General features: G+C 38.4%; 101 protein-coding genes and 1 pseudogene (1 of these 102 only partly in view). 57 read left to right on the forward strand and 45 right to left on the reverse strand.

The genetic code is table 11. The annotated features are described in order from the left end of the window. Nucleotides 1-179 precede the first annotated feature (179 nt). Nucleotides 180-932 carry a hypothetical protein gene (locus tag H9N25_RS01990; protein WP_223833544.1) on the reverse strand — a complete coding sequence of 251 codons (753 nt, stop codon included), beginning with the start codon at nt 930-932 and terminating at the stop codon, nt 180-182. A 434-nt stretch (nt 933-1366) separates the two neighbouring features. On the opposite strand from H9N25_RS01990, the gene H9N25_RS01995 reads away from it, so the two are divergent. Both H9N25_RS01995 and H9N25_RS24280 read left to right on the forward strand, forming a co-directional pair. Then, the gene (locus H9N25_RS01995; protein WP_223833545.1) at nt 1367-2422 is read left to right on the forward strand and encodes an MFS transporter; all 1056 of its coding nucleotides are present in this window, start codon (nt 1367-1369) and stop codon (nt 2420-2422) included. Next, nucleotides 2398-2634 (forward strand): hypothetical protein, encoded by a 237-nt coding sequence (locus H9N25_RS24280; protein WP_223833546.1) that lies wholly within the window; start codon nt 2398-2400, stop codon nt 2632-2634. Before H9N25_RS01995 ends, H9N25_RS24280 begins: the two co-directional genes overlap by 25 nt. 120 nt (nt 2635-2754) lie before the next feature. On the opposite strand, the gene pepE is transcribed toward H9N25_RS24280, so the two are convergent. Beyond that, the gene (pepE, locus tag H9N25_RS02000) at nt 2755-3450 is read right to left on the reverse strand and encodes a dipeptidase PepE (RefSeq protein WP_190327772.1); all 696 of its coding nucleotides are present in this window, start codon (nt 3448-3450) and stop codon (nt 2755-2757) included. A gap of 269 nt (nt 3451-3719) precedes the next feature. Here pepE and H9N25_RS02005 point away from each other — a divergent pair, with 269 nt between their 5' ends. Beyond that, nucleotides 3720-4343 carry a class I SAM-dependent methyltransferase gene (locus tag H9N25_RS02005; RefSeq protein ID WP_190327773.1) on the forward strand — a complete coding sequence of 208 codons (624 nt, stop codon included), beginning with the start codon at nt 3720-3722 and terminating at the stop codon, nt 4341-4343. Here H9N25_RS02005 and H9N25_RS02010 read toward each other — a convergent pair. The 31 genes from H9N25_RS02010 to H9N25_RS02165 form a co-directional block, all read right to left on the reverse strand. After that, entirely contained in the window at nt 4257-5075 is an 819-nt protein-coding gene (locus H9N25_RS02010; RefSeq protein WP_190327774.1) for a polysaccharide deacetylase family protein, read from the reverse strand. The genes H9N25_RS02005 and H9N25_RS02010 overlap by 87 nt on opposite strands. A gap of 2 nt (nt 5076-5077) precedes the next feature. Next, nucleotides 5078-5629, reverse strand: a complete 552-nt coding sequence (locus tag H9N25_RS02015; RefSeq protein ID WP_190327775.1) for a WcaF family extracellular polysaccharide biosynthesis acetyltransferase — start codon at nt 5627-5629, stop codon at nt 5078-5080. Between the two features lie 7 nt (nt 5630-5636). Continuing rightward, nucleotides 5637-6257, reverse strand: coding sequence for an exosortase Y (xrtY, locus tag H9N25_RS02020; protein ID WP_190327776.1), 621 nt, complete (start codon nt 6255-6257; stop codon nt 5637-5639). A 104-nt stretch (nt 6258-6361) separates the two neighbouring features. After that, nucleotides 6362-7216, reverse strand: coding sequence for a glycosyltransferase family 2 protein (locus H9N25_RS02030; protein WP_190327778.1), 855 nt, complete (start codon nt 7214-7216; stop codon nt 6362-6364). After that, complete coding sequence (locus H9N25_RS02035) at nt 7216-8394, reverse strand: XrtY-associated glycosyltransferase XYAG1 (RefSeq protein ID WP_190327779.1); 1179 nt, start codon at nt 8392-8394, stop codon at nt 7216-7218. The genes H9N25_RS02030 and H9N25_RS02035 overlap by 1 nt, the downstream gene beginning before the upstream one ends. Next, a complete protein-coding gene (locus tag H9N25_RS02040; protein ID WP_190327780.1) occupies nt 8395-9789 on the reverse strand; it encodes a hypothetical protein in 1395 nt (464 codons plus the stop codon). Continuing rightward, nucleotides 9790-10764, reverse strand: coding sequence for a glycosyltransferase family 2 protein (locus tag H9N25_RS02045; RefSeq protein ID WP_190327781.1), 975 nt, complete (start codon nt 10762-10764; stop codon nt 9790-9792). Then, nucleotides 10755-11420 (reverse strand): class I SAM-dependent methyltransferase, encoded by a 666-nt coding sequence (locus H9N25_RS02050; protein ID WP_190327782.1) that lies wholly within the window; start codon nt 11418-11420, stop codon nt 10755-10757. Before H9N25_RS02050 ends, H9N25_RS02045 begins: the two co-directional genes overlap by 10 nt. After that, entirely contained in the window at nt 11404-12564 is a 1161-nt protein-coding gene (locus tag H9N25_RS02055) for a glycosyltransferase family 4 protein (RefSeq protein WP_190327783.1), read from the reverse strand. Before H9N25_RS02055 ends, H9N25_RS02050 begins: the two co-directional genes overlap by 17 nt. Continuing rightward, nucleotides 12557-13849, reverse strand: coding sequence for a glycosyltransferase family protein (locus H9N25_RS02060; RefSeq protein ID WP_223833547.1), 1293 nt, complete (start codon nt 13847-13849; stop codon nt 12557-12559). The genes H9N25_RS02055 and H9N25_RS02060 overlap by 8 nt, the downstream gene beginning before the upstream one ends. Before the next feature lie 4 nt (nt 13850-13853). Continuing rightward, on the reverse strand, nt 13854-14582 hold the full coding sequence (locus H9N25_RS02065; RefSeq protein WP_190327784.1) for a glycosyltransferase family protein: 729 nt from the start codon (nt 14580-14582) through the stop codon (nt 13854-13856). Then, nucleotides 14579-15820, reverse strand: a complete 1242-nt coding sequence (locus H9N25_RS02070; protein ID WP_190327785.1) for a glycosyltransferase family protein — start codon at nt 15818-15820, stop codon at nt 14579-14581. Before H9N25_RS02070 ends, H9N25_RS02065 begins: the two co-directional genes overlap by 4 nt. A gap of 40 nt (nt 15821-15860) precedes the next feature. Beyond that, a complete protein-coding gene (locus H9N25_RS02075; RefSeq protein ID WP_190327786.1) occupies nt 15861-16649 on the reverse strand; it encodes a glycosyltransferase family 4 protein in 789 nt (262 codons plus the stop codon). Nucleotides 16650-16651: 2 nt separating this feature from the next. Then, nucleotides 16652-17023 (reverse strand): hypothetical protein, encoded by a 372-nt coding sequence (locus H9N25_RS02080; protein WP_190327787.1) that lies wholly within the window; start codon nt 17021-17023, stop codon nt 16652-16654. After that, nucleotides 17016-18053 (reverse strand): glycosyltransferase family 4 protein, encoded by a 1038-nt coding sequence (locus H9N25_RS02085; RefSeq protein ID WP_190327788.1) that lies wholly within the window; start codon nt 18051-18053, stop codon nt 17016-17018. The genes H9N25_RS02080 and H9N25_RS02085 overlap by 8 nt, the downstream gene beginning before the upstream one ends. Before the next feature lie 7 nt (nt 18054-18060). Further along, on the reverse strand, nt 18061-19002 hold the full coding sequence (locus H9N25_RS02090) for a glycosyltransferase family 2 protein (protein ID WP_190327789.1): 942 nt from the start codon (nt 19000-19002) through the stop codon (nt 18061-18063). Next, nucleotides 19002-19820: a glycosyltransferase gene (locus tag H9N25_RS02095; protein ID WP_190327790.1), complete on the reverse strand. Its 819-nt coding sequence runs from the start codon at nt 19818-19820 to the stop codon at nt 19002-19004. The genes H9N25_RS02090 and H9N25_RS02095 overlap by 1 nt, the downstream gene beginning before the upstream one ends. Then, complete coding sequence (locus H9N25_RS02100; RefSeq protein ID WP_190327791.1) at nt 19802-20629, reverse strand: glycosyl transferase; 828 nt, start codon at nt 20627-20629, stop codon at nt 19802-19804. Before H9N25_RS02100 ends, H9N25_RS02095 begins: the two co-directional genes overlap by 19 nt. A 149-nt stretch (nt 20630-20778) precedes the next feature. After that, nucleotides 20779-21897, reverse strand: a complete 1119-nt coding sequence (locus H9N25_RS02105) for a glycosyltransferase (protein WP_190327792.1) — start codon at nt 21895-21897, stop codon at nt 20779-20781. Continuing rightward, nucleotides 21897-22730, reverse strand: coding sequence for a DUF5672 family protein (locus H9N25_RS02110; RefSeq protein ID WP_190327793.1), 834 nt, complete (start codon nt 22728-22730; stop codon nt 21897-21899). Before H9N25_RS02110 ends, H9N25_RS02105 begins: the two co-directional genes overlap by 1 nt. Continuing rightward, the gene (locus H9N25_RS02115) at nt 22730-23716 is read right to left on the reverse strand and encodes a glycosyl transferase (RefSeq protein WP_190327794.1); all 987 of its coding nucleotides are present in this window, start codon (nt 23714-23716) and stop codon (nt 22730-22732) included. The genes H9N25_RS02110 and H9N25_RS02115 overlap by 1 nt, the downstream gene beginning before the upstream one ends. Before the next feature lie 5 nt (nt 23717-23721). Continuing rightward, nucleotides 23722-24528, reverse strand: a complete 807-nt coding sequence (locus H9N25_RS02120; protein ID WP_190327795.1) for a glycosyltransferase family 2 protein — start codon at nt 24526-24528, stop codon at nt 23722-23724. Beyond that, nucleotides 24529-25239: a class I SAM-dependent methyltransferase gene (locus H9N25_RS02125; RefSeq protein WP_190327796.1), complete on the reverse strand. Its 711-nt coding sequence runs from the start codon at nt 25237-25239 to the stop codon at nt 24529-24531. It lies immediately after the preceding gene. Nucleotides 25240-25286: 47 nt separating this feature from the next. Beyond that, nucleotides 25287-25913 (reverse strand): CatB-related O-acetyltransferase, encoded by a 627-nt coding sequence (locus tag H9N25_RS02130; RefSeq protein ID WP_223833548.1) that lies wholly within the window; start codon nt 25911-25913, stop codon nt 25287-25289. Then, a complete protein-coding gene (locus H9N25_RS02135) occupies nt 25914-27161 on the reverse strand; it encodes an ABC transporter ATP-binding protein (protein ID WP_190327797.1) in 1248 nt (415 codons plus the stop codon). It abuts the gene before it with no gap. Nucleotides 27162-27211: 50 nt separating this feature from the next. Then, nucleotides 27212-28066 carry an ABC transporter permease gene (locus tag H9N25_RS02140; protein ID WP_190327798.1) on the reverse strand — a complete coding sequence of 285 codons (855 nt, stop codon included), beginning with the start codon at nt 28064-28066 and terminating at the stop codon, nt 27212-27214. A 26-nt stretch (nt 28067-28092) separates the two neighbouring features. Then, complete coding sequence (locus tag H9N25_RS02145; RefSeq protein ID WP_190327799.1) at nt 28093-29202, reverse strand: glycosyltransferase family 4 protein; 1110 nt, start codon at nt 29200-29202, stop codon at nt 28093-28095. Nucleotides 29203-29212: 10 nt separating this feature from the next. Then, nucleotides 29213-31012: an asparagine synthase (glutamine-hydrolyzing) gene (asnB, locus tag H9N25_RS02150; RefSeq protein ID WP_190327800.1), complete on the reverse strand. Its 1800-nt coding sequence runs from the start codon at nt 31010-31012 to the stop codon at nt 29213-29215. 151 nt (nt 31013-31163) lie between these two features. Then, nucleotides 31164-31667: a UpxY family transcription antiterminator gene (locus tag H9N25_RS02155; protein WP_190327801.1), complete on the reverse strand. Its 504-nt coding sequence runs from the start codon at nt 31665-31667 to the stop codon at nt 31164-31166. A gap of 120 nt (nt 31668-31787) precedes the next feature. After that, a complete protein-coding gene (locus H9N25_RS02160; protein ID WP_167293116.1) occupies nt 31788-34187 on the reverse strand; it encodes a GumC family protein in 2400 nt (799 codons plus the stop codon). 1 nt (nt 34188) lies between these two features. Beyond that, nucleotides 34189-35001, reverse strand: a complete 813-nt coding sequence (locus H9N25_RS02165) for a polysaccharide biosynthesis/export family protein (RefSeq protein WP_167293117.1) — start codon at nt 34999-35001, stop codon at nt 34189-34191. A 1321-nt stretch (nt 35002-36322) separates the two neighbouring features. Between H9N25_RS02165 and H9N25_RS02170 the strand changes: the two genes are divergently transcribed. The 8 genes and pseudogenes from H9N25_RS02170 to H9N25_RS02205 all read left to right on the forward strand — a co-directional run bounded on the left by H9N25_RS02170 (nt 36323) and on the right by H9N25_RS02205 (nt 44631). Continuing rightward, on the forward strand, nt 36323-36739 hold the full coding sequence (locus H9N25_RS02170; RefSeq protein ID WP_167293118.1) for a hypothetical protein: 417 nt from the start codon (nt 36323-36325) through the stop codon (nt 36737-36739). 309 nt (nt 36740-37048) lie between these two features. Next, complete coding sequence (locus H9N25_RS02175; protein ID WP_223833549.1) at nt 37049-37519, forward strand: hypothetical protein; 471 nt, start codon at nt 37049-37051, stop codon at nt 37517-37519. A 1027-nt stretch (nt 37520-38546) separates the two neighbouring features. Next, a complete protein-coding gene (locus H9N25_RS02180) occupies nt 38547-39287 on the forward strand; it encodes a glycosyltransferase family 2 protein (protein WP_190327803.1) in 741 nt (246 codons plus the stop codon). Between the two features lie 178 nt (nt 39288-39465). Next, complete coding sequence (locus H9N25_RS02185) at nt 39466-40545, forward strand: MraY family glycosyltransferase (protein WP_223833550.1); 1080 nt, start codon at nt 39466-39468, stop codon at nt 40543-40545. Nucleotides 40546-40654: 109 nt separating this feature from the next. Continuing rightward, complete coding sequence (gene gap, locus H9N25_RS02190; protein WP_167293122.1) at nt 40655-41650, forward strand: type I glyceraldehyde-3-phosphate dehydrogenase; 996 nt, start codon at nt 40655-40657, stop codon at nt 41648-41650. A 641-nt stretch (nt 41651-42291) separates the two neighbouring features. Beyond that, nucleotides 42292-42729, forward strand: a complete 438-nt coding sequence (locus tag H9N25_RS02195) for a GNAT family N-acetyltransferase (RefSeq protein WP_086544984.1) — start codon at nt 42292-42294, stop codon at nt 42727-42729. 6 nt (nt 42730-42735) lie between these two features. Then, nucleotides 42736-43928: pseudogene (locus H9N25_RS02200) on the forward strand (phosphoglycerate kinase). A 181-nt stretch (nt 43929-44109) separates the two neighbouring features. Then, a complete protein-coding gene (locus H9N25_RS02205) occupies nt 44110-44631 on the forward strand; it encodes a hypothetical protein (RefSeq protein WP_190327804.1) in 522 nt (173 codons plus the stop codon). A gap of 102 nt (nt 44632-44733) precedes the next feature. On the opposite strand, the gene H9N25_RS02210 is transcribed toward H9N25_RS02205, so the two are convergent. Continuing rightward, the gene (locus H9N25_RS02210; RefSeq protein WP_190327805.1) at nt 44734-46623 is read right to left on the reverse strand and encodes a mechanosensitive ion channel family protein; all 1890 of its coding nucleotides are present in this window, start codon (nt 46621-46623) and stop codon (nt 44734-44736) included. 239 nt (nt 46624-46862) lie between these two features. Here H9N25_RS02210 and H9N25_RS02215 point away from each other — a divergent pair, with 239 nt between their 5' ends. Then, complete coding sequence (locus H9N25_RS02215; protein ID WP_190327806.1) at nt 46863-47837, forward strand: 3-keto-disaccharide hydrolase; 975 nt, start codon at nt 46863-46865, stop codon at nt 47835-47837. A 199-nt stretch (nt 47838-48036) separates the two neighbouring features. Here H9N25_RS02215 and H9N25_RS02220 read toward each other — a convergent pair whose 3' ends face one another. Continuing rightward, a complete protein-coding gene (locus tag H9N25_RS02220; protein WP_190327807.1) occupies nt 48037-49608 on the reverse strand; it encodes a PepSY-associated TM helix domain-containing protein in 1572 nt (523 codons plus the stop codon). A gap of 291 nt (nt 49609-49899) precedes the next feature. Here H9N25_RS02220 and H9N25_RS02225 point away from each other — a divergent pair, with 291 nt between their 5' ends. The 25 genes from H9N25_RS02225 to H9N25_RS02345 all read left to right on the forward strand — a co-directional run bounded on the left by H9N25_RS02225 (nt 49900) and on the right by H9N25_RS02345 (nt 84311). After that, nucleotides 49900-50502 carry an RNA polymerase sigma factor gene (locus H9N25_RS02225; protein ID WP_190327808.1) on the forward strand — a complete coding sequence of 201 codons (603 nt, stop codon included), beginning with the start codon at nt 49900-49902 and terminating at the stop codon, nt 50500-50502. A 211-nt stretch (nt 50503-50713) separates the two neighbouring features. Then, entirely contained in the window at nt 50714-51871 is a 1158-nt protein-coding gene (locus H9N25_RS02230; RefSeq protein WP_190327809.1) for a FecR family protein, read from the forward strand. 202 nt (nt 51872-52073) lie between these two features. Continuing rightward, the gene (locus tag H9N25_RS02235; protein WP_330221080.1) at nt 52074-55430 is read left to right on the forward strand and encodes a TonB-dependent receptor; all 3357 of its coding nucleotides are present in this window, start codon (nt 52074-52076) and stop codon (nt 55428-55430) included. A 33-nt stretch (nt 55431-55463) separates the two neighbouring features. Beyond that, on the forward strand, nt 55464-57068 hold the full coding sequence (locus H9N25_RS02240) for a RagB/SusD family nutrient uptake outer membrane protein (RefSeq protein ID WP_223833551.1): 1605 nt from the start codon (nt 55464-55466) through the stop codon (nt 57066-57068). Then, on the forward strand, nt 57068-59104 hold the full coding sequence (locus tag H9N25_RS02245) for a golvesin C-terminal-like domain-containing protein (protein WP_190327810.1): 2037 nt from the start codon (nt 57068-57070) through the stop codon (nt 59102-59104). Before H9N25_RS02240 ends, H9N25_RS02245 begins: the two co-directional genes overlap by 1 nt. A gap of 2 nt (nt 59105-59106) precedes the next feature. Then, nucleotides 59107-61125 (forward strand): FAD-dependent oxidoreductase, encoded by a 2019-nt coding sequence (locus H9N25_RS02250; RefSeq protein ID WP_190327811.1) that lies wholly within the window; start codon nt 59107-59109, stop codon nt 61123-61125. Nucleotides 61126-61825: 700 nt separating this feature from the next. After that, nucleotides 61826-62293 carry a division/cell wall cluster transcriptional repressor MraZ gene (gene mraZ / locus H9N25_RS02255; protein ID WP_167293132.1) on the forward strand — a complete coding sequence of 156 codons (468 nt, stop codon included), beginning with the start codon at nt 61826-61828 and terminating at the stop codon, nt 62291-62293. After that, nucleotides 62283-63188, forward strand: coding sequence for a 16S rRNA (cytosine(1402)-N(4))-methyltransferase RsmH (gene rsmH / locus H9N25_RS02260; RefSeq protein WP_190327812.1), 906 nt, complete (start codon nt 62283-62285; stop codon nt 63186-63188). Before mraZ ends, rsmH begins: the two co-directional genes overlap by 11 nt. Then, complete coding sequence (locus H9N25_RS02265) at nt 63185-63607, forward strand: FtsL-like putative cell division protein (RefSeq protein ID WP_190327813.1); 423 nt, start codon at nt 63185-63187, stop codon at nt 63605-63607. Before rsmH ends, H9N25_RS02265 begins: the two co-directional genes overlap by 4 nt. Then, the gene (locus H9N25_RS02270) at nt 63597-65699 is read left to right on the forward strand and encodes a penicillin-binding protein (RefSeq protein WP_190327814.1); all 2103 of its coding nucleotides are present in this window, start codon (nt 63597-63599) and stop codon (nt 65697-65699) included. Before H9N25_RS02265 ends, H9N25_RS02270 begins: the two co-directional genes overlap by 11 nt. A gap of 75 nt (nt 65700-65774) precedes the next feature. Then, a complete protein-coding gene (locus tag H9N25_RS02275; protein WP_190327815.1) occupies nt 65775-67232 on the forward strand; it encodes a UDP-N-acetylmuramoyl-L-alanyl-D-glutamate--2,6-diaminopimelate ligase in 1458 nt (485 codons plus the stop codon). Beyond that, nucleotides 67232-68479, forward strand: coding sequence for a phospho-N-acetylmuramoyl-pentapeptide-transferase (gene mraY / locus H9N25_RS02280; RefSeq protein WP_190327816.1), 1248 nt, complete (start codon nt 67232-67234; stop codon nt 68477-68479). Before H9N25_RS02275 ends, mraY begins: the two co-directional genes overlap by 1 nt. Before the next feature lie 155 nt (nt 68480-68634). After that, nucleotides 68635-70023, forward strand: a complete 1389-nt coding sequence (gene murD / locus H9N25_RS02285) for a UDP-N-acetylmuramoyl-L-alanine--D-glutamate ligase (protein WP_223833552.1) — start codon at nt 68635-68637, stop codon at nt 70021-70023. Nucleotides 70024-70038: 15 nt separating this feature from the next. Beyond that, nucleotides 70039-71226, forward strand: coding sequence for an FtsW/RodA/SpoVE family cell cycle protein (locus tag H9N25_RS02290; protein ID WP_190327817.1), 1188 nt, complete (start codon nt 70039-70041; stop codon nt 71224-71226). A gap of 110 nt (nt 71227-71336) precedes the next feature. After that, nucleotides 71337-71714 carry a four helix bundle protein gene (locus tag H9N25_RS02295; protein WP_223833553.1) on the forward strand — a complete coding sequence of 126 codons (378 nt, stop codon included), beginning with the start codon at nt 71337-71339 and terminating at the stop codon, nt 71712-71714. Between the two features lie 93 nt (nt 71715-71807). Continuing rightward, on the forward strand, nt 71808-72920 hold the full coding sequence (murG, locus tag H9N25_RS02300; RefSeq protein ID WP_190327818.1) for an undecaprenyldiphospho-muramoylpentapeptide beta-N-acetylglucosaminyltransferase: 1113 nt from the start codon (nt 71808-71810) through the stop codon (nt 72918-72920). Between the two features lie 134 nt (nt 72921-73054). After that, the gene (gene murC / locus H9N25_RS02305) at nt 73055-74410 is read left to right on the forward strand and encodes a UDP-N-acetylmuramate--L-alanine ligase (protein ID WP_190327819.1); all 1356 of its coding nucleotides are present in this window, start codon (nt 73055-73057) and stop codon (nt 74408-74410) included. Then, nucleotides 74403-75623: a cell division protein FtsQ gene (locus tag H9N25_RS02310; RefSeq protein WP_190327820.1), complete on the forward strand. Its 1221-nt coding sequence runs from the start codon at nt 74403-74405 to the stop codon at nt 75621-75623. The genes murC and H9N25_RS02310 overlap by 8 nt, the downstream gene beginning before the upstream one ends. Nucleotides 75624-75628: 5 nt before the next feature. Next, the gene (ftsA, locus tag H9N25_RS02315) at nt 75629-76987 is read left to right on the forward strand and encodes a cell division protein FtsA (protein WP_086545007.1); all 1359 of its coding nucleotides are present in this window, start codon (nt 75629-75631) and stop codon (nt 76985-76987) included. Nucleotides 76988-77116: 129 nt separating this feature from the next. After that, on the forward strand, nt 77117-78748 hold the full coding sequence (ftsZ, locus tag H9N25_RS02320; protein ID WP_167293140.1) for a cell division protein FtsZ: 1632 nt from the start codon (nt 77117-77119) through the stop codon (nt 78746-78748). Between the two features lie 166 nt (nt 78749-78914). After that, nucleotides 78915-80156 (forward strand): aminotransferase class I/II-fold pyridoxal phosphate-dependent enzyme, encoded by a 1242-nt coding sequence (locus H9N25_RS02325; RefSeq protein ID WP_086545008.1) that lies wholly within the window; start codon nt 78915-78917, stop codon nt 80154-80156. Nucleotides 80157-80418: 262 nt separating this feature from the next. After that, on the forward strand, nt 80419-80595 hold the full coding sequence (locus H9N25_RS02330) for a hypothetical protein (protein WP_029278061.1): 177 nt from the start codon (nt 80419-80421) through the stop codon (nt 80593-80595). Nucleotides 80596-80909: 314 nt separating this feature from the next. Further along, nucleotides 80910-81893 (forward strand): helix-turn-helix domain-containing protein, encoded by a 984-nt coding sequence (locus tag H9N25_RS02335; RefSeq protein WP_190327821.1) that lies wholly within the window; start codon nt 80910-80912, stop codon nt 81891-81893. A 185-nt stretch (nt 81894-82078) separates the two neighbouring features. Next, nucleotides 82079-82561 carry a GNAT family N-acetyltransferase gene (locus H9N25_RS02340; RefSeq protein WP_167293142.1) on the forward strand — a complete coding sequence of 161 codons (483 nt, stop codon included), beginning with the start codon at nt 82079-82081 and terminating at the stop codon, nt 82559-82561. Nucleotides 82562-82793: 232 nt separating this feature from the next. Beyond that, nucleotides 82794-84311, forward strand: coding sequence for a serine hydrolase (locus H9N25_RS02345; protein WP_167293143.1), 1518 nt, complete (start codon nt 82794-82796; stop codon nt 84309-84311). A 126-nt stretch (nt 84312-84437) separates the two neighbouring features. Here the strand turns inward: H9N25_RS02345 and H9N25_RS02350 are convergent, their stop codons facing one another. The 5 genes from H9N25_RS02350 to H9N25_RS02370 form a co-directional block, all read right to left on the reverse strand. Beyond that, a complete protein-coding gene (locus H9N25_RS02350; RefSeq protein WP_190327822.1) occupies nt 84438-84728 on the reverse strand; it encodes a hypothetical protein in 291 nt (96 codons plus the stop codon). Between the two features lie 224 nt (nt 84729-84952). Then, nucleotides 84953-85840 carry a 4-hydroxy-tetrahydrodipicolinate synthase gene (dapA, locus tag H9N25_RS02355; protein ID WP_190327823.1) on the reverse strand — a complete coding sequence of 296 codons (888 nt, stop codon included), beginning with the start codon at nt 85838-85840 and terminating at the stop codon, nt 84953-84955. A gap of 91 nt (nt 85841-85931) precedes the next feature. Then, complete coding sequence (gene ligA / locus H9N25_RS02360; RefSeq protein ID WP_190327824.1) at nt 85932-87944, reverse strand: NAD-dependent DNA ligase LigA; 2013 nt, start codon at nt 87942-87944, stop codon at nt 85932-85934. A 30-nt stretch (nt 87945-87974) separates the two neighbouring features. Then, a complete protein-coding gene (locus H9N25_RS02365; protein ID WP_190327825.1) occupies nt 87975-89474 on the reverse strand; it encodes a hypothetical protein in 1500 nt (499 codons plus the stop codon). A gap of 37 nt (nt 89475-89511) precedes the next feature. Further along, a complete protein-coding gene (locus tag H9N25_RS02370) occupies nt 89512-90186 on the reverse strand; it encodes an ACP phosphodiesterase (protein WP_190327826.1) in 675 nt (224 codons plus the stop codon). A 172-nt stretch (nt 90187-90358) separates the two neighbouring features. Between H9N25_RS02370 and tyrS the strand changes: the two genes are divergently transcribed. After that, nucleotides 90359-91645: a tyrosine--tRNA ligase gene (gene tyrS / locus H9N25_RS02375; RefSeq protein ID WP_190327827.1), complete on the forward strand. Its 1287-nt coding sequence runs from the start codon at nt 90359-90361 to the stop codon at nt 91643-91645. Nucleotides 91646-91659: 14 nt separating this feature from the next. After that, complete coding sequence (locus H9N25_RS02380) at nt 91660-92115, forward strand: DUF4870 domain-containing protein (RefSeq protein WP_190327828.1); 456 nt, start codon at nt 91660-91662, stop codon at nt 92113-92115. 54 nt (nt 92116-92169) lie between these two features. On the opposite strand, the gene H9N25_RS02385 is transcribed toward H9N25_RS02380, so the two are convergent. Beyond that, nucleotides 92170-94530 carry an outer membrane beta-barrel family protein gene (locus H9N25_RS02385; RefSeq protein WP_190327829.1) on the reverse strand — a complete coding sequence of 787 codons (2361 nt, stop codon included), beginning with the start codon at nt 94528-94530 and terminating at the stop codon, nt 92170-92172. Between the two features lie 202 nt (nt 94531-94732). Here H9N25_RS02385 and H9N25_RS02390 point away from each other — a divergent pair, with 202 nt between their 5' ends. From H9N25_RS02390 to H9N25_RS24290, 3 genes are read left to right on the forward strand one after another with little or no spacing between them, the layout of a single operon-like run. After that, nucleotides 94733-95848 (forward strand): sensor histidine kinase, encoded by a 1116-nt coding sequence (locus tag H9N25_RS02390; RefSeq protein WP_223833554.1) that lies wholly within the window; start codon nt 94733-94735, stop codon nt 95846-95848. Next, the gene (locus H9N25_RS24285) at nt 95823-96260 is read left to right on the forward strand and encodes a LytR/AlgR family response regulator transcription factor (RefSeq protein ID WP_223833555.1); all 438 of its coding nucleotides are present in this window, start codon (nt 95823-95825) and stop codon (nt 96258-96260) included. Before H9N25_RS02390 ends, H9N25_RS24285 begins: the two co-directional genes overlap by 26 nt. Nucleotides 96261-96274: 14 nt before the next feature. After that, a complete protein-coding gene (locus tag H9N25_RS24290) occupies nt 96275-96535 on the forward strand; it encodes a LytR/AlgR family response regulator transcription factor (RefSeq protein WP_255524546.1) in 261 nt (86 codons plus the stop codon). Between the two features lie 366 nt (nt 96536-96901). On the opposite strand, the gene H9N25_RS02400 is transcribed toward H9N25_RS24290, so the two are convergent. Next, nucleotides 96902-98104, reverse strand: coding sequence for a GTP-binding protein (locus H9N25_RS02400; protein ID WP_223833556.1), 1203 nt, complete (start codon nt 98102-98104; stop codon nt 96902-96904). Nucleotides 98105-98190: 86 nt separating this feature from the next. Between H9N25_RS02400 and H9N25_RS02405 the strand changes: the two genes are divergently transcribed. Genes H9N25_RS02405 through H9N25_RS02445 form a run of 9 tightly spaced genes read left to right on the forward strand, consistent with a single transcriptional unit; the run spans nt 98191 to nt 102382 of the window. Beyond that, nucleotides 98191-98583 carry a MerC domain-containing protein gene (locus H9N25_RS02405; RefSeq protein ID WP_167293153.1) on the forward strand — a complete coding sequence of 131 codons (393 nt, stop codon included), beginning with the start codon at nt 98191-98193 and terminating at the stop codon, nt 98581-98583. 12 nt (nt 98584-98595) lie between these two features. Beyond that, complete coding sequence (locus H9N25_RS02410) at nt 98596-98754, forward strand: hypothetical protein (RefSeq protein ID WP_190327830.1); 159 nt, start codon at nt 98596-98598, stop codon at nt 98752-98754. After that, a complete protein-coding gene (locus H9N25_RS02415) occupies nt 98747-99373 on the forward strand; it encodes an ABC transporter ATP-binding protein (protein ID WP_167293155.1) in 627 nt (208 codons plus the stop codon). The genes H9N25_RS02410 and H9N25_RS02415 overlap by 8 nt, the downstream gene beginning before the upstream one ends. Continuing rightward, a complete protein-coding gene (locus tag H9N25_RS02420) occupies nt 99373-100587 on the forward strand; it encodes an ABC transporter permease (protein WP_190327831.1) in 1215 nt (404 codons plus the stop codon). Before H9N25_RS02415 ends, H9N25_RS02420 begins: the two co-directional genes overlap by 1 nt. Before the next feature lie 17 nt (nt 100588-100604). After that, on the forward strand, nt 100605-100829 hold the full coding sequence (locus tag H9N25_RS02425; RefSeq protein ID WP_190327832.1) for a hypothetical protein: 225 nt from the start codon (nt 100605-100607) through the stop codon (nt 100827-100829). Between the two features lie 20 nt (nt 100830-100849). Beyond that, nucleotides 100850-101041 carry a hypothetical protein gene (locus tag H9N25_RS02430; RefSeq protein ID WP_190327833.1) on the forward strand — a complete coding sequence of 64 codons (192 nt, stop codon included), beginning with the start codon at nt 100850-100852 and terminating at the stop codon, nt 101039-101041. Continuing rightward, the gene (locus H9N25_RS02435) at nt 101038-101475 is read left to right on the forward strand and encodes a hypothetical protein (protein ID WP_190327834.1); all 438 of its coding nucleotides are present in this window, start codon (nt 101038-101040) and stop codon (nt 101473-101475) included. The genes H9N25_RS02430 and H9N25_RS02435 overlap by 4 nt, the downstream gene beginning before the upstream one ends. After that, complete coding sequence (locus tag H9N25_RS02440; protein WP_190327835.1) at nt 101472-101924, forward strand: hypothetical protein; 453 nt, start codon at nt 101472-101474, stop codon at nt 101922-101924. Before H9N25_RS02435 ends, H9N25_RS02440 begins: the two co-directional genes overlap by 4 nt. A 20-nt stretch (nt 101925-101944) precedes the next feature. Then, nucleotides 101945-102382 carry a Fur family transcriptional regulator gene (locus H9N25_RS02445; protein ID WP_190327836.1) on the forward strand — a complete coding sequence of 146 codons (438 nt, stop codon included), beginning with the start codon at nt 101945-101947 and terminating at the stop codon, nt 102380-102382. Here H9N25_RS02445 and H9N25_RS02450 read toward each other — a convergent pair whose 3' ends face one another. The 3 genes from H9N25_RS02450 to H9N25_RS02460 are packed head-to-tail and all read right to left on the reverse strand — an operon-like array spanning nt 102383 to nt 106181. Then, complete coding sequence (locus H9N25_RS02450; protein WP_223833557.1) at nt 102383-103366, reverse strand: LuxE/PaaK family acyltransferase; 984 nt, start codon at nt 103364-103366, stop codon at nt 102383-102385. It lies immediately after the preceding gene. Between the two features lie 19 nt (nt 103367-103385). Next, a complete protein-coding gene (locus H9N25_RS02455) occupies nt 103386-103745 on the reverse strand; it encodes a hypothetical protein (protein WP_190327838.1) in 360 nt (119 codons plus the stop codon). 6 nt (nt 103746-103751) lie between these two features. Beyond that, nucleotides 103752-106181: a penicillin acylase family protein gene (locus H9N25_RS02460; protein ID WP_190327839.1), complete on the reverse strand. Its 2430-nt coding sequence runs from the start codon at nt 106179-106181 to the stop codon at nt 103752-103754. Nucleotides 106182-106378: 197 nt separating this feature from the next. On the opposite strand from H9N25_RS02460, the gene H9N25_RS24295 reads away from it, so the two are divergent. From H9N25_RS24295 to H9N25_RS02485, 6 genes are all read left to right on the forward strand, one after another. After that, on the forward strand, nt 106379-106747 hold the full coding sequence (locus tag H9N25_RS24295) for a carboxypeptidase-like regulatory domain-containing protein (protein WP_223833558.1): 369 nt from the start codon (nt 106379-106381) through the stop codon (nt 106745-106747). Nucleotides 106748-106770: 23 nt separating this feature from the next. After that, entirely contained in the window at nt 106771-109302 is a 2532-nt protein-coding gene (locus H9N25_RS02465; RefSeq protein ID WP_255524547.1) for a TonB-dependent receptor domain-containing protein, read from the forward strand. A gap of 287 nt (nt 109303-109589) precedes the next feature. Then, complete coding sequence (locus H9N25_RS02470) at nt 109590-112052, forward strand: glycoside hydrolase family 31 protein (RefSeq protein ID WP_190327840.1); 2463 nt, start codon at nt 109590-109592, stop codon at nt 112050-112052. A gap of 59 nt (nt 112053-112111) precedes the next feature. Continuing rightward, nucleotides 112112-114076, forward strand: a complete 1965-nt coding sequence (gene glgB, locus H9N25_RS02475; RefSeq protein WP_190327841.1) for a 1,4-alpha-glucan branching protein GlgB — start codon at nt 112112-112114, stop codon at nt 114074-114076. Between the two features lie 213 nt (nt 114077-114289). Then, nucleotides 114290-114640 (forward strand): ATP-binding protein, encoded by a 351-nt coding sequence (locus H9N25_RS02480; protein ID WP_190327842.1) that lies wholly within the window; start codon nt 114290-114292, stop codon nt 114638-114640. Nucleotides 114641-115188: 548 nt separating this feature from the next. Continuing rightward, nucleotides 115189-115343, forward strand: the beginning of a protein-coding gene (locus tag H9N25_RS02485; RefSeq protein ID WP_190327843.1) for an Ig-like domain-containing protein. Its footprint extends 2023 nt past the window's final position; only the first 155 of its 2178 coding nucleotides appear in the window; it begins with the start codon at nt 115189-115191; the stop codon falls past the right edge of the window.

The raw sequence follows: 115343 nt of genomic DNA on the forward strand, positions 1-115343 counted from the left end.
AGTTTCGGGACAGGGCGACTACTTTGAGTTAAAAATATCAGCCGGAGAATTTTTAAACAAATATTAATAATCGAACTAAAGTTTCCATGAACCTTTAGTTCGAAATTGATGCATTCAGTTGCCTCGCGATCGCAAATCTTCCCATATACTTGCCGAGCTGTCTTAAGGATTATGGCAGGCTAAAATTTAATCGATAGTTTTTCAGAAACAAGCGCATTGTTTTTATAATACTCGAAGAACCAGGCTCCGTTCTTTTTTAAAACTATGCCGTTTACATTCCCATTGTTCGAAATATAACAATCTTCTACAGAGGTTTTTAGTAAGGTCATTACAATTTTAGGTGTTGCATCTATCAGTTGGTAGCCATTGCTTATGGGCTGTGCATATAATAGTGCTTCTGGTTGTACTGTTTTGGTTGCAACTGGCTGATTAACAGGTGTAGGTGCTGTTTTAGTCTCCGTGTTTGTATTGGCTGGCACTGTGCTGGTAACCACGGTAGGGCTGCCTGCTACATATTTAAAATCGTTAAAGGATGTAAAAGCGTCTTTCAATGCCAGGTTGTAAGAGGTTTCATATTCCTTCTCCCTGCTTTTGCCTGCCTTGCTCTTTATCACCACAGCGCCCTTACAATCTTTAAGTAAAAGGGTAAGATTGGTCACAAACATGCTATTGTTTTCCTGCAGTTCTACCACCAGTGCCTTACATCTATCTGTTGCAATTTCTTCAGGTATTTCAGCATTATCAAAATACACCGTAAAACCCTTCTCCTCAAAAAAAGCCTTGGTGAGGGTATTTAAGCCATATTGATTAACCTGTTTGAGAAAGCTAAATTTCTCGGGCACAATGATGTATTTGTAATTGGCAGTATTAGATTGAGCCTGTACAGAAAAGGAGATTGCTAAAAAGAGAATAAAAAAATATCTTTTCATCATGGTTAACGGAACTGGGTAAGATTCTGCACCAATTTATAGAATGAAACGGAGAAAATCAAATTTATCGCTCAATAACATCCATATTCATCCACCTGTAAATTGGGTTAGATCTTATCAGCAAAAAGAACAATGTTTACACAATCGGTTGCATTAATCGATTCAATTGTTTATTATTATGGCGATTAATGATTAAAATCTAATCATAATACTGCGTTTGTAGCGTGTAATAACCAAATATTCCAGAAAAATGGAGGAGTGCCAACTCATTAAATTAGAAGCCTGGTTTAAAGCCCGGCGTATTTCCTGTCTGAAGATTGTAGCCAAAAGTCTAAAGAAACTACCGGCCTGGATTGCTATTAAAGAACAACCAGCCTGGTTGTTAAAATCTTTTTCTTATTGCGAATTAAAACAAATTATAACCTAAATCTGAACAGATGCTTAACATTCAAACCACAAAACTATTCTGGGCTAGTTGTCTTGCATTACTAGTTACCTCCCTTTCTTTCGGCATCCGCGCCGGTATAATGAACCAGCTCGGTATCGATTTTCAATTAAGTACTTCCCAATTGGGCACCATTACGGCTGCGGCCTTCTGGGGATTTCCACTGGCCATCATTGTTGGAGGTTTTGTAGTCGATATAATTGGTATGAAGCGCTTGCTGGTAATGGCTTTTATTTTTCACCTGGCTGGAATTGTGCTTACCATTTTTGCCCAGGGCTATTGGAGCCTGTTTTTATCTACCTTGCTCATCGGCATTGCAAATGGCACTGTAGAGGCTGCTTGTAACCCATTGGTAGCCGCTTTATATCCAGAAAATAAAACAACCAGGTTAAATCATTTTCACTTATGGTTTCCCGGTGGCATTGTAATCGGTACCTTGCTGGTTACCCTGTTTGTTCAGCTTGGACTGGGCTGGAAAGTGCAGGTGGCCATGATGATTATTCCTACTTTGATTTACGGATACCTGTTCTCGAGGTTGGATTTCCCGGTTACCGAAAGGGTATCATCTGGTTATTCGAGCTCAGATATGTATAAAGCAGTACTTTCTCCTTTGTTTATCTTTATGTTCATTTGCATGTTCGGTACTGCCATTACCGAGTTATTTACCGGGCAATGGATAGGCTTACTGCTTAAAAACGTAACGGATAATGCTATTTTATTGCTTACCCTTACCACAGGGATCATGGTCATTGGTCGGGGTTTTGCCGAACCTGTAGTTCACCGCCTTGCTCCTCAGGGTGTACTGCTCTTATCCGCAATATTTGCCGCAGCAGGGCTTTACATGCTGAGCACCTTTACCGGAAATTCTGTTTTCTTTGCTGCGATCATTTTTGGTATAGGCGTTTGTTATTTCTGGCCAACGATGATCGGTTTTGTGGCAGAAAATGTTCCCAAATCGGGAGCCCTTGGCCTAAACCTAATGGGGGTGCAGGGATGTTTGCTGTTTCTATTTATACGATGTTTATGGGTAGCTTTTATGATAACCTGATCGTTAAACACTTACCTTCTGGTGCCTCGCTTAGCGCTTATTTAAAAGCTCCTGAAGGTTCTGCACAAGGGCAGGCGCTTGCCAACGCTAAAAACCTGGCAGGCCCTGAAATTTTGCAGGCTACCTTGATTATCCCCATAATATTAATTGTGGCTTTTGGCGGATTGGTGATATACCTGCGTTCTCGGAAAAAGAGCGCTGCTATAGCTTAATAATAAATCTTCCGTTTAATAAAGAATAATATCTACAGGTTTATGATGCTAAACTTATCATAACTTGTAGATATTTGCGCTTTTATTTTTAAACCGTTGTATCGTTCCTCAATAAATTAATTACACTAACATACTCCCTGGAGGGCACTCATATGGGTTTTTGCCCGCTTCAAAAATTCTGGTGTATTCACTTCCTTCCGTTGTGATTTTGTGATCTAATATCCTGACCCAATTGCCTTCACGTAAGCCTATTACCTTAATGTTGTTCTGTGTTAGAAACTCCATAATTCTCGTTTCCCTTGTTTCTCCGTTATGTTTTAATTCCGGATTTGGGTCGAGATAATGAGGATTAAGGTTAAATGGAACCAGGCCCATGCATTCAAAAGAGGAAGGATACACAATAGGCATGTCATTGGTGGTTTTCATATTCATTCCACCTATATTGCTCCCGGCGCTGCAGCCTAAATAAGGTTTGCCTTTTTTGATGTTTTCACTTAGCTGCTCCATCAATCCCAGTTCGTGAAGTGTTTTTACCAGAAGAAAGGTATTGCCTCCGCCAGTAAAAAATCCTTTGGCTGCATCGATAGCGCTAATGGGGTCATTAAATTCGTGCAGGCCTTTTACCCTGATGTTTAGCTTCGAGAAAAAATCCCGCGCTTTGCCTGTATATTCTTCGTGCGAAATACCTCCAGGCCGTGCAAAAGGGATAAATATAATTTCATCTAATCCGGCAAAGAGCTTAATCAGTTCATCTTTTAGGTATTCCAGGTAATTACCGCCGAACAGCGTAGAGGTAGAAGCGAGGATGACATTCATTGTAATCAGTTTCAGTTCTAGCAATAATAGCTTGTTTTTGTAAATCTAAAAAATATGCAGACTTTTTTATTTAATTGTGTCGGCATTTTTGAATTGTGATCTACTCCCGGTTTCTCCAATACAAAATTGGTAATTTAAAAAGCAGGATTGGGCCGCAAAATAATTTATTGGGAATTTTAAAATAAATGCATTTAATGATAAGATTGTGTAAAAGAATTACTTTTACACAAAGGAATTATCTGTCAATCATCTATCCTTAGCGTATACATATGCAACTGCTTTTTGATAAGGTCAAAAATAAAATCAGACATCAGATTTACATCTTTGTTTTATCTCGGTTTGGCTTTGGTAACAGGGTGCCCAAAAGTATATGGGAAAAACAGTTTTATGGAAACGACTGGGATTATCTTTACACTGAAGCCGAAAAAGGCCATTACCTGGCAATCGTAAATCTATTTAAAAAAGTGCCATTTGGCAGTGTTCTGGATGTTGGCTGCGGCCAGGGGGTACTTTATCATTATCTTAAAGCGGCAGCAGAGCCATTAAATTATATGGGAATTGATATATCTGGTAATGCAATTGGAAAAGCAAAAGCTTCATTTCCGGAGGCTAATTTTAAACAGTTAGATTTCGACTACCAGAAGTTGGAAGGAAAGTTTGATGTAATCATTTTTAACGAGACCCTGTATTATTTCAACAGACCTTTATCAATTATTCAAAAGTGTATCGATGAAAACCTGAATAATGGTGGCTATTTCATCATATCCATGTGCGATTATATTGGCCACGAGGTAATTTGGCAGAAACTAAAACAGCGATATCATTTTCTTTCCATTGAAGAGATCATAAACCTGAATAAACAGAAATGGAAAATAGGCTGCTTTAAGCCTTAAAAAAAATTGAAGTGAAAGGAGGGGGTCAAACAGCGCGCGCATGAGCTGATAGCTTTGGCTGAGTTTAAAAGAAATGGAGTTGGCGGTATCCGATTGGTGTATGCCTATCCTGCGCAGGGCAAAATTACTTTCTTTAGCCTGATAAATAGAAAGACCATATCCGTAACCGGAAAGCCTTAAAAGCTGTCTGTAATTTTTGGGTACATCCCCATAAGGGAAGGTAAAGGTGTGTACTTTTTTGTCGATTAGTGTTTCAATAATTGTTTTGGAAGCTGAAATCTCTTTTATAAAATTTTCAGTACTAATTTGGCTAGCCCTTAAATGATGTTGGCCATGGCTTGCAATTTCCATGCCCCTGCTGCTTAGATACTGTAATTGTGCTGCCGTTATTAAAGCAATCTTTGAAAATCCCTGCTCGGCCACATCCCAACTATTATATCCACCAATCTGTGCAGTTGGGATTGAAAAAACGGCCTTCATATTCCTTTTGAGTAATTCTGGAACTGCAAATTCAAAAAGCGTTGCCGGGCAGTCGTCAAAACTCAGTATGACCGATTTTTGATGTATAGCGCTATTTCTTTCTCCAATTTCTTCAAAGGTAGTGGTTTTAAGCCCTTTCCGCTCAATAATATCAAGCAGCAGTTTAAACTTTTCAGTATTAATGCTCCAATCAGCTATCCCCGGGTCGGGAAAATCATTAACATGATGAAGCATGATAATTGGAACTGGCATTTTTAACGAATTTCGCGCTCCTTAATTTTAACTGCAGGGTTGCCTTGATAAATTGCATAAGCAGCCAATGCCTTTGTGGCTACACTGCCCATGGTAAGTACGGCATGGTTATGCACCTTTATGCCCGGGCATACCTTGGCTGCTGCCCCAATCCATGCGCCATCTTCAAGTGTAATGGGAGCAGTAAACAAATCGAAACTTGTTTTACGGTAATTATGATTTCCGGTTATCAGCATGGCCTGTTGCGAGATACAGCAGTTATCGCCTATATATACAAAGTCTAAGTTCTCGATGTAGCAGTCTGCAAGCCAGCTATAATTGCCGATAACGAGTTTCCATGGGTATTTAACATATATACCTGGCTTAATCCTAACTTCTTTTCCAATTTTTGCCCCAAATAACCTCAGCAAAAAAACAAGTATACTACTTATTGGAATAAGCTTAGTTTTAAAGAAAAACACATCTGTGAAATACCATAAAAACTGTTTTAAAGCCGAGGCTCCAATGTGGAAATTGCCTGTGTTAAAGTTTTTATTTAGTTGTGTCTTGTTCAAGGTAAAGTTAATCTTGCTGAGGTTGATCGGTATCTTCGTTTTTTGTTTTGTTAACTTCTTTTGTATTTTTCTTGATCCAGAGGTATAACATTACAAATATGCAGATATATACAATTACGTTAAAGATCTCGTGGTGGTAAGTAAAGTTTTGCCTTTGCGATTCGAAGAGGCCAAGCAGAACACCTAACCCAGCAATGCGGCAAACATTTAAAATATAAATCGTCACAATCCCAGTGGCCAGCATCTTAAAGGTAGATTTCCATGGAGCAGGGAATGCCAGTACAAAGGCTGCTAAAAAACTCATCACCCCCAGGCCAAGACATGAATAATTGATGCGGAGATAAGGCCCTGCTACAACCATTACATCCGTTTCGTTATAGATGGCGTAAAAGCCAAATGCTTTGATAATCCATACCGCAGGAACAATTAATGCTGTTCTTAAGCCTTGTATATAATTGAAATGTGCACTGATTGTTGCATTATAATATTTTGCTCCCGGGCTAGTTACACTGTTCATAAACAGGTTTGCCTGACTGAATAAGATATATAATACAAAAAGCGCTACTATAAATTTTATTGCTTTCTTATTTGCTTGTTTTCTGGCTTCTTTGGTCTGGATTTCGTTCATATCTTATTCGGATGTACAAAGGTAAGTTTTTCTGATTTAAAGCGTGGTGGTTATAGTGTATTGACTGCATCATTAATCTATGATGGGTGCAAGGGGATAGATCATTATTCATTTTGCTTTCGCAAGGCCAGAATTTTTCTATCTACCAGTTTTCTAAACCAGAGCCCTTGTAGATAATGAAATTTTCTGGCTATTTTATTATCGAGGATGCCGAATTGGAATACCATGCGGTAACCATAGTACAAATAAGGGCGCAATCCCAGTGGCAGTTTCCACCAAAGTCTTTTTAACCAGGCTTTTTTTTCATCAGGATTGCCCCAGATACTTGGTTTTAATGTTTGGGTCCGTAGCTTTTGCATCCGCTCTATTTCTTCCTGGGCAATCAGGTCGCTATATTTTTCATGTTTTTTAAACCAGAAATCGATATTATTCTCTTTAAGATTTTCTTCCAATAAGTGCCCTTTCTTCCAGATGATGGTTTTGCCTGGTACGATAAAGCGGTGATCCATATTCTCATTTAAATCTGAATAACCAATTCCGGTTCTGAACATTTTCAATAAATAAATAGGGTAGTACCCCCCATAGCGGATCCAGCTGCCTTGGAAATAGTTTTTCCGGTTAAAATAAATTCCGTTTATACCTTCGAAATCTGTGTGCCTAAATTTTTGAAGTTGATCGAAAAGTTCTGGCGTTATCACCTGATCTGCATCCAGTCCGATTGTCCAAGGTGTTTTAATATTAAAATTTTTCAGTGCAAAATCCCATTGTTTGGGATGATTGATAAAGGCATTGTTTTTTATTTCTGCACCATATGTTTCGGCAATGTTTAACGTTTCATCACTACTTCCGCTATCCAAAATAAAGATATCGGCCTGTAGATCTTTGATGGAGGCTAACAAACGGGGAAGATGAACTTCTTCGTTAAAAGTTAGAATGATAAAGCTGAATTCCTGGTTCATTAAGCCAATCTTCTATATAACTCCAGGTATCGTTTAGCCAAAGCTTTATCGTTAAAGTCTCTCCTGATAACTTCAGGTGCAGCTTGTTTCATCTTTTCTCTTACTTTTTGGGCATGATAAGCGTTTATTAATTTTTCTTTAATATCGCTCACTTCCAATGTGCATACCCAGCCCAATTGCTGTTCGCGCACATAATCTGATAAACCCACTCGATCAGATATTAAAACAGGTGTGCCTACACTTAAACTTTCTATTACTACATTGGCAAAATTTTCGTTAAAAGACGTTAGTACCAATAAATCGTGTTTGGCTATCAAGTTATACTTATCTTGGTCAGTAACTTGCCCTATCCAATTAATACGCGGGTTTAGCTTAAGGTTTTCCGCTTTTAGCTTTAAACTTTCAACATAACCTTCCTTTCCCGAACCTGCAATGCTCAGTTGCCAGTTAATATCCAGCAAGGATAAAGCGTCAAACAGCAGCTCAAGTCCTTTTTTTTCTTCAATGCGCGACAGGAAAATCAAGTGGAAAACTGTTGTATCGTTATTGTCAATGGCCAGTTGAGAACTGTTAAGCGATTCCTTTATATTAACCAGGTTTGGGATTACCGTAATGCTTTTTGGCGTAACAATTTTAAGTATATCCTGTTTCTCCTGTTCGCTGGTAGCGTGGATGTGGCAATATTGTAGCAGTTTTTTCCCGATGAGGTTATGCAACAGTTTTTTCGAGAATGAATTGCGGTTATTTTGGGTATAGGTGGTGAGCATTCCTCTGGGCGAAAGTACTACCGGTATTTTGTACCATTTGGCCATCCAGCAGCTTAAAACCGAAACCAGGTTCCACCAGGCATGAATGTGGATAATGAGTTTGGCGTTTGGCGTTTGGCGCATCTTTTTCAGTTCCCACAAAAGTTTAGGCGAAAAATGACTATGATCTTTAGTTAAACGTTTAAAATAAGTTACGGATGCGCCATCAACTAAAACGGGTTTGTTTATAGGTATATCCAGTTCATTTTGTCCATTTGCCGTAGTTGTTAATACCTGTACCTCATGAATCCCTAACCCCTCAACGCTAACCGTTAACTCTACCAATGCTTCGCACAGTTTGGCAACGCTTTGTATAGGGCCACCATAAATGTAAGCGGGTTTGTAGGAAGCTGTGATGTGGATGATTTTCACTTAAATTTTAATTTGTTTTAAAAATCTTTTAAGCGCAAAACGACGGATGAGTTCATAGATCAGAAGGTACATCAACAATCCACCGATGAGTTTATTCAATGCAGACTCAAACAGGTAAATCAGGATAAATAAGGGTATAATCATAGCAGTACCGATTAATTTATCAGGGCTGCTGGTCATTACGTATTTATAAACTAAACCAATGAGTAAGCCATAAACAAATAAACTAATGAACATGCCTGGCATTCCGAAATCTATATAGTTTTCCGTCATGTAACCTAAACTGATTGATGTACCTTGTTCTGTTCCGGCTACCTGCATTCCTGAATATTTTCGGGTTGTTTCAGAATCATCAATTATTTGTTTGTTCGGGAAAAAAATCCGGGGCTGAAGTACCCGGCCAATAGCATCTCCCCAAAGGCGACCATGAGTATGAGGCACCACTCTAGGTACATAATCAATTGTAGCAGAAAAAAAATCGATATAAGATAGGCGTTCGATGGTTTGTTTCAAACCAGCGTCAATGTTGCGTTGATCAACATTTTGTACCAGTTCGTTAAGTTTGGATAGTGATTCGCTAGTTGTTCTTATTGAGTTTTGTGATACCGTTCCCCCATTTAAATAATTACGATAGTCTGGCTTTACATATTGCCAGATAATAAGCATATATACAAACATCAAGCCAAGGGCTGCTAACGGAAGTATTTGTTTAAAGTTTAGGTTTTTAAAGTATACAACTGCTAAGCCGCCAAAAAGAACTAAAAAATAATCCTTGAAATTTGAGAAAAACCCCGTTAAGCTCAAGACTATTTCCAGACCTGTAATTAGAAAAAATAATTTATACTGCCTGGTAAATAAGGTACTCATCATAAAAGTGAAAAATATCATCCATTTAAAGTCAGCAAGTTTAGTAATCGGTTGCTGAAGCCCACCCGTTGAATAGGAGTAGTTCAGTATAAAGGGGTATAGTAGCGTAACAATTAGGTACACGGGTACCAGTTTTCTTGAATCGTACCTTAAAGCAATCTCCGAATAGCTGGTTTTTTCTACTTTGTAATTTTTAATAATGAAATGAATACCTGCGGTAACCGACAAAATTCCAAATAGACTTACATAATAGGTTTTTTCAATGTTCTTGTAATTGTCAAATACTTCTGTAAAATCCAGCTGCATAAAATTAGCATAGAATATTTTAACGGTAACTGATAGCCATTGTAGACAGAAAGCCATAAACAAAAAGGGACTTTCATCGACCTTCCATAGCAATTTAAACAGGAGGAATGGCAATAGTATAGCACAACTAGTAGCTAGCGGATTGTAGCTGGTAGCAGCATAAATGAGCAATAAAAACATTAATATAATCCCAGCTTTCCCTATTTCTTTAAAATTATCCATCTATCTGTCTAAAACATTAATGTAAAACTTATTATCTAGCTTGATTGCCCTAAGTGCCCTAACAATCATCCATCTTAATAACAGCCCGAAAATACTGGTTTCAGTTTTCAATAGATGAACCAATTTCCAGCTTTCGCTAAATTCTTTAACAAACAGCAGATATAGCAAGTCGTTAAAGTAGGTAGGCTGTGTTTTCCACCGCCAAAAAAGTTTTGCTTTTTTAAATTCATTTTCGTCACTTCTGAGCAATGAAACAATTGCCTTTTGGATAGGGATATCTTCTTCAATTCTTAAAGCTATACTTTTAAAACTTCTACTAAGCTGGCCACTATGTAAGCGCAAATAAGTTAGTTTTTCTGTAATTCTGCCGATACTTCCCCGGGCCGCCAATTTAGTCCATAAATCGAAATCGGCACTTAAGACTAATTGTTCGTTAAACAGACCAACGGCATAAGCATGATTACGGTTTATGGTTACATTCGAAATATTTCCCGGTATGCATCCCCACTTTGACGAGATTTTAGCATAAAGTTTGGTGTCGATTAATGCTGGAGTCCCATCGATTTTTTCAAAAGGCTTTATAATCCCTTTTTCATTAATATATTCCACGTTGTGATAACTCATGGTAAGATCTGGGTATAGTTGATGAAAAGAGATACATTTTTCAAGGCAATCAGGCATCATCACATCGTCCTGTGCCCATAAATGGATCAGCGGCCCATTGCTAATCCTGATTAGCTTATTTAATGTTTTAAAAAGGCCTAGATTTTGGTCATTCTTAAAGATTTTTACTCTATTATCGGTAATCGTTAGTTGTTTTAAATATAAAAAACTTTCGTCTGTTGAGGCATCGTCACAAATAAGCACTTCGTAATTGGATATGGTTTGGTTTAAAATGGAAGAGATAGTCTCTTCTAAATAGACTATTCCATTATAAACAGGTAGTACGATAGAAATCTGCGGGATTATTTGCATTCCAATTCAAAGATAAGTTCGGAGCCGAATAAATCTGGAGACAATAGATATAGGAAATTATTGGTGAAATTTATTGCTTTTAATCCAATTCTTCGTATCAGACTGTATAAAGGAGGTAAACCGTTTACAGTAGATAACTTGATATTGAAATTATAACTCTCGAATAGATGTTTAGCCGATTTGGTCGTATACCACCGTAAGTGGGTATAATCCATAATGCCATCATTCGCGTATTCAAATTTACCGAATAAAAGCTTAGTCCTGGTTTTGTAATACATAATATTGGGTAAGGCGATGAGGACGGTTGCCTTATTTTTTTTAGCCAGGGTATAGATATCAGCTAAAAGCTTTTCTGGAAATGCAATATGTTCTAAAACGTGTGAGCATAATATATAACTATACTCATTTTCTTTGACTTCGCTTGGCAGCCCACTTTCTAGGTTGAAGTTATAGGTATGTCTGCAGTATTTAGCAGCAAGTCTAATTTCATCTAATGAAATAGTAATACCATCAACAGTATGCCCACTTTGTTTCAATAATCGTGCATTATCTCCTGCTCCACAGCCTAAATCTAATATTAAACCAGGTGATTTTTTGATTAATTTAATAATGCCCAGGTTACCGTCGTTGGTATATGTTTTATCGGATACTTGCATAAAGTTGCTGGATAAATTTTTGTGATTGTTTTTCAAAAGACCAGGATGCAATAATTTCTGAGGAATTTTGGCCTAGTTTTTTTAGTTTTTCTTTATCATTTAGTAAAAGAAGTTTCTCTTTGAGGTCGTCTATTTTTTCCGATTTAAATATAAAACCGTTGTAATTTTCCTTCACTAAATCTTGCCAACAACCTACTTTATTTGAAACTAAAACTGCTTTTTTAGCAGCCATAGCCTCATTTACCGATAGCCCCCAGGTTTCATTGGGTCCTTTAGAGGGTAAACAGAATAAATCACAGGCTTGGTAAACTACTGGCATAAAGCTTTGATTCTGAAAATCGAGAAAATGTATTCGTTTAAAGTTTTGGTCATTTTGGGCCGTTTTTTTTAAAAAATCTTCTAAATGACCATTGCCAACAAATAAAAGGTGCATTGTTGAGATATTAAGTTCAAGAAAAGCGTTTAACAATAATGCTGGATCTTTTTTCTCTTCTAATTTTCCTGCAAAAAGAATCAATACATCATGAGTTTCAATCTCCAGTTTAGTCCTTAAGGTTAGCGCTTCGCTATTACGGTCTTTACCAAACCGATCATTGTCTACAGCGTGAGGGCAAAAAAACAGCTCTTTCTCCTTTAAGCCAAAGTGTTTAAAATAGTCTTTATTTGCTGTGCCTACATAAAAAGCCTTATTTACCTTACTATATACCCAATTTAAAAGCATTTTTCGCGCTGTTTTTTTTAGCATCGATTGTTTATCGCTTAAATTGGAATCGCCTCTGAACCAGATCGGAATCTTTTTCTTAAAATACATCATTGCCTTAAGGTGGCTGTAATAGGCCCATCCGTAAAACAATATTGCATGAGGTGCGAAGCTTTGTATCTCGTTTATCAGGTTTGGATTAACAATGCCAGTGAAATGGTTGGGACTGGGATTTTTAGCTCTGTTATCAATAAAACTATAATTATAGCCAGATAGGAGGGGAATATCCCATTTCACATCTCGTTGAAAACCAATATCGAAATGTTGATCTGAATTCCCAAGTGTGTAAAAAACCTTTAAATCACATTGCTTTGCTAACCTTTGAAACAAAGGACTGTAATACTGTATAGGATGCGAAATAATAATGGCAAGTTTTTTATTCATTGACTATTTGATCAAAGAGGTTGCATTGTCTCTCAGTTGTTGCCTTGGCACGGTATTTTTCAAATTCTTTCCAATCTGTTTTAGGCTTCTGCATACTGTTATTCGCAACGTCCCTTAGAAAATTAAAAATGGTACTAACCGCCGATTTAAAGTTCAGAATATCTGCTACATAACCTGCCTTGCAGTCGATAATTGAAGATGAGGCACTGCTCTCAGGGTTAAACACTGCGAGAATAGGTTTTTCGATCAGAATGTACGGATATATTTTAGAAGCCGTGTAAGCAGGTTTTTTATGTCCAGGGATGAATAGTGCATCTGCACACTGTAGATTAAAAATACTTTCATAAAAAGAAATGCGGTCAGTCTGCTCGGTTACGTATTTACCCACACCTAATTTTTCTGCTACACTATATAATGTTTTGGTACCACTGCCCAGTGGGGCATAACTTGTTCCGATAAAGTGAAATCTTATTTTTTCAAAAAGGTCATTTTCTTTTTTTAAGCCGATCTTAAAACCTTTCAATAAAAGCATAACCGCCCATTGCATATCAAAGCCTCCTCTGCCAACATATACAATGTGTTTATGTTCGGGATTAAGATCGTATGATGGCTTTAACTGTTCTTTAGAGTTCTCAGCAATTTCCAGGTCTTTTCTAAAAGCACCGAAAGTGATGGTGGCCGAAGGGATATCCCTTAAATGTGGATACCTAGTAGTAAGATCGTCAAGGTAAGCATCTGAAACGGACATTAGCCCATCAACAGATTTCATTGCGATTGGTTCCAGGTACTTATCCAACCTGTAAGAAAACCAATATTTTTTTGGTCGTTTGTGCTTGGGTTTATCTTCATAATAGTTCGTAAACCAAGGATCTTGAATATCTATAATAAAGGGAATTCCGAATTTTTTCTTCCAATATGGCCCTAAAATACAAACAGGAAATTGGGTAGTCGAAAAGAAGATAAGATCAAAGTGCTTACTTTTTAGAAGCTTATCTACATACTTTCTATAATGCCAAAGAGATCTTAATGCAATACTTCCCAAACCGATTTTTATTGTCCAGTTTTTTGGAAGTGCGTCTACATGATGGATCTTGATATTTTTAGGGATAGACTGATTTAATAAATAATCGAAAACAGCATCAGTATATTTTTCCTTAACAGCAACTACTTCTGCTTCCCAACCAAAATCTTCGTAAAAAGGTAAGCTCATCCTTACCCTTTGCATATCTGCTGCATTTGAGGGGGCAAAATACGGTGATATGATCAGTACTTTTTTTTTATGCATTTCATTATTTAAATATCTTCGAGAAAAATGATGGATATGGACCTCTAATTAAATGTAATCCATATGCATTCCTGATATTTTTTTTATTTTGGTTTGCAAAAGGTAGAAGTAAGCTCACATAATACTTTAATCTAAATAAACGGTTGCTTTTCCATTTGTCCCATCCCTTACCATTTATAAAATATTCGAGTATGGGTTGGTAGTTCCATCTGGAATCGAGTTTGTAAATTTTATTTTTAGTAAATAGTACATCATTTAATATTCCTTGGTCGAACGGTCCCCAAATTTTATGGTCACTGTCGTCTTCCGCTCCGTAGGGGTATATGCCTTTTTCGTAAGCAAGATCTAAAAGTGGCTGAGCTTGTTTATCGAAAACCAAAAATCCGGTGTTTGCGGTCCATTTTACATGTGCAGCATTTGTATGCCGTTGTTCTGCATCCATGCAGGCACCAACAAATCCACTCGGAACCTCTTCCATCGCAGGCGCTCTTTCGCTGAAAAGCAAATCATCATCAACAATAATATACCTTTTAAACTGAGGCAATATCTGATGTACCTGTAGCTTATTGAAATGGGGCGGTCTATCAAGTGGGTTGTAAGGTTTTTTTAAAAGTATACTGCTGTAACCATGTTTGGCGGCCCATGCGCTGAGTCGCGGAAAAGTATATGAACTTAAATGCTCGCGGTTTCCTATTGATACCATAACAGCTATCGTATCATGTGCTTCAATCATAATTTAAGATTTGACTTTAAAGTATCAAGGAATTTAATCTTCTCTAAATCCCAGTTGAAAAGGTTTTCGCCTAACCAAATGTTATATTCCTTTGCTTTAACCAGCATTTCGGGAAAAAGTTGATAGTTTTTTAGTAGGTTGGATAGAGAATGTATATCGCTATTCTGATATAAACCTCCCATGTTGGGATGTTGCCTAAACAAATCTGCCTGTGCGGAGGTGTCGCTTACTGCTACAGCCAATCCGGCCTGGATATAGGTAAAGATTTTATTGGTTAAACAGATATTTCTATTTAAGGGAACACTAAGTTCAGCTGCAATACCAATATCAAAATTGGCGGCCATTTCAAATATTTTGTCAGGAAACACAGGGTCATAAAAAATCAGATTTTCTTTTTTTAAACCTTTATTTAAGAGAAACTGTTCAATCTCCACTTTCATTTTTAGGCTAACATCTCCTAAAAGGTGCAATACGGGCGATTTATCTTCCAATAGCGATATGGCCTCTATAATATTTTCTAGACCTCTACCTGTACCAATAGTTTGTGAAAACCAAAAGAGCTGGAGTGCCCTGCGTTTTTCCTCTGTTTTCTTTTTGAATTGCTGTTTCGGAAAAACATTTAAGATTGTTATAAATTTCTTTAAATATATTTTCTCGTATGCTTTTCCGATTAAAGTGCTCGCAGAGGTTAAATGGCTGGCAAGAGGCATGTACTGGTTTTCGATATGTACTAAACTTTCTCTTTCCGCGTTGCTAAGTCCTTCCTCCCTATGGAAGTCTTCGGCGTCAAATCCAAACCTGACATTCTTCTTTCGTGCTGCATCAGCGGCTATTGCCAACGCACCAGAGTTGTGCGCAATGTAAAGGTCTGCCTCTATTTTAAGTGCCTGCCGATATTGCCAAAGGTAGTGCCTGTTAAGCATTATTTTATGTAATGTCGTACACTTGGTAAATGCTTTGAGTAAGCCTTGCGATAATTTTTGGATAACACCGGAAGAAATACGGAGTAAGTTTTTTTTCTTCACCCAACTTAAGCGGTTATAGGTTAAGCTCGGATATTTTAAGAGGAGCTGTTCATCATCTGTTAAAAGATAATCCATATACTGGGTAAAAATTACATGCACCATATAACCGGCCTCTAATAATGCCTCAGCCTCCTTCATTAGCCGCGGATTTGTAGCGATATGACCAGGGGTAATTAGGCAAATTCTTATATTTCCGTTTTCCTGATTATACATGTTGGCTTTTAAAAAAAGAGGTAGCTCGCTCTAAATTAAATTATAGTGAATTAATAAAGTAAGCAAGCTTTTCGCCATATTGATCCCATGTAAATAACGCAGATCTGACGATGGCATTCTTCGCCATTACATTTAGTAAAGGCCTATCAAGGTAAAGATTTTCAATTTTGTCGGCTATTGCCTGCTCATTTTTTATCGAAACGATAAAACCTTCCTTCCCATCTTCTATAATAGCATCGGCACCTGCATTAGGAGTACTGATAATGGGGAGGCCACAGGCCATTGCTTCCAATTGTACCAAAGCCAGGCCTTCGTCTAAACTGGGCAGTACAAACACGGAGGCTTTATTATAATAATTTATCAACTCTTGATGAGGGATGTAGTCATAATGGGTAAATAGATGTTTATACTGATTATAATAAGGCAAAAATTGATCTTCGACTTTGCCCACTAAAATACATTTAATTTTATACTGTTTTTCTAATAGCTGTAGTGCCTCAAACAAATAAAAATGACCTTTTCTCACTCCAACAGTTCCTACACAGATTACAATAAATTCATCTTTATTGAGGTACTGTGGTTTAAATAAGCCTTTATTCACCCCATATGGAATGAGGACACATTTTGATTCGTCAATCCCGTTTTTAACAAAAGATCGGATTACATGTGCAGAAGGACAGAGCAGATAATCAGCTATTTCTGCTTCAGCAAGCTGTCTTTTAACGATGAAATCGGGGGTAGGGTTCTTAAAGATTAAACCCAGGCTTCTGTATTCTTCCTCTAACAGTTTATTTTGATACTTATTACAGGAACCACATTCTTCTACCAAGGCTATTCCCCCATTTTTTTTATGGTTTTAATTGACTCGAGCGCAGACCAGGCCCACGCTAAAATGATGCTGCTTTTTTTAAGATTTTTTGCCGCAAGCTTATCGAACAAGAGCGGCATATGGTTATCTAGCCATTTAACTAGGAAATTGGAACCAGAAAAAATCCTAGATAGAAGATAGGCAGGGACAAAAATAGGTGCTAAAAATTTAATCCTGTTTTTTTGAATAGCAACCCTGTTAAGATATTTTTTACTTGGGTGGGATGTAATAACCTTTTCTAATAAATGATGTTTCTGTAACTGAGAGGCAGTATAATCAGAATGAAATTTAGTACCGCAGGTAACAGTAACTTTTTTATTTACTTGCTTATCCATTTTGGTTGATCCGATCTGTATATAGGTTAATATATTGCTGGATAATTACTTCTGATGAAAACCTTTGCTCTGCATCTTTTCTCACATCCATTCTACTAATCTCATGTATTTTTTTTACGTAATCGATCATTTGGTCACAATTGGTACACTGATAACCATTTTTTCCATTTATGATGATTTCGGGCACTGACCCACGGTTGAAACCAATTACAGGTGTACCACAAGCCATTGCTTCTGCCATCACTATCCCAAAAGGCTCATCCCATTCTATGGGCATTAAAAAAACTAATGCTGTACCCAGTAATTTATTTTTTTCGACATCATTTACTGCACCTATATACTTTATCTCAGTATTAAGTTTGGGTTTGATTATCTCCTTAAAATAGTGCTGATGCTCATCGGGAATATTGCCGGCAATAATTAGTTTTTTTCCCGTTCTTATCGCAACCTCAATAGCGGTATGAGGGCCTTTAATGGGCTCTATACGGCCGAGAAATACCAATGGGGCATCTTGAGAAACATGTTCTTGAAAATGATAAGATGAGAGGTTAACTCCATTAAAGATAGCCAAAGAGGGGGCATATGGCATAATTTGACGGCTAATATATTCACTACAGCCTGTAAAAAACATGGTGTTTAGTTTAGCAAAGTTCATTGCATTTTTAATTGAAGACTGGGTTGGCTCTCGTTGATAGCTCATAATCTTCGGCAGTTTAAACGGTAGTTGGGGAAAAAGATAAATTAACCGCCCAAAACTATGAACAACATCATATCGATTTCTAAATAATTCCCTATTAATCAATACCAGGTTTTTGAGTACATCTACCTTATTGGTACTTTTTTTACCCGTGTAAGCAAATAATTTTGCATCGGTCTGAGAATCAGGATGAGCAAACAAGCTCACTTCATAGCCTAAAGAAATATAACCTTCTATGAGCATAAATATAATCCTTTCTATACCGCCGTACAAAGTTGGAGGTACCGGAAGTTCAGGATCGGCAATTAAAGCAATTTTTAATTTCTTTTTCATGAAATCTTTAGGCAGGATTTAATCCACTTTGTTGGCTTCCAGCCAAATAATGATACCAGAAGTTTGGTTTTTCCCCTGCCGGAAATTTATAGTCTGAACCTCCAAGACTATCAATCAATCGATTAGATTGTTGGTAGAGGATCATTGCCTTTGGGTAAAAATGATAACTCCAATACTTTAGAACATTAGCACAAATACGTTTTGTCCTATCCGAATTTTCGAACCTTATTATATGTTCTACCCCCAGTTTAGCTGATAAAAAAGCCGATTCTAAAGCTGTATTTGTTTTTTGATTGGAAAGTGAATTACTTAGGCCAGAACGATAATATAAAATTGCATTTTCAGTGAACATAATTTTTTTACTGGTTAGTAAAACTCTTATAAAGAAATCAAAATCATTGATAAGTGATAAGCGTTCATCCCAAAGACCTGATTTTGAAAGGATATTTCTCGGGATGAGCCATAATCCGCATTGCATCATATTTGGTCCTTGCGCCAACGACTCTACCAGCCAGTCAATTGGAATCATATCACGCCAAACACTTTCTTTATTTAAAGCAAATGTACTCATATCGTCGTTGTAAAACCTTCCCCACGCACTAGAAGCAATGGTATCTTTAGTCCCTTCTAGTGCTTTTACCTGATTCTCTATGAAGTTGGCAGATAACAAATCATCGGCATCCAAAAATTTAATATATTCTCCTTTAGAAAGTTTAAAAGCTGTATTTGCGGCAGCACACTGGCCGTTATTTGTTTGATTAATGACATGCAGTTTGTCCCACTGATAGGCCTTAAGTAAATCTAAGGTTTTATCGGTTGAGCCATCATTTACTACAATTACCTCTATGTCTTTATAGCTTTGGTTTGAAAGCGAATCCAATGCTGCTACAATATATTTCTCGGCGTTATATGCTGGTATGCAAACCGATACTAATGGTGCTATTCCCATTATTGATGATCAAATTTCTTTTTTAATTTTTCATAAAGGCATAAAAGGTTCATCTTTTCAAACTTATTAATGCGATAAGTATTCCACATTTCGTGACATAGATGTATTGCTTTAGTATTTTTTGTGATGAAATAGCCCCTGCTCTCGTATAGGAAAGGCATTAATTTTCTGACGATTAATTTAAAGTGAAACACTTTGTCGAATTTTTTATATGCAATTATCTTGTTCACCCAACGCCAGGAAATGGGATTTACAACATCGTAATCTAAAATTTCTACATTTAAAATTTCAGCACATTTTTGGACAATAAAGGGACCGAATTCACAGTAATCAATTTCACCGCCATTTGTAATGAATTTATCTAATCTTAAGCGGGCTTCATTAACGAGGTATGAAGAAACTTGTGAAGCTTGGTTTAATTTCATTAGACAACCATTAGCTTCAATCCCCTTATTATACTCAAAGGTTGAGCAGAAGAACTCATCCTTATCGATCTTATATATATTTTCTGTGAATATAATATCCGTATCAGAATAAATTCCACCAATCTGGTGCAACAATTGATACCGGAAAAGATCGCTGATATTAGGGATAGGTAACTTAAGGTTATGGACATAATAATCTACTGTTTCTTTTGTCATCAGGGCATTTGCATCTTTGATAATTACGCCATTTGGAACATCTTCAATATCCTCGTAGCACCATAAAATAGGTGTCATCCCATTCTGTAAACAAGATTTACAGCAAAGTATTTCAATGGGTGAAAGTTTTTGTCCGATCCAGAATAGATGGATAGGGTTTAAATGAATTTCTTCCATGCGGTATTGAAATAGTAACTTTTTGAAAGGTCTACGTAGTGATGCAGTTTAACCTTACCTGAACAAGGTAATAACCCCGTGGGATTAACAATGTATTCGTTTTTATTCAAAACAATTGGATTCTGATTAGCAATAAGCATTGCAGAGAGGGCCTGCTCTAAGAAGTATGATTCCTGCTCTGTTTCTTCAAGGGTTTTACTCCAATATTCTAAATCATCCCAGTTAATGGTATTTGACTGTATACCAAATACACCTACATTCAACTGCTCGGGAATCTGGTGGCCACAAAGTGATGCCATCAAATCCCTGTTAAAGCCATAAGATTCAACTTTGTCCAACATATAGATACATCCAGCCGGATTTTTTAGCCAGCTGATCATTTCTGATGGATGGTTCCAAAAGAGCATATCAGAATCTATAACCAACTTATAATTGTTTTCAGGTAGTGTATGTATATCAGTTAATTTTTTAATATGGGGATAAACTTTTCTTTTGTGATGAAGATAAGGATATTTCTCTTCGGGCAAGTCTCGCAAAAGGTTTTGTATTATCTCATTTTTAAGTACCAGTTTTACACCCGGCATTTGTTGATAAATCCGATTTACGAGTGCCTCATGAAAGCTCCCATCGTCTACCAATATAAACTGAAATCTTATATCAGTTACACTCAACAATGAATAAGCGCAGAATAAGGTTTGATAGATGTATTCCTGTCCGGTTAGGAAATAGATTTCAAAACCGTTTACCTGTGAGACAATAGGAGGTAAAGAATAACTTGCCTTGACCATCTGTCGTTTATTTCTCAACATCTTCATATATTTTTTAGGGCCGCCAAACCGCATTATTTTATTCCAGTTGGACCTTGGATATCGATAAAAGCGATTAATAAGTATTTGAATGACCTTTATTCTTTTAAAGATTTTGATAACCTTTTCCAATCCTACAATTGTTTGAAGATTTAATTTATTAACAGTTCTTCAAAATCGCTTTGTAATTTGAGCGGATTGAATATTGAGTTTTTGAAGTATTCGACCTGATCAAAAACCATTTGATCGATGTGACTCCGATAGATAAGCTTTTCAATGTTTTTATTGTCGTAATTTTCGGAGTAGAGAATCCAATTGTTTTCTATACACCATTTCCCAATTGCGGATTTTTTTGGGGCAATTATAATTGAAGGTATACCCAACAAGCAATATTGAATAAACTTGCTCGGAAAACAAGTTCTAATCCAAGGCATCTGGTCTATATTTTCAGGATAAGCAATAACACATGTTCGGCAGTTGTTAATTAAGTATTCGTTTGATTCATTAGAGGTTGGGAATAGCGGGATGCATTGGACATTATTATATTTTTCTTGAAGATAGGCTGATTTGTTATTGTTACCAATCAGGTCAAAATCGATCTTTAAGGTTTCTAAAATACTTATTAACTTATCCAAAGAAAAAATAATTTCGTCATATATTGTGCCTGAGTATCCAACTTTTGTCGGTGAACTTTTCAAATGTACTGTACAATCAAATGAACCTGGAATTGGATATAACAAATAAAATTTATTTTTAAATTGTGGCCAGTTCTCTTTAAATGAGTCAGATGCGACAAGTACTTTGTCGCTTTTGGATAAAATTTTAATTGTATTAATGCCTATTGAATCTGAATCAGAACGATTGATTTCATTTGGATCATCGTGTAAAAAACTTATTAATTGAAGATGTGTTTTTTTTTTAATGAAAGCACTGAATGCAAGAAGGAAATTACCGTGCACATAACCAATTATTTTATCGATTTTATATTTCCTTAATATCGAGCGTACGTATAATAAATAGTAAATATAGAATCTTATATTTTGGAGAATCCCAAACGGTTTAAAAGGCAGATAAAACCATTTTCGATTGGGGACAATATGGATCGAAAATTCAGAAGATAAATCTTTGTTACGATTATTATATGAATTTTGATCTGTTAGTATGTGTACACTGTGACCTTTTTTAACAAGTTCAGAAAAATGTCTATAAAAAACTATCTCACTAGCATAAGTATCAGTTGGTAAAATTTCGGAAATAAAAAGGAAATTCATTACTGGGAATAATCATTATTAACTTTAGTTGGAATATATCGGCTCCAAAACTCTAGATCATATTTTTCCCAGGCATGACAACCGATAGGTAACTGAGCGTTATTCATTTCGAAAAGAATTGAAGGATTTACTTCGAAACTAAACCTTAATGCATCATTAGGCTTTGCCAGTTTAAATCTGAATAGCTTTGGAACGATGACAGACCAGTATACATCTTCATGAATGAAATCAGCACTTAAAAAAGAAAAAAAATATACATTTTTCCCTTTATGATTCCATATGTTGTCTAACAATTTTAAAAACAAAGTAAATCTTAAAACTTTATGAAGATATAATTTGCTATATAGGGACCAGTAAGGCATAATTTTATCTCTCCACGCCAATATCTCCCTACATTTTTTAATATTTCTAATAGAAAAACCTGAATTGCCGATCCCAACAATCTTATCAGTATATATTCCATGATTGTTTTTGAACCATGGTGCACCAATATAATCATAATTTAAAGCATTAGCTTTTTCCCATTCTATTGAGAAAATAAATGAGTCTAACTCGTACGTTAGCAAAAAATCGTACTCTTTAAATAATTCGTAAAACGAACGTGAACATTTCATCCTATTATAATCTTCAATACTACTAAGCCAACTGCGATTTACTGGTTTTAATTGAATTTGAGGATAAATCTTCAGGTATTCAGAAACGTCCAATTGTTCAGGAAAAACTAAGAATACATCATATGTTGACAAGATATATTTGCACTGTTTAAGGGAAATAAGCTCATTAATGGTAAGCGTTTTTTTATGGATTGGAACGACAACACATAATTTATTCATTACTTATCTAGAAAAGGTTGAAGTGCTAAGGCTAAACGTCTGATAATTTTTTTTAAGATATTTTTTTTTTCGTTTGAGCTCTTTTGATTGAATTTATTTGAATAAAATATTTGGAGATTTGATATGTTTTCGATATCATTTTTTAATAACAGGAATCTATAATCTTTAAACAATTCAAGAAGATCTTTTCTGCTATTGAAATCGTATCTTGTTTGGTATGAGCATATTACATCAGGATTTGTATAATTATAGCTGCTGAAATGAAAAAATCTTAATGGAAATCTGTCATTTACAATGTATTTTCCATTGACTAATGTTAAATGACGCTCATGGAGATTCCAGTTTGCCATATTATAGCCAGGGTGTTTTAAAATGAGATGGTTATCGTAAAAAACAGGTACATAATTGACCCAAAGCTGGTCATAGAACATACTTTTCGAAAAGTCGGCAAACCCGTATTTCATGACCCTATTCTCCCACCAGTTTAAAAAATTATTAATTTTAGAATAATTAGAAAGAGCAATAAAACCTAAATTAAAAACCCCACCTCTTATGGTATGATAATCTGTAGGAGCAAATTCGTCGTCAATAGGGGTTAAAATATGAGGTGTTATAATAATATTATGGTGAACTAATGCATCTATCACCTCCACTAATCTACTTAGTACCAGAATATCTGGATCGATATAAATGATATTGTTTGCCCCTGTTGTTTCGAATAAATATTTAAAGTATGAAGGTTTAACGGAGGTGTTTAGTTCTATAATGTTATATTTTAACACAAGATCATTTAGCTCTGGAAGTTTCAACTTAACCAATGGAATAATTTCAAATGTCGAAAACAATGAATAATCCATATTGGTATCATACTCATCCACTAAACCTATAACAAACTTAAAGTCTGAGTGGAATTCCAGAAATGAATCACCCAATGTTTTTGCATGGGCTAAATAATTGTTTGAGCAAAGTGTAAACGCTATTTTCACGCAGTTTATTTGATCTTTAATAAAGATTTAACATACAATGCAAAATACTTGACTGAACTTCTAAAGGGATTAGAACGGTCTGATTTATACATCTTACCATATGAATATTCTTGATTAAGTAATTTAAACATGTCCATATAATGCTTCTTTACAATATATTGATAGTTTAAATTTTCCTTGTCAGTTTCTTGCACATTGGCCAGCATTGAATTTGAAACGATTCTATAATAGTACATGTCTTTATTTATATAATTAAAACGGAAGTTTTTAATAAAGGCATGTATCCAAAATTCCCAATCTTCGTTGCCATTAAATGGCATTTGATCATCGTATCCTCCCAATTGGTACCACACTTCCTTTTTAAATATTGCACATGCATCAATATAGTTACCGAAAAAAAGCTCTATCCCATCAAATTCTTTCACTTTGAATTTCCTACTTTCTATTTCTTCTCCAAAGTATATCGGATTGCCATAAACAATATCACAAATGTCTTGATCGAGGAGTTCAAGTGCCTTATAAAGATGTTTGGTGTAGATCTTGTTATCTGCGTCCAATGGCAGAATATATTTTCCCTTGGCTTTTGCTATCCCTCTATTTCGGGTAAACCCTAGTCCTCTATTTTGGTGATTAATTACTGTATGTCCCGCATTCTTTAAAGATTCTAACTTATTTTTAGTATAACTTTCTGTTGAGCCATCATCTACAATAATGATTTCAATACCATCATCTTCTAATAGCAATACGCTATCTATAGCCTCTTGAATAAAATGGCCATGGTTAAAGCATGGAATTACGACAGAAAGCTTCATCTATTTTTTCGATACAATAACATAGTTCATAGTATTAGAATAATCTTTGGATTTTATATCCAATTTCAAAAATAGGCGGTTAATAGTCTTTATTCCACCTATTAGTCTTAGCATAGTTCTTGCTATTTTACCTTTTATTCCCTTTATATGGTATATATCAGGATAAATTGCATATAAAATAGCTTGACCTACCAACGCCCATTTTCCGCCATTAGATTTGATTTCCAAAACTTCAAATCCTGCTTTCTGCAAAATGTATTGAAACCCATATTTGGTAAATCTAAAAAAGTCATAAGGCTCTTCATGTAACGGCCAATAAAGAGGACCACTGAGAATAAAGATGCCATTTGGTTTAAGAAGCCTGAATGCCTCATTAACCAATCCTTGATGATCCTCGACATGTTCAATGGTTTGGGTTGAAATAACTATGTCGTAAAGACTGTTTTGAAAGGGAATTGCATTGGCCTGACATAAATAGTCTACTTTATTATCACTAGATTGAATGATGTCAACACCGGTGTAGCTGGTGATTTTACCTTTGAGCTGTTTTTCATAAGGCTTGTTTCCACATCCGATATCTAAAAGTTTACCATGCGCGTATTTTTCGAAAGCTCCAAATAAATCTTCATGATAGGAGTAATAGTGTAAGTAGTTTATATCGTTAATATCAACACTGGCAGAATTTAATCTGTTTAAGTTCTTGGCCCTCATTGTTTATTTTTATTACTGCTATTTATAATTTTTGAATAATTATTTGATTAGGCATTATTGATTTTTTCTACAGCATCAATAAAAGGTTGGATGTCTTCTTTGATAAAAAAAGGCTGCCATTTCTGTAGCTTCTCATCATCCCAATTCCACCATTTTATTTCTAAAAGTTTATTGATTGTTTCATATCCGAATCGGAATTTAAGGATACGGGCCGGTATGCCGCCAACAATAGCATAATCTGGAACGTCTTTAATTACAACTGCCCCTGCTGCTATAACTGCGCCATTTCCTATAACAACACCATTTTTTATGTAGCAATTTGCTCCAATCCAAACATCATTTTTTATAGTTACTTTTTTATGATGTTCATAATGTTCCTCTTTTGCAAAAGTCTTATTGAAAATATTTCCAGCATGATAAAACATAGGGCTTGAGCTTATATACTTAGTTGGGTGGTCTCCGTAACCTATTATTACGTTTGGACCGATAGAACAGAATTGTCCTATGTAAGACGAGTGTATTAGAGAATTTGGAGAGATATAAGAGTATCTCCCTATTGTTGAATCAGTAACGTTAGTGTCTCCAAAAACTCTAAAATTTTCATCAAGTATTTGTTCATTGTTCGTTGCTCTTTTTAACAAACTAATTATTTTGTAAGCAATTTTTTTAATCATTTATTCCCAGTAAAAATCTTCCAAATATTTGCAAACATCAGGTTGCCAACCCCATTCGATATTTTTTTCGATAATTTGCACCTCAAACTCACATATTTTATCGATTCCTTCAATGTATGTACGGCCTTTTGTTTCGGCCAAATGAACATGCAAGTAGTATCTACCCATATATAATCTACAATTTGGAATTATACATTTTAATTTGTTAATCCCAGCATGTCTTAGAAGGGGTTTATCAACATCAAACCGATAGCAATATATAATTGGTGTTTCCTCTTCATTATATATCTGAAAGGAAACACCCATTCCTTCAGCATAGTAAGGCATATTAACATCTATCTCTATCGTTAATGGTTGGCCTTGATTATGTATACTATTTGTTTCTGAAGTTAAAACTTCTACCCTAGTTATACTAATTTTTTGGTTTGGAGCAGATAAATATGTCTTACTGGGTTTTGTATTCGATAAATAGTGTTTTACAGCCTCACCGGTCTTGCCATTAAATTCAATAATGCCACTCTTTAAATAAAAACTTATATTTGTTAGTGTGTTGATAGCGTTCATATTATGGCTCACAAACAATACCGTTCTACCCTCACCTTTACTCACTTCACCCATTTTTCCCAAGCACTTTTTCTGAAACTCTGCATCACCAACGGCCAATACCTCATCAACAATTAAAATCTCTGATTCCAAATGTGCGGCAACAGCAAAAGCCAGGCGCACATACATCCCGGATGAATATCGTTTAACAGGAGTATCCAGATAACGCTCAATGCCAGCAAAGTCTACAATCTCTTCTAATTTGCGTTGGATTTCCTTTTTTCGCATGCCCAAAATCGCACCGTTCAAAAAGATGTTTTCTCTGCCAGATAACTCTGGATGGAAGCCTGTTCCAACTTCAAGTAAACTTGCAATTCGGCCCTTGCCTGATATTTTACCTGTAGTAGGAGCGGTTACTTTACTCAATATTTTGAGCAACGTGCTTTTACCAGCACCATTTCTACCTATAATGCCCACTGCATTGCCTTGCTCAATTTCGAAATTAATATCTTTTAAACTCCATACGACATCGCTTTCACTTTTGGTATTCTGATTATTGCTTTCGCCAATACGTAAAAAAGGGTCTTCTTTACCCCGAATCCGCGCATACCAACGTTCTAAATCACGACTGATGGTGCCTGTACCAATTTGGCCAAGTTGATAGGCTTTGCTCAGATTTTCTACTTTTATTGCTATGTTCGACATTTAAAGGGTGATTAGTGTTTGTCTTCCATTATCCATATTACATCATCCATTTAAACCGTATCCACAAAATTCCGCTCTACTTTATTGAAAATTATTGTACCCAACAGCATGAGTATAATGGTAACCAATGTTACATAACCTAAGTTAAGCCAGCTAAAACTTCCTTGACCCAAAAAGCCATATCTAAAAGTTTCAATAATTGGTGTCATGGGGTTATACTCAATAATCCACGCGTAGGCAGGGTATTTTTTTATTGCCTCAGATAAAGGATAGATTACGGTCGTGGCATACATCAACAATTGCACACCAAATCCAACCAAAAAGGCAAGGTCTCTATATTTGGTAGTCATGGCTGAGATAATCATGCCTGCACCCAAACCTAGTAATGCCATTAAGATGACTATTAATGGAAAAAGAAAAATGGCCCAGCTGATTGAAAACTGTGCCCCGGCCAGCAGGTAATAAGTCATTAAAATCAAAAATAATAACATCTGTACGCCGAACCTGACCAGATTGCTCACTACGATACTCAAAGGCATAATCAACCTGGGGAAATAGACCTTTCCAAATATGCCGGCATTATCTCTGAAAACCGTTGATGTTTTGGTTAAACAATCTGCAAAGTAATTCCATGCAGTGATACCGGCCAGGTAAAATAATGGTTTAGGTAGCCCATCGGTGGAGATACCTGCCAGGTTACCGAAAATAAAGGTAAAGATGATGGTGGTAAATAATGGCTGTATAAAAAACCACAATGGGCCTAATATCGTCTGTTTATAGAAAGAAACAAAATCCCGGCGAACCAATAACCAAAGCAGATCGCGGTAAGCCCAAATTTCGTTAAGCTTTAAATCGAATAAAGAAGCTTTAGCCTCAATGGTCCAGGTGTGCTCTTCTTTATGCATGGTTGTTTATATTCATCTTTATCGCCTTAAACTAATAGTAAGTTAGATACTTTTTCCTGGTATTGCTTGTATCCAAATGTTTCAAAACATAGTTTCTGGGTTGTTTTGGACTGATGTTTTTCTTTTTGCAATGAAGTGATAATTGCTTCACCAATAGCTATCACATCATTAGGGTTTAGAAGCGTACCCAGTTTGCCGTCCATCAGGGCATCGCTACTGCCATCGGTATTACCACCGAGTACAGTACAACCGTAGGCAGCAGCTTCAATAAAAACGAGTCCAAATCCTTCTGCCTTGCTCGGCATTACAAATACATCTGCCAATTGATAATGTAAAGCAAGTTCATCATTTGCTACAAATCCTGTAAGTATTACGTTTTTTTGTAGGCTAGATTGAGCAATGAGCTTATTAATTCGCGCTAATTCTGCCTGGTCTGCTTTTCCAACCAACAAGTAAACCAAATCTGGATAAATTTTGATTACCTGCGCCAAGCATTCGATAACTAGATCGTAACCTTTATATTGTTCTGATGAAGATAAGCGGCAGATGGTCAACAATACCTTTTGGTTGTTGTTAATTCTATATTTTGTGAGGAGTGAAGCCGGTTTTGAAACAGATTTCTCTAATTTAAAATAGGGGTCTAAACAATTGTTCAATACTTTAATCTGGCTTTCAGCTATTCCATGATGCAGTATAATCTGGTCTGCCGTATACCGGCTTACTGCCCAGATTTCTATCCTGGTCAGCATCTGTTTTTTCCAGCCCGCTAAAGCATTCCAGATCTCTATTCCATGGGCAAAAAGCACGATACGGACACCTGGCTTTAACATTTTGATGATTCGTGCAAAGAGTAGTAAATGAACATGACTTAAAATAATTACATCTGCTTTTAGTCCCGCTTTGATAGCTGTTAAACCAAAGGCTGTTTTTTTGCCATGATATCCCTTAAATGAATCTTTTGCCACGTAGGCCAGATCGGGTTGATCATCATACATTGATAAAACCTGGTAAGACTTGATTTGCGCACTGGCTTTCAGGTCATCAAGCGTCTTTGCAAAAGTTTTACTTACTTTTTCTATTCCACCGGTTAAACTGAAAGTGTGTAAGCTAAGAAATAGAACTTTTCTGTTTTTCAATCTTTTTTTCTTAAACCCTAAACGCCTGATAAAGCGCCATCACTTTGCTCCAGTGTAAATTACCCCGTCTAAAATCGTTAACCATTTTTGATGCAAATTGGTTTCCTTCGGTTTTTATTGAGCTTAGAAACTGTTCATCTTTTTTTAACCAAAGTTGGAAGGGGAATGTAAAGCCCATTTTTTCTCGGTTCCATATTGCGTTTGGCAGTATAGCAGAAAATGCATCAATTAAAAGTGATTTCGGACGATCAGCCCCAAATTTTAGCTTAGGTTTAATAGATTTAACAATACCTAATAGGTCCTGATCTAAAAAAGGAACACGGACTTCTATACCATGCTGCATGCTCATGGTATCGGTATCCTTAAGCAATTGATTCTGCATGTATAAATTACATTCCAACCAACTGGCCCTTTCTCCGTTATCTAAATGATTTGGAGCGGAGGCAATATTTATATTTTTTAATACGCGATCTACTTTTTCTATTGAGAAATTTAACAAAGCTGCGATTTCATCGGGGGTAAATATTCCCCTTAAAAAAAGATATTCGCCAGCCGTATTTTGATAACTTAAATAATAGGAACGTTTTAATCCGGAGTTATTAAAGGCGAGGCTTTTTTTTAGGATGAGTTTCGGCAATTTTTTCAGCTGCTTAAGTAAGCCCATCCGCTTAAAGGAAGGGTAGCCGCCAAAGAGCTCATCGGCACCGATACCCGATAAAACAGCTTTTAAGCCGTTTTTTTTTGCAAAATAATTAACAAACCATGAGTTGATGCCATCTGCAGTAGGCTGATCCATAGCTTTTAATGCGACTGGGAAATACGTTGAAAAAATAGATGGGGTAATGGTGTATCCTGAATGCTCCCCATTAATTTTTTCGGTTATTATATCCTGAAAGGCCTTTTCTGAATAGGCTGTTTCTTCAAAATTGATAGAAATGGTATTCAGGGTACTTAAATCCAGATTCGTAATTTCATCGGCCAGTAGCGTTAAGATACTACTATCAATACCACCACTTAAAAAAACACCGATCTTAGCATCAGATAGGAGGTGTCTTTTTACCGATGCCCGTAAATTTTGTTCTAAAGCTAATTTAGCGGTCTCTTTGCCCAAAATTTCTTCAACGTGCCGATGTTGGACATAATTTTTAATTTCGAAGGTATCCGATTGGTGCTGCCATTCCATGTAATGCCCTTTTGGCAACATCAAAATTTCATTAAAAGTGGTGTATGGTTCTGGTATATGCCCAAAAGCGAGGAAATAGATTTTCCAATCAGGTTGTTCGGTATAATGATAAGAGCTTTCTGCAAAAGCCTTAACTTCTGAAGAGAAAACTAAACTTAGTGCTGTACTGCAATAATACAAGGGTTTAATACCTGATAGATCACGGACCAGATAACTACATTTAAGCTGGGCATCGAATAGATAAAAGGCAAACATGCCTTTAAGCCTTGAAAAACTGGCTACACCCCAGGCTGCATAGGCAACTAAAATAACCTCGGTATCACTTTCGGTATTGAATAGAAAGCCTAGGTTTTGCAGTTCTTTTTTGAGCTCCGGGTAATTGTAGATTTCTCCATTGAAGGAAATTATAAGTTCATCTGCCTTATATTTCATCGGTTGATGACCATTAGGAGAGAGATCGATCAAAGCCAAACGCCTATGACCTATCACAAGGCCTTCGTTGGTATTGGTATAAAAGCCCTCGTCATCGGGGCCGCCATGCGCCATTATGGTACACATGCCTTTAACCTCCTGTTCGATCTGTTCTATTGATCTGTTTTTATCAATTATACCTGCAATCCTGCACATTTATATTTCCTGTTTTTCCACTTACCACAACCAACTTCCATCTTGCCCGGGCACAGCTTCGCCCTCTCAGTCACATTTTCTTTTAAAAATGAACTGATTATTTTTTATATATCTTACTGAGCCCTATCTCAGCTCTCAAGTCTCACATCACCTAGAGCGGTTCTACAAACGCAACAGAGGTGTTAATTTCAATAGCGTAACCCATATTTTGTAAACGCAAAATAATACGCTGTTTATTGTGTACAGAAGCCAGTTCGGCAATAATCCCTTTAAATGGACCTGCCTTGATCAATACGCGCGCGCCTGGTTTTATATCATATTCAAAAACCTCCAGATCTGCATCCGTGGCCAGTAAAAGTTTAAGATCTTTAATTTGTTGTTCGGGTATGGCGGCTATTTGACCAGAGAAATAGAGAAACCTGGCAATGCCATTGGTCATCAAAACTTCAGCATGCTCTTTGGCCGAAATATACACAAATAGGTAAGACTTAATTAATGCCTCCTCAACTATTTTTTTGCGATCGCTCCATTGTTTAACTGTTTTTTTTAGAGGTAGATATACGTTAATGCCTTTTCTTACCAATTCCTTGTAAGCCTTTTTCTCTGCCCTCGATCGCGTATAAACCGGATACCATCTGTAATTCTGATCAATCATTATGCTTAGTCTTTATAATGAAACCCTTATACATATTTTATCAAATTTCTATCCGTTTAATCATAAACGGTTGAGCAACAAGTCTATCAACGAAAAAAATCCTTCTTCATCTATCCTCTTTTACTTCTTCTTCCAAAACATCCACCATTTCCTATTCTCATCATCGTAATAACCTGAGCCAGAATATCCCGAATAGTCAGAATAATAATAAGTGCTGTTGCCACCACCACGGCTATAATCAGTTGTATAATAATTCGCATAAAGGGCATCATCACCAAATGCATTTAATACAATGGCCATATTGCTTAATCCATACTCCCGTGATAACCGCTCTGGAATAGCTGCTGCCCGTGTTTGCGATACACCTGAACGGATCACAAAAAGATTTACATCAGAGTTCCTGATCAGCGGTATAGCATCCGAAACCAGGCCTACCGGAGCCGTATCGACCAAAACATAATCATATTCTTTTTCTAAAGCCTTTAGTAAATCGCGCATGGCGGCAGTATGCAAAAGCTCTGAAGGATTGGGGGGTACGGGGCCTGATGGAATAAAGTCGATATGATGTACCTCGTCATGGATGAGGACATCTGCTAAACTATGCTGTCCGGACAAGACGGAGCTCAGTCCTTTACGGTTATCGCTTCCAAAAACTTTATGTAGTCTTGATTTACGTAAATCGGCAGCAATTAAAATTACTTTTTTCTCAATTAACGCAAGCGTGCCCGCCAGGTTTACAGTCACAAATGATTTCCCTTCACCCGATATCTCAGAGGTAATACAAATCACCTTACTTTTTTTATGGCTGGCTAAAAAGCTCAAATTGGTACGTACGGACCTAACCGATTCGGCAAAAACTGATTTAGGTTTAGCAATAGATAAGGCCTGGCGGTTATCTTGATCAATATAATCGGGGAATTTGCGGATTACCCCGATGATAGGCGTATTCGTTAAGCCTTCTACGGTTTCCTTGTCATAGATGTAAGGATTTAAAAAACGTACCAGCAAGATCAAACCCATACCTGCACCTAAACCAAATAAAATGGCAAAAGTGTAAACCTTATTCGAATTCGCAGAAATAGAATAATAAGATGGATAAGCTAAATTTACAATAGCGGCACCAGATACCGTGGCCGCAGCATTCATTTCTGCTTCTAATTTTTTTTCAGATAAATAAGAACGCACTTTGTTGTTTACTTCGAAGTTGGTGCTGAGTTTAACAAAGTTTTGTTCTTTGGCCGGAATGGTGCTTATGTTTTGATTTACCGCAGAAATTTGGCTGTTGATATAACGGATGGTCTGTTCATTATTATTGCGCATGGCCTGCACACTGCTCCTGATGCTCGCTTTTACATTGGCGATCTGCTGATCGATTTGTTTAACGGGTTGCGAATCTGCATTAAATTGATTGAGTTTGAGTATTCTATTCGCGAGTAAGGTGTTGAGTTGAGTAACTAAAGTTCCCAGTCCGCTATTTAAATCACCTTCTATATCTAAGCCAATCTCTACCTTCGAACGGTTATTGTTCACTTGGTCTTCCAGTTGTTTAATCGCCAGTTGTTTAATATTTAGTTCTGTTTTTTGTTTCTCAAAATCTGATAATTTACCGATTGTTGTAGAGGTGGTAGATCCAAGATCGACCATTTTGTTCTGGGTTTTGTAGTTCGCCAACGTGTTGCCAGATTTACCCGCCTCAGTATTAATAAAGCCCAGTTGCGTATCAATAAATTGGACCGTCTGTTTAGCCGAACGTTGCCTCTGGATCAAATCGTAACGCACATATTCCTTCATAATGGCATTGAGCATATCGGCAGCAAAAACAGGATTACCATCTGTTAAACTTAAACTCATTACATTGGTAAAGCGTGCGGCCTCCGCTACATTTAAACCCATTGCCCGTCCGATAAAATCTTCTTTGGTATTAAATTTAAAGCTATAATCGCCTTTTGGAACAATGGATTTAATGCGGAATCGCATATTGCCCATATTTAATACCTCTCCGTAGCGGTGGATGGTTGGTTTGGCTTTTTCGTTGTTAGGATCACTAATGCTAAAGCTTTTATTGTCAATCGCTTCTATATTGTACAAACCCCGATTAAAGTTTACCGAATCCTGTTGTATAATTTCGATCTGAAAAGGAATACTTGGGTATAGTTCTGTTGTCCTGATCCTGCCTTTTAAATAGTAGGAAATTTTGTAATCCAGGCTAGCAATGGCATTAAGTACAACATCGTTACTGCGGATCACAAAACTTTCTGCCTGAATTTTATCGGTATAATTATAAACCTGTGTGGGCATTTGGTTGTTTGTGCTCACACTCGGGTTACTGTCCTGTAGTTTAAGCGATGCTCCGGTTTGGTAAATAGGTAATGTATAAAGTACCTTTATTTTAGCAACAACCAGTGCAATGGCAATGCAGCCAGCAATCCAATACCACCTGCTCCAAAATACCCTGAATATTTTATAAAAATCAATTTGTTGGCTAACCGCCTTAACCTCTAAATCTTCTGCTTTTTCCATATTAGCGTGTCACAGTAAAAATTAATACGGCAAGGTTAACCACCACAAGTAGTGGTTGTACGATATTGTTAAAACTCTGAAGTTTCTCGCTCAGTGCAGCACTCTTAGTAGGTTGCAATACAATGATGTCGTTATTCTGCAATATCAGTTTTTTACTTGCCAAACTATTAATATCGGTTAAGTTTACATAAATAATTTCGGGATGGCTTCGGTCGCCGCGGATAATTTTTAAGGTTTTAGGATCTGCAGTTTTCGTAATCCCGCCGGCCTCACCAATGATTTCGATTAGGCTGGTATTGTCTTTCTCAAGCAGAAAGTTGCCTTGCTTACTAAATTCACCCAATAAAGTTACTTTTAAGTTAACAACGGTTAGCTCTATAATCGGGTCTTTTAATAATTTTTGTTTATAGAGATCCTGGATTTTGATTGTAGCTTCACGCCTGGTTAAGCCCACAACTTCTACTTTTCCAATGGCTGGTAGATTAACCATGCCATCCGGCTCTACCGGATAAGAAAGCATATTCTGAGCCGTGCCTGAAGTCGTATTCGATAGGGTACCGGAACTACCAGATGTAGTAGCTCCAAATTCGGGGTTCTGCACATTTCTTATGGCCAATTGATCGCTAATCTTGATTTTATAATAAGCATCGCTTATACCCTGATCGTTAACAACATAAACGTGTTTGATTGTATCAGTAACAATGTCGGAAGGTGCGTAAAATAAGGTGCGTTGCTTGCGAACCGAGCAGGCATTTAAAAAGAAAATGGAAAGCAAAGTGATTAACAAATAAATATATTTTCGATTGAGGTTCATCAGCATACGACACATCCTTGAAACAATTTTAAATAACAAAAATACTTTTAAAATCATTAAAAGAAGAAAAATTACTCAGGCAAAGGTTTTGATTGATTGAAGAAAGATTTTAATAAGAGGTTTGTAAAATAGTGTAAAACGTTCTTTCACGAGATAACTGCAGTTTTATTACCTACGACAACATTCAAACCATCTCTCAAGGCTTTAGATAACTCTCATTGAATAAACTATTTTGTTTATGATAAATGTCAATTATAAAGTATAATGTAATATTATAGCTACAATAATTAGGGTATTTTTGTAAAAAAAATAGAAGTCTATCATTCACATTATGTTTAAAAAAATTTTTGCAGTTGCCATGTTCCTGATGGCTTCTGTGATATCTTCCAAAGCTCAGCAGTGGGCTTCTAGCGTATCTTCAACCGGTGATTGCATTTATGATCGAAACGGTAATGTAATCAGTTGTCAACCCACATCACAATGCGAGTTTGTTTCAACAGGAATAACGAGGACAGGAACATTTTTTGTATGTGATGCCTATTGGCCGTGGTGGCTGGGTGGTAGATGTATATACGGACATAATGAGACCTATACAGAGAATCAATATAGAACTGAATGCCCGTTAGATAATAATATTTTGCTTCTTATTCTGCCTCTTGGCTTTTTAGGTCTATTTTTTCTGCGTAGACACCAACTTAGTTTTGCATTGTAGTTTCAATCATATCGCTCAATAATATACCAAAACAACTTGTTTTTCTATATCGGCTTAATATGAAATCGATTTTCGTCGTTAAACATTTTTATCATTCGATGGGACTAATTACATTTTGAAAATGGTAGCAATAGTTTTTCCTAAATTGACACTTCATTAATATACTCATATTTATTTAGTAGCAAAAAGCGCTAATTATATATTACTATCACAAATTTATTTGCGATTTAGTATTTACAGTCTATTTTTCAAACACGGAATCATCCGCTGCTGTACCTGTCGTGAATTTTTCTTATTGGCATTGCTAGTTTTTAACAGGGTGCGTGCATTGTAAAAAGTAGTAACCCTTCAGGTTGTATCATTACTTCCTGTATTTCATAATAGCATCATATAGAAATGTATATTCAACTTTACACCAATAATTTAAAAGGTTGAAAAAAATTAAAACTAATTCTGAAGCTATTAATTTTTGCTCTCTTTAGAATAAAACTAATACTCATATTTATAGATATAAGCGCTTTTATTGTATTATTAAATAGGCATTTCGCTTTTATCTGAGACAAGCTTCTTAATTTTGGGATCTGGAATTTATCCCTCTAGCGTCGTCTTATGAAAATTATAAGAAATTTATTTCTATCAGTGCTATTTGTTTCCTTTTATTTTAATGTCTATTCCCAAAGCGGTTGTTATACTGCCGGTGGAAATAAGGATTTATATACTATGACTGGTACAGCTACTACTACTACGATATGTGGAGCAGGGACTCAATCTTATAGCAATACCCAAACTAAATACAACAAGCCGGCAGGATGTGATTGGGCACCTCTATCAACATCAGGCACCTGTAAGGTCAATACCCCCGAAGGGAATAATTTGTGTGGTATTATTGGTATATATACTTTAGCTTGCCCAATAGATGACTATACGCCCCTTGCATTGTGTGCTTTAGCCGGAATTGGCTCGTTTTTTCTAACACGTTTCAATTTTAAAAACATCTCTTGTCGAGATTTTATTAAAATGCTTTAGCTTCGTTCATTTTGTTCATGACAATTGTCAACAATAGTTGAACAGGTTTTTCAAGTAAAAATCATCCACCAAAATTGATTCAATTTATCATACCTGCTTTTTAAGCTGTTTAAAGGCATTTTAAATTTTTAAAGGTTTGATTTTGATCAACAAAAATGCCTTTACGGTACTCCTCAGCCCTGTCTACATCCTCGTCATAGAAAAAACAGAATCTGCAGACCATCTTAAATAGTATTGTTTATTTTGCGATTTTTGCGAAAAATGTAGTTTTTATACTACGTTTTTAGTGAAAAAAAGTTAAAAATTTAGATGAATGTAAATGTTGCCAGGGTGTTAATCCTATTCTGTTTTTCCTTATTTGTAAATACAGCATTTTGTGCGAATAAAAGAGGGTGTCTATTGAACGATAATATATATAATGTTCAACTTGCTGATGTTGGAATATATAGAAATCCATATTACACTCAATATTATGAAAATTTTTCGTCAAGTGTAGAGCCAGTGAAAGATTCAGAGGTTGCGTATTACCGAGATCCAGCGAAATGTTATATGTGGGGCTACAAACAAGATTTGAGGATAACAGATGCACAAAAAAATGGCTGTATAATTAATGGAAATGAGAGTTTAGGCATTGGTCGGCCACTGGAGTATGAATTAATTAATTATTGTAATCTCCCTTTGGATGACTATAATGGACTGATTATAGTTTTTTCCAGCATTATTGGTGCCTATTTTCTGCGCAAGAATTTATTTAATTCGACTGAATCAGCCACTACTTAATTATTTATAGGAATCTGGACTATATTTAAGTTTGAAGTGATTATTCTCTGTCGATATTATTATGATGTTTAGTACTATGGAAATGGCTACTTACAACGGTGGGATTTACAGATCCGGTTTGCAACTGAAGAATTACGGCAACTTACGATATTAGATGTGTTAAGACTGTTATATTCATAATGACTCGTCATACTTTCGGATGTTAATCCAAATTATTTCTGTATCGGCCAGCTAAATAATTTACCCATTGATGATTACAAGCCTTTTATCATATGTTCTGCTGGTTTTTTTGGTATCATCATTACTCGTAAAAAAAGATCAATTCGTATATAATTTATAACAATTACTCTTGTTATTTCTTGTATTTGTAAATTTGTATCACTAAGGGCCATAGTGTTGATATAATACTGAATAAAAGGAACGGAGGCTTTAAAGCGGCTTAACAGTAATTTTGATTTACTGTTAAGCCGCTTTATTTTTATGAGATATATAAGAAATATCACATTTACATTTCTGCTTGTATTTTACAGCTACGCTTCATTTGCACAAACAGGTTGTTTAGTGTCAACAGGTGCTGTTTACACTTCACCAGACGATGTTGGATTAGTGAATTTTCTGTTAATCGCGATCTTTGGGGGAGTGGAGGCTTATAAACCCACACCGTCTGAACCGCAGTACTCTGCTTGTGTTTCAGAGAGTAGAACTCAATGGACTGCTACTGCCTCACCATGTCGTGTTTGCCCAAGTGGTTATAATGTACTCAATCTTGTTACTGGTTGTTCAGGGACTGCCCTTGAAGGAAATATCGCTAATAAAAGTACGGTATATTGCAACCTCGACGACTACAGCTTGCCCCTCGCCGCTGCCGCAGGTCTATTAGGCATATTGGTAATCAGAAGAAGAAATAAACTGTAATTCATTAATTTTATCGGGCTTTAAAAGTTAACTATTCAAGTTAGTATCTCTATTCTCTATATTTACCACAGTTTTCAGCTTAAAAAAAGCCGAAGAGCCGCTGTTTGGTACCATGAAAATATCCCTCATTACAGTCGTTTACAATGGAGAAACATTTTTACAGGAATGTTTCAATTCGGTAATTGCACAAACTTATGCTAATGTAGAGTATATCGTAATTGATGGAGGATCGACAGACAGAACCCTGAATATTATTCAAGAAAACAGATCTGCCATTGATTATTTTGTTTCTGAGAAAGATAAAGGTTTATACGATGCCATTAATAAGGGGATTGAAAGGGCAACAGGAGAAGTAATCGGGATTTTAAATGCCGATGATTTATTTGCGCACCCTGATGTGTTGGCAGCGGTAGCCAAAACCTTTATCGATCAACAGGAAATAGATGGACTTTATGGTGATCTCAATTATATACATCCTACATCGCATAAAATTATCAGGAAATGGAAATCACGGCAAAACACAATTCAGGACTTTCAAAAAGGCTGGATGCCCGCACACCCCACGCTATATCTAAAAAGATCGTTGTTTGAAAAAAATGGGGATTACGCATTAGACTTAGGCACTGCTGCCGATTACGAATTAATATTACGTTACTTTTATACCCACAAGATCAAAGCGTTTTATTTACCTGTTTTAATGGTGAATATGCGCACAGGAGGGGTAAGTAATCAATCTTTAGGGAGCAGGATATCTGCTTTTGTTAATGATTATAAAGCACTAAAAAGAAATAAGGTACCCATGCCTTTTTGGGTATTGCTAAAGAAAAAGCTAAGCAAACTCAGTCAGTTTTAGTGATTGTTAATCAGTTTTTTAGCGTCATTTATTGCTTGCTGGCTTAACATCTGAAATATTTTTTGTCTGTTTAGTGTGACGTAAGTCGATTATTTTGATAAATGTCATGTTAAACATTTTACATCACAATTTTGTTTATCTTAGTATAGTTATATTTGCTTGCAAGTCCCTATAAGTTTTGCTAAAAGATATTCTGAATACCAGCCCTGACTATTTCTGTATAGCCATATTTATTTTGGCCTTTTCAATCGTAATTATTAGTATTCCAAGTATCATCTATACTTCTTTAAAGTATGGCCTTTTTGATAAGAATGATCTGTACCGTAAAAAACATAAACGCAATATTTCACGTTTAGGTGGCTTAGCCATTGTAGGTAGTTTTACGGTAAGTATCTTGCTTTTTTCTTCCATTATTAATTTTAAAGAAGCCAACTTTTTAATTGTATCATGTATCATTCTTTCTGCACTTGGTTTAAAAGATGACGTTTACGGTACCAATACCAGTACGAAATTTATTTTGCAGATCGTTGTAGCCTTTATCCTGGTTTTTTTTGGTGCTTTCCGTTTAACAAGTTTGTACGGGGTATTGGGTATAGGAAATATGGCGCCCTTATGGGGAAGCCTTTTTTCGATCGCATTAATTATTTTCCTGAATAATGCATTCAATTTAATTGATGGCATTGACGGATTGGCAGGTGGAATCGGCATTTTAACGAGCCTGGCTTTTGGTATTTTGTTTTCTTTTATGGGGCAGGTACCTTATGCATTTATTGCCTTCGCCCTGGCAGGTGCCATTGCTGGCTTTTTAAAGTACAATTGGTTTCCGGCTAAAATATTTATGGGTGATACGGGTGCACTGATTATCGGGCTTATCTCTGCCGCGTTAGCGATTAAATTTATAGAGCTCAATAAGTTTACCGGAGAAAATAAACCTGCTTTTTACTCCGCGCCAGCAATAGCGGTAGCCATACTAATCGTACCCATCTTCGACTCATTGAGAGTTTTTACCATCCGTATTTTAAAAGGGAGGTCTCCGTTTAAGGGAGACCGCAACCACATTCACCACCGTTTAGAGCAGTTAGGGTTTAAGTCTAGCTGGATCGTAATTTCTACTGCCGGGTTTAATCTGGCTACAATAGCGGCCACCATTTTCCTTCAGCATCTTGGGAATTTTGTGCTGATTTTGCTCATTATTGGGCTCTGTATTGTGTTTAATACCCTGCTTACCTTAAGCCTGCTTAAAAGGAAAGGCAGGTAAACTTTAATAGTAGCAGGTATAAGCTTTCATCATCTCTTTTCCATCTTATATAATCAGGTCTTTGCTTTGATAAATTAATACTAATTTTGCGCTCTAATTTTTTAATACGATGAGGCTGGCAATAAATGGTTTTGGTAGAATAGGAAGAACATTTTTACGCTTAGCATTGGCTGAGGGATTTGAAGTAGTGGCCATTAACGACTTGGCAGATGCCAAAACGATGGCTCATTTATTTAAGTACGATACTGTTCATGGTGTTTTCGCAGGGAGTGTTTCTGCAAAACCAGATGCACTGGTGATTGATGCGCTTTCGATTCCGGTTTTTGCAATTAGAGCAGCTGATGAGTTGCCCTGGTCGGCATTGCACGTTGATTTAGTTGTTGATTGTACAGGTAAAAACCTAACCAGGGAGGCAGCCGAAAAACACATTACATCGGGTGCAAAACAGGTGCTTATTTCTGCTCCGGCAGCCGATGATATTCCGATGGTGGTTTTAGGGGTAAACGAAGATCATATTGATTTAACTAGTTCTATACTATCGAATGCGAGCTGTACAACCAATAATATTGCCCCAATGATTAAGATTTTAAATGATAACTGGGGTGTTGAAGAAGGTTATATTACCACTATACACTCCATGACGGGCGATCAGAACCTGCATGATGCTAACCATAAAGATTTACGCAGGGCAAGGGCCGCCTCATCCTCCATTATTCCAACTACAACAGGGGCAGCAAAAGCCATTACCCATATTTTTCCAGAATTGGATGGCCGTTTAGGTGGGGCAGGAATCAGGGTTCCGGTTTTAAACGGATCATTAACCGATTTTACCTGTCTGTTAAAAAAGAAAACCACGATTAAAGAAATTAATACTGCCTTTAAACGCGCTGCAGATAATGAGTTGAAGGGCCTTGTACAATACACGGAAGACCCGATTGTATCGGTCGATATTATTGATAACCCACATTCCTGCGTATTCGATTCGCTATTGACTTCTATTGTAGGCGATATGGTTAAAGTAGTGGGCTGGTATGATAACGAATATGGTTATAGCAGCCGTTTAATCGATGTGGTAAGGAAAATAGAAACGCTTTCTAAAGCTTGATGATTTAAATTCTTAAGCAACATTTATTTTTAGCTTTACATAGACCTTCTTTTTGTTCCACAGGTCAGCAACATCTTCCAGGCCATCACAAAAAAATATAGGAAACAGAAAGAAAGGTTGCTGTAACCGATAGGCACTATGTCTGCTTTGCAAGAAAATTTAGATTATTTTTTTTGGAGCGCAGGCCTGTACAGTTATGAAAGTTCGTTCCCGTTCTTCGCTATATCCCCTGCGCTGCACTCCTGTGGATACCACTGCGCCCGGGCTAGGTACTTCTTATCTGCGGGGGAAGCCATACCAAGCTGCCCATTCTAATATACACTACGGTTTTGTTACACAAGCCTTGGTTAAATAAACCTTATTGTGGCAGCTGTCCTTTTTGCCCCGCTAAGCCCACAATATGCTGCTAACCATCACAAAAAGATAGGAGCGGAAAGAAGGGCTGCCGTAACTTATAGGCATTAGGCTTGCTTTTCTTGAAAATGGCACATTGTTCATTTGTTTTGATCGTTGCCAACTGGAGCTAAATGTTGAAAATTGTGGCCGATATTATTATTGGGTTTCAATTGCTTTATTAACTTTGCAGACGTTTGCAGTGCATCCTATAGCAATGTCTTTAGATATAAGCTAACGATAAAAATATGGTCAAATTTATTCTTCCGGAAGAAGTACTGCCTTTAAGAAGCCTGGTTTTACGTAATGGCAAACCATTCGAAGCATGTGTTTTTGAAGGCGATCTTGCCTACGATACCTTTCACCTTGGTTTTTTAAAAGATGGAGAAATAAAATCAATTGCTACTTTTATGCGGAACGATTTTTTTCCGGAAGAAGGAGAGGGCTATCAGCTTAGGGGAATGGCTACACACCCTGATGCCGTTGGAAATGGTTATGGTGCAGCGTTGGTTACTTTTGCCATTGAGTACCTAAAAGAATATAAAACCGATTATTTATGGTGTAATGCCCGCTCAACGGCGGCAGCTTTTTACAAGAAAATCGGCTTCACTACCGAATCGCCTGAATTTGATATCCCTGGTATCGGTTTCCATTACGAAATGAAATTAAACTTAAATCAAAAATAATTAAACATGAACACCATTGACCAGTTTGACTTTAAAGATAAAAAAGCATTAATCAGGGTAGACTTTAACGTGCCGTTGGATGATGAATTTAAAATTACAGATGACAAAAGAATCAGAGCTGCTTTACCAACCATTTCCAAGATCTTAAAAGATGGCGGAGCTGTTATTTTAATGTCGCACCTGGGCCGCCCGAAAGATGGGCCAACCGATAAATATTCTTTAAAACACATCTTATCTGATTTATCTGCTCTTATTGGTGTTGAAGTTAAGTTTGCTGACGATTGTATTGGCGAAAGTGCCGTAAAACAGGCAGCTGATTTAAAATCGGGTGAAGTTTTATTGTTAGAAAACCTTCGTTTTTACAAAGAAGAAGAAAAGGGCGATGTGGCCTTTGCAGAGAAATTATCAAAATTGGGCGATGTTTATGTAAACGATGCCTTTGGTACAGCCCACCGTGCACATGCTTCTACTTCAATTATTGCTCAGTTTTTTCCAAAAGCAAAATACTTTGGTTATTTAATGGCCGCTGAGGTAGAAAATGCAGAGAAAATTTTAAACCATGCAGAAAGACCTTTTACTGCAATTATGGGTGGTGCTAAAGTATCTGACAAGATTCTTCTGATCGAGAAATTGTTAGATAAGGTAGATAACCTGATTATTGGCGGTGGTATGGCTTACACTTTTGCTAAAGCACAAGGTGGAGAAATCGGCACCTCGTTATTAGAAGCTGATAAACAGGAACTTTCTTTAGAACTGATTGAAAAAGCAAAAGCAAAAGGTGTAAACCTGATTTTGCCTGCTGATACGGTAATTGCTGATAAATTTGCAAACGATGCGGCTAAAAAGGATGTAGATTCAGGCCATATTCCTGCAGATTGGATGGGACTGGATATCGGCCCGAAATCAGTTGCATTATTTCAGGATATAATTAAAAACTCTAAAACCTTATTGTGGAATGGTCCAATGGGGTTTTCGAAATGGAAAGTTTCCAGGTAGGTACTAAAGCTGTTGCAGAAGCAGTTGTTGCAGCTACTAAAGATAACGGTGCATTCTCATTAATCGGTGGTGGCGATTCGGCCGCGGCGATAGCCAAATTTGGTATGGAAGATGAAGTAAGTTATGTTTCTACTGGTGGTGGTGCTTTGCTCGAATATATGGAAGGCAAAGAGTTGCCAGGTGTTAAAGCCATTAATGGATAAACATAAATCGATTTCGATTAAGGAGGCCTTGCAGATTGCAGGGCCTTTTTTGTTAAAAGACAAGAAGGTTGAGAGCTGAAGTAATTCAGATGGCTGGCATATTTCTCGTTTAGCGAAAATAGTTTTAAGTTTAATGAATAAGTTATCATTTTTTTGATAAAAAGCAGGGAAAGAATATACCATGAATTATTATAATCTAAAACAGATCCGAAAACCCATACCTAAGTTGGTTGTAACGGATACAGACGAACAAGAATTATTTTCTTTCATTTTTACAGAAGAAAATGAAGAGATATTAACGGCAGATATAGCTGGCAGCACATATTGTCTGGCGAAAAATCCCCTTAGCGAAAGAATCAGCTACGAATTAAAAAAAGATGATTTTTTATTTTGTGAGATCTTGGGTGGTAGCATTCCAATGTTAACCATCAAAAGCATAATATCGGATGATAATAACAATGATATCAGCGTAGAATTGAATATTTCTGCACATATTAGTTTTTGGACCAAACAACCCTCTCTTACCTTGTTTTATAATGAGGCCAGGTTATTTAAGATAAAACACACATTCTTTAGTGGCTGGGAACTTGAAAGTGCTGTGGCAGCAGACCATAAAAACTTCAATAATTTTCTTTTTACCTTTGTATCCCTGTTCGTAATTTCACAACGTGAGTTGCATTTTAGAGTGCTGGGAGAGTATTAGCTTTTAAATACATTACCTGGATAATGTTATCAGCATTGCTCTTTCATCGCAAAACTGCCTAAGGATTAAAATAATGTTCTGCAACCAGGAATCTAAAAGGAGTTAAGCATTTGGCCTTCCCTTACTATCTTTTTGTACTTTGTTTTCTGTACGGAAGGCGGGAGCCTGATAATCTGCCGGCAAGTAGTCTTGCGGAATAGTTGTCGCGTTACCATCCCTGAGTGCCTTGTAGTGTGGCGACATGATCTCTACGCCAGCTTCGTTAAACTGATCCTGGATATTGGCATGTAGCCCTGAATAGATAACGGCCTGTTTGTTTGCAGATTTTGTAAAAGCATTAAGGCGATAGCTTACATAATAATCATCAAGACTGGTTTGGAGCACATAGGGCTTAGGTTCAGCCTCAATGAGCTCAGTAGCTAGTGCTGCATCAATCAGCAGTTGATGTACCTGTCTCCAGGGAACATCATAACCTATAGTAACTGTAGTATTGACGATGAGCCCCTTTTCGGCAGCTTCTATACTGAAGTTTATGGTATGGTTGTTCATCACAGTGGAGTTGGGGATAGAGACGATCTCATTCTGAATGGTACGTACTCGGGTTACCAGCAAAGTCTTTTCGGTAATATCGCCTGTAACCTCACCAATTTTTACCCGGTCGCCGATCCTGAAGGCGCGCATATAGGTTAACACGAGCCCGGCAACAACATTGCCTAATGCACCTGCAGATCCAAAAGTAAACAGCACGCCCATAAATACCGATACTCCTTTAAAAACACCTGAATCCGAGCCTGGCAGGTAAGGGAAAATCACAATGAGCATAAAGGCCAGGATCAACACCCTGATAATCTGATAGGTAGGATTCGCCCAGTCTTTATAAAAGCCTGGAATGGTGAGCTTTCCCCGTTCGATCTCTGTTTTAATGAAGCGGACCAGGCGGATTACGTAACGAAAAACCACCAGCAACACGAGTATGGTCATTAGATCGGGGATATAGTGCCACACCGAAATGCCAATTTTCTTTAGTGGGCTGAGGATATAACTCAGCAGGTTGACAGAAAGATCACGGGTAAAGGGGAAAATGCCAAATAACACCGGAAAAGCAAGGTAAATAACCACCAGGATAACGGCGTAACGGATGATTTTTAATATAATGGCTATTGCGTTCTGTTGATGCGCAGCATCTAAGAGCTCATAATTTTTTATCCTGATCCCTTCTTTGAGGCGACCGTCTGAGGAGATAATTTTTCCGGACAGTTTTTTAAAAAGCTTATTGATCAGGTAAATCAGGGCAATAACCACAGTGATGACCAATAAGGTTAGCAGGATCTCTTCCAGGATAACCCGCCAACTGTTATCTTTCCGGTACTGCTCAAGGGCAGCCGATATTTTTTTCTTGATGTACGCTGTATAACTGTTACGGTCTTTTTTTGCCCAAAGTGCATCCTGGTCGGTGATTGATAATAACAGGCTGCTGCCATAGAGGAGGTCTGTAGATTGTTCTGCCGGGCTGATTTTGAGTGAGTCTGCTGAGTACCCAGGGGCATCACCAATGCGCTCTAGCCTTTCTGCAACCGCCCGGGCACGGTCTGATGCACTGAAACTTCCCAATTTGGCATAGATATAATAAAGGGTATCTGAATGGAAAACCACTGGTATGCCCTTGATGATGGAGCGAAGCGAATCAATCTGGTGTTGCTGGCTCGAAAGATGTACCGAATCTCTTTTCTTAAGTGAGGTGAGCTCTGCCATTAGAGATTCACGCTGGGATTTATCCGCTACACCCAATATGCTCACACGCCTTTCAAGCTCAGATCTTTTAAGTGAGTCTGATAGCCTCTCGGCAGACAGCTGGTTAACGCGGTCGAGATCATTTTCGAGTTTTTTAATGGCTACACTGTCGGTTTTTTTGTTAGCGCTATCTTGTCTTGCAATGCAGTTAAAGGTAGAAGCACAAATGATGAGGGCAAGTACGGTAAAAATTCTGATCATATTTTTTTCAATGGCTTTACCTAAAGTAATAAAATTAAGCCATAACTGAATAAAATCGGCTTAGGTTGCCATTAAAATGAGCCGATCAGAATTTTGAAGCATAACTGGGTTTTCATATTTAAACTAATTGGGTATTTGCGCCTAAAACAAATAAGTCATACCTTACCCTTAATTGCTAAGTCAGCTGCTTATAGTAGCCGCCGGGTATATATGAATTGCTTAATAAACGAATTACATCTATGAGAAAAAAACTCTTTTTGTTTGGAATAGGCTGTCTGCTGATTGTAGGCCTATCGGAAAAAACATTTGCTGCAACAATTGTAAAACCAGATCATATGCAGGTGCTTACTGAGCCTGCAGCGCTGATTGGCCGTTGGGATATTACGGTTGATGTAAACGGAAAATCGGCTCCAGCCTGGTTGGAAGTAAAACTATCGGGTTATAAAACTTTAGTGGGGTATTTTGTATCTACTGCAGGTAGTGCACGTCCGGTATCGGAAGTAAAATTTGCTGACGGCAAGTTTAAGTTTGAAATCCCGCCACAATGGGAAAGTGGTACATCGAATTTGATTATCGACGGTACTGTGGCCGAAGCAGGCATCCAGGGGATAATGACTGATTGCAATGGTAAACAATATAGCTGGAAAGGTGTAAAAGCACCTTACCTGAAAAGAGCTGGCGCGCCAGCATGGGGTAAACCTATCAATTTGTTCAATGGTAAAGATCTATCGGGATGGAAAGCCAATGGACCAAACCAGTGGATAGTGAAAAATGGTATTTTAACCAGTCCGAAAGCAGGTTCAAATCTTATTACTGAACAGAAATACAATGATTTTAAGCTCCATGTCGAATTCAGGTATTCAAAAGGTGGAAACAGCGGTGTGTACTTAAGAGGCCGTTACGAGGTGCAGATTGAAGATAGCAAAAAAGATGCGCATCCTAATAGCGTACTCTTCGGTGGTATTTATGGATTTTTAACTCCTAACGAAATGGTTACGCTTGGCCCAGATGAATGGCAGCGATACGATATTACTCTTGTTGGCCGTTTGGTAACAGTGGTAGCCAATGGCAAAACCATCATCAGTAACCAGGAAATTCCGGGCATTACCGGAGGAGCATTGGATAGTAATGAGGGAGAGTCCGGGCCTATTTATCTCCAGGGAGATCACGAACCGATCGAATACCGGAAAATTGTAATTACACCGGCAAAATAATTATCTCTAATAGGAGAGGTTGTATCATAAAATAGAATTGCCAATCCTGAGTGATAATTTTATTGCATAAAAATCCGATATATATCGGATTTTTATGCAAATGTTAGATTATAAGGGTCGTCATTTCCAACTCGATAGGGAATCGCTTGCAAGTTTGAAAAACAGCTAAAAGATTTTATACTGAAGAAATAGTATCACTTTAGAAAATCTCTAAGCCAGTATTGAGCAGAACGATATACACAACGAGGTAACAAACAAAAAATGCAGTTGACAATGCAAAATAGCGGGTTACCCTATAACTCCCCCTTTTAAATGGAAGTAGAAAAAGGATATTGAATATTTCTGACAACAATGCACATATAAAATTCAAGCAGACCATTACGCAGCTAAAGGCCACTACGAAAATGGCTGGCTGGATAATGATTCCTGAAGGAAGGCCATAGAGTGCACCCATAATAAAACTGATCAACAGAATAACAATGGCATATTTTAATCCCGATTTAAACTGGATCAGGAAATATCTGCCCAATTTTGGCAGTGGCGTTTTTATTTTCGTTGGTTTTAATTCTTTTTCAACTTTCGTGGTTTCCAATGCCTCATTCAAAGCGACTTCATTTGTCTTGCGTTTTTTGCCTTTCTTTTGTTTCTTATAACGTGGCCACCAAATAATAAAACCAGTAATAAATAGGGCAAGTGGCATTAAGCCGGCAATGATGGCAATAACCTGTGTAGGCCTGCCGCCAAAACTTCCATAGTGGATGGGTGTTAACCAGCTGAGGTAAGCATTACCTACATTGGGGAAATTCTTCCGGCTGTTCAATAGCACTTTTCCCGTATATTGATCAACAATAAGCATTTCTCTTTTTCCAACTTTAGGTAGGTTTCCACTCACTACATCTAAGCGGTAGGTGCCTGTTTTGTCGGCCGGAAAAGCAATCCCACCAATATAACCGTTGGGCATTTTTTCTTTCGCTGCGTCAACAATATCTTTAAGTGGAAGGGGTACAGCCTGTGCATACCATGCCGATTTAGCCCCTAACAATTTAGCCACTCCTTGCGGCGATTTCCCGCTAAGCACGAATAACAGGGGGATAACAAGGGTAGAAAAAGTAATGGAAAAACCGGTAAGACTCAGTATCGCCACAATGGGAGAGGAGTAAAAACCGAGTGAATTGTGCCAATCGTAATTTTGCCGTTTAAATGATCCCCTAAACCTTATTGTAAGTGCCGATTTTAGCTGTTTCCATTTTTTGGGGATCCATAAACGTAAACCGGAAATGGTTAAAATTAAGAGGCAAAGTGACGCCAGACCGCAAATATAACGGCCTGCAACAGGGATGAGCAGCGTACGATGCAGTTCAGTAACAATATGGATAAATGAACTGGTGTGTATTCTTTTACCCCCCGTTTTTCCCGTATATGGATTAATAAAGGTTTCTTCGCCCGTTTTTAAATTCATAACGCTGTATGCTTCATTGGGATTTTTGAAGTTGTTCAGCATCAGGTAGTCGATTTTTAGCTTAGGGTAATTCTTTTTAATGAGTGGTACAATCTCCTCAACGGGCATCTTTTGTTTCTGCGCAATTACCTCGAACAGATCAGGGTTCAGCGCACGATCGATCTCATCCTGAAAAACCAGGATACTCCCTGTAACGCCTACAAAGGCTACAATTGCGCCGGCAATAATACCCAGGTACAGGTGCCATTTGCCGAACCACCTTTTTTGATGTTTTGCCCAATTTAAACTTTTACGATTGTGTTCTGATTTCATTCTTGAGCGTAGCATCTCTGTTATGCAACATAGTTTGTTTACACCTACAAAGAAATCGTTTTAAATGCTTTTATCCAAATTATTTTTAATGAGTCTAAATAAGTGTTTTGATGGAAGCTGTTAATCAGAGTATTAATCGGGAGGAAAACAATGCATTCAAAACATTGGCGCATGTTAACTAGTACATATTTAGAAACACTTTGTGGCTAAAACATAGTGGGAGTTTAGGTTAATTCTTGTAAAATAATTCAGACGATTTATAGTATAGTGGGAAAAAATATCTAAAATTGATTGATACAATTTTATAACCAGGTATTAATGGTCGAAGCCCGTGATTTTAGTGATGCCGAATTAACTGAACTGCTTAGAGAAGGAGACCGGGGCGCTTTTACCGTTATTTACAATAATTATTGGAAATTACTTTTCCAAACCGCGTACCGCATTCTCAATAATACTATCGCCGCGGAAGACATTGTACAGGATATTTTTGTGAGTTTATGGAACCGGAAAAACGAGGCGGTTATCCTCAATCTTAAAGCCTACCTGCAACAGGCTACGCGTTTCGCAGTGTATGAGGCCATAAGGCAAAAGAAACATGACAGTAACTTTTACAACCGTTTGGCTTTGATAACCGCCGATATCATTACCGATAATCCACTGCTGTTTAAAGAACAGCAGGAATTACTCTCAGAGATTATCAACGCTCTTCCTGAAGACTGTAAGGAGAGCTTCCGCCTAAGCAGGGAAGAGGGTATGACCTACAAACAGATTGCTGCTGTGCTGGGTATTTCTGAAAAAACAGTAGAAAAACGCATTACAAAGTCGCTAAAGCATATCCGTAAGGGTTTATCCTTAAGTGGATGTTTATCTGTACTCACCACCATATTTTTCTAATAACCCGAGTTCGATTAATTATTTTTAACTGCTTAAGGTAACCGGGATTAAGCAAAGGCCGGGGCCGCTGTAACCGATGCTGCATAAGCTTTGCTTTCATTAAAAATATCAAAGTGGTACCAAATGCTGTTATTTCTAATAACGTGAAAAAATATTTTCATTTAACCGTAGGGTATAGGCATCATTTTTACACTAGTAATAAAATGGTATCATGGAAAGACAGCGCTATTTAAATTTATTGGAAAAATATCTTGCTGGTAAATCCACCAGGAAGGAAGAGGCATTATTGGATGAGTATTACAAAAGACTGGAGGCAATGTCTGATGTGAGTTTATCTGATGAGCAGGAGCATGCGCTGAAAGCCTCAATCCTGGAAAAGATCGCCTCCAGGATTGACCTGCCTGAAGAGCAGCCCAAACAAACCTTAAAACGTTCTTACTGGACATGGTATGCTGCGGCATCCATATTGATTATGATTGCTGTTGGCAGTTTTTTTATCAGGAGAGATAAAAAGACAGAGATCGTAAGCCAGGTACCAAATGCGGCAAAACAAGACATCAGGCCAGGATCGAACAAAGCTGTGCTGACCTTAAGTAACGGAGCGCAGATTGTATTATCAGACCCACACGCAGGGGTTTTGGCCAAAGAAGGTGCTACAGAGATTATCAAAAAAGAAAATGGGGAGCTGGTGTACAACCTCGGGGATAAAGCCACAGGACAAAGCACTCAGCCCGTTTACAATACCATAACTGTTCCCAGGGGCGGGCAGTATCAGCTTGTTTTATCTGATGGGAGTAAGGTTTTGTTAAATGCAGCTTCTTCACTTACCTATCCTGCTGAATTTAATGGCAGGTACAGAAATGTAGAACTTAAAGGCGAAGGCTATTTTGAGGTTGCCAAAAATACATCCAGGCCGTTCATTGTGAAAGCTAATGATGTTGAGGTACGTGTTCTGGGTACCCACTTTAATATTTCTGCTTACGGGGATGATGCCGATATTACCACTACACTGATAGAAGGTTCCGTTAGCATGAACAAGGGAAAACAAACCAAACTTCTTGCACCTGGCCAACAGGGTATTTCAGCTTATACCAACAGCGAAATTTCGGTCCAGCACGCCAATATCGAACAGGTGATGGGCTGGGTAAAGGGCAACTTTGTATTTAAAGATCTGAACATCAAAGAAGTGATGAAAATAGCCAGCAGATGGTATGATATCGAAGTAGAATACCGAGGTAACGTACAATCGAAAAAATTTGGCGGAACAACCTCCAGGTTCAGCAATATCACTGAGCTGCTGGATTATATGAAAATTACGGGGGGCGTAAATTATAAAATAGAGGGAAGGAGGGTTATTCTGATGAACTAATACATACCGTTTAAAGGAATAACGAAGCCGGAAGTGTACCACCACTCCCGGCTATACAGCCGATAAGACTGTAGTTAAGTATTCCGATATGATCACTTTCTATTAACCAAATATTCAAAAACCTAACAACCAAATGTATAAAAATTCTACTGCAATTAGATGCGGGAGGCATTCCTATATTCATTCTAAAATATTGCTGATTATGAGATTATCTTATTTTTTATGTCTGCTCTCTTTTATGCAGGTTAGTGCGGCTAGCCTTGCACAAAAGATAAGCCTGGATAAAAAAAATGCTTCTATAAAAGAAACCCTCGAGGATATCCGCCGTCAAAGTGGGTACAGTATTTTTTATGATGTAGACCTGCTTGCAAATGCCAGGGAAATTAATGTCCGCATAAAAGATGCCAGCCTGACAGAAGCTTTGGACAAGTGTTTTTTTAATCAGCCATTTAGCTATAAGATAGATAAAAAGACAATTTTAATCACGCCAAAAATCCTGCCCTCCGTAGCTGCCAGGTTAATTTCGATAACGGGCAAAATCAAAGGCGAAGATAACCAGCCCTTGTATGGGGCAACGGTGAGGGTAAAAGACTCGCAAACAATAGCGCTTAGCGATAAAGATGGCAATTACAAAATTGCCGTTGCAGGACCAACTGCTGTGCTGATTTTTTCCATGATCGGAATGGAAACTCAACAGGTTCCTGTAGAATCAAAAACGGTAATAAACGTTACGCTAAAGGCCCAGAACACGGGACTGGACGACGTGGTTATTGTTGGATACGGAGCAGTAAAAAGAACAGATCTTACCGGATCGGTAGCCGAAGTGAATATGGGCGATTTCAATAAGGCATCGGTTAAATCCTTCGATGAGGCCCTTGCGGGAAGAGTTGCCGGTGTTAGCGTTTCGGGAAACGATGGACAGCCAGGATCGGTTAACAATATTGTGATCAGGGGATACGGATCTATCACCCAGGATAACTCTCCGTTATACGTAGTGGATGGCTTTCCGATGGAAGACGGGATGAACAACTCCATCAATCCTGCCGATATCGAATCCATCAATGTGCTTAAAGATGCCTCCTCAACCGCTATATACGGCGCAAGGGGTGCAAATGGGGTAATCATTATCACCACAAAAAAAGGAAAGATCGGCCTGCCTATAATTACTTTTAATTCTTATTATGGGGTGCAGAATGTTGCAAAAAAAATGGAGCTTTTAAGCCCTTATGAATTTGTGAAATACCAGTTGGAGCTCAATCCCACGATAGCACCAACAACCTATCTAAGTGGCGGGAAAACTTTAGAATCTTACCGGGATGTTCAGGGGATTGATTTGCAGGATTATATCTATCAGACCGCTTCGATGCAGAACTACTCCCTTTCACTCAGAGGCGGGAATGATAAAACCAGATATGCCGTTTCCGGAAATATATTCGATCAGAAGGGAATTGTAATCAACTCTGGCTTTACCCGTTACCAGGGCCGTATGAACCTGGATCAGACGATCAATAAAAATCTTAAAGCAAGCGTAAATATCAATTATAGCAATAGCCGCTCTTCAGGGGTAAGCCCATCAGAACCTGGATCAAATACTTCATACAGCAACAACCTTTTTTATGCCGTTTGGGGATATCGCCCGGTTACTGGCGGTGATAATGATTCAGGTCTGCTGGATGAGCTTATAGATCCGGCACTCTCAGGAAATCTTTTTGGCGATTACCGGGTAAACCCAGTAATTTCTACACAAAACCAGATACAGAATACGATTACCGATAACCTGATTGCGAATGCTTTTTTAGATTATAACATATTGCCTGGCCTTAGCCTGCGGATATCGGGCGGTATTACACGCAATAATGTAAAACTGGAAGGCTTTTATAATTCCCAGACCAGCAGGGGAAGTATCTACAATACCTTTGGGGTTAACGGCTCTATTTATACTGTCCCGACAAATTCATGGCTGAACGAAAATACGTTAACTTATAAGAAATCGTTCAAAGGCGGGCATAATTTCAATGTAATGGGAGGATACACCATGCAGGCACTCAATTCCGCCCGTTATGGCTTTAGTGCAACTCAGGTACCTAACGAATCGCTCGGACTAGATGGGCTCGATCAGTCATCATTGCTCTCTTCAATATCTCAGAGCTCGAGGTGGGGCCTGTCTTCATTTCTGGCCAGGCTTAATTACGATTATAAATCAAGATACCTGTTAACCGCATCTATCCGCGCAGACGGATCTTCTAAGTTTGCCCCAGGCCACCGTTGGGGAACATTCCCATCGGGCTCTTTTGCCTGGAACATGGCTAAAGAAGACTTCCTGTCAAACCTCCGATTTATCTCTGAATCAAAACTGAGGATCAGCTATGGTTTAACGGGGAATAACAGGATAGGCGATTTTAGCTACCTCTCGCAGATTCTTCTTGGGCCACTCCCGGCTTATTCCTACAACAACGGTGCGGCCTCAACAGGTGCTCAGCTATCATCTTTGGGTAACCCCGATCTGAAATGGGAAACCACCGCCCAAACCAATATCGGTTACGATCTAAGCCTGTTCAATAACCGGATAAACTTTACCGTTGATGCCTACAGAAAAACCACAAGGGACCTTTTATTGCTGGCCAATCTTCCCTATACGCTGGGCATCGGTTCAGCCTATAAAAATGTAGGAAAGGTGCAAAATGAAGGATTGGAACTCTCGCTCAATACAGTAAATATCAACACCAAAGATTTTACCTGGAAAACAGGTTTCAATATTAGCTTCAACAGAAACAAAGTGCTGGAATTGGCCGAGAACCAAAAAGAGATCCTGAGTCCGGTATTTTTTGATTTTTCTTATAACTCGCTGTTTGCCTATACCGCGCAGGTAGGCCAGCCCATTGCCCAAATGAGGGGCTATGAGTGGGACGGTGTTTATCAATACAGTGATTTTGATCAGCCAGCGGCAGGCACCTATGTATTGAAGAGCACAGTGCCGACCAATGGAACAGCAAGGGCAAACATCAAACCTGGCGATATCAAATACAAAGATCTGAACGGAGATCTGGTGGTGAATGCTGATGATATTACAACCATTGGTAGGGGCATTCCTGTTCATACTGGCGGTTTTGTGAACGATTTTAGGTACAAAGGTTTCGATCTGAATGTTTTTTTTCAATGGTCTTATGGTAACGATCTGATCAACGCCAACCGTTTGGTATTTGAGGGTAACGGAAAAAATACGCTCACGTTAAACCAGTTTGCAGTCTGGAGCGACCGTTGGCAGCCTGATAATCCCTCAAATACCCTTTTTAGAACGGGAGGGCAGGGGCCTTTTGCCTATTCGAGCAGGATTATCGAAGATGGCTCTTACTTAAGGCTTAAAACGGTAACCCTGGGCTATAACTTGAGTGAGCAGTTTGCTAAACGCTTAAAAATAAAATCGCTCCGTGTATTTGCTTCGGCGCAGAATCTCATCACCTGGACAAACTATTCTGGTCCCGATCCGGAAGTTTCTATCCGCAATTCGGCCCTAACCCAGGTTTTGATTATTCGGCCTACCCACGCCCAAGAACATTAACTTTTGGATTAAACCTCGTTTTTTAATTTATAGATGATGAAGAAGATATTTTTTATACTGGCCATGGTATTACTGGTAAGCAGTTCTTGCCAAAAAATACTCGATACCAAACCAACTGATTTTATTACCCCCGAATCTTTTTATGCCACTGCAGCAGACCTACAGATTGCCCTCAACGGCGTTTATTCTCAGCTGATTGATGTCGATTGTTATGGTAATAACTACCTTTACATGTTCAATACCAATACAGATGAATCCTACGGGTTTACTGTCGATCTGGTAACTTCCTACCAATATGTGCCCACTGATGCTAAGGTAAACCTGTTGTGGAACAGCAGTTACATCGGCATCGAACGTGCCAATATGTTATTGGCCAATATCAATAAACCTACAATGGATGAAACCAAAAGGGGCATCATCAAAGGTGAGGCACTGTTTTTAAGAGCTTATTTTTATTTCCTGCTGGTGAGTAACTATGGCGATGTACCCCTAAAACTCAATCCAACTTCATCAGTAAAAGATGTAGATCTGGCCAGAACACCAGCGAAGGATGTATATGATCAGATTGTTAAAGACATGACCACTGCAGAATCACTTCTTCAGACCCAAACGGCCACCTCTTTGGGTTATGGTGGCAAAGTAACCAAAACAGCTGTAGAAGGAATATTGGCAAGAGTATGTTTATATATGGCTGGTTTTCCGCTAAACCAGACTGATAAATACCAGGAAGCACTGTATTGGGCAAAAAAGGTGGTCGACTCCAAAGAACATGCCCTCAATCCAGATTACAGCCAGATATTTTTAAACTATGCCACTAATAAGTACGACGTAAAGGAAAGTATCTGGGAGCTGGAATTTTTCCGTGATAATAACGGTTTTGCAAACAAAGGAGGGACCTATGCGGGCCGCTTCTGCGGTATCCGCTGTAACGATGTCTCGGTGGGTTATAGCACGGGCAGTATTGTGGCTACCAGAAAACTGTTCGACCTCTACCAGATCAATCCTGCCAGTACCACTACGCCTAATAAAGCATCATTTGACCTGCGTAGGGACTGGAACTGTGCAAATTATACCTGGGGAACGGCAACTGTAGCCAAAAAAACTGCTGTTACCAGTACCTGGCTAATGTGTGCCGGGAAATGGAGAAGGGAATACGAGGAGGTTATGCCAAAAAACTCGAACTATACCCCTCAGAATTTTCCCATGCTCAGGTACAGTGATGTGCTGTTGATGCTAGCTGAGGCAGAAAATGAAGTAAACGGACCAACCGCCCTTGCTTATGATGCAGTTAATCAGGTGAGAAGAAGAGCTTATGGCCTGTTGTTACCTGTTCCTCCCTCGCCTACAGTAAATGCTGCGCTTACTCCAGGGCTTAATAAAACACAGTTTTTGGATGCCATTAAACTGGAGCGCTCGAAAGAACTCTGTTTTGAGGCATTAAGAAGACCTGATCTGATCCGCTGGGGTAATTTTATTGGCGATATGAAAACTTTTTTGGCCTACGCTATTGCCAACGGAGGAAATAATACCACCATCACTACAGCTTCGAGGGTAATCACAGAGAGGAATCTGCTGCTGCCGATCCCAAGTTATGACCTTTCTTTAAATAAACTTTTAACACAGAACCCTGGGTATTAATGATGAAGATAAATTACACTAGGGATAGAAGGATGGTTCTTTCTATCGCCGTATTTCTGATGGGCTGTTTATTAGTCCCTATCCCGCTTTTTGCACAACAAGCTTCTATTACAATTGAACAAAAGGTAGCCGGTAATATTTTTTATCAAAACGATCAAAAAGAATTTGTGATCCATGTAACTGCCGATTCTGTTGAATGGGATTGTTATGATTTTTGGGACCAAAAAATACTTTCGGGCAAAAAGGCAGTAGCCGGAGATACAGCCCTGTTGAATATTGAACCCGGTAAACTTGGCTGGTTTAAACTTTTAATTAAGTCTAAGCAGAATAGCGCAGTTACCGGTTCAAAAGAAACCTCTTTTGCCATTGTTTCCAATTTTGATCTGAGCGCTGTTAGTCAATCTGCTTTTATTGGGCAAACACATGCCTGGCAATCAACCGATATCCTCATCCCGATTGCAAAGAAAATGGGCGTAAAATACGTGCGTGATGCCATACGCTGGGATGCGGTAGAAAAACAGAAACAGGTATATACCTTTGGGACCAAGGAAGACAATTTTATCGCCCAGCTTGCCGCAAACAACCTTAAACCTTATCTGGTCTGTGCCCTATACAATCCCCTTTACGATAACGGCAAGGCGCCTGTAAGTGCAGAGGGTAAGCTGGCATTTGCCAATTACGTAAAACAGTTGCTAACGAAATACCCCAGCATTGAAAATGTAGAAATCTGGAATGAACCCGATATTGCTACGTTTTCGCAGGGATTAACTACAGAAGATCAAAAAACGACCTTTTATTATAACCTCTTAAAAGCTTCTTATGACGAGGTTCACCCGACTTTTCCAAATGTGAAAATTGTTGGCATGGTGGTCAGCGATCTGGCTACAGAAAGTTTTTTAAACAAGATTTTGCAGAAGGGAGCACTCAGCTTGATGAACGAGTATGCTTTCCATTCCTATATACCTGTTTCGGAAGCTATTGTGACCGATATCAACAAGCATAAAAACGTAATAAAAGCACATAATAACAATAACCTTATCCCGATTAACCTTTCGGAAACGGGTTTTACCATTTTTACCTTCACCGAAAAGGAGCAGGCCAATAATCTGCCAAGAAGGATTGTAGCCGCTCTGGCAAATGGGGTGCAAAAAATCGGTATTTATAACCTGCAGAATAAATCAACAGTAAACGATTCTGAAGGGGCATTCGGACTGATCAGGCATCCAGATGATACTTTAGGTGCCTATACGCCAAAACCAGGTTTTGCTACTTATGCCGCCTTAACCCGTCAGTTATCAGGCGCAACCTTTGTTGCGGAAGAACAGATCTCGCCAGGCTTGATCAATGCTTATAAATTTATAAAGGGCAGTGAAGAAATAAGGGTAATGTATTCGCTTTCGGGTACGGGCGTGCGGCTTTTTACCGATGCAGCATCGCTCGAAGTTGTAGACATTATGGGCAATAGTACCGTCTACAATGCAGTAAAGGATACCGTTTCGATTACCCTTGATGCAAACCCGGTGTATATTAAAGGGGTGTTAAAAGCGCCTTTTGCCCAGGAAAAAATCCTGCCTGCAACCGTATCTTTTAGTTTAAAATACGGGTTTTATTTTGGTGGATACACGGAGGTAACCCAAGACAGTGTTGCGGCCGCCAAATGGATTTCTGCCATTGCCGAAATTGTAGGCCACGATGGAAAAAGAACCAGGGTAGTGGCCAAACCTGCTGTGCAGAGCAAAGCCACCTGGAAGGCAGCCATTACCAAGGCCGGGCAGTATAACATTTCGGTTTATATTCCCGCCAATGCAGCACTAAATGCCTATTCTACCACAAAAGCGAAATACACCATTTTCGCCGGTGGAACAGAAGTGGCTGCGGTAATTGTTGATCAATTTAAAGATCAGGGAAAATGGGTTAACCTGGGCAGCTACCAGTTACCGAGGGGAACGAATAACTATGTTGAACTAACTGATACATTACCAGCACACGATCGCCCTTTACGTGCCGATGCCTTAAAATTTACCTTAACACCTTAACTATGAAAAATATGATGCTTAAACGGCTTATGGTCGTTTCTATTTACCTGTTATTAAATATCCATTCTGCCATTGCTCAACCCGCAGACACCTATCAGGTTGATGTGTGTATTTATGGCGGAAACTCTGCTGGGGTAATTGCGGCCTTTAGTGCCAAGAAGATGGGTAAAACCGTACTGTTGATCGAACCTGGTAAAAACCTTGGCGGCCTCTCGTCGGGCGGACTCGGTTTTACCGATATCGGAAACAAATATGTGGTAACGGGTCTTTCGAAAGATTTTTACCGCAGGATAGGTACCCATTATGGCAAACTCGAACAGTGGGTATTTGAACCTCATGTGGCCGAAGATATCTTTAAAAGCTATATCAACCGTGCCAAGGTAGATGTGATTTACGGATACAGACTTTCTAAAGTTGGAAAAGTAGGAAAATCCATTAAAACCATTACCATCGAACCATCTGAAGGCCAATCGAAAAATAAAACCGTGAGTGCTAAAGTATTTATAGATTGTAGTTATGAAGGAGACCTGATGGCAAAAGCCGATGTTACCTATACTGTGGGGCGCGAGGTGAATGCTAAATATAAGGAAACCTACAACGGTGTTCAATTACTGGAAGGGCACCAATTTCCTGATCATATCGATCCATATCGGGTTAAAGGCGATTCGAGCAGTGGTTTACTCTGGGGGATCAATAAAGGCAGCTTGATGCCCCGTGGTTCGGGCGACAGTAAAGTGCAGTCTTATAATTACAGGGTCTGTTTAACAGATGATCCTCAGAACCGTATCGCCATTACAAGGCCACAGGGATATGACAGTACCCGCTACGAGCTGCTTTTGAGGTTGATGGAAAAACAGAAAAACAGATTAAGCCTCAACGATTATTTTATCTGGAGTGAAATGCCAAACCGCAAAACCGATATCAACAACAGAAATGGATTTTCAACGGATATGATAGGCACCAATCATGGTTATCCGGACGGAGATTATGTTTCGAGAGCGAAATACATTGAGGATCTGACCTCATATACTAAGGGTCTGTTTTATTTTTTCGGGCATGACCTAAGGGTGCCGCAGGCACTTAGAAGCCAGATGTTGCAATGGGGGTATCCGAAAGATGAATACAAGGACAATAAAAACTGGTCTCATCAGGCCTACATCAGAGAGGCGCGAAGAATGGTAAGCGATTATGTGATGACCGAGCACAACTGTACCGGAAAGGCTATAGTAACTGATGGAATTGCTTTAGCGGCGTACAATATGGATTCTCACAACACCGATCGTTTGGTTGTCGATGGCATGGTCAAAAACGAAGGGAATGTCGAAATTCCTGGCATTTCACCCTATCCGATCAGTTATAAAGCCATCGTGCCCAAAGAGCAGGAGTGTGATAACCTGATCGTACCGGTCTGTTTGTCAGCCAGTCATATCGCCTATGGTTCTATCCGTATGGAACCTGTATTTATGGTACTTTCGCAGGTTGCCGCAGTTGCAGCCAGCTTCTCGATAGATCAGGGCATAACCGTGCAGCAGCTCGATTATAAAAAAATAAATGAAAAGCTGACAATCGATCCCCTGCTGGATGGAAGTACACCTGATCTGATTATCGATAACCTTTCGCCGAGGGTTAAAATAGAGGGGAACTGGGATTTAAAACCCGGACATATTTATGGTCCCAATGCATTTTTTTACAACAAATCGGATAAATCTCCGGCAAGCATCACCTTTAATGCAGATGGTTTAAAAGCCGGGCAATATGAGGTTTTTAGCTATTATCCCCTAACAGATAAAGGTTCGAATATTACCACTATTGAGGTTTTTGATGGAGAGAAGAGCCATAACCACAACATTTTGAAATCGGAGATCAAAGTGGTCGGTCAAACATCGGGCGAATGGGTTTCTTTGGGCAAATACAATATTAAAAATAATACCAAACCTTATGTACGGATCAGCAACCTTAAGGCCGATGGAACTGTAGTTGCCGATGCCGTATTATTTAAACCTTTGTCGGGTAAAAAATAAATAGATTAAGTAGGGTAATAGAGCTATTTACTGATATAGCCAAGAAAGATACCTTTGCTAATTAAATTATCAATCAAGAATCCCCGGCACTTTTCGGTAGCACCTACCGAAAAGTGCTTCAAAGATCAAACGTTATTTTGGTTCAACAACATTCAATATATTAAAAGGGGCCAGGTTGTAAACGAAATTCCCCTCGCTGTCCCTTCCTTTAACCCATGCCCTCAGCACATACTTTACTTTTGGGTTATAATGTTCCAGTTGTAAATGATATAAAAAGGTTTTTACCTTATGTGTCTCCCTAAATTGATCTTTTGTTCCGATATGCTCATCCTGAGCTACAACTTTAACTGTTGTTGGTTATACAAAGCTTAGTGGTTATGTTTTTTCTAAAGAGAGATAAAATTTGGTGGTAAAGTGGGAGGTTCTCCCACTTTTTAAAAGCTATAAATGAGTGCTTTTGGAAAAAAATCCAATAAATATGGTAGAAATTGGGCGAGTGTGACACTTTTTAATATTTTATTTTAAAAGGCTTATTACCAGTTATTAAGGCTTTTTGTCTTGTGCCTGTATACTTATTCTAAGTATCTTGCCGGGCCATAATTGTAACAAAAACAATGTGGAAAACTTTTTTGTGGTAAAAAGTGGTAAAAAGTGGTAGAACTCTTTACTTTTACACTAGATATAAAGTGTAGATACCACTATGACCCAACTTTTAGGAGAATTCGATTGTAAACTTGACGCAAAGGGCCGCCTTATGGTGCCTGCTGCGCTTAAGAAACAATTGCCTGATTCTGAGAAAGAAGGGTTGATTATTAATCGTGGTTTTGAGAAAAACCTGGTGATCTATCCAAAGAAGGTTTGGGATGCTATTGTTACCGATTTAAGCAAACTGAACATCTACGAAAAAAACAACAGAGAATTTATCAGGTCGTTTACCCGTGGTGCAACTGAACTTTCGCTTGATGCAGCCGGTCGTGTGCTTTTGCCAAAATCGCTGGTTGATTATGCGGGTATCGGAAGTGATCTTGTGTTGGCTTGTCAGTTAGATCGTATCGAAGTTTGGGACAAAAAATCTTACGAAGATATTTTTGATGATGTACCAGAGAATTTTGCAAACCTTGCCGAGCAGGTAATGGGTGGAAAGAAAGGAGGTGCTGATGGCGAATAATTATCATGTGCCTGTGATGCTGCAACCTTGTATCGATGGTTTGAATATTAAGCCTGATGGCGTTTATGTTGATGTAACCTTTGGCGGTGGTGGTCATTCAAAAGAGATTTTGAAGCATCTTGGCCCGAAAGGAAGATTGATTGCTTTCGATCAGGATCCTGATGCGCAGGCGAATGTTCCTGTTGATGAGCGTTTCGTGTTTATTGATCAGAATTTTGGTTTCTTAAAAAATAACCTCCGTTTAAAAGGATTTAGGCAGGTAGATGGTATTCTGGCTGATCTGGGTGTTTCTTCGCATCAGTTTGATGTGCCGCAACGTGGTTTTTCAATCCGTCATAACGCCGATCTGGATATGCGCATGGATCAGCACCGCGACTTAACAGCTGCTGAAGTATTAAATACCTATACCGAAGATAAGCTTCATAAAATATTTGGAATTTATGGAGAGGTAAAAAATGCGAAATCTTTAGCGCGTGCTATTGTGACTTCGCGTTTGGAAAAGCCTTTTACTGATATCGATAGTTTAAAATCAGCTATTGCTGGTTATATCCCGAAAGGAAAAGAGAATAAATATCTGGCGCAGGTGTTTCAGGCATTGCGTATAGAGGTGAATGCTGAAATCCAGGTGCTTGAAGATTTTTTGATGCAGGCTGCTGATGTGTTGAAGCCGGGTGGCCATTTAGTGGTTATGTCTTATCATTCTTTAGAGGATAGGCCGGTTAAAAACTTTATGGCGAAAGGTAAATTCCAGGGCGAGGTAGAAAAAGATTTCTTCGGAAACCAGCAAAAGCCATTTAATGTAATTACGCGGAAAGCGATAATGGCTACTGATGAGGAGATTGCACAGAACAATAGAGCACGTAGTGCGAAGCTAAGAATTGCAGAAAAGATATGAATAGGTTTAGGGAAGAGATAGAAGAAGAAGAGATTGGGCCCGAACCAGAGCTGAAAGCTGCGCCCAAAAGGCCAAAAACTGCTGAAGAAAAAATGGATAGTAATTCGTTTATCAGTAAGCTTTTTAATGATGGATTAGTAAGTAAAGAGGCGGCAACTGATGCTTTGCCTTATTTGTGTTTTCTGGCCTTTTTGGGGATGATTTATATTGCCAATAGCCACTTTGCGGTAAACAATGTTCGCCGGATTGATAAATTAAATAAAGAAGTAAAAGAATTAAGATGGGAGTATAAGTCTTTAAAGGCTGACCTGATGTTCAAAAGTAAACTGACAGAGGTTGCCAAAAAGGTAGATACCCTTGGTATAAAAGAACTGATTGAACCACCAAAAAAAATAATTGTTAAAAGCGATGAATATTAGGGCAAACATCTTGCTTCGTGTATATCTGGCATTTGGCTTAATTGTGCTTTTTGCTTTCGCGGTGTTTTTACGCCTCGGTCAGGTGCAGTTTGTACAGGGAAAAAAGTGGAAAGCTATGGCAGATAGTCTTTCTACACGATATGTAAATGTTGAGGCTACCCGTGGGAATATTTATTCGAACGATGGTAGTTTGCTGGCTACTTCGATACCTGAATACGAACTGCGTATGGATATGTTTGCAGGTGGCATTGCTGATAAAGATGTGTTTAATGAAAAAGTTGATTCTTTAGGTTATAAACTCTCGCAGATTTTTCAAGATAAAACAGCAAAAGAATATGCCCGGATGCTGCGTAAGGGTCGTCAGGATAGTGCACGTTATTTGTTGATCCACCGTAAAGTAGGTTATGCCGATCTTAAAACCATCAGAACTTTTCCATTATTCAACATTGGGAAGTTTAGTGGTGGTTTAATTGCTGTTCAGCAAAACAAACGTATTCTTCCTTTTCAGGCTTTGGCTGCCCGTACCATTGGTTATAAAAACGAAAATGTTAAAAACGGTGTAGGTTTAGAAGGCGCGTATAAAGAATATATCAACGGCGAAACTGGAAAAAGATTAATGCAGCGTATTGCAGGTGGTGTTTACATCCCAGTAAATGAGGAAGCCGAGGTAGCGCCAAAAGATGGAGCTGACATTATTTCAACCATTGATGTGAACATGCAAGATCTGGCACAGAGCGCATTAGAGAAACAGCTGATCAAATCGCAGGCTGATCATGGTGCGGTGATCTTGATGGAAGTTGCAACCGGTGAGATCCGTGCGGTAGCCAATTTCTCTAAAGTGGAAGAAGGTGTTTATAAAGAGAAATTTAACTATGCTATCGCAGGTAATCAGGATCCGGGATCGACCTTTAAACTGGCTTCTTATATGGCGCTTTTAGAAGACAAATTGGTAGATACCAATACAATGGTTGGAACAGGGAATTATAAAATTCCTGGTCATACGATTAAGGATTCGCATGGAAGTATAGGTGTGGTAACCGTTAAAAAAGCATTTGAACAATCGTCAAACGCGGCAGTTGCTTATTTGATCAACAGTAAATATGGTGCTAACCCTAAAAAGTTTACTGATCATCTATATGATTGGCATTTAAATGAAAAAATGGGTTTACAAATTCCCGGAGAAGCTACGCCGGCAGTAAAGAATCCAATCACAAATAAAAGCTGGAACAAAAACATGACCCTTCCTCAAATGGCTTACGGTTATGAAATGCAGTTAACACCATTAAAAATGCTTACCCTGTACAATGCGGTGGCTAATAATGGCAAAATGGTGGCGCCAATTTTTGTAAAAGAAATCAGAAGGTTGGGCAACCCAATAGAGCAGTTTAAAGCTAGGGTAATTAACGATAAAATATGTTCGGATGTGACCTTAAGCAAAATTAAAAAAATGCTTGAAGGAGTAGTGACCGAGGGTAGTGGAAAGCAGATTGTTTACAATCCCCTATATCCAATTGCAGGTAAAACCGGAACAGCACAGGTTGCTGATGCAAATAGGGGATACAAAGCGAATAAGCAATATCAAGCCTCTTTTGTGGGGTATTTTCCGGCTGATAAGCCGAAGTATTCTCTAATCGTAGTAATTAACGATCCAAAAGGTGCTTATTATGGTGCATTGGTTTCTGGACCGGTTTTCAGAGAAATTGCCGATCGTATTTACGCCAGCGATATGCAGATGTATAACGATGTGCCGACCCGTTTGGTAGGTAATACGGGTAATCCGCCTACAAAAGCAGGGCAAAGTAAAGCGACTCAGAAGGTGTATAAGGCATTTGGTTTTAAACCGCTTTTTGCTTCAAAATCTGAGTATTACAATATTATAGATACCAGTGCAGGAACAGTTTTTCAGGAAAATAACGAGCGTAAAGGTGTGATGCCAAATGTGGCGGGAATGGGACTGAAAGATGCATTGTATCTTTTAGGAAATGCTGGTTTAAAAACCAAAGTTTTAGGGTCGGGAAAAGTGATTAGCCAATCAATAGCTGCCGGAACAAAGGTGGGTAAGGGATTGGGTGTACAAATAGAGTTGAATTAAAGGTGGAAGGTAAAAAGGTTTAAGGTTCTAATACTTGATTCTAAATACCTAATACTAAAAAGAATAAAAAATAAAATGCAATTACAGGATTTACTTTATGGCGTAACGATTAAAGAATTGGTTGGAAAAACCGATAGGGAAATCAATGCACTGAATTTCGATTCGCGTAAGGTAGGTAAAGATGATATCTTTTTTGCGGTAGTGGGAACTGTTGCTGATGGTCACCAGTTCATTGAGCAGACTATTCAGCAAGGGGCGGGTGTAATTATCTGTGAAAATTTACCAGAAATCCATGATTTTACGGTTACCTATATTAAAGTAGAAAATACATCGGTTGCTTTAGGGATCATTGCCGGTAATTATTTTGGTAATCCGTCAGCAGATTTAAAACTGATCGGTATTACAGGAACAAACGGAAAAACCACCATTGCCACCATTCTTTTTAAATTATTTAAAGATTTAGGTTATAAAACCGGGCTTTTATCAACAGTAGAGAACTATATCAACGATACTGTAGTAGCAGCAACACATACTACACCGAATCCAATTGTCTTAAACCAGCTTTTAAGGGATATGGTAAGTGCAGGCTGCGATTATTGTTTTATGGAAGTGAGTTCGCATGCGGTATCACAACACCGGATCGAAGGATTGACTTTCTCTGGCGGAGTGTTTTCGAATTTAACACATGATCATTTAGATTTTCATAAAACTTTTGATGCTTACCTGAAAGCCAAAAAAGCATTTTTTGATATGCTACCTAAATCGGCATTTGCGCTGACCAATATCGACGATAAAAACGGTGCGGTGATGCTACAGAATACCAAAGCGCATAAAAAGACCTATGCCCTTAAGCAACTGGCCGATTTTAAAGCAAAAATTATCGAAAACCAATTCAGTGGCTTGCATTTAGATATCGATAACGAAGACGTTTACTTCAAGCTTGTAGGCTCTTTTAATGCGTATAACTTACTGGCTGTTTACGGAACCGCAATTTTACTGGAGCAGGATAAATTAAAGGTGCTGACTTTGTTGAGCCGTTTATCGGGTGCTGAAGGAAGATTTGATTATATCACTTCTGCTGATAAGATTATTGGTATTGTAGATTACGCGCATACGCCAGATGCCGTTCAGAATGTGTTGAGTACCATTGCTAATATCCGCAAAGGAACCGAACAGGTAATTACGGTAATCGGGTGCGGGGGAGATCGTGACAAAACTAAACGACCAATTATGGCACAGGTGGCCTGCGATTGGAGCGATAAAGTGATCCTCACTTCAGATAATCCACGTACAGAAGATGCTCAGGCAATAATTAACGATATGGAAGCTGGGGTTTCGCCAACAAATAAGCGTAAAACCTTATCAATTTTAGATAGAAGAGAAGCTATAAAAACAGCCTGTCATTTGGCACAACCTGGAGATATTATTCTTGTTGCGGGCAAAGGACACGAAAAATACCAGGAAATTAATGGTGTAAGGAACCATTTTGATGATAAAGAAATTTTACTTGAACAATTAAAACCAATCAGCTAATGTTATATTTATTATTCGAATACCTGCATAAGCATTATGATATACCTGGGTTAAGGTTGTTTCAGTACATCACTTTCCGTGCTTCGGTTTCTATTATTTTATCGCTGATTATTACTACGGTATATGGTCGTAGGCTGATTGATTTTTTGCATAAAAAACAGGTGGGCGAAACGGTAAGGAATTTAGGTTTGGAAGGCCAGATGCAGAAACAGGGTACACCTACAATGGGTGGTATCATCATTTTGCTCGGTATTCTTATCCCGACTTTATTATTTGCCAATATTTCCAATATTTATGTCATCCTAATGATCATTACCACGATTTGGATGGGTGCTGTAGGTTTCTTGGACGATTATATCAAAGTTTTCAAAAAAAACAAAGAAGGTTTAGCAGGCCGTTTTAAGGTAGTTGGCCAGGTTGGCTTAGGCTTAATTGTTGGTTGCACCATGTACTTTCATCCAAATATTGTAGTGAGGGAAACTGTGCAGGACGATGTGAAAAGCACTTCTTCTGTGCCAATGGTGTTGCGCCAAAAGGGCGAAACCTTTTACTATACACAAGATGTAAAATCAACCAAGTCGAACATGCCTTTTTATAAGAACAATGAGTTCGATTATGCCAAGGTGTTGAAGTTTCTGGGTGGCGATTATCAGAAATATGGATTTTTCATCTTCCTGATCGTAACGGTATTTATCATTACTGCGGTGTCGAACGGGGCAAACATTACCGATGGGATTGACGGTTTAGCAACGGGAACTTCGGCAGTAATCGGGATTACGCTCGGTATTTTGGCTTATGTATCGGGTAACACCATTATGGCCGATTACCTTAACATTATGTACATACCAAACTCTGCAGAGCTGATGATTTTCGCAGGTGCATTTGTGGGTTCCTGTGTTGGTTTCCTTTGGTACAACTCTTACCCAGCGCAGATTTTTATGGGCGATACCGGAAGCTTGGCCATTGGGGGGATCATTGCCTCATTTGCCATCATGATCCGCAAGGAGCTGTTGATTCCGATTCTATGTGGGATATTCCTCGTAGAACTGGTGTCGGTAATTATGCAGGTATCTTATTTTAAATATACAAAGAAGAAATTTGGTGAAGGACGCAGGATTTTCCTGATGTCGCCTTTGCATCACCACTACCAGAAAAAAGGATATCACGAAGCCAAAATTGTAACCCGCTTCTGGATTATCGGAATTATGCTGGCAATTATGACCATCGTAACATTGAAGTTAAGGTAGTGGGTTAGAAGGTTTAGCGGCTTAAATACAGAAGGACTAAAGCTAAAATTACAATACGGAATAAAATTAAAATGCCCTTAGTGGTAAATAAAAAATAAAAGTGTGATGGTATTCTTGTCTTGATACCATTTACCAGATACTAAAAAAATAAAACAATGAGCACGAATAATATCACATCAAGCAATACGAAGTCAGCGATGACCGGGCAGAGCCGTGTGGTTATTCTTGGTGCTGGAGAAAGTGGGGTTGGTGCTGCAAAATTGGCTCAGGCAAAAGGTTTCGAGGTTTTTGTTTCCGATTACGGTGTAATTACCGATAAATATAAAGCTGCATTAGAAAAACTTGGTATACCGTTCGAATCTGAAAAGCATACTGAAGAATTGATTCTGAATGCAACTGAAGTAATTAAGAGCCCAGGTATTCCGCCTACAGCTCCAATCATTAAAAAATTGGTAGCCAAAGGGATTTCAGTGGTTTCCGAAATTGAGTTTGCCAAAAGATATACCCAGGCAAAAACCATTTGCATTACGGGTTCCAATGGTAAATCAACTACCAGTTTATTAACCTATCATATCTTAAAAAATGCCGGGTTAAACGTAGGTCTGGCAGGTAACATCGGGCAAAGTTTTGCAGCCCAGGTGGCTACAGAAGATTACGAATATTATGTGCTGGAAATCTCGAGTTTTATGCTCGATGATATGTTCAAATTTAAAGCCGATATCGCAGTTTTGCTGAACATCACGCCAGATCATTTAGATCGTTACGACTATAAACTGGAGAATTATGCCGCATCTAAAATGCGTATAGTTCAAAATCAAACTGCAGAAGATGTTTTCATTTATTGTGCAGACGACGAAGAGAGCCTAAAAGCCATCGCGTTGATTAAACCTATCGCAAAAGCCTTTCCATTTTCAATTACTAAAAAAGTTGAACTGGGTGCTTATTTAGAAGAAACTACTATACATATCCTTACAGAACCTAATAACCAACTAACCATGTCTATTTCAGATTTAGCCTTACAGGGCAAGCACAACATTTATAATTCTATGGCCTCAGGCATTGTGTCTAAAGTTTTAGAGTTAAGGAATGAATCCATTCGCGAAAGCATGGGTAATTTCAAGAATATTGAGCACAGGTTAGAGCATGTGGCCAAAATTTCGGGGATCGATTTTATCAACGATAGTAAAGCCACCAATGTGAACTCTACCTGGTATGCTTTAGAAAGTATGACCAGCGATGTAGTGCTGATTATGGGCGGTGTTGATAAGGGTAACGATTATAACATGCTTAAGGATTTGGTTAAAAGTAAGGTAAAGGCTATTGTTTGCTTAGGTAAAGACAATAAACGTATCCACGATGCTTTTGAAGATGATGTAGAAGTAATTGTAAATACTTTTTCGGCTGAAGAAGCTGCACAGATTGCTTTCCACCTGGCTAAACGTGGCGATACCGTTTTGCTCTCACCAGCATGTGCAAGTTTCGATTTGTTTAAAAATTATGAAGACCGCGGAAACCAGTTTAAAGCGGCTGTTAGAGAATTATAATAGGAGGCTCAATATATGTTGCAGGCACTACTTAATAAAACAAAAGGCGATAGATGGATCTGGTTGATCATCATCCTGCTTTCGCTTATATCTGTAATGGCAGTATACAGTGCAACAGGTACCCTGGCGTATAAAAAAGGAGAAACCGTAGAAAAGCTTTTGCTTACCAAACACTTAATTTTTGTGTTGATGGGTATCGGGATGATCTATATTGCCCACCTGCTCGATTACCGCTATTATGCCGGTATTTCTAAAGTGCTGATGATTGTGACCATTCCTTTGCTTTTTTATACCTTGATATTTGGAACCAACTTAAACGATGCTTCGAGGTGGGTTAAAATACCGGTAATCGGATTAACCTTTCAAACTTCCGATCTGGCCAAGCTGGCGTTGATTACCTTTTTGGCCCGGATGTTGACTAAAAAGCAAGAAAATATTAAAAACGTTAAAGAGTCATTTATACCAATTATGGGTTCGGTTTGTGTGGTGTTTGTTTTAATCGCACTGGCCAATCTATCTACAGCGTTAATGCTGTTTGGTGTAAGTATATTGCTGTTAATTATCGGTAGGATCAGTATTAAACAGATCGCAATTGTGTGTGCAGGAGGTTTTGTGCTCCTGTTGTTCGTTTTCTTTTTGGGCCCAAGAAGAAAAACCTACATGTCGCGAATCAATACGTTCATGCATCCCGAAATGCAGCATTCAGATAAAACTTTCCAGGCAGATCAGGCAAAAATTGCCTTGGCTACTGGTGGTGTTTTTGGTAAAGGACCAGGTAATAGTACACAACGCAATTTCCTACCACACCCGTATTCCGATTTTATTTTCGCCATTATTATTGAAGAATGGGGAACAGTGGGAGGAATTGTAATCATGATACTATACCTGGTGCTTTTATACCGATGTATCAAGATCGTAACCCGGGCGCCCAAGGCCTTCGGTGCGCTCCTGGCAGCCGGACTAAGTTTTAGTCTGACCATTCAGGCCTTTGCGAATATGGCTGTAGCTGTAGGGTTGGGTCCGGTAACAGGGGTTCCGCTTCCGTTGGTAAGCATGGGCGGTACATCAATGATCTTCACAAGTGTGGCTTTCGGCATTATACTCAGTGTGAGCCGCGATGTAGAAGAAAATGCCAAATTGACGCCGAAAGAAGAAAAAATAAATAATAAAATAATTGTTGGAGAGATTCCAGCGATAGCGTAATTAATGATTGAATTAGTGAATAATTGAATTTATGCAATGATTAATGATTTGAGTGAATTAGAAATTGAATAAAACATCCCAAAGTTTTAAAGTTGAAATTAAATTAATAAATGATGGAGAATGTTAGTAAAATAGATTTTGTTACGGCAATAAAAGCAAGAACAAAAAAGTTGGTTTTAGATTCAATTAAGTTCTATCAAGCATTACCAAAAACCGAAGAAGCAAGAATATTAGGTAGGCAATTTATGCGTTCCTCTTCTTCAGTTGGATCAAATTATAGAGCAGCCTGTAGAAGCAGGTCAAAAGCTGAGTTTTACGCAAAACTTAGCATAGTTGTAGAAGAGGCTGATGAAACAGCTTTTTGGATTGAAATTTTAACCGAATCTGGAATTTCGGATTTAGTTAAAGCTCAGCCATTATTAAAAGAAGTAAATGAAATTTTGGCAATTGTAGCTAAGGCAAGAAAAACAGTAAGTAATAATAAATAGTGATTGAAGGAGTGATGATTGAATTAAAGAATGAAGGAATTGCCTGTAGCACTCACTCATTCAAAATTCTATCATTCAATAATTAAATATAAAATGAATAATTCCCCAAAAATTATCATATCAGGTGGTGGCACGGGCGGGCATATTTTTCCCGCCGTAGCCATAGCCAATGCGCTAAAACGCATGGTGCCAGCCTGTGAAATCTTATTTGTGGGTGCAATAGGCCGAATGGAAATGGAAAAAGTTCCTGCAGCCGGATATAAAATTATAGGACTGAATATTAGTGGGATGCAACGTGGCTCGATTATTAAAAATCTGGCACTCCCGTTCAAGGTAATCGGTAGTGTGCGTAAAGCCATGCAGATTATTAATGATTTTAAGCCCGATGCTGTAGTAGGTGTTGGCGGCTATGCCTCTGGGCCTTTGTTGTATGCGGCCTCTTTGAAAGGCATTCCTTACCTCATCCAGGAACAGAATTCTTATGCCGGCGTAACCAATAAGTGGTTAGGTAAAAAAGCTTCGAAAATCTGTGTCGCCTTTGATGGTATGGATCAGTTTTTTCCTGCAGACAAGATTTTGAAAACAGGTAATCCTGTCCGCCAGGAAGTAGTTGATATTAAAGGTAAACACCATGCTGGTGCCGAACTATTGAAACTAGATCCTCTGAAAAAGACCATTATGGTTACCGGTGGGAGTTTAGGTGCAGGAACACTAAATAAGGCGATTGAAAAACATTTGCCCGAGATTATAGCACAAGATGTGCAGGTGATCTGGCAAACAGGTAAGTATTACTACAAAGGGATTATAGAAAGATTGGGTTTAGAATATCATCCCAATGTTCGCATTCTCGAGTTTTTAAATAAAATGGATCTGGCCTATGCAGCAGCAGATGTAATTGTGAGCAGGGCAGGAGCCGGAACCATAGCAGAACTTTGTTTAATTAAAAAACCAGTGATATTGGTGCCTTCGCCAAATGTAGCAGAAGACCATCAAACTAAAAATGCGATGGCATTGGTTAAAAATGGAGCTGCAATACTAATTAACGATCGCGCTGCAGAAGATACCCTGGTTAAAGAAGCGCTGGCATTGCTGGCAAATAAAGAACAGTGCGAAAAACTAGCTGAAAATGTAGCTAAGATGGCATTGCCGGAAGCAGATGAAATTATTGCGAACGAAGTATTGAAATTAATAAGGCTGAAAGACTAAAGCAGAAAGACCAAAGTAACGACAGATCGTCATTGCAAGGTCCGAAGCACAATCTTAATGCGATAGAAAATAAAAAATAAAACAATAGAAAGGCAAGCTTTAAGCTTTGGTCTTTCAACTTTCAGCTTAAAAAAATGGAACTAAGTAAAATAAATAGGGTTTTCTTTGTAGGTATCGGTGGTATCGGCATGAGTGCGCTTGCCCGTTATTTTGCTAAACGCGGTCAGGTGGTTTGCGGTTACGATAAAACCAGGACCAAACTGACTGAAACCTTAGAGCAGGAAGGTATTCTCATTACCTATCTTGATGAAGCCTCTTCATTGCCTTGTGCATTTTTGGATAATCATGATGATACCCTGGTGGTTTACACACCAGCAATTCCAAAAGAAGCTAAAATTTTAAACCATTTTATAAATAATGGTTTTGCGCTCAAAAAACGATCTGAGGTTTTAGGGATTATCAGTAAAGGAATGTTCTGTATTGCAGTTGCGGGTACACATGGCAAAACCACAACATCATCTGTTGTTGCACATATTTTAAAAGATACGGGTTACGATTGTACCGCTTTTTTAGGTGGAATAACCAGTAACTATAACAGTAATGTGCTTTTCGGTAAAAACAATGTAGTAGTGGTAGAGGCCGATGAATACGATCGGTCGTTTTTAACCCTCCACCCAGATGTAGCGGTGGTTACTTCCATGGATGCCGATCATTTGGATATTTATGGAGATAAAAGCCATCTCGAAGAATCTTTCCGTTTGTTTGCAGGTCAGCTCAAAGCCGAAGGTGTGCTTTATGCGCACGAAGGATTGCCGCTGGAGAAAAGCATCAGTTATGCCGCAAGTTCAACAGCAACGGCAAGAGCAGAGCATTTAAGGGTAGAAGGGGCGAAATTTGTTTTTGATTATGCAGATGGTACTCAAAGCATCAAAGACATTAGTTTAATGCTTCCCGGTAAACACAATGTAGAAAATACAACGGTTGCCATTGCTATTGCCTTACAGTTGGGCATAGATGCAGAAAAAGTGAAACAGGCAGTTGCAAATTTTAAGGGGGTTAAACGCCGCTTCGAATATATTGTAAATAATGGCAGTCAGATTTATATAGATGATTATGCACATCATCCTGAAGAACTGAGGGCTTGTTTTGATGCAGTGAGGCAATTGTATCCAGATAAAAAGCTGACGGTAATTTTTCAGCCGCACTTATTCACGAGAACAAGAGATTTTGCAGATGATTTTGCAAAAGTTTTAAGCACTGTTGACGAACTGATACTGCTGGAGATTTATCCAGCAAGAGAATTACCGCTTGAGGGGGTAAATGCTCAGTTTTTATTGGATAAAATTACTTTGGCAGATAAAAAAATATGTGGAAAAGATTTTGTGGTTCAATATGTTAAGGATACAAAACCTGAATTAATTTTAACAGTAGGTGCGGGAGATATCGACACGATTATCGAACCCCTTAAAAATACTTTAAACAATGCTTAAACGGATAAACTGGAGCACAATTTTTACTGGCTTTGCCTGGCTGATCAGTCTGGCAGGGGTGGTGGTGCTTTTGAGTTTTATCAATGTGAAGAAACAGACTGTTAAATGTACCGATGTTAAGATTCTGATTCCCGGAGCTGATAATTTTATTGAACGCGAAGAAATCGATGCTATTTTAAAAGAAGATCAAGGTGTGCTTTTAGGGCGCAACCTCGAAAATATCAATATTCATAAGATCGAGAAAAAACTGCAGTCTAACCCTTACATCGGTTTTGCTAAAGTATATGTAGATATGGATGGGGTGTTGCACATTGAAGTAAAACAACGTCAGCCAATCCTTCGCATATTGAACGAAAACGGGCAGGATTTTTATATTGATAATGACGGGCTGAAAATGCCTATCTCATCAAATTTTACAGCTGATGTGCTTGTAGCAACAGGACATATTACAGAGGTTTTTGGTAGTAGGGTTGATACTTTGCATACACAATTGGCAAGAGATTTATACAAAACGGCACAGTATATTAAAAAAGATACCCTTTGGGATTCGCAGATCGAACAGATTGTGGTAGATCAGAAAAACGACATCGAACTGATACCAAGAGTAGGCAATCAACGTATTGTTTTGGGTAATGCCGATTCGCTTGAAAAGAAAATGAAAAACCTGTTGCTGTTTTATAAAAAAGCAATGCCACAGGTAGGATGGGATACCTATAAAACCATAAATATTAAATATACCAATCAGATTGTTTGTGAAAAAAGAGACTCAACAGGTCTTGGAAAAAAAGCAAAAACAATTTCTGCAGCCGATAGTTTGAGGATACAGCGAAGCGTGACTGACTCATTAATCAAAAGCACAATTGTTGCCACAATGGACGATCGGCCAGAGGCTGATCAACAAGAAAAAGTGGAGCCTAAAAAAAATGAAGTTCCAAAGGTTGAACCAAAAAAGGTTGAAGTAAAAAAAACCGAACCTAAAAAGGTAGAGCCGAAAAAAACAACACCAGTTAAAACAGAAGTAAAAAAGCTAACAGTTATGTCAGCTACAAAACCAAGGGAAACGAAACCTGCGGATAAAAAAGAGAAACCGAAGCAAACGGTAATAACACAGCCAAAGCCGGCAAAATCTGAGGCTCAATTAAAAAAAGAGAAAGAAGCAAGAGAGAAAGAAATCAGAGCCCTGGAAAAACAGTATAAAACTCAGCAAAATTAACGAATATGGACAAGGCAAAATTTACCAGTCAGTCGCCCATCGTAGTAGGATTGGATATCGGTACTACAAAAATTTGTGTTATCGTTGGTCGTAGAACACAGCACGGTAAGATAGAAATCTTAGGAATAGGCAAGGCAGAATCGGCGGGAGTGACACGCGGAGTGGTTTCTAACATTCAAAAAACAGTGCAGGGTATTGCTCAAGCAGTTGAAGTAGCAAGCGGACAATCCAATGTAGAGATACAGGTGGTAAATGTGGGTATTGCTGGTCAGCACATTAAGAGCTTACAGCACAGAGGAATTTTAACAAGAAGAGAATTAAACAACGAAATCGGTAAAAAAGATATCGATAAATTGATTGATGATATGTTTAAACTGGTAATGCCACCGGGTGAGGAGATCATTCATGTATTGCCACAAGAATTTACCATCGATAACGAACCAGGAATCAAAGATCCGATCGGTATGGCAGGGGTTCGCCTTGAAGCTAACTTCCATATTATCTCTGGTCAGGTTACGGCTGTAAAAAACATTATTAAATGTGTAAACAATGCAGGGCTGCAAACTCAGGATTTAATTCTTGAGCCATTGGCTTCTTCTGAATCGGTGTTGAGCGAGGAAGAAAAAGAAGCTGGTATTGCATTGGTTGATATTGGTGGTGGTACTACAGATATAGCCATTTTCCATGAAGGTATTATCCGTCATACGGCAGTTATTCCTTTTGGTGGTAATAGTGTAACCGAAGATATCAGAGAGGGCTGCTCTGTAATGCGCAATCAGGCTGAGTTGTTAAAAACACGTTTTGGTTCGGCGTTGGCTGAAGAAAATAAAGAAAACGAAATTATTTGCGTTCCGGGCTTGCGTGGCCGCGAACCAAAAGAGATTTCGGTTAAAAACCTTGCTTACGTTATCCAGGCCCGTATGGAAGAGATTATTGAGCACGTATATTATGAGATCAAATCTTCAGGGTATGAGAAAAAACTCATCGGTGGTATTGTAATTACAGGTGGTGGTGCTTTATTAAAACACTTATCGCAGGCGGTTGAATATGTAACTGGTTTAGATTGCCGTATTGGTTACCCGAACGAGCACTTATCTAAATACGAAGATATGCCTAAAGCCATTTACGATGATCTGAAAAGCCCAATGTATGCAACCAGCGTAGGCTTGCTGATTAAAGGAATCCAGAAAGCTGAAGAATTAATTGAAGAAATGAAACAACCTGGTGTTTTTGTAGAAAAACCAAAAACAGCAAAAGAAAAGGAGAAACGCGGACCAGGCTTGTTCGATAAATTACTGGCAAAAACAAGAACTTTCATTCAGGATGATATGAATGTAAGTGATGAAGATTACTTAAAAAGTTAATTACTTTTCCACAAAAGATGAGTTTTCCACATTATTAACAGTTGTGGAAAACGTCTGTTGAAAAAGTGTTAATATTACATTGAGTAATGAACAGAATTTAAAATTTTTAAACAACTGATTCATAAAGATATGCAGTTCGAAATGTTAAAAGATAAGTCTTCAATCATCAAGGTAATTGGTGTTGGAGGCGGTGGCGGCAACGCAGTGAACCATATGTACCTGTCTGGTATTACTGGTGTGGATTTTATTATTTGTAATACAGATGCCCAGGCTTTGGAATCTAGCCCGATACCTAACAAGGTACAATTAGGGGCTAGTTTAACCGAAGGAATGGGGGCTGGTTCTATCCCTGAGGTTGGTAAAAACTCAGCTATAGAGAATATAGATGATATTAAGGCAATGTTAGGTAGTACAACCAAAATGCTTTTTATTACAGCAGGAATGGGTGGTGGTACTGGAACAGGCGCTTCTCCAATCATTGCGAAAGCAGCTAAAGAACTTGATATTTTAACTGTAGCCATCATTACTACACCATTTTCTTTCGAAGGAAAAAGACGTAGACTGCAGGCCGACGAGGGAATGGAAGAGTTGAAAAAATATGTAGATTCTTACCTGGTTATCTCTAACGATCGCCTGCGCGAAATCTTCGGAAACCTAACCCTGGGTTCTGCCTTCGGTCAGGCTGACGATATTTTAACAACAGCTGCAAAAGGTATTGCAGAGATCATTACCGTTCCAGGTTATATCAACGTGGATTTTAAGGATGTGCGTACCGTAATGAAAGATAGCGGTGTAGCCATTATGGGTAGTTTCGCCGCTGAGGGTGATGACCGTGCATTGCAGGCTGTTGAAGGTGCTTTAGCTTCTCCATTGTTAAAAGATAATGAAATCGAAGGTGCCCGTTATATTTTATTGAACATCAGCTCAGGTTTGCGTGAGGTAACCATGGATGAGGTTTCGATCATTACCGATTATATTCAGGAGAAAGCTGGTTTGTCAGCTGATCTAATATGGGGTAACTGTACGGACGAATCTTTAAGCGATAAGCTTTCTGTAACCATTATTGCAACTGGTTTTCAAACATCAGAAGAACGTGTAAACGAAGAAAAAAATAAAAAGAAAATATCACTTTTAACACCTGAAGAAGCACCGCTAGTTCGTCCCGTTGAACCTGTAAACTCTTTCATTCAGCCTAAAACAACGCCATCTTATGAGCCTGTTTTAAAAACTAAGGAAGAAGTTTCGCAAGCAGATCTTTTTGGTGGTATGTTCAATAAATCTGAACCTCAAAAAGTTCAGGAGCCAGAAAATAACGTGGTTCGCCATACTTTAATTGAAGAAGAACCTCAGGTAGAAGAAGCAAAGGAAACCGGATTTGAATTTGAAGTTAAATTAGCGGAAACTAATTTTGTGTTCGAAACACCAGTTGCCCAAATGCCGCCAATGCCTGAGCCGGAGCCAGAAATCGAAATGCCGGTTGTTGGTTTAGATGACGACAAAAGTGATGAATCGATGGAAGAGCAATTGAAAAAATCTAAAGAGCGTATCTTACGTTTAAAAGATTTAAGTATGAAATTGCGTACAACTAATGGTTTACAGGAATTAGAAAACGAACCTGCTTACAAACGCAAGCAAATGCAGTTGCAACAAGTTCAGCATTCTTCTGAATCGCAGGTAAGTAGATTTACGTTAAGCAATGATCAGGATGGTGGTACAGAGATTAGACCTAACAATTCTTTCTTGCACGATAACGTTGATTAAAACGAACCAAATATAATTTTAAAGCCCCGTTGTAAAATCGGGGCTTTTTTGGCATAAAATTGGAGTGTTAAAAAATCTTAATTAACACCTAAAAGATCATTAGGTTGATTTTAAGACGAATAAAGCTTAAATTCGCAAAATTTTATTATAAAAAACACATAATACATTGGATATATTTGATAAGATAGCAAAGCACATGGGACCTCTTGGCCAACACCAGAAATGGTCTCATGGGTATTTCTCGTTTCCAAAATTAGAGGGAGAAATTGCACCTCATATGCAGTTTCGTGGAAAAGAGCATTTGGTTTGGAGTTTAAACAACTACTTAGGCTTAGCCAATCACCCGGAAGTTAGAAAAGCAGATGAAGAAGCTGCTGCAAAATTCGGTATGGCTTATCCTATGGGTGCCCGTATGATGAGCGGTAACTCAAACTATCACGAACAGTTGGAGCAAGAACTTGCAGAATTTGTAGGTAAACCCGATGCATTTTTATTAAACTACGGCTATCAGGGCATGGTATCCATTATTGATACTTTGGTTGACAGAAATGATGTGGTGGTATATGATGCAGAATCGCATGCCTGTATTGTAGATGGATTACGTTTGCATATGGGTAAACGTTTTGTTTACAAACATAATGATATTGAAAGTGCCCGTAAGCAATTAGAACGTGCTACCAAATTGGTTGAAGAAACCGGAGGTGGAATTCTTTTAATTACTGAAGGTGTTTTCGGAATGAGTGGCGCTCAGGGCAAATTAAAGGAAATCGTTGATCTTAAAAAGGATTTCAATTTCCGTATTTTAGTTGATGATGCGCATGGTTTCGGTACTATGGGTAAAACTGGTGCTGGCACACACGAAGCACAAGACTGTATTGAAGGAATTGATGTTTACTTTGGAACCTTTGCCAAATCAATGGCAGGTATTGGTGCCTTTGTTGCTTCAACAGAACAAATTACCAATTTCTTAAGGTATAACATGCGTTCTCAGACTTTTGCTAAGGCATTACCTATGCCAATGGTAATCGGTTTATTAAAACGCTTAGAATTGCTAAAAAGCAAACCTGAATTGAAAGATAAACTTTGGGAAATTGCAATGACCCTTCAAAAAGGATTACGCGAACGCGGATTCGATTTAGGTGTTACCGATTCTGTAGTTACTCCGGTTTTCTTAAAAGGTGAACTTTCAGATGCCACTGCAATTACTTACGATTTACGCGAAAATTATAGCATCTTTTGCTCAATCGTAGTTTATCCTGTAATTCCAAAAGGTATGATCGAACTCCGTTTAATTCCTACAGCCGTACACACGTTAGAAGATGTACAACGTACTTTAGATGCTTTTAGCGAAGTTGCTGAAAAATTAGAAAACGGATATTATAAAGAGAATCTTTTCGCTACCGTTTAAGATCTATAAAAATTTTTACAGAGCCCTTTAAATACGTTTAAAGGGCTTTTTTATGAGGCTTATTTTTGCAAAAAGCTGTATTTCAGCTACTTTTGTGTATTTTTTTTAAGGTGATATGTTTATAAATGGATAGAATGTGGAAAAAAATGGCATAGAAGGCTGTTTTTTATTGTTCTAAAAATTTTTTTATTTCATCAAACCCTTTAAATTAGAGTAGATAATTAAAAACTAAAACCTTAAAGAACCATAGGAGTAATTAAAAATGAAAAAATTCGAAGAAGTAAAGAGTTTAGTGGCAGCTTTGGAAGCTGATGCAGACAAATTTTATAACAAAGGTAACAGCGCAGCTGGAACCCGTATACGTAAAGGTATGCAGGATTTGAAAAACTTAGCTCAGGCCATCCGTTTGGAGGTTCAGGAAACCAAAAACAAAGCTTAAACGATCAAAATATGAATATTGAAAAGCCTCAGAAATTTTCTGAGGCTTTTTTGTATACTATATTTTCTCTTGTTGTTATTATTTATTACTAAATGCCATCTTTACTGTAAAATATATAAGACAAATTAGCCTTCATTGCATAAGTTTTCTTAGCTTTCTTTTTATTTACTCCAAGTAGTCTTTTAGATTACAAACATTAAGCGGAAATTTTGATTTTAAGATATATTGCAAGCTTTGTGTTAAGGCAGAGTAAGTAGAATACTGAAGTGCGCCAATCATTTGGTATGAAGTGATAACATTATTAACAGTATAAGGTGTCAAAACATTTGCAATACAATAAAGCAGACAGTAAAGATGTGGAGTATGTGCTAAGCATACTGAGTAGGGTGTATCCTGTAGATATTAAATTGAAAAAAGAATTTGAGCAACATCTCTTAAGGCTCAGGATTAAAAAAGACCAAATATTGTTCAATGAGAATGAAGTATGCGAATACATCTACTTCATTGTTAAGGGAGCTTTAATGGGTTGCACTACTCATAATAAACAAAAAATAACCACCTATATCTCAGTTGAAAATGATTTTGTAAGTTCTATATCCGGTCTTCATGGATCGGGTTATTCCCAGGAATATGTGGTGGCTGTAGAAGATACGGATCTACTGGCCATCCATAATAATGAACTCAATCGTCTTTTTGCGCACCACTTCGATCTCAATTATATCTTTAGGGTTATTTTGGAGAAATATTATAAAGATGCCCAGCAAAGGGCGCATATTATCCGTGTGGGGAATGCAAAGGAGAGATACCTGTATTTTGCTAAAACCAACCCGGGATATTTAGACCGACTGCCCCTAGCGCTCGTAGCTTCACTGTTGAATGTTAAAGCATCAACACTATTATCCATCAAGAAAAATTTTTCGAAACCCAAAGAGCAGAACAAGGATCTGGCAGAATGTGGGCAGAAATTAGAGCTCTATGTTAACAAACACCAGCTGTTCAGGCAAAAGGATATTAGGCTCCATTCCCTCGCCCAAAGGATCGGCATAAGCAGCCATGAACTTTCTGTGGTATTAAACAACTATTTCAATAAAAGCTTTATTGATTATATTAATCAGTATCGTGTAAATTGGATTAAAGGAAGCATCCAGAATCGTGATATCATGCAGAACTTTACGCTAGAGGCACTCGCCTACAGCGCAGGTTTTTCTTCACGGAGTGCTTTTTATAGCTCCTTTAAAAAATTAGTAGGAATGAGTCCGATCGAATATTCTAAAACCCTAAATCAGGAAAAACTTTAATTTAACGTTTCTGTTACGGAAAGGCACTCTTAAGGTATTTTTTATTCTATAGTTGTGTTGATTTATAATTCAGGACAAACTTGCTTCTGTATTATGCACTATAAGGTGCATGTTTGACTAATTTCGTAAAACAAACATAAATAATAGGTTTCATAGGCTGATATTGGCCAAAATTGATTAAGACTATGATAAAAATCATGCGATCTGCTGATTGGGAAGAGATTAGGACTATCTATCAAGAGGGAATTGAGACAGGTACTGCGAGTTTTAGGACACCTGATATTTCTTGGGAAGACTGGGATTCTTCACACCTTAAAGCTTGTAGGTTTGTGGCCTGGAAAAATAAAGAAATTATAGGCTGGTGTGCGCTTTTGCCAGTATCGGCAAATTATGATATCGGTAGGGTAGGTGAGATAGAAGTGTATGTTAAACATGGTTATAAAGGCCAGGGGATAGGTTCTTTATTGTTAGATGCCTTGGTTAAAGAAAGTGAAAATAAAGGCATTTGGATGCTTCAGGCTGGGATATTTTTGCAAAATTCGGCCATATTGAAGATTCATGAAAAAGCAGGCTTCAGGGTAGTGGGCTATCGCGAAAAAATAGGGAAGTCAAAAGGTGTTTGGCAGGATAACCTGCTGATGGAAAGAAGAAATAAATTGATTGCTTAGCAAAGATCTTTAAACCAAGAGGGTGTACAAAAAGACATCCTCTTTTTCGTTATATCAAAGTTGAAGTTTTCGGATGCTGATAAAACATTAGGCCATTTTATCATTTTGAGTATTATTTTCCCATAACCTGTTGATCTTCATTTTTAAAAGATACGAAAGGTTTTAACAATCGTTTTTTAGGTACTTTCACTACGATTTCTCTTAAGTTGTTGCTATCATAGCCAGTCTGAAAATGGCATTTACTTTTTGGCATCTCGCGAACATTGTAACAAATCCGCTTTTTTTTAATCGAATTTACATCTATTTTGATAAAGACTTGATGTACCCTATGCGTAAAATATCCATCCTTAAACTTAGCCTTTGCATCACATTGTTCGGTGTAAATCTCGGATATGCACAGCACAAAAGACAATCTTATGAGTCCATCGCCGTAAAAGTACAGATGAATTTTAACGCGAACCAGCCAGATCAAATATATTTCCTTACATCACCAGGATTTCAGAAGAAGATGACCAGCGAGCAATTTACCATTGGTATGAGCAAGTTTCATGCTAAGGTGGGAGATTGGACAAGTTATGAATTTAAGGATGAAAATGAAACCGGAGTTGATTATTTGGCAGTATTTGAAAACTCCCGCCAGATATTTTCGCTTAAAATTGATGAGCAAGGCAAAATCAGTAGGTTAAATTTTGCAACTGTTCCTGTAGTGATTGCTGAAAAATCTTCACGGGCAGCCAGCAATAATCTGCTTAAAGACTCCTTGGATCTCTGGGTAGAGCGAGTGGTGAGACCTTATATACAAAAAGGGAATACCTGCGGCCTAGAGCTAGCATTTATCCATAACGGACAAGTACGTAAATACAGTTACGGTTCAGTTAAAAAAACAGTAGATCAATTACCCGACGCGGCAAACACTATATTTGAGATTGGCTCGGTGACAAAAACTTTCAATGCATTGCTTCTTGCTGAGGAAGTAGTATCTGGTAGGATGAAACTCACAGACCCAATTAATCTTTACCTGCCGGATTCGATACCAGAACTGAGTTTTCAAAGCAAACCGATCACTTTACAACATTTAGTTAACCATACTTCTGGTTTCCCCAGATTGCCTAGTAATATTTTTAAGGGCAAAATAGATCCAAAAGATCCGTACAAGCACTACTTATCTGATTCGCTCTACAGTTTTTTGAGACATTATAAGCCTGCTATAATGCCTGGAACAGTATTTTCCTACTCCAATTACGGTGCAGGTGTACTGGGCACTATACTGGAACGTAAGTATGGAAACAGCTTTGAGCAGTTGATTGTAAGCCGGATATGTGATCCCTTAGATATGAGAAATACCAGCGTTACACTAAACGACGCTAATCAAAAAAACTTTGCGCAAGGTTATAATGAAATCGGTGAAACAACCGTACCCTGGGAGCTGGCATCACTAAAGGGCTCGGGAGCAATTCGCTCCACATTGGATGATATGGTTAAATATACCTGTGCGCAAATGGAGATGAGAGGACCTTTGAAAAAGGCAATTGCATTAAGTCATCAGTCTACTTTTGAAGGGAGAAATCAAAGTATGGGGCTTGGTTGGAGAATTACTAAGAGTGGCCCGAACTCCTATTTGCATCATTCTGGCGGAACCGGCGGTTTCAGATCCTTCGTTGGTTTTGATGTAGAAAGAAAGATTGGGATAGTTATTCTATCAAATGCCGCGGAAGACGTTACGACAATTGGTGAAGGATTTTTAAGATAACGGTGCCCATTGCTATCGATAATGAGATTTTTAACTATGTTGGCTCACCAATTGGTTTGAATTTAAGCCTTGAATTATTATTAAGGCGCTGAAGGGGGAGCTTTTCGGACACCCCCTTTTAATAAATTATCGGATAAATTTATAATCGTCTAAGCGGTCTGATTTTACGAAGCGTGTGAGCTTACCCTGATAAAAATAAAAGAAAGTAAAAGGTTCTGGTTTTGGGATAAATGAGTTTGAGATCATGCGGTAAACATTTGTACCATCATCATTGGCCAACATCAATTCTGCAGAACGATTAGCCTTTTTAAAATCACTTTCAGGCATCCCAATTACAATTGAAGATTCAACATACGATCTGCTTTTGCATCCCATGGCCATTACCGCCATTAAGGCAATTAGTACTAATTTTTTCATGTGTGTGTTTATTTGTGTGTACAGCGGCTGTTTCAATAATGATGCCTTTAACATTCCTAAAACTTTTGCAGCATTCTGGTTTTTTGAACTTTGTTTTAAGGTGTTGATAGCCAGTTGATTTGTTAGTGTAATTTTTTATTTACACACAAAAAAACAGATTGTCTTCATTTACTTTTCAGCAAAATCAAACAATCTGTTCTAAAAAATATTAATTGGGGTAGCGCTTAAGCCACCTCGCTTAGTTTTTCTATCTCTGCTATAATTGATTTCTCTAAAGATGCAGATGCCTTAACCAATGGCAACCGTACTGTATCGCCACAAACACCTAAATGTTTTAATGCTGCCTTTATTCCTGCCGGATTGCCCTCAGCAAAAGCCAAACGTGTAAACTCTATTAAGCTTAAATGAGCAGGCAAGGCCGTTTTATAAGCGCCAGCTAAACAAAGTTTCACCATATCGGAAAACTGTTTCGGTAAAGCGTTTCCGATCACTGAAATAATGCCTGCAGCACCTAAAGCGATCATCGGCAAGGTAACCGGGTCATCACCAGAGATTAAAAGAAAATCTGCAGGTTTATCCCTCATAATCTGGTTAAACTGATCGAAACTTCCTGATGCTTCTTTAGTAGCAATGATGTTTTTAAAATCATGTGCCAGTCTGCAGGTTGTTTCCGGACTCATATTGCTTCCTGTACGACCTGGCACATTGTATAAAATCAAATCTAGAGGAGAAATTTCGGCCAAATACTTATAGTGCTGATAAATTCCTTCCTGAGTAGGTTTGTTGTAATAAGGACTAACGGATAAAATTGCGCTATACCCGGCAGCATCGAAAGATTTAATGTCTTCAGCCACAGCTAAAGTGTTATTGCCTCCAATTCCGGCAACTAATGGTAATCTATTGTTGTTGATTTCAGCAGTATAGGCCCACACCTTCTTCTTCTCGTCCTTGGTCATTGTAGCGGTTTCGCCGGTTGTACCTAAAGAAACGAGGTAATCTATCCCTCCCTCTATCAAATGATTAATCAGGTTTTTTAAACCATTATAATCAATTGATCCATCTGTGTTGAAAGGCGTAACTAATGCTACACCAGTACCCTGAAATTTGTTCATTTTTAATTTATAATTATTGAATTTTGAATTAGTGAATGATAGAGTATCTGCTACATTCTATCATTCACTAATTCAATCACTCTCTCTCATTTTATTTTATCATCTCTAAAAGTTCGGCATCGCTGATGATCGGAACATTTAGCTTATTCGCTTTTTCCAGTTTCGATGGGCCCATATTATCGCCGGCTACCAGGTAATTCAATTTACCCGAAATACCGCTCAGCATCTTGCCTCCATTGGCCTCAATCATATCTTTTAGCTCATCACGACTAAAGTTTTCAAAAACGCCCGAAATTACGAATGTTTTTCCAATAAGCCTATCACTATCAAGCGTAATTACTTTTTCTTCAATTTCAAACTGTAATCCGGCTAATTTTAATAATTCTACCTGCTGTAAATGCTCAGATTTTCCAAAATACTCAACAATACTCTCAGCAATCCGCTGACCGATTTCATCAATGGTGATTAATTCCTCAACAGTAGCCTTAGAAAGGTTGTCGATATTCTTTACGCCAGCGGCAGTTTTCTTTGCCACTGTTTCGCCAACATATCGGATACCCAAGCCAAAAAGTACTTTCTCGAAAGGCATTTCCTTCGATTTTTCAATTCCGGTGAGCATGTTCTCGATCGATCGTTCTCCGAAACGGTCTAAGGTTTTCAGTTGATCCGATTTTTGATGCAGGGTATATAAATCACTGATGTGCCTTACAAGGCCATGTTTGTAAAAGGTTTCGATGGTTTCGTCGCCAAGCCCATCAATATTCATGGCCTTGCGTGAAATGAAATGCTGAATTTTACCTACAATCTGCGGTGGACAACCTTCATCATTAGGGCAGTAGTGTACCGCTTCACCCTCTTTTCTGATCAGTTCGGTTCCACATTCAGGACAATGATGAAGATAATGCACTTTGATGGCTCCTGGTAACCGTTTATCAAGATTTACTTTAATGATTTTCGGGATAATCTCACCACCTTTTTCAACATAAACGGTATCACCTTCATGTAAATCTAAACGATCTATCTCGTTTGCATTGTGCAGAGTGGCACGTTTAACGGTAGTGCCGGCCAATAATACAGGTTTTAAATTAGCAACTGGCGTAACTGCACCTGTTCTGCCTACCTGATAGGTTACTTTTTCCAAAACAGTTTCAACCTCTGCTGCTTTGTATTTATATGAAATGGCCCAACGTGGAGATTTGGAGGTGAAACCCAATTCTTGTTGTTGTGCATAACTATTTACTTTGATTACAATGCCATCAATATCGTAACTTAGTTTAAAACGTTCGTTTTCCCAATGATGGATAAATTCCAGCACAGCATCGATGTTAGAAACTAGTCGGTTATGCTCGCAAACATGGAAACCCCAATCTTTTACGGCATTTAAACTTTCCCAATGGGTTTTGAATTCATTTTTATCGGTGTACAAGAAATAAATAAAACCATCTAAGGGCCGTTTAGCTACTTCCTTGCTGTCTTGCATTTTTATGGTGCCCGATGCAAAGTTTCGGGGATTTGCATAGGGGATTTCACCAAGTTCTTCGCGGGCAGCATTTAGTCGTAAAAAAGCAGCTTTATGCATAAAAATCTCCCCACGGATTTCGAAATGTTCAGGGGCAATGGTCGATTTGATTTGGTGAGGGATGGTATGGATGGTTTTGACATTGTTAGTTACATCATCACCTTTTGCGCCATCACCACGGGTAACCGCACGTAAAAGTTTGCCATTTTCGTAAGTAAGACTGATGGAGAGGCCATCAAATTTTAACTCACAAACATATTCGAAATTGTCGCCAATCGCTTTACGGATGCGTTCATCAAAATCACGGAGATCTTGTTCGTTATAGGTATTCCCCAACGATAACATGGGGTATTTATGGTTTACGGTAACAAAATTTTTGGTGATATCGCCACCAACCCGCTGCGTAGGCGAATTCGGATCGGCCAAATCAGGATTTGCTTTTTCGAGCTCGGTCAGGCGCTTTAATTTTTTATCAAACTCATAATCACCAATGGTAGGCATAGCCAGCACATAATAATTGTAATTGTGCTGGTTTAATTCGGCCACCAGGGCATCCATTTCTTCTTTTATTGCAGTTAGCGACATAAGACAAATATAGAAAAAGGAGCAGAGTGATTAATATTTTAGTTGTAAAAGCTGTAAATCTACCTTCTTGCTAAAAATGCCCATACGCTCTACGAATGGAATAACAAAGCTATTATTTAGCCAGCTGATCGATTCTGTATTGGCATAATAAGAACTTTTGATATCATCTTTCGGAATCATATTGATCTTGTTTATTGTGCCCGATCCGAGATCCATTTCTGCATACATGGTGGCAACAGAACCACCATCTGACTGGTTGGCGAGGATACGAAGCGTATTTTCTGTTTGGTTAAATGATACATCCGAGCCTTCTCCCATACTACGGCTTAAGTAAGCACGGGGTAAAAATTGGTGATAAAGCGGTTTCATCTGGGTATCATATCCATTCATCAGTACTGAGCCTTCTGATGTAAACGAACCATGGCTACTGGAAACGCTGTATTTTGGAGAAATAGTAACAAGAAGTGTATTGTTGTATTCTGAAATATGCCTGATATTCATGTCTTTAGCGTCAGAGAAATGTAGGTCGTCGAATTTCTTATTGGCAGGCACAAAAGATTTCTGTAATTCTTTAATATGGGCTTTATCAAATACTTCCTTGGTAGAGGTGAAGCTTCCGTTATTAAAATCGATTCTTGCAATCAAAGTAGAGCGCTCTTTATTCGCATTTTTGTAGAATATACCAATATAATTGATCAATGTTTTTTTACTGCTTGCAAAAGTAATTGACGAAATATCTTCCTGATTAAAAGCATCAACAGGAATACTCACTGTTTTGAGCGGACTTGGGCTGCTGCTTAAATAAATGGCCACATTACACTTTCCTTTCGAAGCATCTACAGTACTAATGATGAAGCTCCCATCATCACCACAAGATGCCTTCCAGGTATCTCCATCTGGCATGTCAGGCTCCATTTTTTGAATTTGTTCTAGCTTATCATTAAAATCGATTACAGTATAACTTTGAGATTCGTTAAAGTCTTTGTCCATTTTAAGTGCGGTGAAAAAGCCCACCACTGGTAAGCCTATATGTACTTTGCGCTTTAATGCTGTGAGTCTTGTCGCCATTTTAAAATAAGCGCCATTTTCCGAAAAAAAGAATTCTGGTGTTTCCACAAAATCCTTACTTCCATCATAAATTATTTTTTCAGAGATCAATTTGCCTGTTTTTTCTTCTAAAAGATAGGCTTTGAACTGATTGGAAAAACTTTTGAAATAACTGCGATCTGCGGCGGCAATAACCATAATGTTATTTTTGAATTTTCCAATTGCCATTGGAAAGCCTGAAAGCTCAGTAAGCCACTTTTGGCTTAACTTATCATCAATGGTAACTACAGCAAAATCAGCTTGGGGAACATCCACAATCATGGCAATGGCATTACCCGATAAATCTACCTTCGAGCCGTACCTACTATCGTAAGATGCTCTGATATTCCATGTTGGTTTTTTAATAACGTTAATCTGCTGTTGAGCAAAGGCATTAAACTGCAAAATGATTAGCAGTAAGGAGAACATTAGTTTAATTTTCATTTAGTTGTTTGGTTTTTCTCCAAATATATCAAAATAATTAAACCAGTTTTTTCTCGATCTCCCTAAAAATATCCATGTAATCTTTCTCTAAAACAGCTTTGAAAATACCCAATTCTAAGGTAAGCTGCTGCAGTTGTTTCTCGCTTAATGTTTCTGGCCACAAACGCATACAGATCCTGTTAAGGGCATAACTGATATTTTCGAGTTTCTGATAACTCAACAGGTATTTGCTGCTGATGAATTTCGTTAAAAATTCAAAAAATATTTCTGCATCTTTTAGCTTGCAGTGCTCCAGAAAATCGCTTAACGATTCTTTTTTTACCGCTTCGAGTTTATCATAAAAATGGTTTACCTGAATCAGGTTGTGCTCTACCAATAAATGATCTAACAATAGCTCCAGGCCAATGTGGGCAAGAAAAGACGGACGAACCGCAGTATTTTCTACAATGGGCTTAATGAGCTGTTTAAGTTCGGTTGTTTTCTCCAGGAAGAAGTTTGAGGAGTGAAAAAGCAGGTCGACGGCTAAATGTCTTTTCCAGCCAAGCAGCAGATTTTCTTCATCTGGGTTTCCTTTAAACAGGAACTCATTCTTCTGGGGATATAAATTTGCCTCTTTTACAGCATTTTTAATCAGATCTGGCAAAACCGTTCCCATTACCAAATGGGCATCATTATTTGCCCGGTCGAAATAATAATGGGATAAAAAGTTCATCTTGCAAGGTAATGTTTTCTCGTATGGTTGTAAAGAGCCAATAGTAAAATGTTGGTAAGGATAGAGAGGCTGCAAAGCGCAATTGCGATAACTCGTTTACAAAACCAACTAATTTGCTTTAAACTAAGCTAAAATTTTATCTTTGCACGCACATTATTAAAGTGTTTGTACAATGACGAATTTTGTTGAAGAGTTAAGATGGCGTGGCATGCTGCACGATATTATGCCGAATACTGAAGAAAAGTTAAACGAAGGTATGACTTCTGGTTATATCGGTTTCGATCCTACGGCAGATTCGTTACATGTTGGCCACTTAACGCAGATCATGACACTGATTCATTTTCAAAATGCCGGGCACAAACCATTTGCTTTGGTTGGCGGTGCTACAGGTATGGTGGGCGATCCATCTGGGAAATCTGATGAACGTAACCTTCAGACACCCGAGATGATTGAGCATAACCTGAAAGGGATGAAAAAGCAATTGGCTAAATTCTTAAAATTTGAAGAAGGTGGAAATGGCGCAGTAATGGTTAACAATGCCGATTGGTTTAAGGATATGAACCTTTTTACCTTTATCAGAGATGTAGGTAAACACATTACCGTAAACTACATGATGGCAAAGGATAGCGTTAAAAGACGTTTGGAAGGCGATTCTGGTCTATCTTTTACTGAGTTTTGTTACCAGTTGATTCAGGGTTACGATTTCTATCATTTATGGAAAAATGAAAACTGCCTGGTACAGATGGGCGGATCTGATCAATGGGGCAACATTGTTACTGGTACGGAGCTGATCAGAAGGAAAGATGCAGGTACAGCTTATGCCATTACGACGCAGTTGATTAAAAAGGCAGATGGAACCAAATTCGGTAAAACTGAGAGTGGTGCAGTTTGGCTGGATCCTGAGAAAACCTCACCATATAAATTCTACCAATTTTGGTTAAATGCTTCAGATGATGATGTGAAAAAATGGATCCGCATTTTTACCCTTAAAAATAAAGAAGAAATAGAAGCCTTGGAAAAGGAACATGATGCTGCACCGCATTTGCGTATCCTTCAAAAAGCTTTAGCTGAAGATATCACTATAAAAACCCATTCGGCAGAAGCTTTAGAAACTGCTATTAAAACATCTGAGTTTTTATTTGGAAATGGATCATTAGAATTTTTAAGAGGTTTATCTGATAAAGCAGTATTAGATATATTTGATGGGATTCCGCAATATAAGATCCTGATTGAAGAACTTGGGGCAGGAATTGATGCAGCAAGTTTATTGGCAGAAAAATCGGCTATTTTCCCATCAAAAGGAGAGGCTAAGAAAACCATTCAAGGTGGTGGGGTTTCTGTAAATAAAGAAAAAGTAGCTGAAGTGGCGCAGGTATTCAACGCAGATCACTTGATCAATGATAAATTCATCGTGGTTCAAAAAGGAAAGAAAAACTATTTCCTTTTAATCGCTGAATAATATTTTCGAGCCCAATGAAATTAAAGGTAAAAGAATTATTCATTGGGCTCGAATTTAAAATAGAACGGAAAGTTGATCTTTCGCAAGAACTTTTATTAGAGCATATCAGTCATGAACTAAAAAAACTGGATTATGAGATTATAAAGCAATCTGCTGATATGATTAGGTTTGAAGACGGCTGGAACAATGTTCATAATACATATATCGGCTATCATTGGCATAGAATAGATAACGGAAGTTTTGAAATTGTAAAGACCAATGGTGAACAAAGCTTAAAATTCCTATTCTCGGTATCCATTTATGGAGTAATTTTAGCTGTTTTAGCGCTTTTTGGAATGAGCTGGGCTGCTGGTTATAAGGTTTTTCCTTTTGTCCTCATTTTTTTAGTGTTAAGCACTGTGAGAGGCATGGGGATCAAAAATAAAATGAACGAAATCTTTAACGCAGTTACCCGACCAGAAGTAAATTGATTATTTCTGTAAAAGAAATGATTTACATTTTTCATTAGATTCATGCTGTTAAATTTACTCCTGATCTGGCAAACGGTCCTTTTCATCTTTTTTGCGGTTAAAGCGGTAAACCAATGTTGCCGTAGTTAATCTCCCAATCCCTTTAAAATTCGATTCTAAATAATACGTATCTGTTGAGGTGATCTGCTTATCTATAAATGAATCGAAAATGTTGTTTACTGCTAAGGTAACTGAAACTTTATCTTTAAACAGATCTTTACTAAGGGCGATATTAGCACGGTACTGCGCTTTATTAACCGATTGGATATCGGTATTTTTGGCTCTATAGTTAAAACTGTACTCTATCGAAAAACTCTTCGGAAACTTCATTCGCGAGTTGATACGGGTAAACCAGGTATGATTTTCAGATCCGTACGCTTTATTTTCAAAGGAGCCTTGCTGCTTAAAAGCGTAATAGTTAAAATCCCACGATAATCGCCACCACGATAGCGGATTGTAAGTGGTCGAAATTTCCAGCCCATAACGGTCTTCGTAATCGAGATTAACTGGTGTATTCACAAACCCACTAGCAGATTGCTTGAGTATAAATTCGAAATAATTAGTGGCATGTTTATAATAAAGTGATGGGTTGAAGGTGAGTTTTCCCCATCTTTGCAAGATGCCCAGTTCGAATGAGTTGGTGTACATCGGGTTAAGGTCGGGATTGCCCACCGTTAAGTTTCTGGTATCTGATAAACCTGAAAACGGATTTAGCTGCCAGAACTGTGGGCGGTTTATCCTCCTGCTGTAACTTAACCTTAAGTCGGTATTTTTCTGCAGTTTGTAGGTGATATTGGCGGTGGGAAATAAATCGATATAATCTTTCGAGGCTGCGAAGCTACCTTGACCGTCTGAAACACCGATATCAGAAAGTTCGGCCCTTAGCCCAAGCAGATAGTTAAATTTTTTGAATTTGTTCTCGTACTGAAAATAGGCACCATAAATGTTCTCGTTGTATTTAAGCTTATTATCGTAAGCGGGAAGCAGTATATCATCTGCCTTGGCCCAATAATCACTTCTGATGGATCTGATATTTGCCCTTATACCGGCCTCGAACTTCGAATCGCCAGAGAAAGTGCCTACAAAATCACTTTGAATAAATAGTGCATCGCTGCTTTCAATATCCCTTGATGTTAAACGGCTGGTGTTATTTAAGGCCGGGAAAATTTTTTGTTGGGCGATGTCCTGGTTTTCATCATCATTCCAAAAAACATATTGTAAACTCGTATTCCATTTTTGATCCTTTTTATCAAAGGTTTTTACATAATTCAGTTCGAGCTGATTGTATTTCTGGGGCTCTCTGTAATTCTCAAAACGGTTAATCGTGCTATCGAGCACATTGTTTTTATTGTAATAGTTGTAGCGGTAATTGGTGGTGTCTTTATTTACCAGTAAATCATGATAAAAGCTCCCGGTTAAGGTATTTTTAGCGTTGATGTAATAATCCATTCCCAAATAAATATTATAAAGGTCATCGTTTCTTCCCTGTTCGTTATTTTGCCGTAGTATGGTCTGTACCCCATTATTTAAAACGCTTTGGTAGCGTTGCTCCGATCCATAAAGGTTCCGGTAGCGATAACCGATGTTGCTAAAGAGATTGATTTTTTCAGTTTTATAGCTGAGGTTTAAATTACCGTTATAATTTGCCGGATCGCCAATACCTAATTGCACAGAACCATTAAAGCCACTTAGCATGTTCTTCTTTAATACGATATTAATAATACCTCCACCACCCTGTGCCTCATATCTTGATGATGGATTGGTAATTACCTCTACTTTTTCGATATTGCTGGCAGGTATCTGTTCTAAACCGTTGTTATTGGTTAGCATAGATGGCTTTCCATTAATTAATACCTGTACGCTTGCATTTCCACGCAGGCTTATGGCGCCATTGGCATCTACGTTTACAGAAGGTACATTATTTAAAATATCATTGGCAGAGCCTCCTTTTGAAATTAGATCTTTGCCTACGTTAAATACTTTTTTATCTAAGCTTAATTCTACCGTGGTTTTTTCTGCAGTTACATCAACCGATTTTAACAACTGAACGTCTTCTTTCAGGATAATGTCTCCAAGTTTAAAGCTCCGGGTTATTTCTCTGTTTTCGAGCAGTTGTGTTTTATAGGCAACAAATTCGATTTTAATGTGAAACCTGCCCGGTTGGGTGAAGAGCGTAAATTCGCCATTACTATCTGTAACTGTGCTTTTTAAATTTTTTTGATCAGCTACCGATAAAAGTTTAATACCCGCATTTTCGAGCGGTTTTAATGTTTTTTCATCTATAACCCTTCCGGTAAGTTTAACTTCGGTTTGCGCAAAGCTTTTTAGGGCCGATAATAAAAGGAGTAGGAAGCAAAATCGCTTAATCTGGTTCATGGTTTGTTTTAAATTTCCTGCAATATGGATATTAGCACAAAGTCAAAACCAGTTAGAAGCCGTATAGGTAAGCATGGCATTCAAAAAGAGGTATTTTGGACCTTAACCCATTTCATCACTCATTTTGATGTATCTATATGTGTTTTTGTTGCGTTCGTCGATAGCGCAAATTCAGATAGCTAAGAATTGTATATTTGTGTTGATGCCATTAATTGAGAGGATAGCCAAGTTCAGTTCCGCACATCGGTTTCTTAGCCATATTATTTTTTGGCTGATTACCTCAATTGTATTTCTTAATCGCTATGATATTGATGAATACAATGATTTTCATAAAATCCTCATCCGGCATGCCTATTACATCTCTTTCACCATTATTGCTTCTTATTTTCTAACTTATTTAATTATTCCGCGGCTGATTACAGCTAAAACCTATTATGTGGTTGCCCTTTATTTCCTGGTAGGAAGTTATATTATCTGTGTTTGCTCAAGAATAGTGGTGGTGCATGTGTTGGAACCCTTTTTAAGAACACCGCCATTTGGCCAGGAGACTATTCTTGAAATTGCAACAGATGTACCTAAGCTTATTACACATTATTTTCCCTTAACTTTTTCTGCAGCCTGGATTTTTGCCTTTATAAAATTAATTAAAGAACAATACGCGGTACAGCAGCATAAACTTTCGTTAGAAAAGGAAAGGGCCGAAACAGAATTAAAGGCCTTAAAGGCGCAGTTAAACCCGCACTTTCTTTTTAATACACTAAATAATATTTATTCGCTTTCCTTAGTTAATTCGCCTATCACCTCAAAATCAATTGCGGGATTATCTGAAATACTAGACCATGTATTGTATCGATGCAATGGCACATACGTACCGTTATCAGCAGAAATTACGCTGATTAAAAATTATATAGAACTCGAAAAATTAAGGTATGGTGGTCGTTTAGAAGTGAATTTTACACATAAAATAGATCATGATGCCGTTATTGCCCCTCTAATTTTACTTTCATTGGTCGAAAATGCTTTTAAACATGGTGCTGGCGAAGATATCGGCGATCCTATAATTAATATAGATTTAAATCTGATTGATAATCGCTTCCGTTTTATGGTTTCAAATAGTTTTATGCCAGGGAAGGAGAAAGAAGAAAATAGAATCGGGATAAACAATATAACCAAACAGCTTCAGCTACTTTATCCTAAACAATACGATTTAAGCATTACTACTCATGATAATATCTTTGTAGTTTTACTGCACATAAACCTAAAAAACAGTACAGGTAAAAAAGATAAGATTTATGAAAGTAAGGTGTCTTTTAGTTGATGATGAGCCACTGGCTATTCAATTGATACAAAATCATATTAACCAGCTGGATACTTTTGAGGTTGTGGGTACCTGCTCAAACGCGATTAAAGCATTGGAGATGTTAAGGACCATACCGGTCGACCTGTTGTTCCTGGATATTAAAATGCCCCAGATTACCGGGATTGATTTTCTTAAAACCTTAAAAAATCCGCCTGCTGTAATTATTACAACGGCTTACCGCGAATATGCAATAGAAGGTTACGACCTTGATCTGATTGATTATTTGCTTAAACCCATCACTTTTGACCGTTTTTTTAAAGCTGTAGACCGTTATTTAAGATTAAGAAGCCCTATTATTAAACCTGAGGCAATCCCCGTAGCTACCCAGCAGTTTATTTATGTCAAAACAGGGGGAAGTTTCACAATCTGAATAAGGATGAAGTATTGTATATTGAGAGTTTAAAAGATTATATTGTAATTCACTGTACCGATAGGAAGGTAACAGCCAAATACAAAATTGGTGAGCTGGAAACAGAACTTCAGAACAGCTCTTTTTTACGCATTCACCGCTCTTTTATAGTTAACTTGAAAAAGGTGACTGCTTTTACTGCTTACGATATTGAAATTGGTACAAAAGAATTACCAATAGGAGCGAGTTATAAAGAATATGTTTTTAAGAGACTGCAGTTAACCGCGTATAAATAATGCGAACTGCTTTTCGTGCAGTATTTCATCCTGAAATGAAAAAAGCCACTAAAGTGGCTTAAATGAGATGCTAATTTATAGACTCTAATTAAATACGTAAAACTTATTAAAGCACTTATAACACTTGTATCTCTTAACTGAAATCCATGGCATAAGCGTTTTAAAGAGAAAACCCCTTGGCACCCGATAGGTTTCGAAATTTTTACACTTCGGGCATGATAAGCGGGTTTTAACTAAAGTTAATTCTTCTGAGGGTTCCATAATAAGCGTAAGTTTGGTTGGGTAAATCAAATTTACACAAAATAAAACCTAAGAATATCATCGAAAAACTACCATTTTGTTCATTTCATCGACTATTATTTCATTTTAGGGCAAAACGCGCTCAAAAGGGTTCTTAAAGGTATTTTTTGTTTTATAATTTTTTACTTCTGTATCAGTTAACAGACAATATTCGAGCGATTTTTTTAGCGCATCGCTATTCATTTCCTGTCCAATAAAAACAAGCTCATTTTTACGGTCTCCAAAGTCATTATCCCAATTTGCATCAATTTCAGTTCTATTTTCAAGGTAGTCTACGTATTGTTCACGTTCATGTTGCTGCATACTTGCCCACCAAACCCCTGCCGGATCGATACGTAGTGAACCGCCCGCTTGCGAGAAATTAATAGCCTGCTCGGGCATGGCAGCTAAATAGAAGATGCCTTTTGATCGGATAATATTCTGTGGAAATTCCTTATTGATGTAATGCCATAATCTTTCAGGATGAAAAGGTTTTTTGGAACGGAATACCATTGAACTTATTCCATATTCTTCAGTTTCTGGCTGATGAATTTCTTCCAGTTCTTTTTTCCATCCGGCACCATCTGATGCTGATTCAAAATCGAATAGACCGGTATTTAAGAGTAAGACCGGATCTATTTCTCCAAAAAGTGTCTGATAAATTTTGGCAGTTGGGTTAAGTTTTGCAATTAACGTCTTAAGTACTTTAAGATCGGTATCGCTTACCAGGTCTGTTTTATTCAATAAAATTACATTGGCAAATTCGATCTGGTCGGTAAGTAGATTTACTATAGTGCGTTTATCAGCTACATTATCAACCATGTGGCGGTCGGCAAGTTTATCTGCCGAACCAAAATCCCTGTAAAAATTATAAGCGTCTACAACAGTTACCATCGTATCTAACCGGCTAAACCTGCTCAGATCAATGCCCGAGGCCTCATCAATAAAAGAAAATGTTTGGGCTACAGGGATGGGTTCAGATATTCCGGTACTTTCAATCAGCAGGTAATCGAACCGATCTTCTTTTGCCAACCTTTCTACTTCAATCATCAGATCTTCACGCAGCGTACAGCAGATGCAACCATTGCTCATTTCTACCAGTTTTTCATCAGTTTTAGATAGGGCATGTTGGTTTTTAACCATGGCAGCATCAATGTTTACCTCACTCATATCGTTTACAATAACGGCCACTTTTAAATCTTGCTTATTCTTTAATATGGCGTTGAGCAGCGTTGTTTTGCCGCTGCCTAAAAAACCGCTTAATACGGTTACCGGTAATTTCTTTATCATTTTAATGCAATTATGCTGCAAATATAATGTTGATTGTTTTAAATGCAACTAAATTGCTTTTATATTTGTTAACTAAATTTATTCTAATGAAACTACGGAGCTACAGAATCAACCTCGACCGGATAGGTATTACAGCCTCAACACTTTGTGCTATACATTGCGCCGCATTGCCATTTTTAATTACCGTTTTACCCTTGTGGGGGATGGGTTTTCTGGCCAATGAAGCGGTTGAGATTACCATGATAGCAGTTTCGTTGATTGTAGGTATTTGGAGTTTAAGTACGGCATATCGCAAACAACACCGCCGTATGATACCAATCCTGGTACTTATTGCTGGCTTTGCATGCATTGCATTGGGGCATTTTTCGGGCATCGAACCATTGGAGCCCATCTTGATCCCAATTGGCGGCTTTACCATTGCTGTAGCCCATTATATCAATTTAAGAATGCTTAAATCTTGCCCATTGGGTCATCAATAGTCAATTATGTCAATGAACCATAAAATCTTATTTATCCCTGCATTGCTATTTATAATGATGTTAAACCCTGCCTGTAAGCACGGTACAAATGATGGAATAGAACTGTACAGGCGTTATGCCATTAAAAATCTGATTGTTAAAAAAAAGCAAAAGGCAGTACATCATGATTAAAATCAGCTCATTAGCGCATGTTTATGATAAGGGGAGAAGCTTAAAATTTCCGTGCTGGGAAATCGCCGACATGGAGCAATGGCTTCTGCTAGGTGCATCAGGCAGTGGCAAGAGTACACTTCTTAATATTATTTCCGGTCTTTTAAAGCCAAGCCAAGGTGAAGTTTTAATTAACGGAACCGATTTATATACTTTGCCTGCAAGGGGCCGGGATAGGTTTAGGGGAAGGCATATCGGCATCATTTTTCAAAGGCCGCATCTTATTCGTTCTCTTGATGTGCTCGATAACTTAGAACTTGCTGCGGTAATGGCTGGTTTGCCTATCGATCATGAGCGAAACCTTTCGCTTTTAGCAGATCTAGGTATCGACGAGCTGGCTAAAAATTACCCTGATGAATTAAGTCAAGGGCAGTTGCAAAGGGTTTCGGTAGCGCGTGCACTGGTAAACAAACCCGATCTGTTAATTGCAGATGAACCTACCTCTAGCTTAGATGATGAAAATGCCAATCAGGTAATCCATATGCTGACTACCCAGGCTAAAGATAATGGTGCTGCGCTGATTATTGCCACGCACGACGGAAGGGTCCGGGATCACATTACTAAAACCTACCTACTCTAATGAATATCTTTAAAATCAGTACCAAAAACCTCGTCAGGAATAAGCTCACAACAATTTTAAATATTATTTTGGTTGCCTTTGGTGTGGGCATCCTGTCTGTTCTCTTTTTGGCTTCTACACAGATTAGCAACAAACTGGAGAAAAATGCTAAGGATATCGATCTGGTTGTAGGTGCAAAAGGAAGCCCCTTACAGTTGATATTAAGCAGCATTTATCATATCGATTACCCAACAGGAAATATCCCAGCTAAAGATGCCTACAAATTAATGCAGAACCCGATGGTTAAAAGGGCCGTGCCATTGGCATTAGGCGATAATTACAACGGTTACCGGATTGTTGGTACCGATAGTACTTTCTCTAATCTTTATGGTTTATCCATTCAAAATGGCAGTTTTTGGCATAAAGATCTGGAAGTAACTTTGGGTAGCACAGTAGCTTTAACCACCAAGCTTAAGATTGGCGATTCTTTTTTCGGTGCACATGGCTTAACCGGGAATGGAGATGTGCATAAACAACATGCCTACCAGGTAAAAGGGATCTTAAAACCACAGGGAAACATCACTGATAATTTAATCCTCACTAATATTGGCAGTGTGTATAAAATGCATGAAGAGCAGCATAGTGAGGGCCATAGCCGCGCTCCTGTGGAAGAAGCCAAAGAAATTAATGATAAACAGATTACAGCTTTGCTGATCCAGTATAAATCGCCAATGTCGGTTATTCTTTTCCCGCGGATGGTTAACCAGAGCACTAACATGCAGGCCGCATCTCCGGCGATGGAAAGCGCAAGGTTGTTTTCGCTCGTTGGAGTTGGAATAGATACCCTACAATGGTTTGCCATATTTATTATGGGGATTGCCGCCCTGAGTATTTTTATCAGTCTTTACAACGCGATGAAAGAGCGGAAATACGATTTGGCCGTTATGCGTTGCCTGGGCGCATCAAAATTGAAATTGTTTTTTCTGGTCATGTTTGAAGGGGTTTTGGTTACGTTTATCGGTGCCTGTTTGGGTTTACTGATCGGCCATACTGCGCTTGAGGTAATCGGGATCTATCAGGAATCTTCGCAGGCAAAATTAACCGGGCTTACTGCAATTCCCCAAGAAGTCTATTTAATCTGGATCGGACTGTTTATAGGCACTTTGGCTTCACTTATCCCTGCTATGCAGATTTACAAAGTTGACATTGCCCAAACCTTAATCAAAGACAGATAACCTTAAAGGTTTATGTAATGAAGAAATTAGTTTTTTTGGTTGTTTTATGTTTAGGTGCCCAGGTATTGGCAGCGCAGGTTCGGGTACATACCGACATGCGTACGCCAACCTGGAATGTAATCGGCTTAAGGTACGATGCGGAACTTGCACCAGGCAAATGGGGAAGTGTTTTCCCACCAGCATTAAAAGCGTTAAACAATAAGGTAATCGAACTGCCGGGTTATATCATCCCACAAAAGTAGGTTCGAAATTTAGCGAATTTATGTTCTCTATCGTGCCGATTGCCTCATGTCCATACTGTGGTGCCGGAGATATCCCATCAATGATCCAGGTGAAAATGCTGACAGCCATCCCGATTACAGAAAAGCCGATTAAACTTAAAGGAATCTTCATTATTAACGATTCTGGCGATGATAGGAGTGAGTTTTTTCTTTTAAATGCAAAACAGTTATGATCAAAGAATATATAACAGTTTTATTGATACTGATCTCTTTTTCTGCCGTTGCGCAGGTAAATGTACATACTGATATGCGCACGCCAACCTGGAACCTGATTGGCCTGAAGTACGACAAACAGGTTAAACCGCTGGTATGGCAGGCGGTTTTTCCACCGGCATTAAAAGCTATCAATAACAAAGTGATCGAACTGCCCGGTTTTATTATTCCAACCAAAGTAGGCAATAGTTTTACCGAGTTTATGTTTTCAATTGTACCGGTTGCCTCCTGTCCGTATTGTGGTACAGGCGATATTCCCTCAATGATTGAAGTTAAAACACTGAAACCGGTTACCTGGACAGAAGAACCGATTACTCTTAAAGGAAAGTTTGTAATCAACGATTCAGGCGATAGCCGGTCTACCTTTTTTCTTTTAGATGCTGTAAAACGATGAGACATTTATTACATGCTGTTTTTATTCTATTTTCGGTGTGTACAGCCACTGCACAAACGCAAAAGCATAACCCAAAAGATCAGTTACGGTCTTTAAACTGGGATGTAATTGGCTCGGTGAAGTTTGAACTAACCGAAAAGAACGAGCTTTTGCCTCTTTTTACAGAATCGATCAAACGTTTTGAAAATAGAACATTTGATTTAACAGGTTACCTGATCCCGATAAAAAGCGGACAAAAGCAACAAAAATTCTTATTGGCCACACTACCGATCAACCAGTGTTATTTTTGTGGACAGAACGGTGTTCCAGTGATGATCATGATCGAAATGGAAAGCGCTACCGTTTACAGCGAAAAACCGATCCACGTGGAAGGGATTTTAAAACTGGAACAGAAAGATGCGAGTTATGCTCCACCAATTAGCCTCAAAAATGCCAAACTCATTAATTAATTGCTTATTTTTGTATTGTTATGGAAAATAATACCGCGCGTTTCGAAAAACTTTTGGTTAAGAATGGACTAAAAAGAACTGCCCCACGTTTGCAGGTGCTGGAGATTTTGAGTGGAAGAGATTCTGCAACCTCGCAGCCTTATTTGGAGCAGGTGATGGGGAAGGATGCAGATCGTGTTACTTTGTACCGTGTTTTGCAGGCTTTTGAAGAAAAAGGGATTATCCACAAGGTTTTAGATCAACAGGGCACAGCCAACTATGCCATCTGCTCTGATGGTTGCAGTGCGCACGAGCACCATGATGAGCATGTGCATTTTAACTGTGATAACTGCCATAAAATTTACTGTTTAGATACCGTTAAAATTCCGGCGCTAAAAGTTCCGGCAGGTTTTAAGGTAGAACATCTTAATCTGATTGCTACCGGTATATGTGCCAGTTGCTCAGATAAGATAAATTAATTACTGCACTAAAAGATTACAGCCTCTTATATCGGCATTGTCAAACCGGCCGAGTACTTCAAAACGCTGATCGGGATTGATCCTGCCCAGATCTTGTGTAGCAATAAACGAGCAGGAATTGATATTGGCCAAATCGATTACGTTAATGCCGCCAGTTCTGCCATTTTCGATTAAACTTAAAGGATCATTGGTATCTCGTATTAAAACCTGCATCCAGTTAGGGCAGTTAAAAATACCTTCACCTAAAGAATAGGCCTGAGAAAGTAGTTCCGTCATTCCGTATTCACTATGGATCGCTTTTACGCCAAACCCTTTGGTTAACTGTTCATGTAGCTCCTCGCGCACCATTTCTTTACGTTTTCCTTTCATTCCTCCGGTTTCCATTACAATCAGGCCAGGAAAATCGATATCGTATTGTTCTATAAAATCGAGCAGGGCATAAGTGACGCCTATTAAAACGGTTTTCTGATTTTTCGATTGGAGTTCGAGAAGGGTCTGTAGCAGCTCATCGTGGTTATATAAAAAATATCCGCTTTGCGGATGTTTGCTCTTTTCAATCAGATCGTTTACCATGTAAATTAATGATGATCCTGAGCGCTGTTGATAGGAGGGCAATAACGCTAAAAAACAATAATCGGTAACATCACCATAAAATTCGGTGAAAGCCTGCAGGTAACTCTGCTCATAAAGTTTTGCATCAGTTACATGATGGCTGCTCTGTATCATGCCCGTAGTGCCAGAACTGCTAAAAGTAACCTCAATAGGGGCGGTACTGCTTAAAACCGAGTGGCTTTTAAAAAAGCTGATCGGCAGAAAAGGGATCTGCGCAATTTCGCTCACCTCATCAGCATCAACACCTAAGTGAAAAATATATTCGCGGTAAACATTGCAGTTTCGGGCCTGTAATTTAAAAATATTTAAAGCAATTGAGTTAAACTCATCTGCGTTTTTTATAGAAAATATATCCTCAGCTGTTAAATTCACGCTGCAAAAGTACAAAGCATTATGCTATTTTCTCGTCAGTTTTTTTAGCCAGCATAGCCATGCGGAACTGATAACCGCAATAACCGCTAATTCCAGCCACCAAACCGCTTAAAATACCTGTAACCAATAGCAGTGCCCACCACAGTTTTATACCTGTCATTACCGCTACACGGCCCGCGAGTATATTGTCATTAGGTAAGCTTTTAAATAAGGCATAGCCTATCCAAAGTAAGAAAATAGCAAGAAAAGATTGCCAGAAGGCTATTCTTCCTGTTTTGCCAATAATTCCACAGGTGGCAAAAGAAATTACAATGATCATCCACCAAGGGGCAATCATTTGCAGAAGGAAACAGATTATTAATATAACAATGAAAACCATTTTAGCCTATTTAGAAATTTTTAAACGAGAAATAACTGTGCCCGATTTATCATCGGGGCTTTGCATATAAAACAGATCGTACAATTTGCCATTTGCCCAGGTATCGATCATATTATCATAAAATTTACTTCCAGGATTGCCCGATTGGCCGCCTGGATAAACACCATGTCCCTTTGGCGTTTTACCCAGTTCTATCACCATCCGCCATGAGGGGCCATTGGCTTCGCTCAAAGCATTAATCGTTGTTTTCGCACCACCAATCTGTAAAATCTTTGAACCGAATCCTGGTATTTTGGCCAGATGTGGTACATTGGTCTGTTTTACATTTGCCCAGTCCCAATCTTTGTTAATCGGGCCAAAGCGTCTTTCCAAACTATCGCAGCTATATTTAAAAGCTTCGTTAACCAGATCAGATAAGGTCTCTTTTTTGCTGGTATTGATGTTATCATACCAGGTTGCATTGGGTTCTTTCAGGATCATTTCCACCGTGCGGTCTCTCGAAGGGTAACGCATCGGGATGCCTTTCACCTCAAATTCATCCGCCCAGATATCATACGATAAACGTTTGGTCCATATTTCGAATACGCTGGCTGCAATTTCATGCGCATCATAGCGCTTGTTCCATTTGTTCAGGTAAGCCAATGCTTCTTTTTGCGTTGCATTTAACTGCTCATTGTTCAATAATGGTAATAATGCAGGTACCAGGTTTTGCGCCATAATGCTGTAATTGTCGGTCTGCATCAGGCGGATGCTATCTAAAGTTGCTTTGCTCATCGCCGATAAACGGTCGTTTATCCTTTTGCCCCGCTCGTAAGGTGCAAATTCCCAGTTAATGTAGTATGGATAAGTAGTATCGGTAGAAGACTGGTTGGCTGAACTCACAAAACCGCGGGGTGGATTTTTAACCGTTGGATTCTGTGCATTTGGGATCCATCCCTGCCAATCGTATGCTGGGTCGGTACCATCCAGTATAAATTTGCCCTGATCTTTCCATTTTAATGGGAATTTTCCATTTGGCGTAATGGCGATATCATTATCTACACTGGCGAAAACAAAGTTCTGTGCGGGTGCAGTGTAAAAAGTTAAAGCCTTGCGGTAGTCGTTATAATTTTTACCCCGGTTCAGGTAATAAAAAGTCATGAGTTCGTTCGATTCATCATGCGCGATCCATCTTAAGGCATCACCAACAGGTACATTGTCGGCTCTACCATATTTTGGTTTCTGGAAATATACCACTGGGCCATGGTGAGTGTAGTAAACCGTATCTATTTCATCTTTCCCTCCTCGTATTTTAATTGTTTCCAGCCTTTTGGTTGTGGCTTTCCATTTATTGTTGTACCAATATTCATTGTGGGTAGAATCCTTAAACTTAATCTGATAAAAATCGAGTACATCGGCAGCAACATTGGTTACACCCCATGCTATTTTCTGATTAAAGCCAATAATTACGCCAGGAGCTCCAGGTAAAGAAACACCGTAGGTGTTTACACCAGGTGCATGCAGTTGAATCTGGTACCAGATTGATGGAAGCGTTAAATCTAAATGCGGATCGTTTGCTAAGATCGGGTATCCCGATGCTGTTTTGGCGCCAGATAATGCCCAGTTATTACTGCCAATACCTTCTACTTTTTCTGTTGTTTTAACATCGCCGGTTTGCGCCTGAGTGAAGCTTTCTGGTGTTTTAGGTATTGCTAAGGGAGAAAAGTTCCATTTTGTACCAACAGGGATGATCGGGTCTTCGCGAAAGGGGTAATCTGGGAAAAGATTTTTCGTCACCTCTGGCCCGAATTTTTTCAGGATGTTGGTCATGTAAAATTCATCAGAACCCATGGCCAGCACTGCCGACATCTGTTTTAAGAGCAAAGCACATTTTACAGGTGTCCAGTCTTCGGGCTTAAAATCGAGTATTTTATATTCTAACGGATAATTGGCTTTAGAAAGTGTTTTAATATAGGCATTAATCCCTTCGGTATAGGCTAAGATCATTTCTTTTGCTTTGGGATCTGCCATCATACCCTTTAAAGAGTTTTCTGCACCATAAACCATGCCCATCCGGCGCTGGTAACGGTCTACCTCAATGGCTTTGTCGCCCACAACTTCACTAATTCTTCCGGCTGCAAAACGGGTCTGGAAATCCATTTGCCAAAGGCGGTGCATGGCGGTTACATAACCTTGTGCCAGATACAGATCGTGATCATTCTGTGCGAAAATATGTGGGATCATGCGGTCGTCAAAAACGATTTCGATTTTATCTATTGCTCCTTTAATCTTCGCTTTATGGTTAAACATAAAATGATTGTTTTCTGCATTTTGCCAGAAACCCATAAAAGGATTTAGGAATTTTAACAGTGGAGGTGTATTACCTAATTTAGTGTTAAATAAAAAAGCTAATGCGATCGGAATGATGATGCAGAACAGGGCTTTAATTTTATTCATAATGGTTAGCTAACAAGTCTTTTGCTAAGATAGGGCAAAATGACGGTTTATGTTTAATGCAAAATACAACAAACTGTAAATCAATCAAAATTATAATTTGGAATTGAAATTATTATGCTGACATAATTTGTTTAATTCAAAAAAAGAATTTAAGTTTATATAACTAATAATACAAACAACCAAATTAACAATCGTTTATGAGCAGAATTTTTACACAGATCTTCTATGTGTTATTATTTGTGTACGCAGGCAATATCGCGGCACAGGCACAGAGTATTACGGTAAGCGGTACCGTAAAGGATAAGCAATCGAAAGAAGGGCTAGCAGGCGTTAGTTTAACTATCAAAGGGCAATCTGGCGGTACAGCCTCCACAAGCAACGGTAGTTTTACTTTTACCACAACAGCAAAAGTTCCCTTCACTTTAGTCGCATCTTATGTAGGTTATGGTACAATAGAGCAGCAGGTTACCGGAAGCACTTCAGGCATTAACCTGGAACTCGAAACCGCGGTTGTATTGGGCGGTGATGTAGTTGTTTCGGCATCGCGTACCCCGAGCGCATATTAGAATCACCGGTTTCTATTGAGCGGATGAGTGCTGCTACCATCAGGGAAATCGCTGCGCCATCGTTTTACGATGCTTTGAACAATATGAAAGGTGTAGAAAGCAGTATGCAGAGTTTAACTTTCAAATCGATTAATACACGTGGTTTCAATTCAAATGGTAATACCCGTTTTAACCAATATATAGATGGAATGGATAACCAGGCGCCGGGACTGAATTTCTCGGTAGGTAATATCGTAGGTATTACTGAGCTCGATGTAGACAATGTAGAGCTTTTACCAGGTGCTTCATCTGCACTTTACGGTGCGGGTGGTATTAATGGTACCTTGTTAATGACTTCTAAAGATCCATTTAAATATCCGGGCGCTAGCTTTCAATATAAAACAGGGGTAAACCATGTTAATGATGATAATAGCACGGTACAGCCTTTCAATCAATTGGATGTGCGTATGGCAAAATCGTGGAATAATAAGTTTGGCGTAAAGGCTGCATTTTCATTTCTTCAGGCCAAAGATTGGTACGGAAATAACTATTCGAACTTCGATAGGGTAGCAAGAACTGCAAAATCTGGTGATAGAAACAGCGATCCAAATTACGACGGGATAAATAGCTACGGTGACGAAGTGAGCCAGAATATGCGGAACGTAGCTTTAAGTGTTCAAAATGCAACCATTGCAGGAATAAATGCAGGTTCAGGTGGTGCAATACCAAACATTAAAACACTAATGGATGGTGCTTTTGGTGCTGCCATTCCAAATGCAGCACAACAGGCAGGATTTTTAGCTGGCTTGCCATCAGCACTGCGTGGCCCGGTACAAAATTATTTTCCCTTTTACGTGGGTTTGAAAGCAGGTTTAATCCCTGATCAGAATGTTTCCAGAACGGGTTATAACGAAGAAAACCTGGTTGATTATGATACCAAATCGTTAAAAGTTTCGGGAGCATTATATTATAACATCAGTAGCACGGTACAGGTAGTTGGTCAGGCAAATTGGGGTACTGGAACTTCAGTTTATACCGGTTCTGACCGTTATTCTTTGCGTAACTTTAACATTGGCCAGTATAAATTAGAGGTAAAAGGCGAAGACTTTTTTCTGAAAGCCTATACTACTCAAGAACGTTCTGGTGATTCTTATATTTCTTCTATTTTGGGTAGTTATGTTAATGAGATATCTAAACCATCAACAACCTGGTTCCCGCAGTATATAGGTAACTATGTTGGTGCAAGAGCAGCAGGACAAAATGATGCCGCAGCACATGCATTTGCAAGAGGAATTGCCAATCAAGGTCGTTTTGAGCCAGGCAGCCCGCAGTTTGAAGCTGCAAAAGATAAAGTAATGAATACTACAATCAGTGCAACAAGCATTAATGCGCTCGATCCTTCAAAAAGTGTTTATGGTGCAAAATTCGATGATAAGTCAAATCTATATCACTACGAAGGCATGTACAACTTTACCAATCTTTTCGATAAAGTGGTAGAGTTTCAGGTTGGTGCATCATACCGTTTATATGATTTAAACTCGGCAGGCACCATTTTTAATGACTTGACAAATTCTATCGATATTAAAGAATACGGTGCATTTGCGCAGATCGGTAAAAAACTTTTTAACGATAAGGTTAAATTTACTTTTGCCGGCCGTTATGATAAAAGTCAGAATTTTGAAGGCCGGTTTACACCAAGGGTAACCGGGGTGTTCACAGTTGCCAAAAACAACAACATCAGGGTTTCTTACCAAACAGGTTACCGTAACCCAACCACACAAAATCAATACATCGACCTTTCGGTAGGTGGAGGTTCTCAAAGATTGATTGGTGGCTTACCAGAAATTATGTTTTCTAAATACCATCTTGATAGTAATAAGCCGTTTACTGATGTAAGTTACCGCGCATTTTTAGCCTCGGCAGCTGCAACAGGTACACCTAATCCGGCATTATTGCAACAATATACTTTTGATGCAAGAGGTGTTCGACCAGAGAGTGTTCAGTCTTATGAGTTAGGTTATAAAGGATTAGTTCTTCCAAATTTATTGGTTGATGCTTATGGATATTATAACATTTATAAAGATTTTATTACTGCAGTAGACGTTTATCAGAATGTTAGCGGAAGCTTTGTGAAATTCGGCGTTCCGGTTAATGCAGAAGGTAAAGTAACTTCTTATGGTGCAGCTTTAGGTTTAGATTATTTAGTGGGTAAATATACCATCAGCGGCAACGTTTCCTATAATAAAATAGGCGATTTACCAGTTAATTACATTAACGATTTCAATACCCCAAAAATCCGTTACAACCTGGGTTTTGGTAATAAAGAAATTATTAAAAACTTTGGTTTTAATTTGGCATATCGTTGGCAAGATCAATTCTACTGGAATTCTTCTTTTGCCTCAGGTCAGGTGCCTGCGTATAGCTCTCTAGACGCACAGGTGAGCTTAAGGATTCCTTCGGTTCAATCAATCATTAAACTTGGTGGTTCGAATGTTTTGAATAAATATTATTTCACTTCCTATGGTAATCCATCGGCAGGCGCTATCTATTACGTAGCCATTAGTTTTAATCCATAACCAGTTAATTGAGTTTTAAGGGCCTTCTATGCTAAAAGTATAGAGGGCTTTTTTGTGCACTGGATATTAGGTCGTTTTTTTACGATATTATGGGTAAATAGCTTAATTTAATGTTGATACAGACTAAAAATAAAATGGAAACAAATAGCTTAGTGTAAAAATCACACTATTTAAATAATCTTTTCATAAAAAAGCTACATCCCTTTTGTAAAATATTTGTATTATAGTACTTTCTTAAGCACATCCCGGTTTAAGAACCATGAATTTAAAATTTTGAATAAATAAGGATGGAAGCGCAAAACGACAAACCTAACGAGACAAGTGATCTGGTCGAAAAAGAGCAAGAAATACAGCATTTAAACAATCCAGTTGATATATCGGTAAAGCCAATTGTTAAACAATACCTTGGTGCAGTTAAAAAAGTAAAAAAGGAGGGCAACCGTTTTTATTTTTCTGATGGCGATGCAAGAGTAGAAGTTCGGGTGGTAAGCGATGATATTATTCGCGTTCGCCTGGCTCCTCATGGTGTTTTCTTGGATGATTTTTCTTATGCAGTACCTGAGGTAGATCAAAAAGTTTCTGTTTTTAAAATGCAGGAACACGACGATCATTTCACGATCTCTACCCATGCAGTAACCTGTAAAATAGAAAAAGCAAACTTCCATATTTCTTTTTCTGATAATATCACTAATGTAGTAATGGTTGATGAAGCCAATTCTATGCACTGGGAAGAAAATGTAGATTTTGGTGGTTATTATATCTACGCAACCAAAAAATGCCACCCAGAAGAAAATTTCTTCGGTTTGGGCGATAAATCTGGCAATTTTAACCTGCGAGGCAGGCGGTTCGAAAACTGGAACACCGATGCCTACTCTTTCGGTTGGAACCAGGACCCACTTTACCGTACTATACCTTTTTATATCGGTTTGCACAATCAGGCTGCTTACGGTATTTTTTTCGATAATACCTTTAAATCGTATTTCGATTTCGGTTCTGAAGATGTAAATAAAACCAGTTTCTGGGCCGATGGGGGAGAACTGCAATACTATTATATCCATGGGCCACACATTATGGATGTGGTTAAACGTTACGCATCTTTAACCGGAACGCACCCAATGCCTCCAAAATGGACTTTGGGCTATCAACAATGCCGCTGGAGTTATTATCCTGAAACAAAAGTTAAAGAAATAGCCAAGCAGTTCAGAGAGCGTAAAATCCCTTGCGATGCCATTTATCTGGACATCGATTACATGGATGGCTACCGCTGTTTTACCTGGAATAAAAAGTACTTTCCTGACCCGCGGAGAATGATTAAAGAACTTTCTGATGATGGCTTTAAAACCGTGGTCATGATTGATCCGGGAATTAAGGTAGATGACGATTACTGGGTTTTTAAAGAAGGTAAAGAGAAAAGATTTTTCTGTCGCCGTAGCGACGATTATTATATGGAAGGACATGTTTGGCCAGGCCGTTGTCAGTTTCCCGATTTTACCAATCCAAAAGTACGGAGCTGGTGGGGTAATTTATACAAAGAATTGGTTGATATGGGGGTTGCAGGTTTCTGGAACGATATGAACGAACCAGCCGTGTTCGGTTCGGGCACTTTCCCTAACGATGTTCGTCATAATTATGATGGTTACCGTGGCTCACACCGTAAGGCGCATAATGTTTATGGCATGCAGATGGTGCGTTCTACATACGAAGGACTGAAAAAACTAATGCGAAATAAACGTCCATTTACCATTACAAGAGCTGGTTATTCGGGCATGCAGCGTTATGCAAGTGTTTGGACCGGTGATAACATTGCAACCTGGGAGCATTTAAAGATTGGAAATATCCAATGCCAGCGTTTATCGGTTTCTGGTGTGCCTTTCTGTGGAACAGATATCGGCGGGTTTAGCGGTGAGCCGGACGGCGAATTGTTTACCCGTTGGATCCAGCTAGGTACATTTTCTCCTTTTATGCGAGCACACTCTGCCGGCGATACAGCTGAACGAGAACCTTGGAGCTTTGGCCAATTTTTTGAAGATATTAACCGTAAGTTTATCGAATTAAGGTATCGCTTAATGCCATATCTGTATTCGGTTTTCTGGGAGCATCATCGTTATGGTTTCCCTATTTTAAGGCCACTGGTGATGCTTGAGCAAGAAAATATCAGCAATAGTTTTCGTCAGGATGAATTTTGCTACGGTGATAAACTATTGATCTGCCCAGTTTTGGAACAGGGTGCAATCTCTAGAAAAGTTTATCTTCCGAAAGGGACCTGGTATAATTTCTGGACCAACGAAATTCTCAACGGCGGTAACGAATACACAGTTGATGCCAAGATAGACAGTATGCCGATGTTTGTAAGGGCAGGTAGTGTTTTGCCAGAATACCCGGTAATGCAGTATGTTGATGAAAAATCGATTACTGAAGTGATATTGAATATCTATCATAGCGATTACGAGGTAAATTCATACATGTACGAAGATCATGGCGATACATTTGCCTACGAACAGGATATTTATCTGGAAAAGAAATTTACTGTAAAAGGCGATAACCAGGCCATTAAAGTGAATCAGCGCAACGAAGGATTGTACACGCCTAATTACGAATTTTATGTTTGTAATGTTATCGGCGTAAAATTCCAAGTGAAAAAGATCATTATCGATAATAAAGAGGTGAAAGATTTTTATACCGACGATCAGAATATCCTGCATTTTAAATGCAATAAGAACTTTTTAGAAATACAGATCTTAAGTCTGTAACATTGAGCCCCAAATGCTGTTTAGTATTTGGGGCTTCATTCAATCTAACCAAAATACCTATGCCAGCAGCAAAAAAAGTTCCAGTAAAAAAAGTATCCCAACCAAAAACTGACCAGCAGAAATCCGTTTGGATCCACAGTTTATTTACCGATTACGATATCGATCTTTTTCTTGTCGGAAAGCATTTTAGGCTTTACGAGAAAATGGGCTCACACTTAATTACGGTTGATGGAACCGCCGGAACTTATTTTTCGGTTTGGGCCCCAAATGCCATTCGTGTTAGTGTAGTGGGTAATTTTAACGATTGGAACAATAGTTCGCACCCGCTGAACGTACGCTGGGATAAATCGGGTATTTGGGAAGGTTTTATCCCCGGTATCGCGAAAGGCGAAGTTTATAAATATTTTGTTAAGGGTTTTGATGAATCTGAGCATCTAAAGGGCGATCCTTACGCCAGAAGATGGGAACATCCGCCACAAACTGCTTGTATTGTTTGGGATACCGATTATACCTGGAAAGATAAAGCCTGGCTTAAAAAAAGAGCAAAAATAAATGCTTTGGATCAACCCATCTCAGTATATGAAATACATCTGGGTTCCTGGGAGCGCGATCCGGATAATCCAGAACGTGTTTTAACCTGTAGGGAAGTAGCCGGCAGGTTAGTGCCATATGTAAAGGAAATGGGTTTTACGCATGTAGAGCTGATGCCTGTAATGGAGTTTCCGTATTTCCCGAGCTGGGGTTATCAGATTACAGGTTATTTTGGGGCCAGTTCGCGCTATGGTTCTCCACAGGATTTGATGTACCTGATTAATGAGCTCCATAAAGCAGATATCGCTGTAATATTGGATTGGGTTCCTTCTCATTTTCCTGGTGATAGGCATGGTTTATATGAGTTTGATGGAACGCATCTGTACGAACATGCCGATATGCGTAAAGGCTTTCACCCCGACTGGAAATCATATATATTTAATTATGATAGAAATGAGGTGCGTTCTTTCCTTATCAGCAATGCTTTATTCTGGTTGGATCAATATCATGCCGACGGATTGAGGGTAGATGCCGTGGCATCGATGTTATATTTCAATTTCTCCAGAGAAGGTAAAGATGCTGCAACAAACGAATATGGCGGGAGTGAAAACCTTGGGGCCATACAGTTTTTACAGGACCTTAATGTAGCTGTTTATGGAAATTTTGAAGGCGTACAAACCATTGCAGAAGAAAGCAGCACTTATCCTGGGGTAACTCACCCAGTTCATGCTGGAGGCTTAGGGTTTGGGATGAAATGGATGATGGGCTGGATGAACGATACTTTAAAGTATTTTAAGGTAGATACATTGGGTAGAAAGCATCACCATAACCAATTGAGTTTTAGCATGACTTATGCTTTTACCGAAAATTTTATGCTTCCTTTTTCGCATGATGAGGTAGTGCATGGTAAATCGCCAATGTTGTATAAGATGCCGGGCGATGACTGGCAGAAATTTGCTAACCTAAGGGCTTTGTACGGTTATATGTTTACCCACCCGGGAGCAAAACTGCTTTTTATGGGGAATGAGTTTGGCCAAACCAACGAGTGGAACTTTACCCAATCGCTGGATTGGCACTTATTACAATACCCCCCGCACAAAGGCATGCAAGAAACAGTTAAAGCCTTAAATTTCCTGTACCGCAAAGAACCAGCGTTGTTTCATTTCAATTTCAGCTATGAAGGTTTTCAATGGATTGATGCAGATAATGCTAACGAATCTGTATTTGTGTATATGCGCAAGGGACCAAAGGCAAAAGATACTTTGGTTATTGCGATAAACTTAACACCTGTGGTTAGGGAGAATTATAGAATAGGAGTACCTTTTAAAACCAAATGGACAGAAATTTTTAATACCGATGATATTGTTTATTATGGAGGCGGTATTAATAACAGAGGGAATATTGTTCCTGACCTGGAAAATTATAACGGACAGGAATATTCAATAATTGTTGATTTGCCACCTTTGGCTGTGGTGATTTTTAAGAGCAAGTAAAATATATTGGTTCCTATACTACTCCAAAACTATATATAAAATCATAGTTTTGGCGTGATATATATATTTATACTGCGCCAAAACTACATATAAAAACATACTTTTGGTGTAATATGTGTTTTTATATTACGACAAAACTAAATTTTTAGTTACATTTGTTGTTGTAGATAAAGTATTTATGGAACATGTTGTAGGGCGAACTGAAGAAAATTGTTGCTAAACAAGATAGAGAAATCTGGTGAAAGTGAACTGATTGCTGTATATGGACGTAGACGGGTGGGAAAGACTTACTTAATCAGAAACGGATTTACTAAAGAAATTGCATTTGAATTTTCTGGTATCCATCATGGAACATTAAACCAGCAGTTAGAAAATTTTAGTCTGGCACTTACAAAAGTAACAAGCAGTTTCCCTTTAGCCAAACCAGAAAGTTGGATAGCTGCCTTTGAAATGCTGGTTCAATATCTCATCCCCTTGATAAAAAGGGAAAGAACAGTTATTTTTATTGACGAATTTCCCTGGATTGTTCCTGACTATGATTACAACTTACGGAGTTGCAAATAGTGACCATTATCCAGGTTTGGTACAAAAAGAGATTACGATGGATGTGCTGTTTGATCATTAACCAGGTTGATCAGCCAATTTAAAAATTTAAATAAGAAAAGCCTCCCATTGCTGGAAGGCTTTCTTAAACTCTGGAGTGGAAGCTTCCAGAGAGGGTGCAAAGATACAATAACCATTGTTTCTTGCAAGTATTTTTTTGCTAAATATTTATTGTATTCCAGTTGCCGTCGATTGTTCTTATCGATGGGCATTTCAATTGCTTCTTCAGGTAATAATCATGTGTGCCATGCCAAAGACGCGGTTGGTTTAGGTTAATCGTCCAGATAAATGCTTTAATCTTTGAGTTTACTTCGTTTGTTGATAAATATCAATAAAACAGGCTTTTAGGGGTTGTGAGAAGGGTAATGAATGAAGTGAACGAATAATCTGCCTCTGTACCTCCGTACTTTTGCATCAACGAGCAAACGAACTGATTTATTTTCTCCCTTTACTTTAAGCAATTGAAAAGACGCTCTTGTCTATCTTTCTTGGTGCTTGTGCTTTTTCTTATGCCCACGTATTTGCGTGCGCAGGTTGTAGCACAGTGTGAAAATACAAAGCGTACTTACGCAGATTTTCAAGGATCAATCCAATACGGATTTAAGGTGTTGGGCGGGTCGTTAATTATGGGTACTATTTCAGATGCAGGAAACGCTGTTAATGG

This window comes from Pedobacter riviphilus (assembly GCF_014692875.1).
In the GTDB taxonomy this organism is placed as follows: domain Bacteria; phylum Bacteroidota; class Bacteroidia; order Sphingobacteriales; family Sphingobacteriaceae; genus Pedobacter; species Pedobacter riviphilus.

Bases quoted from the DNA above. Each gene is read 5' to 3' on its own strand.
- H9N25_RS01990 (WP_223833544.1), bottom strand. From the start codon at position 932: ATGATGAAAAGATATTTTTTTATTCTCTTTTTAGCAATCTCCTTTTCT.
- H9N25_RS01995 (WP_223833545.1), top strand. From the start codon at position 1,367: ATGCTTAACATTCAAACCACAAAACTATTCTGGGCTAGTTGTCTTGCA.
- H9N25_RS24280 (WP_223833546.1), top strand. From the start codon at position 2,398: ATGGGTAGCTTTTATGATAACCTGATCGTTAAACACTTACCTTCTGGT.
- pepE (WP_190327772.1), bottom strand. From the start codon at position 3,450: ATGAATGTCATCCTCGCTTCTACCTCTACGCTGTTCGGCGGTAATTAC.
- H9N25_RS02005 (WP_190327773.1), top strand. From the start codon at position 3,720: ATGCAACTGCTTTTTGATAAGGTCAAAAATAAAATCAGACATCAGATT.
- H9N25_RS02010 (WP_190327774.1), bottom strand. From the start codon at position 5,075: ATGCCAGTTCCAATTATCATGCTTCATCATGTTAATGATTTTCCCGAC.
- xrtY (WP_190327776.1), bottom strand. From the start codon at position 6,257: ATGAACGAAATCCAGACCAAAGAAGCCAGAAAACAAGCAAATAAGAAA.
- H9N25_RS02030 (WP_190327778.1), bottom strand. From the start codon at position 7,216: ATGAACCAGGAATTCAGCTTTATCATTCTAACTTTTAACGAAGAAGTT.
- H9N25_RS02040 (WP_190327780.1), bottom strand. From the start codon at position 9,789: ATGGATAATTTTAAAGAAATAGGGAAAGCTGGGATTATATTAATGTTT.
- H9N25_RS02045 (WP_190327781.1), bottom strand. From the start codon at position 10,764: ATGCAAATAATCCCGCAGATTTCTATCGTACTACCTGTTTATAATGGA.
- H9N25_RS02050 (WP_190327782.1), bottom strand. From the start codon at position 11,420: ATGCAAGTATCCGATAAAACATATACCAACGACGGTAACCTGGGCATT.
- H9N25_RS02055 (WP_190327783.1), bottom strand. From the start codon at position 12,564: ATGAATAAAAAACTTGCCATTATTATTTCGCATCCTATACAGTATTAC.
- H9N25_RS02060 (WP_223833547.1), bottom strand. From the start codon at position 13,849: ATGCATAAAAAAAAAGTACTGATCATATCACCGTATTTTGCCCCCTCA.
- H9N25_RS02065 (WP_190327784.1), bottom strand. From the start codon at position 14,582: ATGATTGAAGCACATGATACGATAGCTGTTATGGTATCAATAGGAAAC.
- H9N25_RS02070 (WP_190327785.1), bottom strand. From the start codon at position 15,820: ATGTATAATCAGGAAAACGGAAATATAAGAATTTGCCTAATTACCCCT.
- H9N25_RS02080 (WP_190327787.1), bottom strand. From the start codon at position 17,023: ATGGATAAGCAAGTAAATAAAAAAGTTACTGTTACCTGCGGTACTAAA.
- H9N25_RS02085 (WP_190327788.1), bottom strand. From the start codon at position 18,053: ATGAAAAAGAAATTAAAAATTGCTTTAATTGCCGATCCTGAACTTCCG.
- H9N25_RS02090 (WP_190327789.1), bottom strand. From the start codon at position 19,002: ATGGGAATAGCACCATTAGTATCGGTTTGCATACCAGCATATAACGCC.
- H9N25_RS02095 (WP_190327790.1), bottom strand. From the start codon at position 19,820: ATGGAAGAAATTCATTTAAACCCTATCCATCTATTCTGGATCGGACAA.
- H9N25_RS02100 (WP_190327791.1), bottom strand. From the start codon at position 20,629: ATGTTGAGAAATAAACGACAGATGGTCAAGGCAAGTTATTCTTTACCT.
- H9N25_RS02105 (WP_190327792.1), bottom strand. From the start codon at position 21,897: ATGAATTTCCTTTTTATTTCCGAAATTTTACCAACTGATACTTATGCT.
- H9N25_RS02110 (WP_190327793.1), bottom strand. From the start codon at position 22,730: ATGAATAAATTATGTGTTGTCGTTCCAATCCATAAAAAAACGCTTACC.
- H9N25_RS02120 (WP_190327795.1), bottom strand. From the start codon at position 24,528: ATGAAGCTTTCTGTCGTAATTCCATGCTTTAACCATGGCCATTTTATT.
- H9N25_RS02125 (WP_190327796.1), bottom strand. From the start codon at position 25,239: ATGAGGGCCAAGAACTTAAACAGATTAAATTCTGCCAGTGTTGATATT.
- H9N25_RS02130 (WP_223833548.1), bottom strand. From the start codon at position 25,913: ATGATTAAAAAAATTGCTTACAAAATAATTAGTTTGTTAAAAAGAGCA.
- H9N25_RS02135 (WP_190327797.1), bottom strand. From the start codon at position 27,161: ATGTCGAACATAGCAATAAAAGTAGAAAATCTGAGCAAAGCCTATCAA.
- H9N25_RS02140 (WP_190327798.1), bottom strand. From the start codon at position 28,066: ATGCATAAAGAAGAGCACACCTGGACCATTGAGGCTAAAGCTTCTTTA.
- asnB (WP_190327800.1), bottom strand. From the start codon at position 31,012: ATGTGCAGGATTGCAGGTATAATTGATAAAAACAGATCAATAGAACAG.
- H9N25_RS02155 (WP_190327801.1), bottom strand. From the start codon at position 31,667: ATGATTGATCAGAATTACAGATGGTATCCGGTTTATACGCGATCGAGG.
- H9N25_RS02160 (WP_167293116.1), bottom strand. From the start codon at position 34,187: ATGGAAAAAGCAGAAGATTTAGAGGTTAAGGCGGTTAGCCAACAAATT.
- H9N25_RS02165 (WP_167293117.1), bottom strand. From the start codon at position 35,001: ATGAACCTCAATCGAAAATATATTTATTTGTTAATCACTTTGCTTTCC.
- H9N25_RS02170 (WP_167293118.1), top strand. From the start codon at position 36,323: ATGAAAATTATAAGAAATTTATTTCTATCAGTGCTATTTGTTTCCTTT.
- H9N25_RS02175 (WP_223833549.1), top strand. From the start codon at position 37,049: ATGAATGTAAATGTTGCCAGGGTGTTAATCCTATTCTGTTTTTCCTTA.
- H9N25_RS02180 (WP_190327803.1), top strand. From the start codon at position 38,547: ATGAAAATATCCCTCATTACAGTCGTTTACAATGGAGAAACATTTTTA.
- gap (WP_167293122.1), top strand. From the start codon at position 40,655: ATGAGGCTGGCAATAAATGGTTTTGGTAGAATAGGAAGAACATTTTTA.
- H9N25_RS02195 (WP_086544984.1), top strand. From the start codon at position 42,292: ATGGTCAAATTTATTCTTCCGGAAGAAGTACTGCCTTTAAGAAGCCTG.
- H9N25_RS02205 (WP_190327804.1), top strand. From the start codon at position 44,110: ATGAATTATTATAATCTAAAACAGATCCGAAAACCCATACCTAAGTTG.
- H9N25_RS02210 (WP_190327805.1), bottom strand. From the start codon at position 46,623: ATGATCAGAATTTTTACCGTACTTGCCCTCATCATTTGTGCTTCTACC.
- H9N25_RS02215 (WP_190327806.1), top strand. From the start codon at position 46,863: ATGAGAAAAAAACTCTTTTTGTTTGGAATAGGCTGTCTGCTGATTGTA.
- H9N25_RS02220 (WP_190327807.1), bottom strand. From the start codon at position 49,608: ATGAAATCAGAACACAATCGTAAAAGTTTAAATTGGGCAAAACATCAA.
- H9N25_RS02230 (WP_190327809.1), top strand. From the start codon at position 50,714: ATGGAAAGACAGCGCTATTTAAATTTATTGGAAAAATATCTTGCTGGT.
- H9N25_RS02235 (WP_330221080.1), top strand. From the start codon at position 52,074: ATGAGATTATCTTATTTTTTATGTCTGCTCTCTTTTATGCAGGTTAGT.
- H9N25_RS02240 (WP_223833551.1), top strand. From the start codon at position 55,464: ATGATGAAGAAGATATTTTTTATACTGGCCATGGTATTACTGGTAAGC.
- H9N25_RS02245 (WP_190327810.1), top strand. From the start codon at position 57,068: ATGATGAAGATAAATTACACTAGGGATAGAAGGATGGTTCTTTCTATC.
- H9N25_RS02250 (WP_190327811.1), top strand. From the start codon at position 59,107: ATGAAAAATATGATGCTTAAACGGCTTATGGTCGTTTCTATTTACCTG.
- mraZ (WP_167293132.1), top strand. From the start codon at position 61,826: ATGACCCAACTTTTAGGAGAATTCGATTGTAAACTTGACGCAAAGGGC.
- rsmH (WP_190327812.1), top strand. From the start codon at position 62,283: ATGGCGAATAATTATCATGTGCCTGTGATGCTGCAACCTTGTATCGAT.
- H9N25_RS02265 (WP_190327813.1), top strand. From the start codon at position 63,185: ATGAATAGGTTTAGGGAAGAGATAGAAGAAGAAGAGATTGGGCCCGAA.
- H9N25_RS02270 (WP_190327814.1), top strand. From the start codon at position 63,597: ATGAATATTAGGGCAAACATCTTGCTTCGTGTATATCTGGCATTTGGC.
- H9N25_RS02275 (WP_190327815.1), top strand. From the start codon at position 65,775: ATGCAATTACAGGATTTACTTTATGGCGTAACGATTAAAGAATTGGTT.
- mraY (WP_190327816.1), top strand. From the start codon at position 67,232: ATGTTATATTTATTATTCGAATACCTGCATAAGCATTATGATATACCT.
- murD (WP_223833552.1), top strand. From the start codon at position 68,635: ATGAGCACGAATAATATCACATCAAGCAATACGAAGTCAGCGATGACC.
- H9N25_RS02290 (WP_190327817.1), top strand. From the start codon at position 70,039: ATGTTGCAGGCACTACTTAATAAAACAAAAGGCGATAGATGGATCTGG.
- H9N25_RS02295 (WP_223833553.1), top strand. From the start codon at position 71,337: ATGATGGAGAATGTTAGTAAAATAGATTTTGTTACGGCAATAAAAGCA.
- murG (WP_190327818.1), top strand. From the start codon at position 71,808: ATGAATAATTCCCCAAAAATTATCATATCAGGTGGTGGCACGGGCGGG.
- murC (WP_190327819.1), top strand. From the start codon at position 73,055: ATGGAACTAAGTAAAATAAATAGGGTTTTCTTTGTAGGTATCGGTGGT.
- H9N25_RS02310 (WP_190327820.1), top strand. From the start codon at position 74,403: ATGCTTAAACGGATAAACTGGAGCACAATTTTTACTGGCTTTGCCTGG.
- ftsA (WP_086545007.1), top strand. From the start codon at position 75,629: ATGGACAAGGCAAAATTTACCAGTCAGTCGCCCATCGTAGTAGGATTG.
- ftsZ (WP_167293140.1), top strand. From the start codon at position 77,117: ATGCAGTTCGAAATGTTAAAAGATAAGTCTTCAATCATCAAGGTAATT.
- H9N25_RS02330 (WP_029278061.1), top strand. From the start codon at position 80,419: ATGAAAAAATTCGAAGAAGTAAAGAGTTTAGTGGCAGCTTTGGAAGCT.
- H9N25_RS02340 (WP_167293142.1), top strand. From the start codon at position 82,079: ATGATAAAAATCATGCGATCTGCTGATTGGGAAGAGATTAGGACTATC.
- H9N25_RS02345 (WP_167293143.1), top strand. From the start codon at position 82,794: ATGGCATTTACTTTTTGGCATCTCGCGAACATTGTAACAAATCCGCTT.
- H9N25_RS02350 (WP_190327822.1), bottom strand. From the start codon at position 84,728: ATGAAAAAATTAGTACTAATTGCCTTAATGGCGGTAATGGCCATGGGA.
- dapA (WP_190327823.1), bottom strand. From the start codon at position 85,840: ATGAACAAATTTCAGGGTACTGGTGTAGCATTAGTTACGCCTTTCAAC.
- ligA (WP_190327824.1), bottom strand. From the start codon at position 87,944: ATGTCGCTAACTGCAATAAAAGAAGAAATGGATGCCCTGGTGGCCGAA.
- H9N25_RS02365 (WP_190327825.1), bottom strand. From the start codon at position 89,474: ATGAAAATTAAACTAATGTTCTCCTTACTGCTAATCATTTTGCAGTTT.
- H9N25_RS02370 (WP_190327826.1), bottom strand. From the start codon at position 90,186: ATGAACTTTTTATCCCATTATTATTTCGACCGGGCAAATAATGATGCC.
- tyrS (WP_190327827.1), top strand. From the start codon at position 90,359: ATGACGAATTTTGTTGAAGAGTTAAGATGGCGTGGCATGCTGCACGAT.
- H9N25_RS02380 (WP_190327828.1), top strand. From the start codon at position 91,660: ATGAAATTAAAGGTAAAAGAATTATTCATTGGGCTCGAATTTAAAATA.
- H9N25_RS02385 (WP_190327829.1), bottom strand. From the start codon at position 94,530: ATGAACCAGATTAAGCGATTTTGCTTCCTACTCCTTTTATTATCGGCC.
- H9N25_RS02390 (WP_223833554.1), top strand. From the start codon at position 94,733: ATGCCATTAATTGAGAGGATAGCCAAGTTCAGTTCCGCACATCGGTTT.
- H9N25_RS24285 (WP_223833555.1), top strand. From the start codon at position 95,823: ATGAAAGTAAGGTGTCTTTTAGTTGATGATGAGCCACTGGCTATTCAA.
- H9N25_RS02400 (WP_223833556.1), bottom strand. From the start codon at position 98,104: ATGATAAAGAAATTACCGGTAACCGTATTAAGCGGTTTTTTAGGCAGC.
- H9N25_RS02405 (WP_167293153.1), top strand. From the start codon at position 98,191: ATGAAACTACGGAGCTACAGAATCAACCTCGACCGGATAGGTATTACA.
- H9N25_RS02410 (WP_190327830.1), top strand. From the start codon at position 98,596: ATGAACCATAAAATCTTATTTATCCCTGCATTGCTATTTATAATGATG.
- H9N25_RS02415 (WP_167293155.1), top strand. From the start codon at position 98,747: ATGATTAAAATCAGCTCATTAGCGCATGTTTATGATAAGGGGAGAAGC.
- H9N25_RS02420 (WP_190327831.1), top strand. From the start codon at position 99,373: ATGAATATCTTTAAAATCAGTACCAAAAACCTCGTCAGGAATAAGCTC.
- H9N25_RS02425 (WP_190327832.1), top strand. From the start codon at position 100,605: ATGAAGAAATTAGTTTTTTTGGTTGTTTTATGTTTAGGTGCCCAGGTA.
- H9N25_RS02430 (WP_190327833.1), top strand. From the start codon at position 100,850: ATGTTCTCTATCGTGCCGATTGCCTCATGTCCATACTGTGGTGCCGGA.
- H9N25_RS02435 (WP_190327834.1), top strand. From the start codon at position 101,038: ATGATCAAAGAATATATAACAGTTTTATTGATACTGATCTCTTTTTCT.
- H9N25_RS02440 (WP_190327835.1), top strand. From the start codon at position 101,472: ATGAGACATTTATTACATGCTGTTTTTATTCTATTTTCGGTGTGTACA.
- H9N25_RS02445 (WP_190327836.1), top strand. From the start codon at position 101,945: ATGGAAAATAATACCGCGCGTTTCGAAAAACTTTTGGTTAAGAATGGA.
- H9N25_RS02455 (WP_190327838.1), bottom strand. From the start codon at position 103,745: ATGGTTTTCATTGTTATATTAATAATCTGTTTCCTTCTGCAAATGATT.
- H9N25_RS02460 (WP_190327839.1), bottom strand. From the start codon at position 106,181: ATGAATAAAATTAAAGCCCTGTTCTGCATCATCATTCCGATCGCATTA.
- H9N25_RS24295 (WP_223833558.1), top strand. From the start codon at position 106,379: ATGAGCAGAATTTTTACACAGATCTTCTATGTGTTATTATTTGTGTAC.
- H9N25_RS02465 (WP_255524547.1), top strand. From the start codon at position 106,771: ATGAGTGCTGCTACCATCAGGGAAATCGCTGCGCCATCGTTTTACGAT.
- H9N25_RS02470 (WP_190327840.1), top strand. From the start codon at position 109,590: ATGGAAGCGCAAAACGACAAACCTAACGAGACAAGTGATCTGGTCGAA.
- glgB (WP_190327841.1), top strand. From the start codon at position 112,112: ATGCCAGCAGCAAAAAAAGTTCCAGTAAAAAAAGTATCCCAACCAAAA.